Raw genomic sequence first — 114,223 nt, forward strand, 5'->3', positions numbered from 1 at the left:
CGCATCGCCAGTTCGCCGGCGATGTGGGTGGCGAGCGTGGTCTTGCCGACGCCGCCTTTCTGGTTGAGCAAGGCGACGATCATGGCGTGGCCCTCCGAACTGGAAAGCCAGAGTGGGTTTGCCTTGCCGAACGGGGTTGGTTTTGGGGCTGTTTTTGCCTTTGGGACGGCGGCGCTTTTTGCCTTTCGGCAGTTGTCCACCGAAACGGCGCTTCTCTACTAAAAGTTAGAGAATTTAAGTTAGTAATGTTAGAGGGCGCGCAAACCCAATGCCGGCGCGGGTTTGCGGCCGATTGGCACGCCTGATAGCACGATAGTCCCACGCCCGATAGCACGATACCCCGCACGCCTGATAGCACGACACTATTCACAGCTTGTCCCGGCGTTATCCCCGTGCCGTATACGGCACGGGCCGGAACGTCAGCAGTTCCGTTCCGTCGTCCGGCATCCGCTCGATGCCCAGGACGTAGCCGGGCAGCGACTGCCGCGCGACCAAAGCGCGCAGGTCGCAGGCGAAGTCGTAGGGCTTGGCGCTGCTGCCGGACTTCTGGTGCAGGTAGCGGAAATCGAACTGCCAGCCGTATTCCTGCCTGCCGCCGTGCTTGCGCACCAGGCGGTACAGCCAGCGTTCGATGCCGCCGGTGAGCCGGAAATACGCCGGGTCGATGGTCAGCACCAGAGCGGCATCGAGCACGCCCGCGTAGAACCAGTCCGGCAGGATCAGTTCGATGCCCAGCGGTGTGCCGCTGGCGTCGGCCAGTTCCTTCCACTCGTTGATCCACGAGAAGCGATGCAGCCGCCTTCTCGTGGTCTCGCGGATGGAAGTCGCCACCGTGGTCGATTGCAGGCGATCCAGCGCGGCCTTGAGGCGCTGGTAGTCGCGTGAGCCGGTCCCGCGCCCGATGAATCGCAGGATCTCGTAAAGCGTGGCGTGCATCAGCCGCGACGGCCGCAGGCCCGCGTCCTTCGCCTCCACAATCTGCGAAGCCGCCCAGATCAGCACGTCTGCATCCCAAATCGTGGCGATGCCATGCTCCTGCGTGCCCTCCACGCGGATCGTCACGTTGCCGGCGCGGAAGTCGATAGGCTTGACCCGTTTGGATTTCGCCAACGAGAAGAACGGATAGGCCATCAAATCCTGGCTGTCGCGCGGCGCCATGTCGCCGGGCAAGGCGCGGAACAGGTCGAGCTGTTCGCGTTCCTGCATCGGCCGCTGCCGGGACGGCAGCGCGGGACTGGACATGACGGCGGACACCCGTGAACCGAAGGTCAGCGGCGATCACGGTAATCACCCGCATGGCGCTCGGCGTATTCCGGGTCGGAGGTGGCATCGAAGCTGCGCGCATCGGCCCAGGCGTCGAGGTCGGCCACGGCGTACATGACGCGCCGCCCGAACTTGCGGAACTTCGGCCCGCCGCCGATCACGCGCTGCTTCTCCAGCGTGCGGGGCGACAGGCGCAGGTAGTCGGCGGCCTCATCGTTGGTCAGGTAGCGTTGGGGCTGCGCAGGCGCAGCGACAGCAGCGGCGGCAGGCCGCAAGGGAGCAGGTCGCATGGGATGGTCCTCCATCAAGCCCGGCCACACCACGCAGCCGGATAGAGGCACTTTCAAGAAAGTGAGGCTTCCTGCTAAGGGACGAATTGCAGGGGGCGCAGAACGTCCCCCCCTAATGCGGTGCAACTGGCGGAAGCTGCGCCAGACTGCGATAGCCGCCGCGCATCAGCACCTCGCCACGACGCACCAGCCGCCGCATGCGGGCACGCAAGGCGCTGTCCTTGTGCCAGTCGGCGGCGACGGCATTCGCCCCGAACAACCCTTCGGCGACCTCGCGCAAGGACGCGCCCGCCAGGGTCGCGTCGAGCGCCTGCAAGGTGTGCAGTTCCAACAGCGCAGCGGGCGTGGGCCGGGAACGGGCCGCTGCCGCAGGCGCAGCTACGGTCGCCACGGTCAAGGCATCCAGCCCGGCCGCGAGCACGCGATAGCGTGCGCAGGGTGTAGCGCAAGCGCGGGTGGCGTAGAGGTAGGCCATGCCGTCTTCCAGGCCCGGCGCCAGCGCGAGTCGCATGCAGCAGCCGGGCCAGTACGACACCAGCACCAGGCGCTTGCCGTCGTGGATCAAGTGCTTGCGACCGGGGAGGCGCCAGAACTCGAAGGCATAGGCATCGGGCGGCGGATCGGCATCAGGGTATAGCTGCACCACGGCGTCATGATCGGGGAACCAAGCCGGATCCGCGTCGCGTGCATCCAGGGCCGGGTCTTCCAACAGGCGCAGGCCCCAGCGTTGTGCTGCGTCCGGCCGGCGGCGACGGCGCAGCCAGTCGCGGCGGTAGTCGGGGTGGCGGCGCAGGTATTCCCAGGCCAGCGCGGGGCCATCAAGGTGCAGCGCGTAGAGATACGCGGCGGTCGGATACCAGTGTTCGGCGCTCGGGCCAGCCATGACGCAACCTCCTGTCAGTCAGCAGGAACGTCGCCACGGTTTTCGATGTGCGGGAGCTATCGGTTCAACATCAAAGCGTCATCGTTATCGGGTTAAGTTGCGTCTTCTGGTGTCAAGACCCATTGGCTCCGGTGCATTGCGATAATCGTCTTAATGCGACGGCCGCGCCGCCAGGAATTGACGGTCAGCATCGGACACCGTGCCGCAGTCCGCGTCGAAAACCATGACTGTTTACAGCAGGGTCGCACCGCTTCGGTGCAAGAATGCGGATTGAGACCTGCACGGTCTTGAGTAAGACGGAAATAATCACAATGCGCCCCGGCCGGACGGGCTACGCACGGCTCGGTCAGTCCGTGATCGAGCCGTTTTCTTCGGCCAGCCGCAGGTACTCCGACAGCCGCCGCACCGGCTGGAAGTAGCGATCACGCATCACGGGTTGCTTGCGTGGCCCGACGATGAACGCCAGATCGGACAGCTTGACCGTGCCCAGCGCCGGCATCCCGATGCCTAGGTCGATCAGGCCATAGGCCGTGTCGCCATCCGTAGGATCGAGCGACGCCAGCAGCCAGGTCGCGTGCGCGTCCGGGGTGAACAGCCGCACCACGGGCAGCGGGTCGAGGTGCTGGCCGGCATCGCGTGCCGTGCCGTGGGCCAGCAGCCGGGCGCGTTCCTCGGTGGTGACAAGCGGCAAGGTCATGGTCGGAATCCCCACGAAACCGAGGATGCGCGGATGCGCTTTTGTGCCAAAGCGCAGAACCGCCGAACCGTATCCGTACATCCGTGCGCAAGCACCGATACGCAATCCATCGCATCCGTAGAAGAACGGAAGCGCACAAGCGGAATTGTAGAAAGCCGGAAAGACACGGATGCGATTCCCCGGTTCTGTCGGAATCCGCATCTGCGGATTTCCGTAAAAGTACGAAAGCAGGCCTTTCAGCCACGAATGAACACTTTAGATTGTAGCGCTATAGGGCGCAATGGGCTGTCATCTTGGTTTTTACGGGGAAACCAAGTTGGTGGCAGCGAAACACTCATTGGCGACGGCCATACGGACGGTCAGGAAAGCGCGCGGCTTGAGCCAGGAAGCGTTCTCCGACGTGTCCAGCCGTACCTATATGAGTTCTCTGGAACGCGACTTGAAAAGCCCGACCATGCACAAGCTGGTGGAGTTGTGCGAGGTCATGGAAGTGCATCCGCTCACGCTGCTGACGCTGGCCTATGCCGGCGACAGCACGCGCAAGACCGATCAGCTTCTGGCGCAGGTGCGTCAGGAGCTTGAGGCCCTGTTGAAGGAACGCGACGCGACGTAGGCGCGTGCGTGATGTGCTGCGCCAGCAGCACATCACCCCGCCGCAATGGACGGGGCGCGGTGGCGGCAGTTAGTCCGCCTGCTGCGGCTTGCTGCGCGACCAGATCAAGTCGTGCGTGCCGCTCTCGTTCTCGATCAAGCGGGCATACACCGTTGCCGGGAACGAAGGATCGTCGAGGGTCACGGACACGTAGGGCCGTTCGGCCTTACTGACTTTCTTCCACGCTGCGCCGATGTCGTGGCCCGCCGCCTGCACGCGGAAGTCGGGGGCGTTCTCGCTGTCGCCCTTGTCGTTGGGAACCAGCTTGACCTTGACGTTGAGCGTCAGGGTGCGGAGCGTGCCGGTGAAGCCGTCTTTGTCTGAGCTGAAGGTGCCGATGTTAGCCATGATGTTTCTCCTTTCGGGTTGAACAAGGTCGCGCCAGTGCGTCCTTGTTGTGAACCGGCCGGCGGGGGATGGGCTGGCCGCACCGCTTGCGGTCGAAACGCAGTGGAGAACCTGGACGCGAAAAGAATTTGTCCCGCGAGGAAGCCGCGCAGCGGCGGGGAAATTGTTTTCGCTGAAAGGTTGCGGCCATGAAGCCCAAGGCGCAGCCGCGCCCCTGCCAGGATTCACGACAAGCCAAGGACGCACAGGCCGCCCGCTCCCGGATGGAGACGTGGCCGACTCGGCATCCCCGCGTAACGGCTTCACCGGCTTGCGCCCTGACGCGGGCAAGGCCAACACCCCAACGAAAGACGTGAACGCTCCCTGCCGCAACTCGCGGCGACGGGCTTGAGGCGTGGCGCGGAAGCTCCATAGCGAGGCTGAGCGGTGTGTCGGTGAGCCGTCCTTCGTGACAGACAGGCGGTGGAACCATCAGCGTCGAGGACGGCGCGCTTTCGCACAACCTGCCGCAGCAAGCCGAGGCGTCGCCCCACAAGCGCCGCCCGTTGCGGCGGGGCGCCATCGTAATCTTGCCCGCGCCAGCGGGCACCGATCTGCTGTGCCGCGCGCAAGGCCATTGCGCGCACGCCCCGTCGCCGCCTGACCGAAGGCGGCGACGGGGCGATTTTCGCTGTGGACGATGAAACCGGGCGCGGCAGACCTGCCGCGCCCGGTTCAGGTGAAAACCCCGGCCCACAGCGCCGGGGTGATGTGGCTACCTCACGCGGCCAGCGCGTGCCCTTCCGCCTCGTCGGCGGCATCTTCTGGCGCGTCCGTTTCGTCCGCCGCCTCGGGCACGCTTTTCGGTTCCGTGTCGTGGCCGGTCTGGAACACGGCGGGCATCCAGCCGGTGCCGTCCGCCAGCCGTTCGGCTTCACTGGCAATGTCGCCTTTCTTCAATTTCGTCAGCCGGGTGACGTGCGACGGGGCGAACTGCCCCACGGCTTCCAGAATTGCGACCTTCGGCACATGCCGGAAATAACCCTCGGCGGTCGGCTTCCACCATGCCGCCATATCCAGCCCCACGGCCTGCGCCAGTTCAGCGCCCGGTTGCTGCGTCGTGGCGCGAAGCGTGACCACGTCAACCGTAGAAGCCACGCACACGGCCAGCAGCCGCACCAGTTCATCTTGCGACTTCGCCAGCAACACGGCAAACAGTTCGGCGCTGTCCTCCAGCAACGCTTCGCCCGCGACTTCCTGCAACGTGCGCAGCGCCACGGCAGCGGGCGATTCCGACACATCTGGGGCCATGCCTTCCAGCCGGTCTTGCACTTTCAGGCTCACGCCCAGCGGCTGGTCGTGGCCGTAACGGTGTTCCTGCAAAACGCTCTGCACCATGCTATGCACCACGGCAGCCAGCGCGGCTTGTGGATGCCGGGCGACTTCGATTTGCAGCGCGGCGGTGCGGTGGGCGCTCAGGCGCTGCGCCAGCCGGTCGGACATGGCGGCGGTCTCGTGCGCATCGTCGGCTTCCTCGCCTTCGTCGTCGTTCCCGGCTTCGCCTTCGCTGCCGAAACCCTGCCGCAGCCGTTCCAGCGTGCGCAGCGCCTTGGCTTCGGCTTCGCGCATCAGGCCGCGATGCACCACGGCTTCGCCGCTGCGGTCGATGGTGACGATGGCACCGGCTGCCGCCTTCACGTTCGCGCCGTAGTCCTGCAAGCCATCTTCCAGCGCCTGCAACTGCTCGCCCAGGCGTTCGCCTTCATCCTGCAAGGCATCGGCCTTTTCCTCGTCGTCGGCGTCCAGCGCGGCATCCACGGCCTCGGCCAGTTCGTGCAGCTGGGCTTGCAGCTTTTCGATGCGTGCGGCTTCGCGCTTGTTCGGTTCGCGGCGTTCCCTCGGGGCGCGTTGGAAGGCGTGCAGGTCGGCATGGGTCGTGCCGGGCGTGGCATCCACCCATGCCCATCCCTCGGCCTTCACCTCGGCGGCGATGCCGGCCAGCTTGTCTTGCGCCAGCCGCTCCAGCAGCGCGGCATCGGTCAGATACACGCCCGCATCGCCTTCGGCGAACAGGTCACGGCGGATGCCGCCGCCTGCGGCGTCGTAGGTGTCCAGCCCGACGAAGCGCACCAGCGGATGCCGGTAGGCGTCGATTTCGCGTTCGGTCAGACGGTCGCGCAGCGCGGACGGCTGGCGCTGCCACGTTGGCGCATCGTAGAAGGCGCTTTCCTGCGCGGCGTGGTCGTCGGTGATGGCAAGGGCCATCAGCTGATCGAGCGCGACGGCATCGGCGCGGTAGTCGGCCAGCAGGCGCGGCGACACGTTGGCGAGTTTCAGGCGGCGTTGCACCACCAGCGGCGTGACGCTGAAATCCGCTGCTATGTCCTCGATGCTGCGGCCCTCCATCACCAGCGCGGCGAATGCCTCGAACTGGTCGGCGGGGTGCATGGCTTCGCGCTGCACGTTCTCGGTCAGGCTGGCGGTGCGAGCGGTGCCATCGGCCACCAGCAGGCAAGGCACTTCCCATTCCTTGCTGATGCGGTGTTTCTTCGCCAACAACTTCAACGCAGCGAGGCGACGGCCACCTGCCACGACTTCGTAATGCTCGCCATCGGCGGCGACAATCACGATGAGGTTTTGTAGCAGGCCGACACGCTGGATGCTGGCGGCGAGTTCGTGGATGGACATGCGGGGGGTCTTGCGCACGTTGCGGCCAGTGGGGCGCGACACCAGCCGCGACAGCGGAACCAGAATCAGGTTCTTGGTCGGGTCGGCGGCTTCCAGCGCGGGGGCTTGGATGGTGCGGGCTTCGGTTTGGGTAATGGCATTCATGGTGATAACTCCTTGCGGTTTGGGATGCAGCAGCGAAGAAAGCGGCAAGGGCTGCTGCCTGCCCCTGCCGCGTGGGGATTCAGGCTTTCAACTGGCGCATGCCATCGGCCAGCAGCCAGAGCGCGCGATTCAGTCGGATGTTTTGGTCGATGCCCTGCACCGGGCGGGTTTGCTGGCGGCGTCCATTGGCGCTGCGTCCATGCAGGCCGCCTTGGGTCAGGTTTTCTTGCGTGCGGTTGAACACGCTCCACAAGTCCGGGCGGCGGTCATCGAACCGGCGCGGCATCAGGATTTGCGATTCGGTGATGGGCGCGGGCTTGTCCGGGTCGTCGTACTTGAGGGACAGCGCGGCGCGGGCGAACACTTCGGATTCGCCATCGTTCAAAGTGACGGAGCGCATGGCATCGCGGGATTCCTTCACCCGGTCGAAGCCGCGCAACACCTCATAAGCGCCCTCGATGACGAAACCGGCCACGTCGCCTTTGTGGGGCACGCGCACATCGGCCACGGTGTCGCCGCAGACAAGGCCATTGCTGCACACGAACCGGAACATTCCGGCCAGCATCTGATAGCTGCTCGTGCCGTCATGGGAATTGAGCAGCACGATTTCATTGGCTTCCGCGCCGTTGATCTGGCTCGCGTGCCGCAGGCGCAGCATGTGTTTGGTGTGCTCGCGCTTGCCTTCATCACGCACGCGGGTTTGGCAAGCCATGAAGGGTTGAAATCCCTCCTTGCGAAGCTCGGCCAGCACGGCGGACGTGGGGATGTAGGCGTACCGCTGCGAACGGCTTTCATGCGGGGCGTCCGCGAAGATGGACGGGGCCACGCGGTGAATCTGGTCATCGGACAGCGGGTAATCGCTGCGCAGCGACGGCGAACGGGAAGCGAATCGGGATGCGAGTTGCATTGCATTTCTCCTGACAAAAAGGGTTTGCTGTTCAAACCGCACACCGGATTCCTAGATTCGGAGCCCAGCCTTTCGGCTGTCCGGTGCGGTCGGCACGAAGAACCCGGTTGGCCTCGTTGCCGCCGTCTTTCCTGAGTTCATCGCCCGCGGCCAAAGGAGCGCGCGGACGGGGGCCGTCAAGGAGACAAGCGCAGGGTTGGTGCGGCCCGCAGGCGCAGCCGAGGACACGGCCCTGCGCGCCTTGACGGCACACGACTGCGGGCTACGGTCGCGGACAAGGTGATGAAGTCAGGGGAGACGGCTGGACAGGCAACGGCCGTCCCTTTGTGCCGACCGCACGCAAGCGAAGCGCGCAGGCCCGGATCGAGGAATCCGGGCCGTAGGCGTCAGCCGAGCGGAGCGAGGGAACGATGGAAGCCCGCCAGGGGCGAGACTCGCGTAGCGAGGCTCGATGCCACGCACGACAGCGCGACCGGCCATGTCTCTTGGCCGGGGACGCCCATGCAGTCGTGAAGATGCAGCGTGGATCTTCTGTGGTGGACAAGCAGCCTTTGCGGCTTCGACATTGCCACGCCGGCGCAGCCGGGGCGGCAGGCTTGCAGGGGCGCCAAGCAAAGCGCGGCGGGGATAGCCCGCAGGGCTTTCCCTGAGTGCAAGCGCCAGCGCGCAGCGCCCCGTCGGGGCGCGAAGGCGTCAATCAGACCGAGTCATCTGGGCGCAGGCAGGATTCCGAAACCGGCATCCAAGGCGATGACGAGTTCAGCAGATAACGCGCACCGAGCGCGTACAGTCCCGAAGGCCCGGCAGGCCGGTAGAAGCCGGTGACGCGGTGCCGGAACTGCAAGCCGGCCTCGTTCGTGTAGATCACCGCGTCGCCGATGTTGAAGCGCAAAGGCAGGCCGTTCTCCGGCGCGAATGGCTTGAGCGCATCGTGCTGCGCCGTGATTTCGATGATCCAATCGTGATGGCTGCTCATGGCATTGATCTCCAGAAAGGTTGCCGGGCGGAATTGCCCGACCCTTCCGGGGCACGGCGCAGCGCAAGCAGTCAGGGGTCAACGACGGCCGCCAGGCCGCAAGCGCCATCGGCGCTTGGCCCTTGACGGCGAGAACGCCGTGGCACGATGAAGGGAACAGCAAGACCGCCCATACTCTCCACGAATCTTGGACGGACTGAATTTCCCAAACACTGTCTGGGATTTCCTGCCAGCGTTTCGCCGGGCAAGCGAAGCGCGCAGGCCCACAAGGGCCGAAGGCTTTCACCAGACGCAGCAAAAAGGGGCCGAAGCCCCTTCGCTCAAAGCAGGCCGCGTTCGGCAAACGATGTGGTGTCACTGCCAGCGACGATGATGTGATCGAGCACGCGCACGTCCACCAGGCCCAGCGCCTGCTTGAGTCGCGCGGTTAACGCCCGGTCGGCCGCGCTCGGTTCCGGGTTCCCGCTCGGATGGTTGTGACTGACGATCACCGCTGCCGCATTGCACCGCAGGGCTTCCTTGACCACCTCGCGCGGATACACCGATGCGCCGTCGATCGTGCCGCGGAACATCTCCCGGTACTCGATCAGCCGATGGCGCGTGTCCATGAACAGCACCGCGAAAACTTCATGCTCGAAGCCCGCCAGCTTGGTGCGCAGGTAGTCCTTGACCGCTGCCGGTGAAGTGAACTCGGCACCGCGCTGCATCTTCTGGTCGATGACCTGGCGCGCGGCTTCCAGAATGTCGTCGGCCGACGCCGGCAGATAGCGCCCCTGGGCATCGCGCACCATGAGGAAGGAATCGAACGAGGAAAAGGATAGTTGCGACATGATCGTGCTCCGGTTGCTCGGGCGGAATTGCCCGGAACCGGCGCCAGCACGGCGCAGCGCAAGCAGTCAAGGGTCGCAGACGGCCATCAGGACGCCAGCGCGCAACAGCGCGCGCCGCCCTTGACGGCGAGAACGCCGTGATACGGTGAAGGGAACAGCAAGACCGCCTACACCCCGCCCACTGCACACACCCGCTTTGGGCAAGCGCAGCGCGCAGGCCCATAAGGGCCGAAGGCGTCAGGGATCAAAGCCGAATGGCCGCGACTCGCACGAGGCGCGGGCGCAGCCCGCGAACCCGACGGCGGAACGCCGGGACGCCATTTCTCCTGGAAGCAGCTTCTTTTCTTTGATTCCATAATTGTTGTATCATCGAATTGTGAACGAAGATCAAGCCGTTTCCGCCCTGAGCGCCTTGGCGCATACCCAGCGCCTGCGCGTGTTCCGCGCCCTGGTCGTCGCCGGCCCGGAAGGACTCACGCCCAGCGTGCTGGCCGACCAGCTCGACGTGGCCCGCAACACCTTATCTTTCCACCTGAAGGAACTGGCCCACGCCAGTCTCGTCACCATCGAACAGCAGGGCCGCAACCTGATCTACCGCGCCGAATACGCCCACATGAACGGCCTGATCGGCTACCTGACCGAGCACTGCTGCCAGGGCGGCGTCTGCGAAGTTTCCGAATCCCCCCGCTGCGACTGCTGACGCCATGACCGACACCACCTACAACGCACTGTTCATCTGCACGGGCAACTCGGCTCGCTCGATCCTTGCCGAAGGCATCCTCAACGAATTGGGCCAGGGCCGCTTCCACGCCCATTCGGCCGGCAGCCACCCGAAAGGCGAAGTGCATCCGCTGGCACTCGCCACGCTGGAGCGCCTGCGCCTGCCGACGACCGGCTACCGCAGCAAGAGCTGGGACGAGTTCGTAGCGCCCGGTGCGCCGGTATTCGACTTCATCTTCACCGTCTGCGACAACGCCGCCGGCGAGGCCTGTCCGCTGTGGCCGGGCAAGCCCGTCTCGGCGCATTGGGGCGTGCCTGACCCGGCCGCAGTGGAAGGCACCGAGGAACAGCAGCGCAAGGCGTTCCTGGACGCGGCGATCACGCTGCGTCGGCGCATCGAACTGTTCCTGTCCTTGCCGCTCCAGCGCCTCGATGCCATGTCCTTGCAGCGCGAGCTGCGCGACATTGGCCGCCGGTGAGGTCAGTTCCGATGGCCGCGACCGATACCACCGGCAGCCTGCCGGCGACTTCCGCCATGAGCGGCTTCGAGCGTTACCTGACCGTGTGGGTGCTGCTGTGCATCGTCGCCGGCATTGCGCTGGGCCAGTTCGCGCCCGGCGTGTTCCAAGCTATTGGCCGCATGGAAGTGGCCCAGGTCAACCTGCCCGTGGGCCTGCTGATCTGGGTCATGGTGATCCCAATGCTGCTCAAGGTGGATTTCGGCGCACTCGGCCAGGTCAAGCAGCACTGGCGCGGCATCGGTGTGACGCTGTTCGTCAACTGGGCGGTCAAACCATTCTCTATGGCGCTGCTGGCGTGGATCTTCATTCGCCAGGTCTTTGCCGACTGGTTGCCGGCCGACCAGCTCGACAGTTATGTCGCCGGGTTGATCCTGCTGGCCGCTGCACCCTGCACGGCAATGGTGTTCGTCTGGAGCCGCCTGACCGGCGGCGATCCGGTGTTCACGCTGTCGCAGGTGGCGCTCAACGACACCATCATGGTGTTCGCCTTCGCGCCCATCGTCGGCCTGCTGCTGGGCCTGTCGGCGATCACGGTGCCGTGGGACACGCTGCTGACCTCGGTGGTGCTCTACATCGTCATCCCGGTCATCCTCGCTCAGCTCTGGCGGCGGGCGCTACTGCGCCGGGGCCAGGCCGCGTTCGACCGGGCTTTGGAGCGCATCGGCCCGCTGTCCATCGCCGCACTGCTGCTGACACTGGTGCTGCTGTTCGCCTTCCAAGGTCAGGCCATCATCCGCCAGCCGCTGGTGATCGCCATGCTGGCCGTGCCCATTCTGATCCAGGTGTTCTTCAATTCCGGGCTGGCCTACTGGCTCAACCGCAAGGTAGGCGAAAAGCACAGCATCGCCGGGCCGTCGGCGCTGATCGGCGCATCCAACTTCTTCGAGCTGGCCGTGGCCGCCGCCATCAGCCTGTTCGGCTTCCACTCGGGCGCGGCGCTGGCCACCGTGGTCGGCGTGTTGATCGAAGTGCCGGTGATGCTGCTGGTGGTGCGCGTGGTCAACCGCTCGCGTGGCTGGTACGAACGCCGCGCGACCACTCCGTAATCTTCAAGGGCATCCCATGAGCACCATCACGATCTACCACAACCCGGCCTGCGGCACCTCGCGCAATGTGCTGGGCCTGATCCGCAACAGCGGCGAGGAACCGACCATCATCGAGTACCTGAAAACGCCGCCCGACCGCGACACGCTCAAGGCGCTGATTGCCGCGATGGGCGTGCCGGTGCGAGCGGTGCTGCGCGAGAAGGGCACGCCCTATGCCGAACTCGGCCTGGACGATCCGAAGTGGAATGACGAGCAATTGATCGACTTCATGCTCCAGCATCCCATTCTCATCAACCGGCCGATCGTGGTCACACCGCTGGGCACGCGCCTGTGCCGGCCCTCGGAAACCGTGCTCGACCTGTTGCCACAGCCGCAGCGCGGCGCGTTCAACAAGGAAGACGGCGAGCCGGTCGTGAACACGGAGGGGCGTCGTGTCTGAGTCCCGTCTCGACCTGCCTAACATCGACACCGCGCTGTTCCAGCAGCCGGACATGGAATGTCTGAAAACGCCCGAACGCGCCACGCACGCGCCGCGCTTCCTGCTGCTCTACGGCTCGCTGCGCGAACGCTCGTTTAGCCGGCTGGCTGCCGAGGAAGCCGCCCGCATCCTGCGGGCGCTGGGCGGCGAGACGCGGCTGTTCAACCCGTCGGGCCTGCCGCTGGTGGACGACGCCAGCGAGGATCACCCCAAGGTCAAGGAACTGCGCGAACTGGCGCAATGGGCCGAAGGCATGGTGTGGAGTTCCCCGGAACGCCACGGCGCGATGACCGGCCTGATGAAGACGCAAATCGACTGGATTCCGCTGTCGGTCGGCGCGGTGCGCCCGACCCAGGGAAAGACGCTGGCGGTGATGCAGATATCGGGCGGCTCGCAGTCGTTCAACGCGGTGAACCAGATGCGCGTGCTGGGCCGCTGGATGCGGATGCTGACCATCCCGAACCAATCCTCGGTCGCCAAGGCATACCAGGAGTTCGACGAGGCCGGGCGCATGAAGCCCTCGGCCTACTACGACCGCGTGGTGGACGTGATGGAAGAACTGATGAAGTTCACGATGCTGACGCGCGACGTGGCACCGTACTTGGTCGATCGGTACAGCGAACGCAAGGAGAGCGCCGAGGCGTTGTCCAGACGCATGCGACAGGAGGCCATTTGACGCTGGCCCGAGACTCCGACAACCGCGACAGCGCCGGGCGCGTCTTTCTGGTCTTCCTGCGTCTGGGTCTGACCTCGTTCGGTGGGCCGATCGCGCACCTGGGCTATTTCCGCACGGAGTTCGTCGAGCGCCGCCGTTGGCTGGATGACCGCAGCTACTCCGATCTGGTCGCGCTGTGCCAGTTCCTGCCGGGGCCGGCCAGCAGCCAGGTCGGCATGGCGCTGGGGCTGGCGCGCGCGGGCTGGTCGGGGCTGCTGGCTGCGTGGGCGGGCTTCACCTTGCCGTCGGCCATCGCGCTGATCCTGTTCGCTTTTGGCATCGCCCAGTACCAGGACTTGGCTGAATCGGGCTGGGTACATGGGCTCAAGGTCGTGGCCGTGGCCATCGTGGCGCAGGCCGTGTGGGGCATGGCCCGGTCGCTCTGCCCGGATCGTCCACGCGCCGCGTTGGCGCTCCTGGCAGCACTGATGACCTTGTTCCTGCCATCGGCCGCAGGCCAAGTCGCCGCCATCGTTGTCACCGGCTTGGTGGGTCGATGGGGATTGAAGATCAGGCAACCCGCTGGCGGCCAGGCCCATGCCTACCCCGTCTCGCGCAAGCTCGGCATCGCGGCCTTGCTGCTGTTCGCGGCGCCGCTCATCGCACTGCCCTTGTGGGCGGCGGCCAGCGGCTCGTCCACGCTGGCTCTGCTGGAAGGCGTCTACCGTTCCGGCGCTCTCGTCTTTGGTGGGGGGCACGTTGTGCTGCCGTTGTTGCAAGCAACCGTCGTGCCCAGCGGCGCCGTGAGCAATGCCGATTTCCTTGCGGGCTACGGTGCTGCTCAGGCTGTGCCGGGGCCGCTGTTCACGTTCGCGGCCTATCTCGGCGCCATCGCAGAAGGACCGCTGAGCGGCTGGAGCGGCGGATTGGTGTTGCTCGGCGTCATCTTCCTGCCGGCATTCCTTGTGCTCGTCGGTGCGCTGCCGTTCTGGGAGAGTCTTCGCCACCGCGAGGGCATCCAAACCACGATGGCGGGCATCAACGCCGGCGTGGTCGGCATCCTGCTCTCGGCCCTGTACGACCCAGTGTGGACCAGTGCCATTCATGGCCGGGCGGATTTCGGGCTGGCGCTCGCCGCCTTCGGGCTGTTGGTCTATGGGCATGTCTCTCCAGTCCTCGTTGTGCTGCTGGCCGGATTGGCGGGTTGGGTAATGGCGATGTAGAAGCGTAGGAGCCGCCGTCGCTCTCCCGACTGTCATCAGGTAAAATGAAAGCTGGGTGTTAGCTGCGCGTTGCAGCGAGACAGGTTCATGCGCTGGTCGGGCCGCCACGCGGAGTTTGCACGACCATGAATCAACACCCCTCACGGCAGGATTTGCCGCGGGCGCAGCGTTTGACCGAACGCGCTTTCGCCACGCTCGAACGTTTCCTCCACATCGAAGCCGTCAGCGGCATCGTGCTGCTGGTCGCTGCCGCCATCGCATTGATCTGGGCCAATTCCTCGTTGGCCGACAGCTACCATCACCTCTGGCACACACCGCTGTCGTTCGGGCTCGGTGGATTCGTGTTTTCCCAGTCGCTGCATTTCTGGATCAACGATGCGCTGATGACCGTGTTCTTTCTGGTTGTCGGCATGGAGATCCGGCGAGAGATGCACGAAGGCGCGCTGAGCAACCTGCGGCAAGCCAGCCTGCCCATCGCGGCGGCCCTCGGCGGCGTCGTGGTACCGGCGTTGATTTATCTGGCGCTGAACGGCGACGCCGTGCGCCGGCATGGCTGGGCTGTGCCGACGGCCACCGACATCGCCTTCGCAGTGGGCGTGCTGGCACTGTTGGGGCGCTCGATCCCTGGCAATGTGCGGGTCTTCCTACTCGCGCTGGCCATCATCGACGACATCATCGCGGTGCTCATCATCGCGCTGTTCTACTCGGGCGGGCTTGACTACTCCGGGTTCGCGGTGGCTGGCGCGGGGCTCGTGCTGGTGCTCGGGTTGCAGCAGATGGGAATCGGCTCGGCCTTCGCCTATGTGGTTCCGGGGGCGATCGTCTGGATCGGCCTGCTGATGACCGGTGCCCATCCCACCTTGGCCGGCGTGGTGCTTGGCCTAATGACGCCTGTGGTGCCCGTGCGCATGCGCGAGCGGCCGTTGGACGTGCTTTCTCGCATTGCCGCAGAACTGACCGGAACGGACGCCAACGCCAGACCGGACCCGAACCATTTGGCGCAGCCGCTACGACAACTTCGTCTGGCTCAGCGTGAGCTGCTGCCACCGGTGGTCCGCGTGCAGTCCGCGCTGCATCCATGGGTGGCCTATGGCGTGATGCCTCTATTCGCGCTGGCGAATGCAGGCGTCAGCCTCGGTGGCATGGACTTGTCCGCCGGCGGGGCGCAGTGGGTCGTGGCGGGCGTGATGCTGGCTCTGGTGCTCGGCAAGCCGCTGGGCGTGGTCACTGTGAGTTGGCTGATGGTGCGATTGGGGTGGTGCCGCCTGCCGCCCGGCGTGTCCTGGGGTGGCATCTGGCTCATCGGCCTGCTGGCAGGCATCGGCTTCACCATGTCGATCTTCATCGCCATGCTGGCCTTCACAGACGACACCCTCTTGGGCGCGGCCAAGCTGGGGGTGCTGATGGGTTCACTTGTAGCTGCGCTGCTTGGCATGGCCTGGGGCGTGGTCTATGTCAGACGTCAGGGCCGGAAGAATCCAGCGGTTGCGCAAGGGCATCCCATCACGCATGCGAACTGATCGGCTAGGACTCGCTCTCCTTGGAGTCTGAGCGGCGCTGCTCGATCCGCAACTGCGCCCTCTGCGTCGCCTGGTGCAGCCGCTGCGCCAAGACGGCGCGCGGCGGCAAGGTAGTCAGGTACTCGGCGACGTGAATACCGGACTTGTCCAACTCCAGCAACTCGATCTGCTCGGACTTCTTGCCAGTGCAGAGGATGATCCCCAGAGGCGAGGCTTCTTCCGGCTCCCGTTCATGCTTGTCGAGCCAGCGAAGGTAAAGCTCCATCTGCCCCTTGTAGGCCGCCTTGAACTCGCCGATCTTCAACTCCACCGCCACCAGCCGCCGCAGCTTGCGGTTGTAGAACAGCAGATCAAGGTGGAAATCCTCGTCGTCGATCTGGATGCGCTTTTGCCGGGCCAGGAAGGAAAAGCCCGCGCCCAGTTCCAGTAGGAAGGATTCCATTTCGCGGATGATCGCCGCCTCCAGGTCGCCTTCCTGCCAGGTATCCCGTAGCCCCAGGAAGTCGAGGATGTACGGGTCGCGCATGACCAGCGCCGGTGTCATGCGCTGCGCATCGCGCAGGGTCGCCAACTCCTGCGCAATCGTTTCGTCCGGCTTCTTGGATAGTGCCGTGCGCTCGTACAACATCGAGTCGATGCGCTCGCGCAGCGTGCGCACGCTCCAGCGTTCGGCACCGGCCATCTGCGCGTAGTAGTCCCGCTGGAGCGGTTCCTTGAGTGCCAGCAGCAGGACGAAATGCGACCAGCTCAATTGTCGCGACAGTGTCGCGACAATTGGTTCGTCAGGGAACGTGGCGGCGAACTTGACCATCCGGCGCAAATTCTTTTCCCCGAAGCCGCGCCCATAGTCGCGCGCAAGCTGCTTGGCCAGGGTCGGCAGGATTTCTTCGCCGTACCCGGCCCGCTGTCCGGCCAGCACCTCCGTATGGATGCGTTGGCCGATGCGCCAGAACAGCATGGTCAACTCCGCATTGACCGTCGAGGCGACGTGCTGGCGCGATGCTTCGATCAGTGCCCGAATATCCCCCAGCAGCGCCGTTGGCGCTGCGGTTGATGTGATGGATGCCTTGCGCTTGCTCATGCCAGGGCCTCCGTTGGTTGCCGCACGCCCGTGATGGCCTGTCGCCGGCTCGCCACCAGTTCGGCCGCTTCCCGCACTGGTTTGTCCTCGGTGTGGACGTAGTGCATGAACATCGCCACGGTCTTGTGGCCCGTCAGCTTCATGCCTACCTTGGTCGGGACGCCCGAATTGGCAATGTCGGTTGTCGAGCGATGGCGGATGCCATGCGTACCGACGTGCGGCACACCGGCCGCCTTGAGCGCGCGCTTCCAACCGCCATAGTGTTCGCCGTGGGTCATGTGTTTGGCCGGGTCGTTGGGCGACGGCAGGACGTAGGGGCAACCCTCCAGGCGCGGTGCCGTGGAAAGCAGGCGGTAGGCTTCCTCGCTCATGGGCTTGGAAATGCCGCCGGTCTTGCTGTCGGGCCAGACAACCCGGCGCTTCTCCAGATCAACCCAATCCCATTCCAGCGGGCAGATTTCAGAGCGCCGGGCCGCGAACTCGAATTGCAACCGGATCGCCAACGGAATGACGTAGTTCTCCAGTCCTTCCGCCTCCAGATGCTCCAGGTGGCGAAAGATCCGCACCAGTTCATCATCCACGATGAGGCGGGTCTCCTTGCCCGGCGGGTACATCGGGACGTGGCGGCACGGGTTCGTGCCGTCAGGACGCAGTCCCCACACCTCGGCCATGTTGAACATCTTGCGCAGCACACCGAATGTGCGATTGGCCTCGGCTGGCTTGTAGGCCAGCTTCTTCATCAGCGCGGCCACGTCAGGACGCCTAACGTCTTGTACCTTCATGCGCCCCATGATGGGGACTATGCAGCGGTCAATAACGCCCTGGTAGCCACGCTGGGTGCTGGGCTTGTTGCGCTGCTTGGAATAGTCCTCCATGAAGGTAGAGCAATACTCCTTCATGGTCGGCGCCTTGCGGGCGGCGGCCTTGGCCGCGCTCGGGTCGCCGCCCTTGCGCACTTCGGCCAGCCACTCCTGCGCCATGAAGCGGGCCTGTTCGACGGTCAGTTCGCCAAACTGGCCCAAGGCAGGCTTGCGGCGCTCGCCAGCGTTCGTGCGGTACTGAAGCATAAACACCCGGCGGCCTGCTGGGGTAATCTTGCATAGGAAGCCAGGCACCACGGTATCCCGCAGTTCGACTGCCTGCGCTTGGGGTTGCGCCGACTCCACGGCGGTCTTGGTGAGCTTGATTCTTGCCATGATGACTCCTCTGAAACCTCGGTTTCCAAGAGCCGCATGGGGGCCAAGCGGATGGAAACCGGGTCAAGTTTCGGAAAGCACCGGCATATGATGGACGCGCCTAAGTTATTGATAAACCTGCTGTATCGTGCTTTGGCATAGTCCAGCGAAGTACCGGGCTGGAGTCATCGTCAAACAAAAAAAACCTCTACCGCCGCCTCGAAAGCACAGAGTAAAGCCGAGCGTGAAGCGGCCAGCACCGCCGAACAGTATTCCCGGAAAATGGCCGATCTGAGTGTGGCTATCGATGTGCAACGCGTCAGGGCGACGGAAGGCGAAAAAGCATCCGAGCTTTACGCGGCATCGCACCAGGCAGGCACTAAATGGACCGACGAGCAGCGCAGGGCGATCCAGGCATCATCAGCAGAGTTGGCAAAATGGACGCAAAAAGCAGACGAGAACGTGCGCAAGCAGCGCGAACAGGCTGATGCACTGAAGGATTTAACTGAAGCGGCCAGAAAATTCAGGGATGAGGCGACGCTGACAACCGAAACCGCAGGCATGAGCGATCGCCAGCGCAGCCGGTTCGACGAGACGCAACAGATCGACCGTGTTTTTGCTAAAACGGACGGCGGTACCGAGGCCATCGCGCAGCGCGCCGCAGCCCTCGATGCTCTGGATAAGAAATACAAGGCTATTGCAGCAGCTGAAGCGGATTGGATGTCCGGAGTATCACGCGGCTATGCAAACTGGTTTGATGAAATAAGTGACGTATCCGGCACGGTCTCTGACGGGGTGAAAACCACACTCGACAGCGCGTTTGGTAACGTCACCTCAATGCTTGAAGGCAATAAAGTTAGCTGGAAATCGTGGGGGATTTCTGTCCTGCAGATCATCGAAAAAGTGGCTCTGCAGATGGCGGTGGTTAGCGCGATGGGTGGGGCCTCTTCCGGTTCTGGCATCTTTGGCTCACTCATCGGCAGTGTAGGCAGCTTCTTCGGGGGCGGGGCGGGAGCATCAGCCAGCACCGGTACGGCGGTTTCCAGTTACGGATCGAACTTCCAGTTTAACGCCAAAGGCGGCGTTTATGACTCCCCCTCTCTGAGCGCTTTCAGTAATGGGATCGTCAGAAACCCCACCATGTTCGCTTTCGCAAAAGGCGGGGCCGGAATCATGGGCGAGGCTGGGCCGGAGGCGATCATGCCGCTTACCCGCGCGCCGGATGGTTCTCTCGGCGTTCGTGCTGTCGGAGGTGGCGGCGGTCAGGCTGTATCTTCTGCGCCACAGGTTTACATCACGATTGATGGCAACGGAAACACTCAAACGCAGGCGACAACTGGCTATGAGCAATTTGCGCGGGAAGTTGGTGCTTTTACAGATAAGCGTTACAGGGAACTGATAATGAGAGATTTAGCGCCAGGAGGCGCTATCTGGAATATGGCAAAAGGGGGGCGCTGATGACTATCGAAACTTTCACCTGGTGCCCACGGATTAACGCGGAGGCTGATACAAGTTTTCGCGTCAGAAAAGCCCAGTTTGGCGATGGATATGAGCAGGTTTCAGGGGATGGATTGAACACCAGAACCCAGCAATGGACGCTCAACTTCACTGGCAACGAAACCTACATTTCTGCCATTAAATCTTTTCTCGACAGGCATGAAGGAACGAAAGCCTTTCAATGGAAGCCACCGCTCGAACCTTTGGGTTTGTATCGTTGCGAAACGTATAAACCCACCGGGCTTGGCGCGGGGAAATTCAACCTTGAAGCAACATTCATCCAGGCATTTAAACCATGAGCTTAAACGCAGATTATCAGAAGCTGGAATCCGGAAACGATGTTCGTCTGATTGAGGTGGACGGTTCTTCCTTTGGGCTAACGGACGTTCTCCGCTTTCACAATTACAGCATTCCCCACACAGAAGCGGAAATCATCGCCGCTGGTGGGGATGAGTCCAAGCTTCCGGCGAAACCAATCTGGTGGCAGGGAAATGAATATGCCGCCTGGCCATATCAACTGGAAGGTCTGGAGAAATCAACCAGTGGGAGCAATGCAACGCCATCCCTGACGGTTGCGAACATCGAAAGCTCCATTTCAGCCCTGTGTCTTGCGTATGACGATCTGCTGCAGGCGAAAGTCACTATTCACGACACAAAAGAGAAATATCTCGATGCCAGAAATTTCGCAGACGGCAACCCCACAGCAGACCCGACTCAGGAAAAGCTGCAGGTATGGTATATCGACGGGAAAACGGGCGAGCTTGCCGGTGAAACCGTTGAATTTGTTCTGTCCAGCCCGATGGATCTGCAGGGGCAAATGATCCCGACGCGACAGCTTCATTCCCTGTGTACCTGGTGCATCCGGAATAAATATCGTACCGGCGACGGCTGCGACTATGCCGGCACCCGCTATTTCGACAAAAACAACAACCCGGTAAGCGATCCGTCGCTGGATGAATGCAACGGCACGCTGACGGCCTGCAAACTCCGATTCGGCGAAAATAACGAACTCTCGTTTGGTGGCTTCCCGGGCACGTCTTTGATCAGGAGTTGATATGCGTCAGAAAACCATCGATGCGATTATGGCGCATGCTGCAGCTGAATATCCTCATGAGTGTTGCGGCGTGGTGGCGCAGAAAAGCCGCGTTGAACGTTATTTCCCGTGCCGGAATCTTGCCGCGGCGCCGGAGGACAATTTTGTCCTTTGCCCCGAAGACTACGCAGCTGCTGAGGACTGGGGAACGGTGATCGCCATCGTTCACAGTCACCCTGACGCCACAACGCAACCGAGCGAACTGGATAAAGCGCAATGCGACGCAACGCTTTTACCCTGGCATATTGTGAGCTGGCCGGAGGGGGATTTACGCACCATCCAGCCGCGCGGAGAACTGCCGCTGCTGGAGCGTCCGTTTGTGCTTGGACACTTCGACTGCTGGGGATTGGTAATGAGCTATTTCCGGCAAACGCATGGTATCGAGCTCCACGATTACCGTGTGGATTATCCATGGTGGGAAAACGAATATCCGGACAACTTCTATCAGGATTGCTGGTATGAGTGCGGATTCCGTGAATTCGACGGGCCACCGAAACCCGGCGATATGGTGATCATGCAGGTCCAGGCCGATAAGTGGAATCACGCGGGAATTCTGCTGGAGGGAAATATGCTGCTGCACCACCTGTACGGACATCTGAGCCAGCGCGTGCCGTATGGTGGCTACTGGCAGGAAAGGACGATGAAGGTTCTACGATATAAGGACCTGTGCTAACCTCTTGTTAATTTAAACAAGGGGATGATGTAATGAGGAATATTTTAATTTTAGCGTTTGTCACATTTTTGTTTGGCTGCACTGAAAGAGCGCGACCAGCAGATGAAATTGATCATGAAAGTGGACTGGTTAAAATATTCAGCACTAAAAATTTAAATGCTGCGCAAAATAGGGCTGATATTCTTTGCAGTAAAAGATCATATTATGTGAAAGCACTTCATGAAAGTAATTTGATGCTTTTAAGAAACAACCCTTCCGACGTATATTTGTTTGATTACATACCTTTCCAGTGTGATCTCAAGGCCGCCGCTAACGGGGGAAACTCTGAAGCTAAAGCGCTCTACGACAAAAATCTTACTGATGCATATCGTAAGCTTGAAGAGTCTAAAAGAAATCAATATGAAGCTCATAAAGCTTATGCCAAAAAGCATGGGTTTGATTCATATAGTATAGTTAACCCTGATGGCAGCATAGAGGCTCACACAATAGATTCTAACGGTGATGCTTGTCATAGCACTGTCAGTATATATGGAGGGGATACAGTCTGTGACTAATTTATTTTGCTCTAATTAGTCAATTTTCGAGGTTCATATGACAGAAAATATGACTCAAATTGAACTCGGAGGCATTCTGGGTAAAACATTTGGGAAAATGCACTATCGGCTTATAAGTAAGACCAGCGAGGCTACTCGCAGTTTGGCAGCAACACTTGACGGTTTTGAGAAGTTCATGATCTCCAGCCAGCGGAGGGGATTAACATATGCTGTTTTTAAGGGTAAGAAAAATATAGGTCTGGATGATTTAGGCTTTCCCGTTTCTGGTGAAGTGATCCGGATTGTCCCTGTAGTAATTGGAAGTAAAAAAGCTGGTCTTTTGCAGACGATCTTGGGGGCCGTGCTTATTACTGCTGCTGTGTTGACTGGCCCCGGCGGTATTGGCGCTGCTTTCGCTGCTGGTGGATTGACGGGGTTTGCTGCTGCCACTGGTGCCTCGTTGGTCCTCGGTGGGGTTATTCAGCTGCTTTCACCGCAGCCATCAGGCATAGCCAGTAAACAAAGCGCAGATAATCGTGCATCGTATGCGTTTGGCGGGGTGACAAATACCGCCGCACAGGGTTACCCGGTTCCGCTCCTTTACGGCCGCCGGCGAATCGGCGGAGCGATTATTTCCGCCGGGATTTATGTCGAAGATCAGCAGTAGATAACAAACCTTTTTACAAGCCACCTTCGTGAAGTGAACCCCATATATTGGACACGTTCTTAACTGGCGGCTGACATGGCCTGGGTTCGGTATTGTACCGGACTCAGGCCGTTTAGTTTTAGCTTGATTCGTTCGTTGTTGTAGTAGTGGATATACTCTTCCACCGTTTTTCGTAGATGGTCTGTATTTTCAAACTCTTCGTGGTACCAACATTCTGTTTTCAGCAGACCAAAAAAATTTTCTATCACTGCATTGTCCAGACAGTTCCCTTTGCGCGACATGCTTTGTTCTATGCCTTTAGCTTTAAGTTTCTCCTGATACCGTGCCATCTGATACTGCCAACCCTGATCAGAGTGCAGTACCGGTCTGTCACCCGGTTTCAGCCTCTTGACGGCTTTGCTGAGCATGTTTTCGACCAGATTCATTCCCGGATGCGTCGTCATATTCCAGGCTATTATCTCGCTGTTATACAGATCAAGCACTGGTGACAGATACAGCTTTGTCCCTTTTACGTTGAACTCTGTCACATCCGTGACCCATTTCTGGTTTGGACTGCTGGCCTTAAAATCACGTGCAAGGGTATTTGGCGCTACTTTACCGTAGGTGCCTTTGTATGACTGATACTTTTTGCTTCTCAGGCATGAGGCCAGCCCCATCTTGCGCATCAGTTTCCGTACTGTTTTATGATTAATGCCATAGCCTTCATTACGCAACGCCAGGGTAATGCGCCGGTAACCATATCGTCCTTTATGATAGTGGAACAGTGCGGCTATTCTTTGCTGTTCGCCCTCATAGCGCTCTCCACGGCTATCTGCTTTGACATGCCAGTAGTACGTGCTGCGAGGTAATCCTGCTATATGAAGCAGCATTCTCAGGTTATGGTTTCGCCTCAATTCGGTAATTATTTTTGCTTTGTCTTCTGCTTTTCCCGAATCAAGGCCTGAAGCTTTTTTAGGTAGGCATTCTCAACACGCAGGTATTCAAGTTCTTCCTCAGCGTTCTGGAACGCTGGACGGGGATTATTAAGTTCTTTATCTGAAGTTTCGTTCTTCCCTGACTTCATCTGGCGTCCTCTGGGTTTATCCTGTAGGGCAATGATACCGCCAGTACGGTAAAGACGCTCCCATTTGCTGACAGTACAAGCGGCTGCAATACGAAACTCCGCCGCAGCTTTCCGGGATGATTTGTTGTGTTGCTGCATCCAGAGCACGACAGACTCTTTAAACTCGGCAGAGTAAGCCCTGGTAGGAATGGTAAAACTGTCCATCCCATTCACTTTCCAGTGCTCAGTCCAGCGTCTGACCGCTCCGTGATCAACGCCGAACAACCGCGCTGTTTTCTTTGCACCATCACTGCTGAACAGATAGTGGAGTACGACTTGCTGCTTGAATTCAGGTGAGTATTTTTTTCTGCCCATTGAAACGCAAAACCCCTAATCGTTGGATGTCCAACTTTCGGGGTTCACTTCATTCGGGTGGCTTTTTTTATGGGCGCGATATGGCTACAGATAAAGTGTTGAAGGGCCGCAAGGGCGGCAGCTCAAGTTCCCGAACCCCTACCGAACAGCCTGATGATCTGCAATCTGTAGCGAAGGCAAAAATCCTCGTTGCGCTTGGGGAAGGGGAGTTTGCAGGGCAGCTAACCGGCAAAGATATCTACCTGGACGGAACGGCGCTGGAGAATGCCGACGGTTCCCAAAACTTCAGCGGGGTAACGTGGGAGTTTCGCGCGGGAACGCAGGCGCAAAAATATATTCAGGGTATTCCCGGTACCGAAAACGAAATCAGCGTGGGAACTGAGGTATCAAGCGCTACAGCCTGGACGCGCACGTTTACCAATACGCAGCTTTCAGCAGTTCGCCTGCGTCTGAAATGGCCCTCGCTTTTCAAACAGGAAGACGACGGCGATCTGGTGGGTTACTCGGTCAATTATGCGATTGACCTGCAGACGGACGGCGGCACATGGCAGACGGTACTCAATACCAGCGTGACCGGCAAAACGACGTCTGGTTATGAGCGCAGCCACCGTATCGATTTACCGCAAGCTGGCAGCACCTGGACAATCCGCCTGCGTAAGATTACCTCTGACGCCAACAGCGCGAAGATCGGCGACACGATGACGCTGCAGAGCTTCACTGAGGTTATTGACGCCAAGTTACGATATCCAAACACAGCGTTACTCTACATCGAATTCGATTCAAGCCAGTTTAACGGCTCTATCCCGCAGATCTCCTGCGAGCCCCGCGGCCGTGTTATCCGCGTTCCTGATACCTACGACCCTGAAACCCGCACTTATAGCGGTACATGGACCGGTGCGTTTAAGTGGGCATGGACGGATAACCCTGCGTGGATTTTTTACGATCTGGTTGTTTCTGACCGGTTCGGCCTCGGGCACCGTTTGACCGCTGCGAATATTGATAAATGGGCGCTTTATCAGGTTGCCCAGTATTGTGATCAGATGGTACCAGACGGCAAAGGGGGCAACGGTACCGAACCACGTTATACCTGCAATGTATACATCCAGGACCGAAACGACGCTTATACAGTCCTGCGTGATTTTGCGGCCATATTCCGTGGCATGACGTACTGGGGAGGCGATCAGATCGTTGCTCTGGCCGATATGCCCCGTGATGTGGATTACAGCTATACGCGCGCTAACGTTGTTGGCGGTCGCTTCACCTATTCAAGCAGCACCACGAAAACCCGCTACACTACAGCGCTGGTTTCATGGTCCGATCCCGGTAACGCCTACGCTGACGCGATGGAACCCGTATTCGAGCAGGCGCTGGTGGCGCGGTACGGCTTCAATCAGCTAGAAATGACAGCCATCGGCTGCACCAGGCAGTCAGAAGCGAACCGAAAGGGGCGCTGGGGTATTCTCACCAACAACAAGGATCGCGTTGTTTCGTTTGATGTCGGGCTGGACGGAAACATTCCGCAGCCAGGCTACATCATCGCCGTGGCAGACGAGCTGCTTTCCGGAAAGGTTATGGGCGGACGTATCAGCGCTGTTAACGGTCGCGTTATCAAACTTGACCGCGTGGCAGATGCAGCAGCAGGTGATCGCCTTATTCTCAACCTGCCTTCCGGAGCGTCGCAGAGCAGGACCATTCAGGCCGTGAACGGGGAATCAGTCACAGTCACCACGGCATACAGTGAGACGCCACAGGCCGAAGCTGTTTGGGTGGTTGAATCTGACGAGCTCTACGCACAGCAGTATCGAGTTGTCAGCGTTTCCGATAACGATGATGGTACTTTCTCGATTACCGGCGCATGGCACGACCCGGATAAATATGCCCGTATCGATACCGGAGCCATCATTGACCAGCGGCCGGTGAGCGTGATCCCGCCGGGCAACCAGTCGCCGCCTGCGAACATCGTGATCAGCTCGTTTTCCGTGGTTCAGCAAAATATCAGCGTCGAAACGATGCGCGTGAGCTGGGACCAGGCGCAGAACGCTATCGCCTATGAAGCGCAATGGCGCCGCAACGACGGGAACTGGGTTAACGTGCCGCGCAGCTCCACCACGTCATTCGACGTTCCGGGGATTTATGCCGGGCGCTACCTGGTGCGCGTCCGCGCCATTAACGCCTCTGAGATTTCCTCAGGGTGGGGCTATTCAGAAGAGAAAACGCTGACAGGTAAAGTGGGTAATCCACCAAAACCGGTTGGCTTTACTGCATCAGAAAACGTTGTGTTTGGTATCGAGCTGAACTGGGGATTCCCGGCTAACACCGGCGATACCCTGAAAACGGAAATTCAGTACAGCCTGACCGGGATCGATGATGATGCAATCCTGCTTGCTGATGTCCCTTACCCGCAGCGCAAATATCAGCAGATGGGACTTAAGACGGGGCAGGTTTTCTGGTTCCGCGCGCAGCTGGTGGACCGAACCGGCAACGAATCCGGGTATACCGAATTTGTTCGTGGCCAGGCCAGCGTCGATGTATCGGATATCACTGATGCAATTCTGGAGAACATCAAAGGTTCTGAAAGCTTTAAGGACCTGATCGAGGATGCCGTGGCCAACAGCGACAAAGTGGCAGAACTGACTGATGCGATTAAGGAGAACGCTGATGGTCTGGCAGCTGCGGTAGGCTCGAACAAGCAGACTGCGGAAGCCATTATCGGCAACGCGCTGGCCATTGCTGATGTCGTCGTCCGTCAGTCGGCGCAGCAGGGGGCCAACACGGCGACCTTTGAGCAACTCCGGGAAGTGATTGCCACGGAAACTGAAGCGCGCGTTACTGACGTCACCCGGCTGGAAGCGGAAACGGCAGACAATGCGGCAGGCATTACGGAGGTCAGGCAGGCGCTGTCGGACGAAACGCAGGCCAGAGCCACAGCAGTTGACCAGCTCACCGCCGCCACCCAGGTGATTTCTGACAAAGCGGATGCTGCGGGGCAGGCCAGCTCGCAGAACAGCGCTGATATCACCAGTTTGCAGCAGGTTGTAACGGACACCACTTCGTCTATGGCATCCCGCCTGGATGAGCTGGGAGCCAGAACCGATACGGCAAATGGTGGCATCCAGAACAACGCGATAGCGCTTATCACCAGTACGCTTGCTCAGGTGAATCAGCGAATGACCCTCAGCGTGCAGTACGGTGATAATAAGGCTGGTATTCAGCGGGTTGATAATGTCATGGCTGATGCCAGTAAGGCCGTTGCCGAATCGCTGAAAACGCTGGACTCAAGTGCTGGCGGGAACACTGCGAACGTGACGGATTTCGCCAAAACCATGGCGGACTTCTCTCAGGCATCAGCCACACAGATCAACTCGCTTAAGGTCACGGTAAACGGCCAGACTGCCGCTATTGTCCAGAACGCGCAGGTGTCGGCAGATATCAATAACAACCTGAATGCGATGTACAGCATCAAGGTCGCTGTTGATTCTAATGGTAACCAGTACGCGGCAGGGATGGGGATTGGTGTTCAGAACACGCCATCGGGAATGCAGACGCAGGTGCTCTTCCTGGCTGACCGCTTCGCGGTGATGACCCAGGCGGGCGGAACCGTGACTCTGCCGTTTGTTATCCAGAATGGACAGGCTTTCTTTAACGATGCATTTTTCCGCGATGCCAGTATTCAGTTCGGGAAAATCACCGATTCACTTAAATCGGATAACTTCGTTACTGGTTCGAATGGGGCTGGATGGAATCTGCCGAAAAGCGGTAATGCCGAGCTGAATAACGTCACGATCCGGGGCGCGGTATACGCCAGCGGTGGCAGCTTTAAAGGCACGGTAGAGGCGACCACTTTTGTCGGTGATATTGCCAACGTGGGGATTGGCAGTGACGCTAATATTTCCGGCGGCGGGGTTGCGACACGAACAATCACGTTTACTGATTCCTCATCATCAGCACTCAGTAAATCAGCACTTCTTGAGTCGCTGATTTTTGTTTCTTCTTTGTCTGGCACTACAACGGTCTCCATCACTCTCAGCATCAACGGCAACACGCGCGATTTGGGCACAATCAATGTGCCTGCCGGGACAGGCGGGCTCTGGATGACCGTAAGACATGCAGTGAGGGGGATTACCTCAGCCACTGTAACCGGGACCATAACGGTTACCGGAACAGGAACGGCAAGTAAGACCATATCATCCCCGACTTTAACTATTACTCGCGGTACCGGCTCATTTGCCTGACCTTCCTGATATTCAACCTGACTTATAACCCGCTTCGGCGGGTTTTTTATTGCGTGGAGAAAATATGATTTACACAACAGGCACGATTGCAGTCAGCGGCAATACGCTTACCGGAACGGGTACAGCCTTTAATGCTGCGGGCTCACTTATCCGCAATGGATGCACAGTCATCGCGCTGACCAGTCCCGCTCAGGTATTCCAGATTACTGCTATAGGCGGGGCAACCAGTCTCACCGTGACACCTGCGGCAAGTCCTGCCATCCCTGCGGGAACGAAGTATTCAATCTTGCTGAGCGACAGTCTGAGTGTGGATGGCCTGGCGCAGGACATTGCTGAAACGTTCACGATGTACCAGCGTTACATGAGCGGCTTCGCTGATGTGATGAACGGTACTACAGACGTCACCATCACGATTAACGGCGTGTCCGTCACGGTACCGGGTCAGAAATCACTGGCGAAGAAAGGGGCAAACAGCGACATCACCAGCCTTTCCGGGCTGACTACCGCGCTCAGCGTTGGCCAGGGTGGTACTGGTGCGAAAACCGCCGCAGATGCTCGCACAAACCTTGGTTTAGGAAGTGCTGCAACTGCTGATGTCCAGACAAGTGCATCAGACAGCACGACCGGAAGGGCTATGTTGAATGGTGCATTCGGGTTGGGAGGTGATAGCCTTGCTTATCCCATTGATGACACAGCAAGTCATTCAAGACCAAGTGGACTCTATAACATTGTTAGTGGCTACATGCCGCAGATCGGCCTCACCGCAGATTTTACCTATCTCATTATTCAGCGAGGGCTTCGGGCAACAAGGATATTGCAGTCTTATATCAACCGAAGAACGTTCTTCAGTTACAGCAACGGAGCATCCTGGACCTACCATGAAGCGTATACAACGGGTAATACCACAAAGGCCAGTGACGGCACGCTCAAGGCCGCATCACCGGTAGCCCGTATCGTGAAGTCACAGGAAGAAAATCAGCGTACTGATATTGCCGAAGACGGCTTCTCCTGGTGTGGTTGCGCCACGGCGAACGAGGAGGCTGAGGGTATTCACGTAAGCCGCATCGATGTCGGTGTTTATACGCTGACTGGCTCTGCCGGTCTGGCATCTTCTGGCTGGCAGCTCTTGCCGCCTATGGACCCGGGCGGAATGGGTGAACTCGGTATTGTAGAGGCTGAGCAAGGCGATAGCGGGGAGCTGATAATCCGCCTGTTTAAACGTAAATATATCTTAAGTGACGATGGGGAAATGGTGAAAACGAAGGGGGCTCCAATCGACGTTCCGCTGAACAGCTGGATCGATGTGCGCCTTGATATGCCTGAAGACAGCATCTGGAAAATGAAAGTGAATGCTGCCGTACAGGATGCATCGGGGGATTAATGTCTCAAACACCAGGCAGAGCGATCTGCCTGGTGAGCACTTTTATGGTTTTTGTGTATTAAGCAGCTGTTTCAACGCTACCAGTTCCCCCTGCATATGCTGGATAGTCAGTGTCAGTTTTGCGATAGCAGCCATTGGGTCAAGATAGTACATGCCTGAGAGATCATCGCTTTCGAGGTCAACCCCGGCAGGCAGGCCAGTACCTTTCACAACCTCTGGGGAGACCTCCTTCATGTCGTTAGCGATGAAGCCGAGCTGCCCCAGTTTCTTATCGAGAACGCCCCTGGCTTTCATATCGAAGAGAGCAACCTGCCATCTGCTCACTTCATCTGCTGCCTTTTCCCGGTCGGTCTGATAGACGATATTCTCTTTCAGCTCCCGGTCCGATGAAGTAACGGTGATCGCACCAACGTCACTGGTGTCGACATAAAGACGCATAGCCCCACTGGTCCAGAGCATGTTAAACGCGCTCGCGCTGTAACTGCCTTTTGTCCCGGAACGACACTGATAACCGCCTTCAACCTGAAGTATGCCCGTTCCACCACCTGTACCACCTTTCAGTTCCAGGCTTGTGGCTCCTGAGGCCCATAGTCGCGCAGAATAATCGTTACTGGTAGAGCCGTAATGAAAATCGAGGTATGGCGATGCGGCCGATAATTCGATGGAGGAAAAGGTCGGTGAATCAGCACTTCCTAAACCAACGTTTTTGATAATGCCTTTTGAATTTGCTTCCGATAACGTCACCGGGATTGTTTGAATAAAAAGGTTACTGGAAACATGCAAATAGGATATGTCAGGGTGTCAACAAATGACCAGAACACGGATCTTCAGCGGCAGGCACTTGAACGCGCAGGATGTGAACAGATTTTCAAAGAAAAAATGAGCGGCACAGTGGCGAACAGACCAGCACTGAGAAAGCTCCTCAAAGCTCTTAATGAGGGGGACACGCTGGTGGTCTGGAAACTCGACCGTCTCGGCCGCAGTATGCGCAATCTGGTATTGCTGGTGGATGAACTGCGCCTGCGTGGGATCCACTTCAAGAGCCTCACTGACAGCATTGATACTTCAAGCCCAATGGGGCGTTTCATATTTCATATCATGTCAGCCCTAGCTGAAATGGAAAGAGAACTGATCGTGGAGCGTACCCGTGCAGGTCTGGCAGTTGCGAGGGCGCAGGGAAGGATAGGGGGAAGGCGTTCTAAGCTATCATCGGAACAGTGGGCTCAGGCTGGAAGGCTCATAGCAAATGGTATAGACAGGAAGCAGGTTGCGATCATCTATGATGTTGCAGTTTGCACTCTGTACAAGAAATTTCCGGCAGGTGGAAAATAAAAGTTAACAGGCAGGCATATCATCAGATGACTGCCTGCTGGTATTGAAGACCATTGAGTGAAGACTAAGCTTCAAGCCACATATCAGCTTCTTCAAACATCTCCTGCACAACCCTGCTTATCTGTTCCTTCTCATGCTTGCTGGCGTCAGTATTGATAGCCGGCAGAGTCATCATCGGTTTAACCCGAACATCAGCATCTGGAAAAATACGGTGCACTCTTTTGCTTAATTCGCCAAGAATGATGTCTCTGGCGCTAGGCAAACCATCAAAATTTCTTTTGTCATAAACGAGTTCAACGAACATAAACACCTCTCACAAATACTGTTTGAATATACAGTATTTAAAGCGCAGTAGGTTTGTCTGTCAAGGTATCGGCTGTAAGTAGTTATGCTTTTGGGGCGTTCTTTGAAGTGAAGTTTGAATTAATTAGCCTGCAACGCTGATTGCGCCTGATGTTGGCTAAACTTCTCTGTGGGGCATGGGTGGGGCAAAAGTGCCTTATGAATTTCGTTAAAGTTCGTAAATATCGCTTTGTCTCGATCTCGCTCATCCCTTGTTTAATGCGCTCCTGGACGATCTTTATCGATTTTAAAAATTATGAGTTCATATTATAAAAATGTAGCAAAAAAGGGCTTTGCACCTGAAAAGATAAACATTCTGCATAGCGCGTTTTACACAACAGGAATATATTGAATCGTTACTCGACAAACGATGCATAAGGTTTTCTATGACACAACAGCCACAAGCCAAATACCGCCACGACTATCGTGCGCCGGATTACCTGATTAGCGATATCGATCTGACTTTTGACCTGGATGCCAATAAAACCGTGGTAACGGCGGTAAGCCAGGTCACGCGCCAAAGCGCGACCGCAGTACCGCTGCGTCTTGATGGTGAAGACCTGACGCTGGTATCCCTGCATATTAATGACGAAGCCTGGACTGACTATAAAGAAGAAGGCAACCAGTTGGTCATTAACAACCTGCCGGAACATTTTACGCTGCGCATCGTGAATGAGATCAGCCCTGCGGCCAATACCGCGCTGGAAGGGCTTTACCAGTCGGGCGTGGCGCTGTGTACGCAGTGCGAAGCGGAAGGTTTCCGTCACATCACCTGGTATCTGGACCGCCCGGACGTGCTGGCGCGCTTTACGACCAAAATTATCGCCGATAAAACCCTTTATCCGTTCCTGCTCTCTAACGGTAATCGCGTGGGTGAAGGCGAGCTGGAAAACGGCCGTCACTGGGTGCAGTGGCAGGATCCATTCCCGAAACCATGCTACCTGTTTGCGCTGGTCGCGGGGGATTTCGACGTCCTGCGCGATACCTTCAAAACCCGTTCTGGCCGCGATGTAGCGCTGGAGCTGTTTGTTGACCGTGGCAACCTTGACCGCGCGCCGTGGGCGATGACTTCGCTTATCAACTCGATGAAGTGGGACGAAGAGCGCTTTGGCCTCGAATACGATCTCGACATCTATATGATCGTTGCCGTCGACTTCTTTAATATGGGCGCGATGGAGAATAAAGGTCTGAATATCTTTAACTCCAAATACGTGCTGGCGCGTACCGATACCGCTACCGATAAAGATTATCTCGATATCGAACGCGTGATTGGTCATGAGTATTTCCACAACTGGACCGGTAACCGTGTCACCTGCCGCGACTGGTTCCAGTTGAGCCTGAAAGAGGGTTTAACTGTCTTCCGCGACCAGGAGTTTAGCTCTGACCTGGGTTCACGCGCGGTTAACCGCATCAACAACGTGCGCACCATGCGCGGCCTGCAATTTGCAGAAGATGCCAGCCCGATGGCACACCCGATCCGCCCGGATAAAGTGATTGAAATGAACAACTTCTACACCCTGACGGTGTATGAAAAAGGTTCTGAAATTATCCGTATGATCCACACCCTGCTGGGTGAAGATAACTTCCAGAAAGGGATGCAGCTCTACTTCGAGCGCCACGATGGCAGTGCCGCCACCTGTGATGATTTTGTCCAGGCGATGGAAGATGCCTCTAACGTTGATCTGTCCCATTTCCGCCGCTGGTACAGCCAGGCCGGTACCCCGATTGTGACCGTCAAAGACGATTACAACCCGGAAACCGAGCAGTACACGCTGACCATCAGCCAGCGCACGCCGCCAACGGCTGAGCAGGAAGAGAAACATCCGCTGCATATCCCGTTCAGCATTGAGCTGTATGATAACGAAGGCAAAGTGATCCCATTGCAGAAGGGCGGGCACCCGGTGCATTCCGTACTGAATGTGACGCAGCCTGAGCAGACCTTTATCTTCGATAACGTCTACTTCCAGCCTGTTCCGGCGCTGCTGTGTGAATTCTCCGCGCCAGTGAAGCTGGAGTATAAATGGAGCGATCAGCAGCTGACGTTCCTGATGCGTCATGCACGCAACGACTTCTCCCGCTGGGATGCGGCGCAAAGCCTGCTGGCAACCTACATCAAGCTGAACGTGAACCGCCATCAGCAGGGCCAGCCGTTGTCGCTGCCGGTGCATGTGGCCGACGCCTTCCGCGCGGTTCTGCTGGATGAGAAAATTGACCCGGCGCTGGCTGCGGAAATTCTGACCTTACCGTCGGCAGGTGAAATCGCTGAGCTGTTCGAGATTATCGATCCGATTGCGATCGTGGCCGTTCGTGAGGCGCTGACCCGCACCCTGGCCGCTGAGCTGGCAGACGAATTCCTGGCGGTCTATAACGCGAATAAACTGGCTGAATACCGTGTGGAACATGCCGACATTGGCAAGCGTTCGCTGCGTAATACCTGCCTGCGTTACCTGGCCTTCGGTGAAGTCGAACTGGCGAACACCCTGGTGAGCAAACAGTATCATGAAGCTGACAACATGACTGATGCCCTGGCTGCCCTGGCGGCAAGCGTTGCCGCAGAACTGCCGTGCCGTGATGCGCTGATGCAGGAATACGACGACAAGTGGCATCAGGATGGTCTGGTGATGGATAAATGGTTCATCCTTCAGTCCACAAGCCCGGCGTCTGATGCACTGAACACCGTTCGCAGCCTGCTGAAACACCGCTCTTTCACCATGAGCAACCCGAACCGCGTCCGTTCGCTGATTGGTGCGTTCGCCAGCAGCAACCCGGCTGCCTTCCACGCCGAAGACGGCAGCGGTTATCAGTTCATGGTAGAGATGTTGACCGAGCTGAACAGCCGTAACCCGCAGGTGGCGTCACGTCTGATTGAGCCGCTGATCCGCCTGAAACGCTACGATGCGAAGCGCCAGGCGAAAATGCGCGCCGCGCTTGAGCAGCTGAAAGGGCTGGAAAATCTGTCTGGCGATCTGTACGAGAAGATTGCTAAGGCCTTGGCTTGATATAAAAGTTAACCCTCCCTCTCCCTGTGGGTGTACGGTCCGGGGACATGGTAGACAGGTGTTCGGGGACATGGTGAACACTTTTTAACATCCTTTACCCATGGTGATCGACTTTTTCTTCAGGTCGATCACCCCCACTTTCGTGCTGTACCACCACACCTCGTAGCTGCCGTCTTCCTGCATCTCCTTCAGCCCGACCCGTTCTCCCCTGAACGCCTTGCCTGCGCTCAGACTTACCCCTTTCACGCTCAGCTTTCCGCTGATATCCACTTTCCTGACCATCACGCCCTCGTCGTATTCCGGGGGCGTGGTGTTGCCGCTGTACTGCCGCTCTGACGGCTTATACCGCGACCCCGGTACCGCCATATCCAGCGCCTCATGCGGGCGTTCAAGGTTATAGACTGTCCGCCAGTGGTCGAAGGCGCGCTGCAGTTCGCCCCCGCTCGCGAACCACTTCCCCTGCAGCACTTCTGCCTTCAGGCTCCGGTGAAAACGCTCCAGCTTACCCTGCGTCTGCGGATGATACGGCCGGGAGTGCCCCACCCGGATACCCAGACGCATCAGCCACAGCTCCAGCGCCGTCCAGGTGCCGGTGGTGTCTCCCCACGGAGAACCGTTGTCCATCGTCATCCGGTCCGGCAGGCCGTAGCGCTCAAACACGCTGACCAGCTGCTGCTGCACGGTCTCGCGCCGTTCATCGGTACAGTGCGCCAGGCACAGGGAAAATCGGGAGTGGTCGTCCAGCAGGGTGAGCGGATGGCAGCGGCCGCCTCCAAAGGGAAAGTGGCCCTTAAAATCCATCTGCCAGAGGCGGTTCGGCGCGTCATGTTCGAACCGTCCCGTGGCGGGAATGCCCGGTGAAGTGCCCGGCAGCAGACCGTGACGGGCCATGAGGTTATGGACGGTGCTGAAGGCGGGCATGGTGTGCCCCTGGTCTTCCAGCCAGCGCTTTATCTTGCGTGCGCCCCAGCGTTCATGGCGGTCATGCGCCATACGCAGCAGGGCAGTGATGTCGTCAGATGAGCGGTTCGGGGAATGGTGCGGTATGCGCGGGCGGTCCTGAAGGCCGGAGGCCCCTTCCTCCGCCCAGCGGCGAAGCCACTTATAGCCAGTGGCAGGTGAAATGCCGAAGCGACGGCAGAGGGAACGGATGTTCGCCCCGTCCTGCGAGGCGAACAAAACAAACTCGGTACGTAATGACATGGTATCTCTCGCATCCCAGGACATAAGCGACTCCATAAACGGGTTCTTATGCCTTAGTTGTAAGTGTCTACCATGTCCCCGAACAAGTGTTCACTATGTCCCCGGACCGTACAGTGGGAGAGGGCCGGGGTGAGGGCATCAGGCATTAGCCTTTCTTCGCGCTAACTCAGTTCCCCCACGCTTCATCACCCGTTCCAGTACTTCTGCTTCCAGCTCCGCCAGTCTTGCTGACCCCACGCGACGCGGTCGCGGAATATCCACCGTCAGATCCAGCCCAATTTTTCCCTCTTCTATCAGCAGCACACGGTCAGCCATTGCCACGGCTTCGCTGACGTCATGCGTCACCAGCAAGACCGTAAACCCGTGCTCCTGCCATAAAGAGACAATCAAATCCTGCATTTCGATACGGGTCAGGGCATCCAGTGCACCGAGCGGTTCATCAAGCAGCAGCAGGCCGGGGCGGTGAATCAGTGCTCTGGCCAGCGCCACGCGCTGTTTCTGCCCACCTGACAAAGCCGCCGGCCACTCACCCGCGCGATTTTCCAGCCCAACGGCGGCCAGCGCCTGTCTTGCTTCATCCCGCCAGCTACCTTTCAGACCCAGCCCGACGTTGTCGATAACCGTTTTCCACGGCAACAGACGCGCATCCTGGAACATCATGCGGGTATCATCCTGAATATCGGCAAGCGGGGTATTTCCGGCCAACAGCTTGCCGCCGTTGGGCGCTTCCAGCCCGGCTAACAGCCGCAGCAGCGTACTTTTCCCTCCGCCGCTGCGCCCCACAACCGCCACAAATTGCCCGGCGGGGATATGCAGATCCAGTGCGTTAAGAATCGTGTTTTCGCCGTAGCGTTTCGTCACACCGCTGAGCAACAGCGGTGTTCCCTGGTTCAGTCGGGCAGTATTCATGCGTTTGCCTCCTGAGTGTTATAGGCCGGATTCCAGCGTAACCAGATACGTTCAAGCCACTGGGCGCTGACGTCGGCAAGCTTGCCGAGCAGGGCATAAAGAATGATGGCAACCACCACCACGTCTGTTTGCAGAAATTCACGGGCGTTCATCGCCAGATAACCGATACCAGAGTTGGCCGAGATGGTCTCCGCCACAATTAGCGTCAGCCACATCAGCCCGAGCGCAAAGCGCACGCCCACCATAATGGAGGGCAGGGCACCTGGAAGGATCACATGGATAAACAGGGCAAAACCGGATAAACCATAGCTGCGTGCCATCTCCACCAGCCCACGATCGATATTGCGGATACCGTGCCAGGTATTAATGTAAATCGGGAATAGCGTCCCCAGCGCGACAAGAAAAATCTTGGCGCTTTCATCAATGCCAAACCACAAAATAACCAGTGGGATCAAGGCCAGATGCGGCACGTTACGCAGCATCTGGATTGAGGTATCCAGCAAACGCTCGCCCCAGCGAGACAGCCCGCTGATCAGCCCGAGCGTCAGGCCGATGCTCCCGCCAATCGAAAAGCCAATCACCGCACGCCAGGAGCTGATAGCCAGGTGTTGCCATAGTTCGCCACTCACGCTGAGTGACCAGAACGCTTCTACGACGCCCTCCGGGGAGGGCAAAATGCGGCTCGATAACCAGCCGGTTGTAGAGGCCAGTTGCCAGAGCGCCACAATGCCGACGGGCAAAAACCAGGGAGCGGCACGCAGCAGCCATTTTTGTGCAGTAACAGACATCGGCGCTCCTTAGCTTTGCGCAGCTTTTCGCGGAATAAACTCATTGGCGACCGCTTCGCCCTGAAGCTGGAGCGGGCGAGGCTGCGGAATTTCCGGGATGGCGACATCCAGATGCGGGAATAACAACTCTCCCACTTTGTATGCCTCCTCCAGATGCGGATAACCGGAGAGAATAAAGCTGTCGATACCCAGTTCAGCATACTCATTGATGCGTGCCGCGACGGTCGGGCCATCGCCTACCAGCGCGGTGCCTGCGCCGCCGCGAACCAGGCCCACTCCCGCCCACAGATTGGGGCTAATCTCCAGATTTTCGCGCTTGCCGTTATGCAAAGATGCCATCCGGTGCTGGCCCACGGAATCCGTTTTGGCGAAGGCAGCCTGCGCTCTGGCGATGGTGTCCTCATCCAGATGCGAGATCAGCCGGTTGGCCGCCTGCCAGGCTTCCGCATTCGTTTCGCGCACAATCACGTGCAGGCGAATACCAAAACGTACTTTGCGACCATGCGCCGCCGCTTTGGCGCGCACCTGAGCTATTTTTTCTTTAACCAGCTCTGGTGGCTCGCCCCAGGTCAGATAGAGATCGACCTGTTCTGCGGCCAGATCCTGCGCGACATCGGAAGAACCGCCAAAATAGAGCGGTGGGCGCGGCTGCTGCACCGGCGGGAAATAGAGTTTCGCATCCCGAACGTGAACATGTTTGCCGTCATAGGTGACGGTATCCCCTTCCAGCAGGCGTCGCCATACGTGGGTAAATTCCGCCGAAGCTTCATAACGTTCAGTGTGATCCAGAAAAACGCCATCACCCGCCAGCTCCTGCGGATCGCTTCCGGTCACCAGGTTAAACAGGGCGCGCCCATTGGAAAGTCTGTCCAGCGTGGCGGCCTGACGTGCTGCCACGGTAGGGGAGACCACGCTCGGGCGCAGCGCGACCAGGAATTTCAAACGCTGAGTCACCGGGATCATCGACGCGGCCACCAGCCAGGCATCTTCACAGGAACGCCCGGTAGGGATCAGCACACCGGTAAAACCGATGCGGTCTGCTGCCTGGGCTATCTGCTGCAAATAGCCGTGATCGACCGGGCGGGAACCCTCTTCTGTACCAAGATAGTGTCCATCACCATGGGTGGGTAAAAACCAGAAAAGATTCAGACTCATGATTTCGTTCCTTGTGTCGCAGTGGGTTGCCAGATGCGATCGCGTATATTCACCTGTTTTGGAACAAGGTGGTTTTGATAAAAGAGATCGGCGGTTTGTTGCTGAAGCGCTGCCACGTGTGCGTCGACAGGCTTAATGGTGGTGGGTGGACGGTGATCCAGGTAGCTGGCAATAACCGGTTCAGGCAATCCCATGGTTTTGGCCAGCAACGTGATACTTTCCTGGCGCTGGCTTTGCGTCAGTGCATCCGCCTGGGTAAAGGTGTCGAGAACACCCTGAACAAAAGCACCGTTCTTTTCCGCATATGGACGCGCGGCAAGATAGAATGATCCGGTCTGTTTCAGCGTGCTGCCGTCTTTAAGCACCCGCACGCCACCCTGAAGTAACGCCGCCGAGTAATACGGATCCCAGATTGCCCATGCATCAACGTTGCCCTGCTGGAACGCCGCACGGGCATCGGCAGGAGTCAGATAAACCGGTTGAATATCGGTGAATTTAAGCCCGGCCTCCTGCAATGCGCGCAGCAGCAGGTTATGCGAGCTGGAACCTTTCTGGAACGCCACTTTATGACCTTTAAGTTCAGCAACGTTCTTAATGGCGCTATTTTCTGGTACCAGAATCACTTCCGCTTTCGGCTTGGGCGGCTCTACACCGACATACACCAGGTCCGCACCGGCAGCCTGCGCGAAAATAGGCGGAATATCGCCGGTACTGCCCAGATCGATACTGCCCACGTTAAGGGCTTCCAGCATCTGTGGCCCGGCCGGGAATTCCACCCAGGAGAAGGTTGTGTTCGGGAAGCGTTTTTCCAGCAACTGATGACTTTTCGCCAACACCATACTGACGCTGCCTTTCTGATAACCAATGCGCAGACTCTCCGGCGCAGTTTCCGCCGAGTGAGCCAGTGCAGAGAGGGTCAGCAACCCAGCCAGTCCTATGCGGGTTAAGTGTTTAAACATGAGCAACTCCTTGCGGCTGGCTAAATGCAGGTACCTGTACATCGCGGCGGTGCAGGGCCTGCCAGAAGGTTTCCAGCGCGCTGTCCAGGCGGGTTTGCAGATTCGGCGTGAAGTGCGGTTTGTGCTGATAGTCGATAACCTGAGAATCATCAGCAAAGACGCCGTGCAGGATCTCCTGTGCTTTTAACGCACTCAGTACCGGTTTCAGGGCGTAATCAACCGCCAGCAAATGTGCAACCGTACCGCCTGTCGCCAGTGGTAGCACCACTTTGCCGTCCAGCGCGCGTTCTGGCAGCAGGTCGAGTAACGTTTTCAGGGCGCCAGAAAAAGAGGCTTTATATATTGGCGTTGCCACAATTAAACCGTCTGCGCCTTTGAGCTGTTCGATCAGAGTTTTGAGCGCCGGGCTGTCAAAGCGGGCATAAAGCAGGTCTTCCGGGGCGAAGTTGTGCAGATTCCAGTGGCACACTTCGATATCCAGGCTATTCAACTTTTCGCGGGCATATTCCAGTAGCGCACTGGAGCGCGAAGGGAAACGTGGACTTCCTGCCAGGGTAATGACACGCATGTTTGCTCCTTATAACTAATTGTTTGCTTTTATCTAACATTCATAACAATTTTCAGGAGTGTGACACCGAGGGGTTATTCCACTAAATGATTTATCCGCAATTTAAATGCCATAAACTGCATAAGAAGTGTGCTGCGAGGGAAACGATTGCGTTTTGCGCGTTTTTTTTGCCGCAGGTCAATTCCCTTTCCGGGCAGGATCGCACATAATCCCCTCCCGGTTTGCACACCGGGAATCCAGGAGAGTTCATGTACTACCCCTTCGTTCGTAAAGCCCTTTTCCAGCTCGATCCTGAGCGCGCTCATGAATTTACATTCCAGCAATTACGCCGTATTACCGGTACGCCACTGGAAGCACTGGTGCGTCAGAACGTGCCGGAAAAACCTGTGCAGTGCATGGGACTGACCTTCAAGAACCCACTGGGCCTGGCGGCCGGGCTGGACAAAAATGGCGAGTGTATTGATGCCCTCGGTGCGATGGGGTTTGGCTCCATTGAAATCGGGACGGTGACGCCGCGCCCACAGCCGGGTAACGATAAACCGCGCCTGTTCCGCCTGGTCGCTGCCGAGGGGCTGATCAACCGTATGGGCTTTAATAACCTTGGTGTTGATCATCTGGTCGAGAACGTCAAAAAATCGCATTTTGACGGTGTATTAGGCATCAATATTGGCAAAAATAAAGATACGCCAGTTGAGCAAGGTAAAGATGACTATCTGATTTGTATGGAAAAAGTCTATGCCTACGCCGGTTATATCGCGGTGAACATTTCTTCACCAAATACCCCGGGGCTGCGTTCTTTACAATATGGCGAAGCGCTTGACGACCTGCTTAGTGCCATTAAAAATAAGCAAAATGAGTTGCAGGCGATCCACCATAAATATGTGCCAGTCGCGGTTAAGATCGCCCCGGATCTTTCTCCCGAAGAATTGATCCAGGTTGCTGACAGTTTAGTTCGCCATAATATTGATGGTGTGATTGCAACCAATACTACGCTCGATCGTTCTCTGGTTCAGGGAATGAAAAACTGTGACGAGGCCGGTGGCTTAAGTGGCCGTCCGGTACAATTAAAAAGCACCGAAATTATTCGTGCCTTGTCAGCCGAATTAAACGGACGTCTGCCAATTATTGGTGTGGGTGGTATCGACTCTGTCATCGCAGCGCGCGAGAAGATAGCGGCAGGTGCGACTATCGTGCAAATTTATTCCGGCTTTATTTTTAAAGGCCCACAGTTGATTAAAGAAATCGTTACTCACATCTAATCTTTTCTCCCTTATCAGACAACCAGGGCTTTATTTCCAGCCCTGGTTGTTTTATATTCCGTCATTGTTGCTTATTTAAACATTATGGTCTTTTATTATTGATGTTATAAACGAAGCTACAATCAGGACATTTTTAGAACAGGGCGTTTGGGGACGGGAGAGAAAAATGCGAATTAAACCTGACGATAACTGGCGCTGGTATTTTTGCGATGAGCATGACCGCATGATGCTCGATTTAGCCAATGGTATGTTGTTTCGTTCTCGTTTTGCCCGCCGAATGCTGACCCCTGATGCTTTCGCGCCGTCAGGTTTTTGCGTTGACGATGCCGCACTCTATTTCTCGTTTGAAGAGAAATGCCGCGACCTGGAACTCTCTAAAGAGCAGCGCGCTGAGCTGGTATTAAACGCGCTGGTCGCAATCCGTTTTCTGAAACCGCAGATGCCAAAAAGCTGGCATTTTCAGGCGCATGGCATGAGCTGGGAGCCAGTCACCGGGGACGCCGCCAGCGTCAATCTTAGCGATACCGCCGAAGAGGTGAGTTTGCTGGTGGTAGAGCCTGGCGAAAATGCCGCGCTCTGTTTACTGGCGCAACCCGGCGTGACAATCGCCGGGCGGATGATGCAACTAGGTGACGCAATCAAAGTGATGAACGACAGGCTGAAACCCCAACTGCGTGTTGATACCTTCAGCCTCGAGCAGGCCGTTTAAGCTTCCAGCTGTATCGACGTTTTCGGAATACAGCTGCAACACAAAATGGTGCCGTCATCCCCGATGGCCGATTTTTTCAGCGCACTCACTTCACCTTCTACCAGCCTGATGCGACAGCACCCGCAAATCCCGGCGCGGCACGAGTAGGGAACGCGTATTCCCGCTTGTTCCAGCTGTTCAAGTAAAACCTGCTGGTTGTTGCCCCGGATGACTTGCCCTTGCCACTGAATATCCACCACTGAAGTGGGTTCCATTTCGACATCAACAAACTCTTCTTCCTGGCCTGAGCCATACACTTTGGCCGGCCCGCGCGCGAGAATTTCTATCTCATCGCCCACGCGGATCACGCCGCTGGAGCGAGGGATTAAGTTCTGCCCGAAATCAACATCGCCATTATCCTGCGCGGTGCGGAACGACTGAAGGGTTTTCAGCGGCTCGCCGGAAGGGTGTTTTTGTCCTTTTTCCGGGCTAACGGTGGTAAAGATGCAGCGGCTACAGGGTTTCACTACATCAAAAATCACGCTCCCGATGCGGATCACTTTCCAGGTGTCTTCCTCCCAGGCCTCTGTACCAGTAACAACCAGATTCGGGCGGAACTGCTCCATCTGGACACTGGCTTTACAGCGGCTCTGCAAATCCCGAAGCGATGCTTCGTTGGTAAGCAAAAACGGGAAACCATCAGCGAAGGAAAGCGGGACGGCGTCATGGCGCTTGACCCTGCGCGTCAGCTCAGGCCCTACCCAACGCAGCTGCACATCACGTGCGAAGAAACCACTGAGCCAGCGGTTTATTTCATCCGGGGCGATACGCGCGGTAAAATGATTCCCCCACACTTCCGTTGGGGCATCAACAGGCGCAAAATCACTGAACCGGATGACGACGCTTGAGCCGTCTGGTGCGGTCAGGTGTAAACCGTCATGCAGAGGTGAAGGGGTAAAACGAACCATTTGCGGGAACTGGCGTGCAGTAATAAATGTACCGTCAGGCTCGGTGACCATAAAAATACGATCGAAGGCAAATCCGCTCATGTCGGCCAGCGCGTGAGAAACGCCGATGCCGCGCATCGATTTTACCGGATGAATAAAAAGCCTGGATAAAGTCGCCACTGCACACTCCCTGAAATGAAAATAAGCCTTCAACTTTAGGACATACACGCCATATTAGCTATAATGCGCGACAATTTTCTATGAGTAAAAGTGACGATATGAATTCTCTGTTTGCCAGTACGGCCCGTGGGCTGGAAGAGCTGTTAAAAACTGAACTGGAATCCCTCGGCGCACAGGAGTGCCAGGTCGTTCAGGGTGGTGTCCATTTTGAGGGCGACACGCGGCTTATTTACCAGAGCCTGATGTGGAGCCGTCTGGCGTCGCGCATCATGCTGCCGATGAAAGAGTGCAAGGTCTACAGCGATCTTGACCTCTATACCGGTGTACAGATGATCGACTGGACAGAGATCTTCACCCCTGATGCGACCTTTGCGGTGCACTTCAATGGTGTGAACGATGAGATCCGCAACAGCCAGTACGGCGCGCTGCGCGTAAAAGACGCCATAGTGGACTGCTTTACGCGCAAAAATAAGGAACGCCCGAACGTCGATCGTGAAAATCCCGACCTGCGTATCAACGTGTGGCTCAATGGCGATACCGCCAGCATTTCCCTTGATCTGAGCGGTGCAGGTCTGCACCTGCGTGGCTATCGCGACCGCACCGGTATGGCACCGATCAAAGAAACTCTGGCCGCTGCTATTGTGATGCGTTCCGGCTGGCAGCCAGGCACACCGCTGCTCGACCCGATGTGTGGTTCCGGTACGCTGCTGATTGAAGCCGCGATGCTGGCAACTGACCGCGCGCCGGGGCTGCACCGCGGCTATTGGGGATTCAAAGGTTGGGCGCAGCACGATGAAGAAATCTGGAAAGAGGTGAAGGCCGAAGCCCAGACGCGTGCGCGTAAAGGCCTGGCTGACTACACTTCCCATTTCTACGGCTCGGACAGCGACTCTCGCGTAATTGAGCGTGCGCGCAGCAACGCCCGTCGCGCGGGTATCGGTGATCTGGTGACCTTTGAAGTGAAAGACGTTGCTAACCTGACCAATCCGCTGCCGAAAGGCCCATACGGTACGGTTATCAGCAACCCGCCATACGGTGAGCGTCTTGACAGCGAACCCGCACTGATTGCGCTGCACAGCCTGCTGGGTCGCAATATGAAAGACTATTTCGGTGGCTGGAACCTGTCGCTGTTCAGCGCCTCACCGGAATTGCTAAGCTGCCTGCAATTGCGTGCCGACCGCCAGTTTAAAGCGAAAAACGGCCCGCTGGACTGCGTGCAGAAAAACTACCATCTTGCAGAGAAATCCGCCGACAGCAAGCCTTCTGGTGTGGCGGAAGATTACGCCAACCGTCTGCGCAAGAACCTGAAGAAATATGAAAAATGGGCGAAACAGGAAGGTATCGAATGCTATCGCCTGTATGACGCTGATCTGCCGGAATATAACGTGGCCGTCGACCGCTATGCGGACTGGGTCGTGATTCAGGAATATGCACCACCGAAAACCATCGATGCGCAAAAAGCGCGTCAGCGTATGCTGGATGTGATCGCGGCAACCATCGCCGTGCTGGGTATCACGCCGAACAAACTGGTGCTGAAAACCCGTGAACGTCAGAAAGGTAAAAACCAGTACCAGAAGATGAATGAGAAGGGCGACTTTATTGAAGTGGGCGAATATAACGCTCGCCTGTGGGTTAACCTGACCGATTACCTCGATACCGGCCTGTTCCTTGATCACCGTATTGCCCGTCGCATGTTAGGGCAAATGAGCAAGGGCAAAGACTTCCTGAATCTGTTCTCCTACACCGGCAGCGCCAGCGTCCACGCGGGGCTCGGCGGTGCGCGTAGCACCACCACAGTAGATATGTCCCGTACTTATCTGGAGTGGGCGGAACGTAACCTGCGCCTTAACGGGCTGACCGGACGCCAGCATCGCCTGATGCAGGCCGACGTGCTGGGCTGGCTGCGTGATACGGATGAACAGTTCGACCTGATCTTTATCGATCCACCGACCTTCTCCAACTCCAAGCGCATGGAGGATAGCTTTGATGTTCAACGCGATCACCTGCGTCTGATGACCGACCTGAAACGCCTGTTGCGTAAAGGCGGTACCATTATGTTCTCGAACAACAAACGCGGATTCCGCATGGATCACGACGGCCTGACCGCTCTGGGACTGAAAGCACAAGAAATCAGCCAAAAAACGCTGTCTCAGGACTTTGCCCGTAACCGTCAAATTCATAACTGCTGGCTTATCTCCGCGGTCTAAAGGAAAAATAAATGTCACTTATTAGCATGCACGGCGCCTGGCTGTCCTTCAGCGATGCGCCACTTCTCGATGATACTGAACTGCATATTGAAGACAACGAACGCGTCTGTCTGGTAGGTCGCAACGGCGCGGGTAAATCGACGCTGATGAAGATCCTCAACCGTGAACAGGGTCTGGACGATGGGCGTATTGTTTACGAACAGGATCTGATTGTTTCTCGTTTACAGCAGGATCCCCCACGTAACGTGGCGGGTACTGTTTATGATTTCGTTGCGGAAGGGATTTCTGAGCAGGCTGAATACCTGAAGGGTTATCACGAAATTTCACATCTGGTGATGACCGACCCAAGTGAAAAAAACCTCAATGAGATGGCTCGCTTACAGGAACTGCTGGATCATCACGGCCTGTGGCAGCTTGAAAGCCGTATCACTGAAGTGCTGGATCAATTAGGTCTGGATGCAGATATGGAGCTGGCGTCACTTTCCGGCGGCTGGCTGCGTAAAGCGGCGCTCGGACGTGCGCTGGTCAGTGGTCCAAAAGTACTGCTGCTGGACGAACCGACCAACCACCTGGATATCGAAGCTATTGACTGGCTGGAAGGGTTCCTGAAAACCTTTAACGGCACCATTATTTTCATCTCGCACGACCGTTCGTTTATTCGCAATATGGCAACCCGTATTGTCGATCTTGATCGCGGCAAGCTGGTGACTTACCCTGGCGATTACGATACCTATCTGCTGGAAAAAGAAGAAAACCTGCGCGTCGAAGAGCTGCAAAATGCCGAGTTCGATCGCAAACTTGCGCAGGAAGAGGTCTGGATCCGTCAGGGCATCAAGGCGCGTCGTACCCGTAACGAAGGCCGCGTGCGTGCCCTGAAAGCGATGCGTAATGAGCGCAGCGCTCGACGTGAAGTGATGGGCAGCGCGAAAATGCAGGTCGAAGAAGCTTCTCGCTCGGGTAAAATCGTCTTTGAAATGGAAGACGTTAATTACCAGGTTGACGGCAAAGTGCTGGTGAAAGACTTTTCTGCCCAGGTACAACGTGGCGACAAAATTGCCCTTATCGGCCCGAACGGCTGTGGTAAAACCACACTGCTTAAGCTGATGCTGGGTCAGTTGCAGGCCGACAGTGGTCGCGTTCACTGCGGGACGAAGCTCGAAGTGGCTTACTTCGACCAGCACCGTGCGGAGCTGGACCCGGACAGAACGGTGATGGATAACCTGGCGGAAGGCAAGCAAGAGGTGATGGTTAACGGCAAACCGCGCCACGTCCTGGGGTATTTGCAGGACTTCCTGTTCCACCCTAAACGCGCGATGACACCAGTGCGCGCGCTGTCCGGCGGTGAGCGAAATCGCCTGCTGTTGGCGCGTCTGTTCCTGAAGCCAAGTAACCTGTTGATTCTCGATGAACCGACCAACGATCTGGATGTCGAAACGCTGGAATTACTGGAAGAGCTGATTGATGGTTATCAGGGCACGGTGATGCTGGTGAGCCACGATCGTCAGTTCGTCGATAATACCGTGACTGAGTGCTGGATCTTCGAAGGTGAAGGCCGTATTGGGCAGTATGTGGGCGGTTATCACGACGCGCGCGGGCAGCAAACACAATCGCTGGCGCAAAAACAATCAAAGTCCAAAAATGGCCCGGAACCTACTGTAACAAAAGCAGAAACAGCTAAGAAAACATCAGCTAAACTAAGTTATAACCTGCAACGCGAACTGGAAGGCCTGCCTAAACGTCTTGAAGAGCTTGAAGGCGCTCTTGAGGCTCTGCAAATTCAGGTTGCTGATGCTTCATTCTTTACGCAGTCGCACGACTATACTCAGAAAATATTGGCTGACCTCTCCAGTGCTGAACAGGAACTGGAAGAAGCATTTGAGCGCTGGGAGTACCTTGAGTCTCTGAAAAACGGCGCATAAACAGGGATAAAATATGTGTGACCAGCACCATGCCGACAGGCATATATTATGCTCACAATGCGATATGCTCGTTGCGCTGCCTGTGCTGGGTCACGGACATAAGGCAACCTGTCCGCGTTGCGGTGCAACGTTAACGACAGAGTGGGACGCACCCAGGCAGCGTCCTACTGCCTATGCCATAGCTGCTCTGTTTATGCTCCTGCTGTCTAATCTCTTCCCCTTCATTTATATGAAGGTGGGAGGGATAACCAGCCAGGTTGACCTTCTTGAAATTCCTGGTGTGATGTTCTCGGAAGATTACGCCAGCCTCGGAACCTTTTTTCTTCTGTTTGTGCAAATTGTCCCGGCCTCTTGTCTGGTCGTGATTCTGTTGCTGGTCAACCGTGTCCGGATGCCCACGCCTCTTAAAATCAAACTTGCCCGTTTCCTTTTTCAGCTAAAAAGCTGGGGAATGGCCGAGATTTTTCTGGCCGGTATTCTGGTGAGTTTCGTGAAGCTGATGGCCTATGGTGATGTGGGCATCGGCAGCAGCTTTATTCCCTGGTGTCTTTATTGTGTGCTGCAATTGCGTGCGTTTCAGTGCGTAGATCGGCGTTGGGCATGGGACGACATCGCCCCTGCACCCACGCTTGCGCAGACGGTAAAAGTGGGTGTGCCGGGTATCCGTCAGGGACTGCGTTCCTGCTCATGCTGTACCGCAGTGTTGCCTGCCGACCTGGACACGTGTCCGCGTTGCGAAACAAAAGGTTATGTACGGCGTAAAAACAGTCTTCAGTGGACGATGGCGCTGCTGGTTACGTCGATCATGCTTTATCTGCCTGCCAATATTTTGCCCATCATGATCACCGATTTGCTCGGCGATAAAATGCCTTCCACGATTATGGCGGGGGTTATATTGCTTTGGGGTGAGGGGTCTTACCCTGTGGCTCTGGTTATTTTTATCGCCAGTATTATGGTGCCGACGTTAAAAATGATTGCGATTGCCTGGCTCTGTTGGGATGCAAAAGGGCACGGCAGGCGCGACAGTGAGCGAATGCACTTGATTTATGAAGTTGTCGAGTTTGTCGGACGCTGGTCAATGATTGACGTGTTTGTCATCGCCGTTCTTTCCGCGTTGGTGCGGATGGGGGGGCTTATGAATATTTATCCCGCTATGGGAGCGCTGATGTTTGCGTTGGTCGTTATTATGACAATGTTTGCGGCCATGACCTTCGACCCTCGTTTATCGTGGGATCGTGAGCCCGAGTCAAGCCATGAGGAAGAGTAAGAGCATGGAAAATAAGAGTGGAGAGGCTAAAGTGCAGAAGGTCAAAAACTGGTCGCCGGTGTGGATTTTCCCCATCGTGACTGCGCTGATCGGTGCATGGATACTGTTTTACCATTATAGCCATCAGGGGCCAGAAGTGACGCTCATCACCACCAATGCTGAGGGTATTGAGGGGGGGAAGACCACCATCAAGAGCCGTAGCGTGGATGTGGGTGTCGTTGAAAGTGCGACCCTGACCGATGATCTGACCCATGTGGAGATCAAAGCGCGCCTGAATTCCGGTATGGAAAAGCTGATGCACAGTGATTCCGTCTTCTGGGTCGTTAAGCCGCAGGTAGGACGTGAAGGGATCAGCGGTTTAGGCACACTGTTATCGGGCGCCTATATTGAGTTGCAGCCAGGCACGAAAGGGAACCCGCCTGGCCAGTATCAACTGCTGGATTCACCTCCACTCGCGCCACCTGATGCAAAAGGGATCCGCGTCATCCTCGACAGCAAAAAAGCGGGCCAGTTAACGGCGGGCGATCCGGTGCTATTCCGTGGCTATCGTGTCGGTTCCGTTGAGACGAGCACCTTCGATCCACAAAAAAGGTCTATCAGCTATCAGCTGTTTATCAATGCGCCAAATGACCGGCTGGTCACCAGCAACGTCCGTTTCTGGAAAGACAGTGGGATCGCAGTTGATCTTACCTCGGCGGGGATGCGTGTTGAAATGGGTTCGTTGACCACCTTGTTTGGCGGGGGCGTGAGCTTTGATGTGCCGGAAGGGCTGGATCTGGGTCAGCCGGTTGCGGAGAAAACAGCTTTCCGACTCTTTGACGACCAGAAGAGCATTCAGGATGCACTCTATACCGACCATATCGACTTCCTGATGTTCTTTAAAGATTCAGTACGTGGCCTCCAGCCTGGCGCGCCTGTTGAGTTCCGCGGCATTCGCATGGGAACCGTGGGTCAGGTGCCATTCTTTGTTCCAGGACTGCGTCAGGTTCTGGATGACGACTACCGCATTCCGGTGCTGATCCGTATTGAACCTGAGCGTCTGCTTAATCAGATAGGTGAGAATCAGGATATTGGGGCACATATTAACGCGTTGATGGAGCGTGGTCTGCGTGGCTCGCTGAAAACAGGTAACCTGGTGACGGGTGCACTGTATGTTGATATGGACTTCTATCCTAAAGCACCTGCGATAACCGGTATCCGTGAATTTGGTGGTTATAAGATCATTCCAACGGTGAGTAGCGGCCTGGCTCAGATCCAGCAACGTCTGATGGATACACTGGATAAGATTAATAATCTGCCGCTGAATCCAATGATCGAGGCTGCAACAAACTCGCTCAGCGAAAGTCAGGCGACGATGCGCCGACTGCAAACCACGCTGGATAACATCAACAAAATCACCGCAAGCCAGTCCATGCAGCAACTGCCTCAGGATATGCAGAAAACGCTGCGCGAACTTAACCGCAGTATGCAGGGCTTCCAGCCGGGTTCTGCGGCTTACAACAAGATGGTGGCAAACATGCAACGTCTTGATCAGGTATTGCGTGAACTCCAGCCGGTTCTGAAAACGCTCAACGAGAAGAGCAACGCGCTGGTGTTTGAAGCAAAAGATAAAAAGGATCCTGAGCCGAAGAGGGCAAAAGAATGAATAAGTGGCTATTGATGGTTGGCGCTCTGCTTTTAACGGCGTGCAGTTCCGGTGTAGAGAACAAGAGTTACTATCAGCTACCTGTTGCAGCTCAGGCCGGCGGACAAAGCCTGGCAAGCCAGGGAAACCGCCTGTTGTGGGTTGAACAGGTAAACGTGCCTGATTATCTTGCGGGTAACGGCGTGGTCTATCAGACTAGCGATGTTAAGTATGTCATCGCGACAAACAATCTGTGGGCCAGCCCGCTGGATCAGCAGCTGCGAAACACGCTGGTGGCTAACCTCGGAAGCCAGCTTCCTGGTTGGGTTGTCGCCTCGCAACCTCTCGGTACTGACCAGGATACCCTAAACGTCACTGTAACGGGCTTCCACGGCCGTTACGACGGTATGGTAGTGATCAGTGGCGAATGGTTGCTAAACCATCAGGGGCAGCTGATTAAGCGTCCTTTCCATCTTGAAATGAAGCAGCAAAAAGATGGATACGATGAAATGGTGAAAGTCCTGGGACAAGGTTGGGCGCAGGAATCGGCCAGCATCGCCAGAGAGATTTCCCGGCTACCATAAGTAAAATTCATAGTAAAAAGCCGCCGTCAGTCTGGTTCTGATTGCGGCTTTTTTTTCGTTTTGACATCAGGTTGTTACTTGTGCCGGGTCACATTTTTTGTACAAATGATCTTCCGTATAGCTCACAAATATGACACCCGTATGAATTTCGAACATTGACGCTGAGGCATATTCGGGGTATTCGTTATCTGTGCTTGCACACTTTGCAATCACTGTTTTCTTTCCACCAGACAAAAGAATGAGGGAAACGAGGCATGAAGAGACAGAAACGAGATCGCCTGGAACGGGCTCATCAACGTGGTTATCAGGCTGGAATCGCTGGACGCTCAAAAGAAATGTGTCCTTATCAGACGATAAATCAAAGGTCACAATGGCTGGGAGGCTGGCGAGAAGCCATCGGCGACAGGGTACTTATAGCTTGATAACGTCTCTTTAAATAAAGAAACCTCCGCAATGCGGAGGTTTCGCCTTTCCGGGGTTGCTTAAATCAGCAATCAGAACGCAGAAGTGTCCTGGAACAGACCCACTTTCAGATCGTTTGCGGTATAGATCAGACGACCATCTACCAGCACTTCGCCATCCGCCAGGCCCATAATCAGACGACGGTTAACAATGCGCTTGAAGTGAATGCGATAGGTGACTTTCTTCGCAGAAGGCAGAACCTGACCGGTGAATTTCACTTCGCCAACGCCCAGTGCGCGGCCTTTGCCTTCGCCGCCGAGCCAGCCCAGGTAGAAACCAACCAACTGCCACATAGCATCAAGGCCCAGGCAGCCAGGCATTACCGGATCGCCAATAAAGTGGCAACCGAAGAACCACAGATCTGGGTTAATATCGAGTTCTGCTTCTACGTAACCCTTATCGAAGTTGCCGCCGGTTTCGGTCATTTTTACGACACGGTCCATCATCAGCATGTTCGGGGCCGGTAACTGTGGGCCTTTAGCGCCAAACAGTTCACCGCGACCAGAGGCAAGAAGGTCTTCTTTTGTATAGGATTCGCGTTTATCTACCATGTTCTCAATAAGCCTTATTTTAGTGAAGCACGCAGGATAGCTAACACGTGTACGCTGAACAAGTCCGATCAGTTCGGACTAAACCAACTCAACCAGCGTAACGGCCACGGGTAACGATGACGAGCGTCCTGCTGTGTCGCCTGAGCAATACGTTCCTGGATAGTTTGCATCAGGGTTGTTTGACCTTCGCCATCCCATACCAGATTTGTCAGTAAGGGTAGCGCATCCTCAATTCCTTCGATGGCCCAGAGCGTAAATTGTTCCTGTTCCACCGCGTCCAGAAGCGCCTGACTCAGGCTCAGATGGCGTGCGTTAGGCGCCGGGATAATAACACCCTGTTTGCCATTCAAACCGCGCTGCTGGCAAATGGCAAAGAAGCCTTCGATTTTCTCGTTCAGCCCGCCAACCGGCTGAGCGCGCCCAAACTGATCAACGGAACCGGTAATGGCGATGTTCTGATTAATCGGAACTTCTGCCAGGGCGCTGATGAGGGCACACAGCTCTGCCATCGAGGCGCTATCGCCATCGACTTCGCTGTAGGATTGCTCAAACGTGAGCGAGGCGGAGAAGGGGATTTGCTGCTCCAGCTGCAACTCAGACATCAAAAATGCCTGCATGATCATCATGCCTTTGGCATGGATGTTCCCGCCGAGTTCAGCTTTACGTTCAATGTCGGTAAATTCCCCGTCGCCAATGTGCACGACGCAGCTGATACGCGAAGGTTCGCCAAATGCACGTGGATGCCCCGGGAACTCGATAACGGACAAGGCGTTGATTTGCCCAATACGCTCGCCCTCGGTTTCCACCAGAATTTGATCCAGCAGAATTTCATCCTGCATCCGGTCGGCGAGATAGCCTTCACGCCATTCGCGTTGCACAAGCATCTGGGTGAGCTGTTCACCGGTAAACGCGCCGTCACCGCTAATAACGCCCACTTCACGCAGCTGTTTGCTGATCCAGAGTGGACAGAGCGGTAAGGTTTCCTGATCGCCGGTATAGCGTACTGCTTCGCGAAGTAGACCAGGCCAGGCGTCAGCAGCCGGAACAGGTAATTCATAGCGTGCAGCAATGGCTATTACCCATTGACACCACTGTGCCATATCATCGGCATCGGCAATCTGAATATTGTCTTCGTACTCGCTGTAAACGGCCAGGCTCGCCAGTTCTGGCTCCATCTCCTGGAAGTCTGCCAGCGATTCCCGATCGCCGGTCAGCACCACGGTCAACGACAATGGCATTGATGGCACTGCGACAGGGAGAGGGCGGGATTCGTCGTAACCCACCCAGTCAAAGCGTTGCTGGCTCACAATCGTTTTCAGGCGCATCCAAAGCAGCGGCTGGGAGAGTAAGGTTCTCAGGGCGATGATCAGAACACCACCGTTAGCGCGATGGACAAGCCCCGGTTGAAGCGACAGTTCGCCATTAAACTGACGAAGGCAGCCAAAAAGCTGCTCCGCTTCGACCCAGTTGGCGGTGATCACTTCGCCTTTTGCGGCAAAACGATCGTCAGCCTGCTGCGCCGGTTCAAAAGTAATGTTATGACCCGCGATACGATACTGGCCGCCAAAAACAGCATCTGTTTCTGGCTGTAACTGGCGCATGGCATCACCCAGAAGCGTCAAATACTCGGCTTCTTCCGGGGCTTTGAGCAGCATGAAGGGAGATGTCGCCCACGGGCTTAACACCTGCTCCAGCGCATAATGCAAACGCGGTTGTGTATCGCTAAGTATGAATTCGTGTTCTTTTGCGAGTTTTGGCTGTGCAAAGAGCTCCTGATAACTTTCTGTATCGGGAACAAGGTCACGCCATGCAAGTTTCGTAATGGTCAAAGTTGATGTTTTTTAGTCAGATGTAAAACCGTGGAGTATACCGTAAGCGGAAGGCTCTGCCCAAGCAGGATTGGGGATTTCCGCGGGTGAATCTCCTGTAATGATGCACAGGATATGATTTCTTTTCAGCAGATTGCCAAAAAACTGATATTCTGAACAGAGTTACGTGGTAACACTGAGATCGCAATGAAATATCAACAACTGGAAAATCTCGAAAGCGGCTGGAAATGGAAGTACCTGGTCAAAAAACATCGTGAAGGCGAGTTGATCACCTGCTACATCGAAGCCAGCGCGGCGCAAGAAGCCGTAGATATGTTGCTGACCCTCGAAAACGAACCGGTACAGGTCAATAACTGGATAGCGAAACATATCAATCCAGAACTGTTGAACCGGATGAAGCAAACTATTCGTGCGCGTCGCAAGCGGCATTTTAATGCCGAGCATCAGCATACCCGCAAGAAATCTATCGATCTGGAATTTATTGTCTGGCAACGCCTGGCAGGCCTTGCACAACGGCGTGGAAAGACGTTATCAGAAACGGTAGTGCAGCTGATTGAAGATGCTGAGCATAAAGAGAAGTACGCGAACCAGATGTCGACGCTGAAAAACGATCTACAGGCGCTTCTGGGTAAAAAATAAGATTCTGTATTTCTTCAGACAATAAAAAAACCCCGCTATGCGGGGTTTTTTCTTAAGACGATAACTTATGCCGCTGGCTGAGTTACAACGTCTTTGATGCCTTTAACTTCGATCTCAACACGACGATCTGGAGCCAGGCAGTCGATCAGTGCAGCGCGAGCTTTCACGTTGTTACAGGTAGAACCGGTAACTGGGTTAGATTCGCCCATACCACGTGGGGAGATCTTGTTAGCCGGGATACCTTTAGATACCAGGTAATCAACAACAGACTGAGCACGTTTTTCAGACAGCTGCTGGTTGTAAGCGTCAGAACCGATACGGTCGGTGAAGCCCAGAACCACTACTGAACCGTCTTTAGGATCCAGGTTGCTCAGCTGAGAGTACAGCTGATCCAGTGCCTGCTGACCTTCTGGTTTCAGGGTAGCTTTGTTGAAGTTGAACAGAACGTCAGACTTCAGAGTGAAGTGCTTGGTCTGTACTTCTGGCGCTGGAGCCGGAGCTGGAGCTACGATTGGTGCAGCTTCTTCCTGCTGGCCGAAACGGTAGGAAACACCTACGCTCAGCATGCCGTTGTCAGGACGAACACCTACGGTGTTGCCGTCGCCGATGTTGTTAACCCACTGGTATTCCAGACGGGTAGCGATGTCACGGGTCATAGCCCACTCAACACCACCTGCGAATACTGGAGAAACGCCAGTGTCGTGATCGCTGCCAATCTGGTTGTTGCTGGAATCAGCACGCCATACCATGCCGCCCAGACGGGTGTACACGTCCAGATCGTCAGTTACTGGGTAACCCAGTTTAGCAGTCAGCTGTACGCCCTGAGCTTTGAAAGCGCCATTTACGGTGTCGCCTTTGTATGGCATACGACCTAACCAGTCGTAACCCATTTCAAAACCAACATACGGGTTAACCTGATAGCCACCGAACGCACCTGCACCAAGCTGGCTCTCATGAGTAGGGCCATCGTTGTTCAGTTTGCTGTTGTACCAGCCGGTGTCATGGAACTGAGACCAGCCCAGTTTACCACCTGCATACCAGGTATTATCTTTCGGAGCGGCCTGCGCTACGGTAGCGAAGCCAGCCAGTGCCACTGCAATCGCGATAGCTGTCTTTTTCATTTTTTGCGCCTCGTTATCATCCAAAATTTGCCATGAAGATCTCCGACGAGAAATCACGGTTAAATCCTTCACCGGGGGGCGTGGTCAAATATAAATCTACCGATATCTTCGGCTTAGGCCGAGCACCCCTGGCGATGTAAAGTCTACAACGTAGCTAGAAACTTACAAGTGTGAACTCCGTCAGGCATATGAAAAAAAAAGTTCCGTATACCTAATATTTAACATTTTTTGTATGGAAATTGTGCAGTAAAATTAACGGGAACCGCACCAGACAAGCCTTTCCGCAGATTTAACGCATGGAACTATTTCCACATCTTGTGGTCGAAAAAAATTCCAGGAAAACTCCTAAATTTACTCAATGATACAAATTCGAGTGAATTTTTAGCCCAGAAAGTTGTCCTCTGCGGTAAGAATCTGGATGAACCGGACGCATAATAAAACCGATGGCGTTACCTTCCTCGGCTGCTTCAGTCAGTCGAAAATGTTCTTCTTCCGTCAGTTCGTCTGGTAACCACCCGATCACGACACTGTAATTTCCGGTACGTAATGCACGGATCATCGACTCGACCGTATCACAAGGTGAGAGTTGGTTAATCTGCATGACCTTTGTCAGCGGCAATCCTGCGGACTGAACCCATTCACGGCTCAGTTTTTGTTGTGGCGTCAGCCAGAGCTGCCAGCGCGACTGCTGGCCAAGCTGTTGTAATAAAGGAAGTAATAAAAGTTGGGTTAATAGGGGCTGGTCTTCTCGATAAATCACTTCACTGATAAGACCTGTCGACACGCTCCCGACGGATTTCTTAGCGACATTGCTTGCGGTAGAAGAGAAAGATGTTGAGCGATTTGCGTAGCCTGAAGTGTACATATTCATTCCAGCCCTGTAGTTACTGTATGAATATACAGTAACCCCTGTATGCATAAAGATCAACCTCATTTTCGGAAAGCGACTCGCAAATTTTGCTCATGATCGGCCCCTAAAGAAAATTCATCTTGCTCACTGGCGATAAGTTGCCTATTTTCCTGCTAACGGATCCGTTAGTAAGAATTAGCCTCTTTACAGTATGATTTTTAAGGGAAATATCATGAAAAAGATATCTTATGAACGGATTTATAAATCCCAGGAATACCTTTCAGAACTGGGTGATATTCATCACCGCGCACTCTTTGGTGGCTATACCCTGGCGGTCGATAACGCCGTATTTGCCATGGTGTCTGATGGGGAACTCTATCTGCGCGCCTGTGAGCAAAGCGCTACCTACTATGTGAAACACGCCTCCTCTTTTTTGACCCTTCTGAAACGGGGTCGGCCAGTGCTGCTTAACTACTTCCGGGTTGATGACGGGTTGTGGCAGGACAGGGGGACACTACTCCAGCTTTCCTCTTTTGCGCTTGAGGCGGCCAGGCGGGAGCGATATCAGCGCTATCAGCGCAACCGGCTTAAAGACCTGCCCAATCTCACTTTCCAGATTGAGGTTCTGCTTTTTGAAGTCGGGATCACCAACGAAGAAATGTTACGGGAACTGGGGGCAAAAGCGAGTTGGCTGAAAATCAGAGTTCAAAATAAACAACTTGGGATTAAAGTGCTTTTTGCGCTTGAAGGTGCAATAGAAGGGCTGCATGAAGCGGCGCTCCCGGCAGAGATTCGCCGGGAACTCACGGAATGGTTTAACGCGTTGCCAGAGCCTGCGGAGAATCGTTCCGCCATGTAGCAATCAGTTGTTGTAGGCGACAAATTTCCGGCAGCAGAGCAATAAGCAGGCCAACTTGCTGAAGAACCAGCGGGGCTTTGCTGTCGGTACCAGGATCAAGATGGGCGATACGCTGGGCGAGTTCATCCAGGGCCTGCCGAACACGGGGTTCATCGGCTGGACGGTGGTGAAGTGCATCGTCGACATAGCAAACGGCATCATCCAGCAATCCCAGAATACCCGGATTACTTAACCTTTCTCGGTGAGCGCCCAGCGTAGAAATATAGCTGGTAAAGGTATGGTTCAGGCACAGCAGACGAAAGGCGGTTTCACGGATTTCTGCCGTAGCGCCAGGTTCCGTTGACATGTTCGATACCACCGATGCAAGCTCCGCATCGCGGTTATGCGCATCACGGCGGGCGATGCGATAGGCCAGACGGTTATCACGACCCTGGTGATATTGCTCAAGAATGGCATCCAGGTATCGGCAGTTAGCATTCATAGCCCTGTCCAGCACGCGCGGCAGATTACGAAAACGCCAGTCCGGCCAGATAAAACTGACTGCAGCCCAGGCAATGGCACAGCCGATCAGCGTATCAATAACGCGGGGAAGGGCGACTTCAAACCCTTCGCCAAGCAGGTTAAAGCACAGCAATACCAGTAAGGTGATAAACATCGTGGCGTGCGCGTATTGCACATTGCGAAATGCAAAGAACAACACGCCGGTTATCACGATAAGGACAAGCTGCCCTTCAATGGACGGGACAAAGTAAAGTACCGGAAGGCCGATTGCGACACCCACCAGGGTACCAATAATACGCAACGCGAGCCGGTGGCGGGTGGCGTTATAGTTTGGCTGGCAAACAAACAGGCTGGTCAGCAATATCCAGTAGCCATGATGCAAGCCGGTTATCTGGATAAACGCGTAACCGACGCACAGCACCAGCGACATTCTTACGGCGTGGCGGAAGAGAGCCGATTCTGGGGTAAAGTTACGGCTCAGCCGTAACCACATATCGCTAAAGCCGTGAAGGCTGTCATCGGCAAGCTGGTTATCAGCGTCATTGTTCGGCATCGCCAAGGCTTGTTCAGACTCAATGGTGGCCAGTTGCGCGTCTATCGCCCGCAGGTTATTGAGTAAGAAACCCAGCGCTTTTATCTGCTCCGGGGATGTCCCGCTGGCCTGCACGCGATCAAGCGCTGCATCAAGGTGGCTAAACGCGCGTTCAAAGCGTGGATCATGCTGATACGGCGTGCGCAGTAAAATGGAGCGGGACAGCTGCTGACACGCCTGGGATTGCATTGAAAGTAGCCGCTGAAAACGGAACATAACATCGCTGTAGCGAAACTTTTCCCGCAGGGCTGCATATTGCACATGCGATGAACTGGCACGCTCGTGGATATCCTGGGCGGCAAAATAGTAATGCAAAGTCCGGCGCGTTCCTCGCTGACCGCGATCGCCGCGTAACCGCGTAAGAAGGCTGGCTTTGGTCTGGTTTAAGGTTGCGACCAGTTGGCCGTTTGCCAGCGCCAGATCGTAAAGTGGCGCCTGGCTTTCTTCTTCAATATCCGGGTCAAATAAACGGGATTTCAGCTCCAGATAATGCGCCAGCTGTTCATAGCTGCGGGCGAGGTTATCCTGTAAAGCGCGAACCGGAAAAATGAGATGTCCGGTAAGCGTCAGCAGGTTATACCAGATAGCGCCAAGCAGCAGCAGAACGGGCTGCTGATACCATTGATCGTAAAGCGATACGCCCAGCATGGTGTAGATAGCAATCAGCAATGCGCCAAACGCAATGGTGGCATAGCGCTGACCAAGCCCGCCCAGAAGAATAAATCCACTGGTTGAAAGCGTCAGACCTAACGCAAATAGCCATGGCCATGGGAACAGCAGTTCAACGGATGCTGAGGCAATGAAAAAACAGATAAGAGTGATAACCAGATTACGCAGTCGCCCAGCCAGGCGATCGTCGAGGTCTGCCAGCGCTCCGGCAACAACGCCCAGGGTCAGCGGGATAGTGAGCTTAACGTCGTTTAACCACCACGGCAGGGCGACCGTACCGCAAAGTGCGATAAAAATCCTGACGTTATACAGCCAGGTGCTGTTCCATGTGTAGCGGCGAATCAATGGGCTTAGCATGAGCGCGGCCTGTCCTTAATTACTGAAAACGACGGCGGGCGTTTGCTTCGCGCGCGGCTTGCGCCACTTCAACCGGAACAACCCTGCGCCCGACTGGCCACAAGGCGATGGCAGCGATTTTGAAATTGGCGATCCCGACAGGAATGCCAATAATTGTGATGCACTGAGCAATACCTGCGAAGATGTGCATCAGACACAGCCACCAGCCAAAGAAAATCAGCCACAGGATGTTAAGCACAGTACCGCCTGTATTCATCAGGACGTTTTTGCTTTCCGGGTTCAGTTCGTCGACGTGTACAGCCTCGTTACCATAAGGAAAAAGCGACAGCCGGGTGATTTCCCAGCAGGAGCGCGTCAGCGGAAGGGTAAAAATGAGCACGATGCTCACCAGCGTGGCAATAAGCCAGGAAAGAGTGGTGGCAAAACCGCCAAGGACAAAATTAAGAATATTCAGAACGGTACGCATAAACCCTCAGTTCCTTTCGATATGATTAACGCTTAGTGATTGTAACGTTTTTTTAGGCTGGAGCACCTTAAAACTGGCAGTTAAACTGTCAGGTAAATTATCTCTTCGTGGATCAGGCAGGACATGGAACTGAAAGCAACTTCACTGGGCAAGCGCCTGGCTCAACATCCTTACGATAAGGTTGTCCTTCTGAATGCAGGGGTAAAAGTCTCTGGCGAACGCCACGAATATCTCATTCCGTTTAATCAGCTTTTAGCTATCCACTGCAAGCGCGGGCTGGTCTGGGGCGAGCTTGAGTTTGTGTTGCCTGCCGAAAAGGTGGTTCGCCTCCACGGCACTGAATGGGCGGAAACGCAACGCTTCCATCATCATCTGAATAGCCTCTGGCGCCAGTGGAGCGACGAGATGAGCACCGTTGCTGCGCAGGTGTTGCAGCAGGTTCTTGATGATATTGCACAAAGCAGTGCACAACAAAAGTGGCTGACGCGCCAGCAAACCGCCGGTTTGCAGCAAAAGATTAAAGTGGCGCTTTCGGCACTGCCGTTGCCGGTTTCCCGTCTGGATGAGTTTGATAATTGCCGCGATGCCTGGCGGCAGTGTCAGGCATGGCTTACCGATATTGATAAAAGTCGGCTTGCCCATAACCAGGCATGGACGGACACCATGCTCACGAAGTACGCCGATTTCTTCAGCAACATTGAATCCTCACCACTGAATCCGGCCCAGGCGCGCGCGGTGGTAAATGGTGAACACTCCCTGCTGGTGCTTGCCGGGGCAGGGAGCGGTAAAACGTCGGTGCTGGTGGCGCGGGCGGGCTGGCTCCTGACCACAGGCGAAGCGGTGGCCGACCAGATTTTGCTGCTGGCGTTTGGTCGTAAAGCCGCGCAGGAGATGGACGAGCGCATTCAGGAACGCCTGCGCACACAGGATATTACCGCCAGAACCTTCCATGCCCTTGCGTTACACATTATCCAGCAGGGGAGCAAAAAGGTTCCTTCGATCAGCAAGCTTGAGAACGACACGCAGGCCCGCCAGTCGCTATTTATTAAGACCTGGCAGCAGCAATGCAGCGAGAAAAAAGCCCAGGCAAAAGGCTGGCGCCAGTGGCTGGAAGAAGAACTTAACTGGGACGTGCCGGAAGGCAGTTTCTGGCAGGATGAAAAACTGGCGTGTCGCCTGGGCTCTCGCCTCGACCGCTGGGTAAGCCTTTTGCGGATGCACGGCGGGTCTCAGGCAGAAATGATTGAAAGTGCCCCGGAAGAGATCCGCGCGCTCTTTACGAAACGGGTCAAACTGATGGCCCCGCTGCTGAAAGCCTGGAAAACGGCGCTGAAAGACGAAAATGCGGTCGATTTTTCAGGGCTTATCCATCAGGCCATTATCATTCTGGAAAAAGGCCGCTTTGTGAGTCCGTGGAAACATATCCTTGTGGATGAGTTCCAGGACATCTCACCCCAGCGTGCCGCGCTTCTTTCAGCGCTTCGGGCGCAAAATAAACACACGTCACTGTTTGCCGTTGGCGATGACTGGCAGGCAATCTATCGCTTCAGCGGTGCACAGTTGTCACTGACCACCGCGTTCCATCACTATTTTGGTGAGGGAGATCGCAGCGATCTGGACACCACCTATCGTTTCAACTCGCGAATCGGCGAAATCGCCAATCGATTCATCCAGCAAAACCCACATCAACTGGCCAAACCGCTTAACAGCCTGACACCGGGGGATAAAAAAGCCGTCACCTTGCTGGCGGAAGAACAGCTGGAGCCTCTGCTGGATAAACTGAGCGGCTATGCGAAACCTGAAGAGCGCATTCTGGTGCTGGCGCGTTATCACCACCTCAAACCGGCCGCGCTGGAAAAAGCGGCTACCCGCTGGCCCAAGCTACAGCTCGATTTTATGACCATCCATGCCAGTAAAGGGCAGCAGGCCGATTACGTGATTGTGGTGGGGTTAAAAGACGGCAATGATGGCTTCCCGGCCCCGGCGCGCGAATCAGTGATGGAGCAAGCCCTGTTGCCAGTACCGGAAGATTTCCCGGATGCTGAAGAGCGCCGTCTGCTGTATGTCGCGTTAACCCGCGCCCGCCACCGTGTATGGCTGCTGTTCAATAAAAATGAACCCTCAACGTTTGTCGATATTCTGAAGAGTATTGATGTACCGGTTGCGAAGAAGCCGTAACGGGAGGCAGGGTTTTGCAGGCCGGGTAAGGCGTAGTCGCCACCCGGCATAACATTCACTTCAGTCTTTCGGCAAGATAGCGCTGATAATCCGGGATCAGAATATCGACAGGGGAGCTGAACTGCGGCGATTCAATAATAAAGTCTGCTGTGGACAGGTTAGTCGCAACCGGAATATTCCATACTGTTGCAAGACGCAGCAGCGCTTTAACATCCGGGTCGTGCGGGACGGCATTCAGCGGATCCCAGAAGAAAATCAGTACGTCAATTTTACCTTCCGAAATTTGTGCCCCAACCTGCTGGTCGCCGCCCATTGGGCCACTCAGCATGGCTTGAACCTCTAACCCGGTTTCACGGTGGATAAGGTTGCCGGTCGTACCCGTTGCTGAGAGGGTGTGGTTTTCCAGCATTGGCTGATGGCGGCGTACCCAGTTCAGCAGCATTTGTTTGCAGTGATCGTGCGCCACCAACGCAATGTGTTTGCGGGCAGGAAGCGTGCGTGTTGTCAGTTCCATAATCTTTTCCGTCAGGGTTAACTGGCTACAAGATGACGGGAAGCGCCTGATGCTGCAAGAGAAAGGGCAAAAAAATGTGGGTTACGACGAAGGTTGTTGTTTTGCCCATTGCAGAAACCGGGCCCGCGTATCGGGATCGGCCTGCTGGAACCAGAATTTAAGGCGTTGTTCGGTGAGCGTCTGCGACTGAGGTGGGATCACGTCCAGTTCGGATACGCCCGACAAAAGCGTGCTGTCATCCGCCATCATGGTAGCAAACTGAGGCAGCGACGCGCGTTTGCCCGCTTTATTATAGATTTCCGTATCCGCCTCATAATCAATGCCTTTCGGTGTTTTGGTGAGTGCCAGAATATCCAGCTTCACGGGGATAGGCATGGCATCGCCATCCAGCAGCTCAAGGCGCGGCCCCGATTCAAAAGCCTGGGCCTCTTTTTCGGTCTCCAGACGGGGTAAGTTAAAGTTGACCTGGCTAATCCGCTGGGTGTTAAAACTGACAATCAGCGGCGGTGAGATATACATACGCTGTTCATGATTCGCCACGCGGATCGTCTTTTCTACCCGGAAAACAAGCTGGTGTTGCCCGTTATCCAGTTCAATACTGTCAGCACCGCGAAGAAGCGAGCTGGAGACTTTTTTGCCGTCAAGCACCAGCAGGTCAATGTCGGTGGAGAGCCGTAGCGTTGTTGCAAAGACGCAAACCGGCATAACTAATGCAATCAGAGCAGAGGCAATGCCGGTTTTCATAGGGTGCTCCTGTGGAAAATGCTATTTCTTAATAATGTATCTAAATTTTTCGAGAATCATGTTTACTAACATATAGACATATTCTGCGGTTTTGCCCTCATACATCTGTATGGGATAGATGGTTGCGATGTCCCCTTTGACGTACACTTTGAAAAAAGCCAGGAGGAAGACCATGAAAGAGAACGATATTGCTGACATTCTGACATCGACCCGAACCATTGCACTGGTGGGGGCGAGTGATAAACCCGACCGCCCAAGCTATCGGGTGATGAAGTATCTCCTGGACCAGGGCTACCACGTTATTCCGGTATCGCCAAAAGTCGCGGGGAAATCACTGCTGGGGCAACAGGGTTACGCTACCCTGGCCGATGTGCCGGAAAAAGTGGATATGGTGGATGTTTTCCGCAACTCAGAAGCGGCATGGGGCGTTGCTCAGGAAGCGATTGCTATCGGCGCGAAAACGCTGTGGATGCAACTTGGCGTCATCAATGAACAGGCGGCGGTGCTGGCGCGTGAAGCCGGCCTGGCGGTGGTCATGGACAGATGTCCGGCAATCGAAATTCCCCGTCTGGGGCTGGCGAAGTAATAAAAAAAGCCCGGTATCGGGCTTTTTTTTCACGCTTAGTTGCGCAGGCGAGGGGCCTGTAGCTGTTTGCGAATGGTCCGGGCAAGCTCATCCATCGTGGGTTGCTCGGGATGCTCATCCTGAAGTTCGCCGCTAAGCTGCGCTTCGGCAAGATAGGTATGGACAGGCTGCCCATCATCATCTTCCATCACCACATGATACCAGGGGGCAACGCGAAGCTCTGCGTCGACCGCCAGCTCATCAGCTGACGGTTCATCAAGGGAATACTCCGGGTCGATATCCACGACCACACCCAAATAGCCCAGTAAGGTGTGGCGGACCTGCTGGCCGATACCGAATTTGCTGGCAATCATAGTCACCTCCCGGGAAACATTACATACACTTAAGGTGTGGGCAATATTTCTCTTTTCAAGTTACATGACGCGACAGGCAAACCCTTTCAGATACAGCCCTTCCGGGTAGGTAGCGATCACCGGATGATCGGCCGCCTGACGGAACTGCTCTATAAATTGTACATCACGGCCAGCATCTATAGCGGCATCGGCGATGATTTTCTGAAATAAATCTGTCGTCATCAGGCCAGAACAGGAGAATGTCAGCAGAACGCCACCCGGGTTCAACAGCTGGATAGCCAGCATGTTGATGTCTTTATAGCCGCGGCAGGCACCCATCAGCTGGCTTTTGTTCTCGACGAATTTCGGTGGGTCCATCACGATAACGTCAAACTTCTCGCCCTGATCGCGATATTTACGCAGCAGTTTGAACACGTCATCGCGCACGAACTCCGCTTTGCTCAGATCCAGCTTATTCAGCTCGACGTTCTGTTTTGCCACATCCAGCGCTTCCTGCGATGTATCCACGCTCACCACCTGAGCACAGCCGCCCATCAGCGCAGAAACCGCGAAACCACCGGTGTAGGAGAAACAGTTCAGCACGCGTTTGTTCTCAACGTACTGGCGCGTGGCCAGGCGGCTATCGCGCTGGTCGAGGTAATACCCGGTTTTGTGCCCACCCTGGATATCAACCAGCAGCTTCATACCGTGTTCTTCAATAGGTAGCAGGGCAGGTGGCAGTTCACCCGTTACCGGGCCTTGCGTCAGCTCCAGACCTTCTTTCTTACGTACGGCAACATCGCTGCGGTCGTAAATGGCGCATTCAGGGAACAGGTTTTGCAGCGCGCTAATTAGGGCTGCACGCTGATACTCAGCGCCCGCGCTCAGCAATTGCAGCACCAGGAAATCACCAAAACGGTCGATAGTGATGCCCGGCAGTCCGTCAGATTCCCCGGCAATCAGACGATAGCTGTCCAGCCCGTCGCGTTTTGCCAGCCACTCGCGCCACTGCTGTGCCTGTTGCAGGCGGCGGGTAAAGAACGCAATGTCGATGGTTTCGTCTTTATCAAAGGTCCAGACGCGCGCGCGGATCTGTGATGCAGGCGAGTATGCGCCACGCGCTAACCATTTCCCCTGATGATCAACGATATCGATGGTTTCACCGAGGCTGGCTTTGCCTTCCATGCGGGTTACTGCGCCAGAAAAGACCCAGGGATGGCGGCGCAGTAATGACTTCTCGCGCCCTTTGGCTAACACTAAACGTACACTCATAATTTGCTATTCTGTCGATTCCAATGAAATGGCCGCCATTTTCCCGAGTTCAGTGAGGAAATGCAACGCGCCAGACGGATAAGGGGAAGGAAGATGTCAAAAGTCTGCACTATTGCCTGGGTTCACGGCACCGTTCAGGGCGTGGGCTTCCGCTACAGCACCCAGCGAGAGGCCGTCCAGCTAGGGCTTACCGGATACGCGCGTAATATGGATGACGGCAGCGTCGAAGTGGTAGCTTGCGGTGAAGCGGAACAGGTAGAGCGGCTGGTGGCGTGGTTAAAAGCGGGCGGGCCGCGCAGCGCACGGGTTGATAAGGTGTTGACGGAGCCGCATCAACCCGGCCGGGAATACGTTAACTTTGGTATTCGCTATTAAATACACTTCACAGGCTTGGGCAGACCGGCGATTTTTGTCGCCTGTTTTGCCGGGCCTTTCGGGAAGAGACGATACAGGTAACGGCTGTTGCCTTTCTCTTCGCCGAATTTGTTCGCCATCGCCTTAACCAGCATCCGGATAGCCGGAGAGGTGTTGAATTCCAGGTAGAATTCACGCACAAAACGCACCACTTCCCAGTGTTCTGGCGACAGGGTGATGGCCTCTTTCTGCGCAATCACTTCTGCCAGCGCTTCGCTCCACTGGCTGCTCTCTTTCAGATAACCGTCGGCGTCGGTTTCTATCTCTTTACCTTCAAAGCTCAACATAATCATTCACACGTCAGTCAAAAACCTGCGCAGTGTACCAAAAAAAACAAAGCCCCGCATAAGCGGGGCCCGGTTCAACGCACCGTTGGTTAATCGCGGCTGGCGAAGCCCAGGATGCTCAACAGGCTGACGAAGATGTTGTACAGCGACACATACAGGCTCACGGTCGCGCGGATGTAGTTCGTCTCACCACCGCGAATAATGTTGCTGGTTTCCATCAGGATCGCGCCAGAGGAAATCAGGATAAACACCGCGCTGATTGCCAGGTGCAGGGCAGGCAGTTGCAGGAAGATGTTTGCCACCATACCTACCAGTACCACCACGATACCCGCCATCAGCATCCCGCCGAGGAAGGACATGTCCTTGCGCGTGGTCAGAACGTAAGCCGAGCAGCAGAAGAACACCAGTGCAGTACCGCCCAGCGCCAGACCGATAAGGTCACCCATGCCTGCAGACAGATAGGCATTCAGCATTGGCCCCAGGATGTAGCCCAGGAAGCCGGTAAAGGCGAACGCAGACAGGATACCTACTGGCTTATCCGCGGTTTTGTAGGTCAGGAACATCAGACCATACATTCCCACCAGCGTCAGGATCAGGCCCGGTGACGGCAGCATCAGAAGGGTGCTGGCGGTTGCGGTGATCGCAGAAAACGCCAGCGTCAGGCTGAGCATGAAATAAGTATTGCGCAGCACCTTGTGGGTGCTGAGTAGCGATGTGCGGTCGCGTGAAGAACTAATAATACGATCCATGAGTCACTCTCTTATGACAGATGTAATTAACGGCAAGAATAGAAAACAGGACGCCAGTTACAAAGCGGTTTTACCCATCTTTACTCAACGCGTTAGCGCCAGTGTTGGTTGTTTATACCGCAAAAATTCGTTTCTTCAGCATGAAGAGTGGTATGGCGAATTTATTCAGATCAACCTCTTATAGGTTACTGAAAAATATTGCGTTATTACAGCCTGAACGCTAAGAGTAATTCCCGGATCGTCATAAAACAGACAATAAGGCGAAGGACATGAAATCACAATCACGCACTAACTTTACACTTTCTTTGTTAACCGCAGGCATCCTGTGCGCAAGCACGGCAAGCCAGGCGGCTAACGTGCCAGCAGGAACACAGCTGGCAGAGAAACAGGAACTGGTCAGGAATAATGGTAACGAACCGGCATCACTCGATCCGCACAAAGTCGAAAGCGATGTCGAATTCAATATTCTCAGCGATTTATTCGAAGGGCTGGTGAGTGTCTCCCCTACGGGTGAAATCCAGCCGCGGCTGGCAGATAAGTGGGAGAACAAAGACAACACCGTCTGGACATTCCATCTGCGCCCGGGCATTACGTGGAGCGATGGAACTGCCATTACCGCGCAGGATGTCGTGTGGAGCTGGCAGCGTCTGGTTGATCCGAAGACCGCCTCACCCTACGCCAGTTACCCGGGCAATATGCATATTGTGAATGCTGCCGCCATCGCTCAGGGCAAACAGGCACCCGACACACTTGGGGTGAAAGCCGTTAACGATACCACCCTGGAAGTGACGCTCACCCAGCCAAACGCCGCCTTCCTTGCCATGCTGGCGCACCCGTCGATGGTACCGGTTGATAAGGTGCTGATTAATCGCTTTGGCGAGAAGTGGACCAAGCCAGAGCACCTCGTCACCAGTGGGGCCTACAAGCTGTCACAGTGGGTGGTCAATGAGCGGATTGTCGCTGAGCGTAACCCGCGCTACTGGGATAACGCGCATACCGTTATCAACAAGGTCACCTATCTGCCAATCACCTCTGAAGCCGCTGATGTGAACCGCTATAAAGCCGGAGAGATCGACATCGTTTATACGGTGCCAATCAACCAGTTTGCCCAGCTGAAAAAAACCATGGGTACAGAGCTGGATGTCTCTCCGCAGCTGGCAACTTATTACTACGAATTCAACACCACCCGGCCACCGTTTAACGATGTGCGCGTGCGTAAAGCGCTAAACATGGCGCTGGATAAAGACATCATTGCCGACAAAGTGTTAGGGCAGGGGCAACGCCCGGCGTGGCTTATCAGCCAGCCAGATATCGGTGGTGTTACACTGAAAACCCCGGATTACGCCAGCTGGCCGATGGACAAACGTATTGCTGAGGCGAAAAAACTGCTGGAAGAGGCCGGGTTCAACGCCAGCCACCCGCTGAGCTTTAACCTGCTCTATAACACCTCTGAATCGCACCAGCGTATTGCGATTGCTGCCAGCTCCATGTGGAAGAAAAACCTCGGCGTGGAAGCGAAGCTGCAAAACCAGGAGTGGAAAACCATGCTGGACACCATGCACACCCACAACTTTGATGCGGTGCGCTATGCGTGGATTGCCGATTACGACGATGCCGCAACCTTCCTGAACAACTTCCGTACCGGCGACAGTGAAAACACCAGCCAGTACAGCAACCCGGATTACGATCAGGCGCTGGTGAACGCAGCGAAAGCGAAAACCACGCAAGAGCGCGGGCAATTCTACCAGCAGGCGGAAGATCTGTTAGGGCGTGATGTGCCGGCGATCCCGGTCTATCACTATGTCCGTACGCACCTGGTCAAGCCGTGGGTGGGTGGTTTTACGCCAGACAAGTTGGGCTACTACTACACCAAAGATATGTACATCAAAAAACACTAGGCGTGAGCGGGTACGTTGTGCTGATAAAATGGCCAATGCGTTGTCTATTCAACCGATTAAACACGTTTTGGCTATTTTTGAAGCGAACGGAAGCAATCACACTTTACAGAGCGCAGTGAGGTGTTTATAGTTCGCCTCACTTAGGAAGCGTGGCCGAGCGGTTGAAGGCACCGGTCTTGAAAACCGGCGACCCGAAAGGGTTCTAGAGTTCGAATCTCTACGCTTCCGCCAAATTCGAAAACCCTGCGATAGCAATATCGCAGGGTTTTTTCGTTTCTGACGCAAAACCCTGCCCGCAGTGGGCTGGGCGGGCTAACCCGCCGAACCGAGCGTCTTCCGCTTCACCAGACGTGCAGTAAACAATCGGCTGGCCGGTTTACTGTCCTCCGGGGCCAGCAGCAATTCACAGACTGCCTGCGCCATCTCTGCCAGCGGCTGCGAGAACGTCGTCAACTGATAGCCCAGCCAGCTGGCCTGCTCGATATCATCAAAACCTATGACGCTGATGTCTTCAGGAACTCGCAGGCCAAACTCATGGCGCGCGGCATCAATAAATCCGCAGGCGATAAGATCCGTCACGCAGAATACCCCATCCGGGCGCGCCATCTGGCCGAGCAATTCACGTGCAGCAAGGACGCCCGTCTGATAACAGGTGCTGCCAGGCCGGATGACAGTCACATCCGTTCCGGTTTCAGCCGCCGCCTCCAGAAAACGCGTTTCACGGGTCACCATGCTCGGGGAGCGGGACGAAGACGACACAATCGCCAGATGCTGACATTTTGCAGCAATCAGGTGGTCAAATGCCTCTTTCATCGTCGAACTGTAATCGATGTCTATATTGTCTGCGCTGGGAAACTGGCCCATACGGTTGATCAAAATTACCTGCTGCCCGCTTTGCAGACACAGTTCAATCAGCGAACCCGGCGGCTTACCAGACAACACAATGGTGGCTGTTGAACGGTAATTCAGCGTTTGCTGCACGGCTTCTCTGGCGCTCGCCTCGTCGTCGTCGGTGTTAATCACCATTACCGCGCGTCCGGCCTGATGCAGACGGCGGGTCAGATGTTCAAGCAGACTGGACTGCCAGGGAAACGCAAGATTACCGCCAAGAATACAGACCGGGCGGCTCTCCTCCCGGGAAAGCCCCCGCGCCAGATGGTTGACGTGATAATTCAGCGCCCCGGCAGCCGCCAGCACCTTACGCCGGGTATCTTCAGACACGCTACGACCTGGCGTAAAAGTACGGGACACCGCAGAGCGGGACACGCCGGCAAGACGCGCCACCTCAGTGGCGCTGGCAAAACCGGGATTTTTTTTCTGGCTGCTACTGCTCATGACAGGTTTCCACTGCGGCAATTGCCCGTTCACGGATAATGGCATGTTCAGCCAGGCGGATCAGCGACGGCTTCGGCGTTTCAAACCACTCATCCGGGTGAAGTTCACGCCGGTCGCGGATCAGGGCGATCGCGTCATCGAGAGTGGGGAAGCGCTCAGGGCATTCCAGATGCATAAACAACGCCACCAGCGCCACAGAGCGGCTGCGCCCGCCGCGACAGTTGACGAGGATGTTGCCGCGCTTGCGATTGCGGTAAGACGCTTTATCCGGGATCTGCTGTAACAGTGCCGAGCGCATCAGCTGATACCCGGCGTGCAGCATCTCCGGGGCATTACCTTCCCCGTCAATCAGCCCCAGTTTGTAATAGCGAACCGGGCCAGCGCCATGAGACAGCAGATGCGGCGCAGCGCCTTTTTCAGACGTGGATACCCAGTCGATATCCAGGTTGACCGCACAATTAATGACCACGCCGATATCATGTTCCGCCAGCAGGGCAACGTCGCTCACCCCACCAGAACCACCGATGTAAATATCCATTCCCCAGCCGGGGAAATCTTCCACAATCAGGCTCATTGGCGGGCGCGGGTAGCGCACTGTCTCTGGTATCACTGGTAGTGACCCTGCCAGCGGAATACCGGTGGCGCGGGCAAGCTCATCCGCAATACCCGGCGCAACGGCCAGCACCGGCAGGCCATTGAAGATCCCCTCGGCACTGTCAGGAATGCTCCCCGTCTGGCCGCCTGCCTCACGTACCAGCAGCAGTCCCGCCAGGCAGTCCCAGGCATTCATATGGATTTCGATATACCCGTCGGTACGTCCTTCCGCCACCCAGGCCAGCGCCAGCGCGCCGGAGCCGCCCCGACGCACGCTGGCGCCCAGACCGAGCAGGGACGCCATTACCTGGAGATAGTGATTCTGGCTGTGACGTGAAGACCAGCCCAGCTCCACGGCCGCCCGCCGGGTGTCGGTAATGGCGGTACAGCGCAGGGGCTGATCGTTTTTCAGCGCATAATGGCCACGGCGTGCCAGATAAAGCTCCTGGCTGACCGGGTTATAAATCGCCCCCAGTTCGGTGATGCCGTGGCAAACCCAGGCCATGCACACACAAAAATGGGGAATTCCACGGGCGAAGTTGGCGGTGCCATCAATCGGATCCACCACCCACAGTCTCTGCGCACTGGCGGGCTGACTGGCGGTTTCCTCACCGAGGATCAGATCGTCAGGGAAGGCGGCAGAAATAGCCTCTGACACCAGCTTCTCGACGAAGGTATCGGCCTCGGTCAGAATATCCTGATGCCCCTTGAGTTCATATTCGCCTGCTTTACGCGAGCGGAAGAAGCGCAGGGCGGTATCGCCTGCGTCGACGATAATGCGCCTGAGCGCCGCTTCACGTTGTTCAATATCGTGAGTCATCAAAGTTGTGCTGCCTGTTCAGATTTAACAAATTTCGCTGAAAACTACTTTTTGTAGTTCAGGCTCCAGATATCCTGCCAGTCCTGGCGGCTTGCCCAGTCGCCCCGTACGGTGGCGGTCAAGTATTCCATCAGTTCGCTGCGATGCGGTTCAATGCCGGAGGCTTCATCGGCGGGCAGCTTCACCGTCTGGTTGGTGGACATTTTGCCGTCCACACCCTGTGGTGCAATACCTTCGGCGCTCAGCAGATAGTGAATAAACAGCTTCGCGGTGTTAGGGCTTTTACTCCCCGTAGCCACCACGCCCAGGCTCGGGTAATTCCAGCCAATAAACGGCTTCAGTCCGCTGCACAGGCCCAGCTTCATCCCCTGCTTGTTGTCGCGGAATTTTGCGGTAGACACCAGACCCACAAAGTCAGTTTTGCTGTCCGGCGCGCCGATGGCAGACGCGGCATCATTATCGGAATGGGTCAGCAGCACGCCGTTGCCCGCCAGCGCCTTCACAAAGGCTGCGGTGGCGGATTTCTCGTCGGTTTGCAGCGGTTTGCCAAATTCCTGCTGATAGGCATCCCGCACCTGCTGGTCGTAGTGCGTTTCCATCTGGCTGAACCAGTCGGTATAGGCCGGTTTGCTGGTGGGATCCTGCATCGCGACGCGGCCACGCCATTTTGGCTCGGTCAACTGCCAGAGATTCGTCACCGGGCAGGTGGTGTGATGATCGGTATTGTAGGCAAACACGTTCGGCGCCAGCACGACGGTTAACGGGGTCTGATAGCGGGCGGCAATATTGCCTTTCAGATCGTCCGGGACCCAGCTCTGCACATAACCTTTATCCAGCAGCTGCGTCATCCCGGCAGGGGCGTCCTCAACAATCGCCACATCGGCACGCACATTTTTGGCCTGAGCTTCACGGCTCATGATTTCAATAATCTGCGGTGCATCGGCCTTCACACCCACCGCCTGCAAACCGTACTGCTCACTGAAGGCTTTCGCCTGCTGCACGATTTTCCCGGTAGAGGCGTAAACGGTGATCGGCTGCTCCTGCTTTGCAGCCGCAATCAATTTTTGCAGGTCGAACGTCTCAGCCTGCGCGACGGTGCTGCTCAGCAGGGCACTGGCGATAAGTACGGCGGACAAATTGCGCTTCATTGTGGTTCCTTAAGAGTCAATGGGAGTTAATTCGCGGTAATGTCGTGACGCAGTCCGTTGCTGTTGAAAAAGTGCAGGGAGGATGTCGGAAGCTGACAATGCACCTGCTGGCGCGCCTGCCAGCGCGGCCTTAACTGTGTTGAATGGAACAGCCTGTCTTCTCCGGCAACCAGTTCAATCACCCAGCTTCCGCCGGTGGGCATAATGTTATCGATGGTCATCGGAATGGCGTTGAGACTCGACTCGTCGCTCAGTACGATCTCCTCCGGGCGGATGCCGCAGAGCCGGGTCTGGTCGTGCAGGGTGAAACGTTGTTGCAGATGTTGTGCAAGGCGGCTCAAAGGCTGATGCAGCGTGATCATGTTCAGGCGTGGCGTGCCAATAAATTCCGCCACAAAGCGATTGGCCGGGGTCGCGTAAATCTCATCCGGCGTGCCCACCTGCTGCATATGTCCGGCGCTCATCACGGCAATGGTGGTGGCTAAGGTCATGGCTTCCCACTGATCGTGGCTGACGAAAACAATCGTGGTGCCAAAGGTTTCATGCAGGCGGCGCAGTTCGGCGCGCATTTCCAGACGCAGTGTGGCGTCGAGGTTAGAAAGCGGTTCATCCAGCAGCAGTACGCCGGGATTCACCGCCAGCATTCGCGCCAGGGCCACGCGCTGCTGCTGGCCACCGGAAAGCTGTGCCGGATAGCGACTGGCGTAATCAGCAATGCGCAGTTTTTCCATTACGTCCTGGCAGCGGGCGATACGCTCTTTGGTCGGCACTTTCTGTAAGCGCAGGCCAAAATCCACGTTCTGTTCCACGGTCATGTGCGGCCACAGCGCGTAGCTCTGGAACACCAGGCCAATCCCGCGTTTTTCCGGTGGAACGTACGTACCCCGTACCACGGAATCGACCACCTTGTCGCCGATACGGATCTCGCCACCGCTGGCGTGCTCAATGCCGGCAATCATCCGCAGGATTGTGGTTTTCCCACAGCCGGACGGCCCCAGCAGGCACATAAACTCACCGTCTTTCACCGTCAGGTTGATACTGTTTACCGCCGGGGTATCGCTGCCGGGGTAAGTTTTGGTGAGATTCGTTAATTGGATATCAGGCATCTTATTTCTCCAGGCCATCAGCCAGACCGGTACCGGTGATTTTCTGAATAATCACCGTGCCAGCCCATGAAATCAGCGCAATCATCAGCACCACGGCGTTGGCCGCTTGCTGGTAGTTGTAGTCAATCAGTCGCAGGGACCAGGTGGTCATCACATCCGTTGCCGGCGTGGCAAGGATCACAAACAGGCTGACTCCTTTAATTCCTGAGATAAACGGCAGCAGGATCCCGGTGGCCAGTGGCGCCGCCTGAATCGGGATAACGATGCGGCGGATACGGGCGAACCAGCCAGCCCCGGCGATCCGCGCCGCCTCTTCGGCCTCTTTCCCGAGCTGGGTCATCGCCGCGATCCCCGAGCGGCTGGCGTAGGGCATTTTTTCGGCAATCAGCGCCAGGATCAGGATAAACGGCGTACCGTACAGCGCCGGAACCGGCCCACGGGCCACGGCAAACAGCGAAAGAAAGGCGGTGGCAAAGGCAATGCCGGGCACCAGATATGGCAGGAAGGTCAGCTGGCGCAGGAAGGCGGCAACCCAGCGGAAGTGACAGCGCATCACCGCATAACCCACCAGCAGGCCCAGCACGCCGCAGGCGATGGAGGCCGAGCCGACAATCACCAGCGTGTTCCACACCGTGTGCCAGAACTCCGGCGTCAGCAGAATGCCGTTGTGCAGGGCCACGGTATCGAGGTCGTGACCAATCCAGTAATCGAAGGTAAAGTTTTCGGCAGTAAAGCGGCCTGGCAGGATCATCACCGTCGACAGGAACAGAGTCAGCAGGGGGATTGCCACACCCAGCAGCACGAACAGCAGCGGCAGCACGGCAGCGGCGGTACGCCAGCGACCCAGAGTGCGGCGGCGTTCCATCACGCCTTTACCACCCAGGGTCACAAAGCGTTTTGCTTCGCGCAGCATTTTCATGTCCAGCATCAGGGTCAGCATCCCCATCAGCATAATGACCGTTGCAATCACCGCCGCCACGCCAGACTGACGCGTACTTATCGCCCGGTACAGCCCGGTGGAGAGGGTATCGAAATGCACCGGCAGGCCAAGAATGTAGGGCAGGGCGAATTCGCCGATGCAGTCCGCGAAAATCAGCAGCGCGCTTGAAAGCAGCGCCGGGCGTACCAGCGGGATAATAATTTTAAAGGCGATAACCCCGCGAGAGGCACCAAGTACCCGGGCGCACTCTTCCATCTGGCTGTCCATGCGCTTCAGGGCGTTACCGACAATCAGGATCACCAGCGGCGCGTAGTGCAGCACCATAATAGTGACTATCGGGAAGTAGCCGTAGGCCATCCAGTTCGGGGTCTGGATGCCCATAGCCTCCAGCCAGCCGGGCTGGCCGCCGATGGCGTGGTTTTTGAAAATGGTGCTCCACGCTAGCGCAAAGGTCCACGAAGGGAGCATAAACGGCACGATAAGCAGGGTGGCAAACCATTTTCGGCCCGCGATATCGGTTCGATTGATCAGCCACGCCAGCGCGACACCGACGATTAACGCAATGGCGACAGTGCTCAGCGCCACCGCCAGGGTATTGAGAAGTGGCGTCCAGAGCAGCAGCTCTGACATACGTGATGTTAACGTACGCAGCAGATACCAGGCGGTAAATGTTCCTTCTGTTGCCCCGGTGCGGCCTTCATCACCGCTCTGTACCAGAACAGCATTCAGCAACACCGACATCACCGGTGCGAGGATTATCCAGCTGAACAGCATCAGCAGCAGCGCGCCCAGAAGATTGGCGGGCTCATGGCTGACAATTGACAGCGTATGGCGGACCTTGCGCCACGCGCTGTGGCGTGGGTTGATATCGGATTGGTAAGACACGCGTTTACCCCTGACTGTGAAAGACAGTCGGGAATATATCGAGGCAATGTTACAGTTTTGCTAATTTTTTGCACATATGTGCAAAAATGTCCGGGACAGGAAAAACAGGAACACTTTCAAAATCTTCAATTCCCGCTTTACATAGCGCGCAGAGATGTTTATAGTGCGCCTCACTTTGGAAGCGTGGCCGAGCGGTTGAAGGCACCGGTCTTGAAAACCGGCGACCCGAAAGGGTTCTAGAGTTCGAATCTCTACGCTTCCGCCAAATTTGAAAACCCTGCGATAGCAATATCGCAGGGTTTTTTCGTTTTTGTTGTTTAACCCTTAAGCTGACGTGGTCCGCGCCTTGTCGCAAAGCGGTAGACCGGGATCTCTCAGGCCTCGTACTACAACTGGAAAGCGGCTGGATTTTCAATTTGACCATTCAGGCTGCTTAGTTCTGTCCCGGCTAATAAATGGCGCGCGTTGGGCCTGGATTTGGTGCTGATCGCGCTGAATGCGGAGATCGTGACGTCGATAATTAATGTCGTCTTTGATTAGTGAATTAACCCCGTTCGCGGCGGGACTTGCGGATTAAGGTTATTCTAAACAAATCGTCACCAAAGCGAGATTTTAACTTTACTCGAATAATTGAATGACTATAATGAGCACAAATTCACACAGGAGAAATATGTTGGACAGTCACCCTTACTTAAACATCAAGGCAAGCTGACGCTATTTTTTCTGCGCTGCTTGCCAACCGGCGGGCAGCAATCTCCTCATCCAGACGATTGCATCCCATAAAGAATAACGCAGCATGGCTGCGAGGATAATCGTCATGTTCATGTTTAAAAATACATTATTCCCTCCACCATCAACGCGACGTTAATCGCCTTTCCGGCGACAATTGGTCGTGTGCTTTAATAAAGCACATAGTTAATTCTTCCAGCATAAATGGAGGAAGCTATGTTGATGTTTCCTTATATCGCAAATTTACTCGCTGCGATGCTATTGGGCGCGCTGATTGGCGCTGAAAGACAGTGGCGTCAGCGTATGGCCGGCCTACGCACCAACGCGTTGGTCGCCACCGGCGCGGCAGTTTTTATTCTGAGCTCCATTTCTACATCACCGGACAGCCCGGGACGTATTGCTGCGCAGGTAGTTTCTGGCATTGGTTTTCTCGGCGCCGGCGTCATCATGCGTGAAGGTATGAACGTGCGCGGCCTGAATACCGCCGCAACCTTGTGGTGCTCTGCGGCGATTGGCGTGCTGTGCGGATTGGGCCAGTTCTGGCAAGCGGCGGCGGCAACACTGATAATCCTCTGCGCCAATATTCTACTGCGCGAAGCGGCGCAGAGAATTAATCAGATCCCCGGCGCGACAGAAGAAGAGAAATGCTACGTTCTGAATATTGTCTGTCAAAGCGAATATGAAAACGCGATTCGTCAGCTATTGCTTAATATCAGTAAAGAGATGACGCTCAGCCTTCAGGGACTGGTGTCGACAGCAGCAAAAGAACAAGGGCATAAAGAAATCCGCATCGAACTGGTGGGTAATACCGACTGCCGCAAAGCGCGAGATCTTATTATGTCGAGAATTGGCGGGAACGAAAACATTACGTCAGTCCGCTGGTGTGTCGAGGGGAGTTAATCTCACGGCTATTCTACTTTGACATTCATTTATCTAAGGAGGGAATAATGGATATTCCCAGGAAATTAAAGTAATAAGCGTTTAATAACGTAAAAATGAATTATGCATAAGTCATTTATGCAGGGATAACGACGTCTTAAATTTGAGGATTAATCATGACTGACATGAAAATAGAAAACCGGAAAATAAACCGGTCTGCGTCAGAAAATGATAAGCAGCATAAAAAAAGCTTTGCCATTGAAACCGAGGCATTTAACAGCCCGGATCATACGCTGGCGCGGTTAAACAGCAGTCGCCACGGGCTCACCACCGAAGATGCCCTGGAACGACTGGATGAATATGGCCGCAATGAAGTGGCGCATGAGCAGGCACCGCTGGCGTTGATCCAGCTTTTGCAGGCATTCAATAACCCGTTTATCTATGTCCTGATGGCGCTGGCCGCCGTCAGTTTCGTGACCGATTACTGGCTACCGCTGCGTAACGGTGAAGAGACCGATCTGACCGGGATCATTATTATCGTCACGATGGTTAGCCTGAGCGGGTTATTGCGTTTCTGGCAGGAGTTTCGTACCAACAAAGCGGCACAGGCGCTGAAATCCATGGTCCGCACCACGGCGACGGTGCTGCGTCGCGGTCCCGGGAATATGGGGCCGGTGCAGGAGGAGATTGCCATTGAGGAGCTGGTGCCCGGTGACATCATCTTCCTGGCGGCGGGGGATCTGGTTCCGGCGGACGTCCGTTTGCTGGAGTCCCGGGACCTGTTTGTCAGTCAGTCGATACTCAGCGGCGAGTCGCTACCGGTTGAGAAGTATGATGTTCTGGCCAGCGTTTCCGGCAAAGGGTGTGACAGGCTTCCTGAGCCGAACAAAGATAAAAGCCTGCTGGAGATGGGCAATATCTGTCTGATGGGCACTAACGTGACCAGCGGCAGGGCTCAGGCGGTGGTAGTGGCCACTGGAAACCGTACCTGGTTTGGTTCGCTGGCGAAATCTATCGTCGGCACGCGTACCCAGACGGCGTTCGACCGCGGGGTAAACAGCGTCAGCTGGCTGCTGATCTGCTTTATGCTGGTGATGGTACCGATTGTGCTGCTGATTAACGGCTTCAGCAAAGGTGACTGGGTTGAGGCCTCGCTGTTTGCCCTGGCGGTAGCGGTTGGCCTGACGCCGGAAATGCTGCCGATGATCGTCAGCTCCAACCTGGCGAAAGGCGCTATCGCCATGTCGCGGCGCAAAGTGATTGTCAAACGGCTGAACGCCATTCAGAACTTTGGCGCTATGGACGTGCTGTGTACCGATAAAACTGGCACGCTGACTCAGGATAATATCATCCTTGAGCATCACCTGGATGTTAGCGGTCATGAGAGCGACCGGGTGCTGACGCTGGCCTGGCTGAACAGCAGCAGCCAGAGCGGGGCGCGCAACCTGATGGACTGGGCGGTGCTGCGCTTTGGCGAGGGCAGGATTGCGCCAGCGACCAAAGAGCGTTTTGTCAAACTTGATGAACTGCCGTTTGATTTTGTACGCCGTCGGGTATCGGTTTCGGTGGACGATGTTCGCCACGGTGACAAAAGCCTGATCTGCAAAGGCGCTGTCGAAGAGATGCTGATGGTCGCCACGCATCTTCGTGAAGGCGATAACGTTGTGCCGCTGGATGAAACCCGACGCGATCTGCTGTTAGCCAAAACGAAGGACTATAACGCCCAGGGCTTCCGCGTGCTGCTGGTCGCAACCCGCAAGCTGGATGACTCCGCTCTGACCACGCCGCTGTGCAACGCCGATGAGCAGGGGCTGACGGTTGAAGGGATGCTGACTTTCCTCGATCCGCCGAAAGAGAGCGCGGGAAAAGCCATTACCGCGCTGCGCGATAATGGCGTGGCGGTGAAAGTGCTGACCGGCGATAATCCGGTGGTTACGGCGCGTATTTGCCTGGAAGTGGGCATCGATGCCCATGGCATCCTGACCGGCGCCCAGATTGAAGCGATGACGGATCGCGAACTGGAGCGCGAAGTGGAAACGCGCTCGGTATTTGCGAAGCTAACGCCGCTGCAGAAGTCGCGCATCCTGAAAACGCTGCAGAAAAACGGCCACACCGTCGGCTTTCTCGGCGACGGCATCAACGATGCGCCGGCCCTGCGCGATGCTGACGTAGGCATTTCGGTCGACAGCGCGGCGGATATCGCTAAAGAGGCATCGGATATTATCCTGCTGGAAAAGGATCTGATGGTGCTGGAAGAAGGGGTGATCAAAGGACGTGAGACCTTCGGCAATATCATTAAGTACCTGAATATGACCGCCAGCTCTAACTTCGGCAATGTCTTCTCAGTACTGGTGGCCAGCGCGTTTATTCCGTTCCTGCCGATGCTGGCGATTCATCTGCTAATCCAGAACCTGATGTACGATCTCTCCCAGCTCTCGCTGCCGTGGGACAAAATGGACAAAGAGTTTCTGCGTAAGCCGCGCAAGTGGGATGCGAAGAATATCGGCCGTTTTATGCTGTGGATTGGCCCAACGTCGTCCATTTTTGATATCACCACCTTCGCGCTGATGTGGTACGTGTTTGCGGCAAATAACGTTGAGGCCCAGGCGCTGTTCCAGTCCGGGTGGTTTATTGAAGGGCTGCTGTCGCAAACGCTGGTGGTGCATATGTTGAGAACGCAGAAAATTCCGTTTATCCAGAGCCGGGCGACGTTGCCGGTGCTGCTCACCACCGCAGTGATTATGGCGATCGGGATCTACATTCCATTCTCGCCGCTGGGAGCGATGGTGGGACTGGAGCCGCTGCCGCTGAGCTACTTCCCATGGCTGGTCGCGACGCTGCTCAGCTATTGTCTGGTGGCGCAGGGTATGAAGAGTTTCTATATCAAACGTTTCGGTCAGTGGTTCTGATGATAAGGAGTCGCAGAGATGAATCGTTCTCCGGACACCATCATTGCGCTGATCTTTTTCCTGATGGGTTTGCTGGTGCTGCTGCTGGCAATCTGGCAAATCCCGTTCTGAAAGGGGGCGCGATGCGTAGAGGATCGCTGGATAAAGTCTTTATTCAGGTGGCGATTATTGCGGCCATCATTATTCTGCTGACAATCTGGATTAGATAAGAGGATTTTTGTCTCGTCTGTTTGCCGGGCGGCGGCTGACGTCTTGCCCGGCATACTGTTCACGTTAGGAAATTGAAATTCTTTCAGCCCTGCAACGTGGGCGTGCGTCGCTACTGCTGTGCCTCGCTGGACTGCATCAATGTCCGCTTCTGTTCAGTTGCATCTTCCAATACTTTTCTTATTCGGGGTCAGGGTCACAATGAAGACATTACTAACATCGGGGTGTATTAATCAACGGGGGGCAGGTCAAAGTAGTTGTAAAAGCAATTGAATTGAGTTCTCTGCACCTTAAGCCAAATATGTTGTGAAAAATTATAGAGTTACATATTTTTACATGTATTCACTTGTCACACACTTTTGGTGCGTGCAATAGTCATCTCGCACGAAATGATAAAAGAGGGATTTTGTGTATGGTTGGCGAGTGTCATTGGCCGCTGTTTAAATCATTTCAATCGGAGTCTGGTAATGATAATTCCAAAGAATAAAAATTACATTTCATTATTGTTGTCAATTGTTATCTCAGCAATACTAATAAAGAATTCATCATTGAATGTCCTTTCTGAAGGGAAAAATATCATGGACGGTATCATATCCGTTCTATGTTTTATTGGTGTATTTTTTGTTGCTAAGAAAGCGCTGTCATTGCGCGATATTGGTAACTAGTGTGATATGTTGTGGTCGCTTCTGCCTTTCCAGCCTTCATAAAATTTCAAATCTACTGGATAGGGCGATTTTGTCTTTATTTATCACATATGGATCAGTCTCGTTATCAAATATTATTTATAGAAAAGCTGAAAGTTTATTTAAATGGCTTTTTGTGACAAGTCATATCTAACTACCACGACGATATGACATCCTGGCCAGCCGTAACTGGCCAGGAGCAGGCCATTTATATCAACCTATGCTCCCGCCAGCACTTCACAACCCAATCACCAGCTCCCCCGAATGGCTCCGCGAGCAGCACAGCGCCACCTGCTGGTCACGGGCGCCTTTTTCTTCTGCCGATTGCACGGTATCCCGATGATCCACCACGCCGTCGATAACCGGCGTCAGACATGCACCGCAAATCCCCATCTCGCAGGACAGCGGGACCGCCACGCCATTTTCCAGCAGTACCTGAGCAATCGTTTTATCCGCAGGCACGGGCCAGCGTTCTCCGGTTGATGCCAGGGTGACGGTAAACACATCGCCTGTGTCTGCGTTAGCGGCGGGAACGACGGGCTGGAATGCCTCACTGTGGATATGCGTTTCGGCCCAGCCTTTCCCGGCCGCTACGTCACGGACTTTGGTCATAAATTCGACCGGGCCGCAGGTGTATACATGTAACCCGTCATGCGCTGCTGGCAGATCCTGGCTAAGCCGTGCGCGTGGGCTTTCTCCCTCGCAGGAGGCGTGAATGATACACTCGCCGTTACGCCATCCACCCGACACTTCGCGGACAAACGCCGCGTTTTCACGTTTTTTAACGTAATAGTGCAGGGTAAATGGCGTACCAGAGGCCTCAAGCTGAAGGGCCATTGCGTACAGCGGCGTAATGCCAATCCCTGCCGCCAGCAACACAACCCGTTCCGCCTGATTAAGCGGAAACAGATTGCGCGGGGAGGAGATAGACAGCTTCTGCCCCGGGCGCAGCGTCTCGTGGATATAGCGCGAACCGCCGCGTGACGCCGTTTCTCGCCCGACGCAGATAAGATAGCTTTCGTCCCCACACGCCCCGGTCAGGGAGTACTGGCGAATAATCCCGCAGGGCAGATGCACGTCAATGTGCGCCCCGGGCTGCCAGCCAGGCAGGGTTTCGCCGTTTTCTGCCACCAGCCTGACGGCCAGGCTCTTGTCGCCCTGGCGCCACAGCCCGTCAACAATAACGCTCAGCATCTCGCTCATCTTGCCCCTCCGTCATACCAGGAAAAATTCGCCAAAGCCCATCTTTTTCAACCCACGGCGGTAGGCAATAGAGCTTCTGTCCGCAGGTATATGGGCTTCCAGGGTCAAATCCAGCGGCAGGCTTTCCGGGCGCTGGGTTTCCACCATCAGGCGATCTTCCTCAAAGATGCGCAGATTAAAGGCGTGAACATCCTCCACCGGAATATGCAGGTCAACGTTGCGCGCAATAGGAGCGAACATCCGCGTTACGCGTGCTGACACGGGCGATGCAGCATTCATGATAACCAGCCGGGAATCGCCCGGAAAATGGATGGTTAGCGTGGCGGTAAACGGCAGATGCATTTCAAAATGACGCAGCCATTCGAAACCTTCTGGTGCCTGTACATCCGAACTGGCGGGGTAGTTACTCACCGAGCTCCAGTAATCGGCGACAAAGCCAAAGGCGGTCTCCTGCGGCTGATAGGCGGGCACCTGCTGGTTATCCGGGTCGGCAAAGGTGGATGTGTGGATCCACGCGAAATGGGCGACATCGAGAAACCCCTCGACCTGGCGACCGGCAAAACCGTTCACCTCAAACGCCGGGCAGTTGATCTGCTGAAAACCGTCGTCATCCCAGTGCGGCATGGTGGGTAGCGGCACCGGGTTTTCCGGGTCAAACGCCAGACAGGTCCAGATCAGGCCAAAGCGCTCTTCCACGGCGTAGTTAATCAGATTTAGTTTCGCCGGTACGGGCTGGTCAGGGCTGGAGGGAATACGGTTGCAGCGGCCATCTTCCCCAAAGCGTAAGCCATGATAGGGGCAAATAATCCCGTGTTCATCGTGAAAGCCCAGCGTCAGCGGCACGCCGCGATGGGGACAAACGTCCCGGGCGACCACCACCTGATCGTTAATCCGGTAGATAACCAGCTGTTCATCCAGCAGGGTGGCTTTTACCGGTGCCGGGCCGATGTCGCACGCCCGGGCAACCGGGTGCCAGCATTTTGCCAGGCGCAGCCAGTCCTCTGGCTCAAACGTGCAATGGGCAGGTGGTGTTGGGTGTTTTATCATGGTTGTCCCTCCTGTGTTCAGCCTAATGGGCCACCCTGAATGGTGTCGCACAGACCGTTAATAATGCGCTCGCCGGTCTCTTCGCTGAGCTCCTGATACCAGGCCCGGGTCAGCGCCATATCTTTACCGTGCGTGATATCGCAACGTTTGCGGGCTTTCAGCACCAGGTCGCGAACCCGGTCACAGCGCAGCGCTTCGTACTGGCGCAGTGCCAGCGTAATGTTGTGGTTGTCGCGCACGCAGTCGCCCAGCACCACGGCATCCTCCATGGCGGCACAACCGCCCTGGCCGATATCCGGTGTGGTGCTGTGTCCCGCATCACCCAGCAGCGCCACTTTGCCGCGTACCAGGCTGTCGAACGGCTCAATATCGTGGATTTCGATGCGGTTGGTCGTCTCAGGATCCAGCGCGGCGATAAGCTTCTGCACCGGCGGTGCCCAGCCGCGGAAATAGCCGCTGAGATCGGCTTTAAGGGTAAGACGATCTTCCGCCAGACCGGCCGGGAGCGGGACATCGAAAAAGAAGTAGAAGCGCCCGCCGGAAACCGGCATCAGCGAGACGCGCTTACCTTCTCCGACAAACGTGGTCCACTGGTGGGCAGGGGCAATGTCCTCGTCGATCTTCACCAGACCATTCCAGTTGACGTATCCGGCGTAGCGGCGTTCTGGGGTATAACCCAGCACGTACGGGCGCACCGCCGAGTGGCTACCGTCAGCGGCAATCAGAAAATCACCGGTTGCCGTGGTGCCATCGGTAAAGGTGACGGTCACGCCCGCGTCATCTTCACGGACGCGTTCAACGCGCTTGCCGAACTGCACTGCGTCTCGCCCCCAGAAATTGAGCATTTCGCGCTGCAATTCGGCTCGCGAGACAGGGCAGGGACGACCGCCGGTGCGCGCCACCAGCGGAGCAAGGCTAAAGCGGGTCAGGGTATCGCCGCGCAGGTGATCCTTATACGCCATAAAACGCATTGGCCCGCCGTAGGTTTCCATCATGTCGCCCATGCCAAGATGCTGCATACATTTCACCCCGTTGGGCCAGATGGAGATGGCCGCGCCAACGGGTTTGATCTCTTTCACGGCCTCAAAGACGGTACAGTCGATCCCGGCTTTCTTTAACGCCACGGCCGCGCTCAGACCACCAATTCCCGCTCCAATGACAATCGCTTTCATGCTTCTCTCCTTTTGCAGGGTGTAATGAGAGTGAGCAATTTGCGTACCAGGATGCAGAGTGAAGAAAAGGGCGTTGTGATGGGTCGTTATGCACTGCTAAGGTGCGTTATTACGGTGAGAGTGCCTGTTTATGAATCAATAATTTCCAGTTTTGCTCTGCGGAATCGACTGTTTCATGTCCGGCATAAGAGTGGCGTGTTTTGTGCAATGTTTTGTGCAACAGGGCCGAAGGATGATTTCAACGGAGCGACCATGACAGCACTGCATGACTTTAATCAACAGCGATACGAAGACGCGCTGGCACGCTTACTGCCCTGCGTGGCGATCCCCGCCTGGGCCGAGGCACTGGTGCGCGGGCGTCCTTATCCTGGCCGGGATGCACTGTTTGACGCCGCCAGCTCGCTGGCACAGCGCTGGGATGAAGATGCCCTGACGCTTGCCCTGAGCGCGCACCCGCGTATCGGTGAGAAACCCGCGGGCACGCAGGCCGAGGCGGTGCTTTCGCGTCAGGAGCAGGGAGCCGTTAACGAAAGCGACGCGGCGCTCGCCCGGGCATTGCGGGAAGGCAACGCCCGCTACGAGGCGCGCTTCGGGCGCGTGTTTCTGATCCGTGCGAAAGGCCGCAGCGGAGAAGACATTTTACAGGCGCTGGAACGGCGGCTGAAAAACACCGACGCGCAGGAAGTGCAGGCCGCACTGGAACAACTGCGGGAAATTACCTTATTACGGCTGGAAGGAGTGATTGGCGAATGAGCACCCTAAGCACCCATATTCTGGATATTTCGACAGGAAAACCCGCCCAGGGCGTAACCGTTCGTCTGGAACGGGACGGGCTGGTGATTGCCACCGGGACGACCAACAGCGCCGGGCGTATTACGGAATTCGTGGCGCACCTGCCGGCAGGCCGTTACCGGCTGGTGGCCGACATTGGTGCATGGTTTTTCCAGACCGGGCGCGAAACGATTTACCCCTGTGCGCAGATTGATTTTGTCACTAAAGAGGCGGCAGACGAGCACTATCATCTGCCGTTTGTGATTGCGCCAGGCGGGTGGTCAACCTACCGCGGCAGTTGACCACACCTGCTCGCCGTTGACCCAGGTTTCACTGATATTACGCTCGTCGCCGAGCGTCATCAGCACAAACAGCTGCTCGTAAATATCTTTGCAGCGCCCGTTACGCAGGCGCTGCAGCGGCGTAACGGCCGGGTCGATAACGATAAAGTCGGCCTCTTTGCCAGGCGCAAAATTGCCAATCTTATCGTCCAGCCGCAGGGCGTGTGCGCCACCCAGGGTGGCATGATAAAACGCTTCGCAGGCTTGCAGGCGGTAGCTCTGCAACTGGCCCACTTTGTAGGCCTCACCCAGCGTACGCAACATGCTGAAGGTGGTACCGGCCCCGACGTCGGTGCCTATACCCATTCGCACCTTGTGCTGCCAGCAGGCGGGTAAACGAAACAGCCCGCTGCCAAGAAACAGGTTGGAGGTTGGGCAAAATGCCACGGCGGAACCGGTGTCGTGCAGGCACTGCCACTCGCTGTGGTGCAGGTGAATGCCGTGAGCAAATACGCTGCGCTCGCCGGTCAGGCCGTAGTGGTGATACACATCCAGATAACGCTCGTGCTCCGGCCACAGATCGCTCACCCACGCCACTTCGTTGGGGTTTTCGCTCAGATGGGTCTGCATCCAGGTGTCGGGAAACTCCTCTCTGAGCAGGCTTACCGCCGCGAGCAGTTCCGGGGAAGAGGTTGGCGCAAAACGCGGCGTAATGGCATAGCCTAAGCGCCCGCGGTGGTGCCAGCGCTGAATAAGCTCCCGCGTTTGCCGGTAGCTCTGTTTGGCGGTTTCAGTCAGGTAATCCGGCGTGTGCCTGTCCATCATTACTTTCCCGGCAATCAGCCGCATGTTGAGGCGTAATGCTTCGGTAAACAGCGCATCGACAGATTCGGGGTGCAGTGTGCAAAACACCAGCGCCGTGGTTGTGCCGTGGCTGACCAGCTGATTAATGAAAAACTCCGCGATCTCTTTCGCGTAGGTCTCATCGGCAAACTGGCTCTCCACCGGGAAGGTGTAGGTGGTCAGCCACTCCAGCAGTTGCTCGCCAAAGGCGCCAATCATCTCCGTCTGGGGATAGTGGACGTGGGTATCGATAAAACCGGGCAGCAGTAGCTTGCTGCGCAGGTCGGTGTAACCTTTGTGAGGGTCAAGGTATTGCTCGCCCTCCTGCCAGCTCATCTGCGCCAGAATTTTGCCGTTGTGAATAAACAACAGCCCATCGTCAAGGTAGCGGGTGTGGCGGGGGATAGCCTCTGCGCTGTCGCAGACCTGGGCAATATCGAAAAATGCACCGCGGATCGCTGTCTGGTAATCCATCATGGTTCCTGCCTTATTGTTTGCGTAGCGGGGTCAGGAGAATGAGCAAAAAGGATGCCAGCTTGAGAAAGGCCGCAGAAGGTCTGCGGCCAGGTGAAAGGATTACTCTTTTTGCGTCGCCACGCGGGAGTTGAATTGCGGGGCGGCAGCCGCTTCGCGGTCTTCCCGTGCCAGCCAGCGGTAAGTCACACCGCCCAGGAAGACGCCGATAAACCAGCTAAAGTTCGCCACTTCATGCAGGGCCGGGATAAAGCTAATCACCAGGCCTACGGCAACGGACGGGAGCAGTGCGCCGATGGCTTTCGGGTTAAAGCCGTTGCGATACCAGTATTTCCCTTTTGGCGTGTCGTCGAACAGGTCATCTACAGAGATTTTCCCGCGCTTAATCAGGTAGAAGTCGGCAATCAGGATGCCGAACAGCGGGCCGATAAAGGCGCCGAGCACGTCCAGGGTGTAGTGGATAAGCTCCGGAGAGTTGAACAGGTTCCACGGGGTTAACAGGATCGAGCCGACAGCGGCAATCATCCCTCCGGTGCGGAAGCTGATTTTCTGCGGCGAGCAGTTAGAAAAGTCGAACGCCGGGGAGACAAAGTTCGCCACAATGTTGATCCCGATGGTGGCGGTGATCATGGTCAGCAGGCCAATCGCCACGGCCAGATCGTTGCCCACGCGGCTAACGGTTTCAATCGGGTCGGTTATCATGCGGCCAAACAGCGACTGCGTGCCGGAGACAATCACCACGGTGACGATGGAAAACAGCAGGAAGTTAAACGGCAAGCCCCAGCGGTTTCCACGGCGAATTTCGCCCATGCTTTTGCCGTAGCGCGAGAAGTCACCAAAGTTGAGCAACGGTCCGGAGAAATAGGACACCACCAGTGCCGTAGCAGTGATCATCTGCCAGGTTTGCTCGCCTGCGCTCAGGGATTTGCTGGCGAGGGTAAAGGAGATCCCGTCAAAACCCGTCTTGTATACAATCCAGCCCGCAAGCGCCAGCATCACCACATAGACCGCCGGGCCGGCAATATCGATAAAACGCTTAATGGCGCTCATACCGTGCCAGAAGACCATCGCCTGCAATACCCACATAATGGAAAAGCAGATCCAGCCCAGATGCGACAGGCCAAGGAACGCACCGGTAGTGAGCGCCGACAGTGACGGCCAGAACTTCAGCGCCACCAGCATCAGGGCGTTGGCGGCCAGGTAGGTCTGAATACCGTACCACGCAAAGGCGATAAGCCCGCGGATCACCGCCGGAATATTCGCGCCAAAAACACCAAATGCCTGACGGCTGATCACCGCATAAGGCACGCCCGCCATCTGGCTCGGTTTTGCCACCAGGTTGGCGCACAGCTGCACAATACAAATCCCTATCAGCAGGCAAAGCAACACCTGCCAGCTGGCCAGCCCGAGCGTAAAGAAGCTCGCGGCAACCACATAACCCCCCATGCTATGCACGTCGGACATCCAGAAAGAAAAGATGTTGTACCAGCTCCAGTTCTGGTCACGCGTTGGTGCCAGATCCTCATTGCAAAGCCGTGGGCTGTAAACCGCACCGGAATCAGCGGCCGAACCTTGCTGCGCGTTTTGTGTATTTGGCATGAAACCTGCTCCTGTGAATGAAAACCCGTTAAGTGGGAGTACAAGCGGTGTTGCAGGATCCAGGCCAAAATAATAAATCTTGTATGCAATATTTTATTTTTATGTATACGATCCGATAGCGAAAAGTAAAAAATGGAGTGGGTAATGAACAACGTAAACAGTCTGCACGCCGCGCCAGACCTGCAAGACAAAGACGAATCCATCTTTCAGGCGCTGATGACCGCGATTGTCGAACATCAGTTGCTGCCGGGGAGTAAATTGCCGGAAGAGGCGCTGGCCGAAGTCTTCGGCGTGAGCCGCACGGGCATCCGCAAGGTGCTGCAACGACTCGCGGCTGTGCAAATGGTCACGTTAACGCCCAAACGTGGTGCACATGTTGCCAGCCCGACGGTAGAAGAGGCACAGCACATCTTTCGCACGCGCGCCCTGCTGGAGGTCGCCAACCTGCCGGACGTGCTGGCCCACTGCCAGTCGCCACATCTTGCTGCACTAGAAGCCATTATTGCTCAGGAGCAGCAGGCGCACGAGGCGTACGACGGCCCGGCGGCAATCCGACACTCTGCCAATTTCCATATCCAGCTTCAGGCCATTTCCGGCAACCAGGTGCTGACGGAGATGGTGACAAGCCTTAGCCAGCGTTCATCGCTGGTGATTGCCGCGTGGGGCGCGCCGTGGCGTCAGGGTTGCCGCTGCAACGATCACGAACAGCTTGTGGATCTGCTGCGCCAGAAAGCGCTCCGGCCACTCAGCGATGCCTTAATGCACCATTTTGAACATATCGTCGCCAGCCTCTGTTTTGAACGGGCGGGCGAGTGCCTTCCTGATTTTGCCCGGCTGTTTGCCGGCCACAAGGAGTCGTAATGTCGTCTGTCTGTATACAAGTGATCAATCCCAATACCAGCCGTGGAATGACGGAAACCATCGGCGCGGCAGCGCGCGCGGTGGCAGCGCCGGGCACGGAGATCCTCGCGGTCTGCCCGGATGAAGGTGTGCCCTCGATTGAAGGCCATTTTGATGAAGCCATTGCGGCCGTAGGGGTGCTCGAACAAATCAAGAAAGGCAGGCAGCAGGGCGTGGATGGCCACGTTATCGCCTGCTTTGGCGATCCGGGTTTGCTGGCGGCGCGCGAGCTGGCGCAGGGGCCGGTGATTGGTATCGCAGAAGCCGCCATGCATATGGCGACGCTGGTGGCGACACGCTTTTCCATCGTCACCACGCTGCCGCGTACGCTGATCATCGCCCGGCACCTGCTGCACCAGTATGGCTTTCATGATCACTGCGCGGCCCTGCACGCGATCGATCTCCCGGTGCTGGCGCTGGAAGACGGCAGTGGTCTGGCGCAGGAAAAAGTACGCGCACGCTGTATCCAGGCACTGAAAGAGGACGGTTGCGGCGCCATTGTGCTGGGGTGTGGCGGTATGGCAACGCTTGCGCAGGAGCTGACGCGCGAGCTGCATGTCCCGGTGATCGACGGCGTTAGCGCGGCGGTGAAAATGGTCGAATCGCTGGTGGCACTTGGGCTATCCACCAGCAAGCACGGCGACCTGGCATTCCCGGAAAACAAAGCGTTAAGCGGTAAATTTCAGGCACTGAATCTATTTTAATTATGAGGGGGCCACAATGGCGCTTTTTGAACAGGATTACCCGCGGGATCTGCGTGGCTACGCAGGCAACCCGCCGCACGCGCAGTGGCCGCAGCAGGCGCGTATTGCCGTGCAGTTTGTGCTTAATTACGAAGAAGGGGCCGAAAACCACGTACTACACGGTGACGCCGGATCGGAACAGTTCCTGTCAGACATCATCGGCGCGGCCAGCTACCCGGACAAACATATGTCGATGGACTCTCTCTACGAATACGGCAGTCGCGCCGGGTTCTGGCGGATCCACAACGCTTTCAGCCAGCGCGGCCTGCCGCTGACGGTCTTTGGCGTGGCGATGGCGCTGGCGCGTCATCCCGATATTGTCGACGCCATTAAAGCGGCAAATTACGATGTGGTCAGCCACGGCTGGCGCTGGATCCACTATCAGAATATGGATATCGACCAGGAGCGTGAGCATCTGCAAAAGGCGGTGCATGTGATGACCGATCTGTTCGGCAAACCGCCGACGGGCTGGTATACCGGGCGCGACAGCCCCAACACTCGTCAACTGGTGGCGGAACACGGCGGTTTTGACTACGACAGCGACTACTACGGCGACGATTTACCGTTCTGGACCGAAGTGGCGTGCAGCGACGGTACCCGCAAACCGCACCTGATTGTGCCTTATACGCTGGATACCAACGACATGCGCTTTGCGACCGCACAAGGATTTAATACCGCCGAGCAGTTTTATACCTACCTGAAAGACAGTTTTGATGTGCTGTATGAAGAGGGGGCAAGTTCGCCGAAGATGATGTCTATCGGGATGCACTGCCGCCTGCTGGGGCGTCCGGGGCGTTTTCGCGGCCTGCAACGGTTTCTCGATTATATCCAGCAGCACGACAAGGTATGGGTCTGCACCCGCCAGCAAATTGCCGACCACTGGCGGGAAGTGCATCCGTTTCAAAAATAGCGGTGTCGTATTGTGCCGGGTGGCGGCTGCGCCTTACCCGGCCTACGACTCTCCACATTACGCCATCAAACTCACCTGCGCCGCCACAATCCGCCAGCCGTACGGGAAACGCACCCACGTTTGCTGCTGGCGGCCAATTTTCTCCGTCCCCTCGCGGGTAAATTCGGTGCTGCACACCGCATAATCAGCCCCGAAGGTGGTGATGACCGTATGACGCAGGGTTCGCTGCAACCCGGCGGAAGGGCGCGCCGCACGAAAGGCGCGGATTTCATCAATCCCGTACAGGTTTTCACCTGCGCCCAGCCGCACCGTATTTTTGTCGTGCCAGAACAGTTCATCCAGCACCGCAGTGTTGTTACTTACCAGCGCATCTTCGTAGCGGTAAAACGCAGCCGTGACCTCAGCAACCACCCACGGGAGGTTTACGTCATCATGATTCATCATTGTGCTATCTCCGCAGGGCGGGCATCGGTTATCCCGCTTGCTTCCAGTACTCGCGCCACGCGCAGGCAGGCCTGTTCATTAAACGGCGCGGCAATCAGTTGCAGGCCAATGGGGGCACCGTCTGCCGTGCGCAGGGGCACCGTGGTGACGGGCAAGCCCAAAAACGAAATCGGCTGAGTCAGCATTCCCATGCTGGCGCGGACCGGCAGTGGCTGGCCGTTAATCTCCATGGTCTGCTCACCAATCAGCGTGGCGCTGCGGGGTGTCGCCGGAGCAATCAGCACATCGGCGTAGGAGAATAACGTTTTAAACGCCTGCCGGGCGTGGGCGCGGAAACGCTGGGCCTGAATGTACCAGGCGGATGGGATCATCGCCCCTGCCAGTAGCCGCTCGCGGGAGTGAGGCTCAAATCGTGCGGGCTCGCTTCGCAGCGCAGGCAGGTACTGATTTCCCCCTTCGGACGCGCTGATGATAAACGCCGCTGAGCGGGCAAGCTCTGCGTCGGGGAACAGCAGTTCATCGTGCGCCTCGAGCGCTTTCGCCACCCGTGCAACGGCAGCCCGGGCGTCGGCGTCACACCATGTGCTGAAATAGCCGCCCAGAACAGCGCAGCGCAGGCCATCCAGCCCGCGATCCAGCAGCGGGCGGGTTTGCTCTCGTGAGCTGTCGGCCTGAAAACTGTCGCTGGTGTCGCGGCCTTGCAGCGCATCGTATACCGATGCCAGGTCGCTCACGCGGCGGGCAAACGGCCCGATATGATCCAGGCTTGCAACGAACGGATGGCTGCCCGAACGTGACAGGCGGCCAAAGGTCGGTTTCAGGCCATATATCCCGCACAGGGAGGCCGGTACGCGAATCGAGCCGTTAGTGTCAGTGCCGAGCGAAAAATGGACCAGCCCGGCGGCGACGGCCGCAGCCGATCCCCCGGACGATCCTCCCGCAATGCGCTTCAGATCGTGCGGGTTATGCGTTGCGCCGTAGTGGCTGTTTTCGGTGGTAAACCCGTAGGCGTAAGCATCCATGTTGACCATCCCGGAAAGCAGCCCGCCCGCACTGCGCAGCTGGCGTACCGCAAAGCTGTCGGCGGCAGCAGCAGGGCGCTGGCTGAACAGTTCAGCCCCGGCGAGGGTGGTGTGCCCGGCGACATCAAACAGGTTTTTGACCGCATAAGGAATGCCCGCCAGCGGCGGCAGGGGGCGCTTTTCCCGACGCAGGGTGTCGATATTCTCGGCTTCTGCCAGCATTCGTTCGGCGGTGATCGTCGTCCACGCGTTGAGCTGTGGGTTGATGCGGGTAATGGCATCCAGCGTCTGACGGGCGATGTCACCGGCGCTCAGCTCGCCGTTGCCAAGCGCCTTCTGGATAGCGCTGATACTCATCTCGTGTAGCGTCATGCTTTGTATACTCCTGCAATCTCCTGGCGGTCATCGAGCGGTAACGCCATCAGCGGTGCGGCCATGCTGGCTATGCGGCTGAACTGCAACTGAAGCTCCGCCCGACGGGCGTCATCCAGTTCAACGCCCAGCACGGATTCCATCTGCGCAAGGTATGCGCTCCAGTCGGGTGGTGTGGTGTTCATGGTTTTCTCCTCAGTATCCGGCGGCAGAGCCGTTGCTGCGTGGGTCGAATGCCCCTTCAAGCAGGCCGTTGGGATGGCGAACAATCGCCCCCGCGTGCCCCATGGCTTCGCTAAAGTCCGGGAACACTTCTGTTTCGTGGCCCAGCGCCTGCAAGCGCGCGAGCGTCTGCGATGAGACGCGTCCTTCCAGTTTTAAGGTGTCGGAAGTTTGTCCCCAGGTGCGTCCCAGCAGCCAGCGCGGCAGGCTGATGCTCTCCTGAAGCGGCACGCCCTGCACCACATAGCGGGTGAACAGCGCCGCCTGGGTTTGCGGCTGTCCGTCTCCTCCCATCGAGCCATAGACCATCACGCGCCCGTCGTGCAGGCGTGCGGCTGCCGGGTTCAGAGTATGGAAAGGCTGCTTACCCGGAGCCAGCGCCAGAAGATGAGCCGGGTTGAGGCTGAAAGAGGCTCCCCGGTTTTGCCAGACGATCCCGGTATCCGGCAGAACCACGCCGCTGCCGAACTCGTGATAAATACTCTGGATAAACGAGACGGCAAGCCCGCTGTTATCCATTACCCCCATCCATACCGTGTCACCAGGGCCTTTGCCGGTGCCCCATTGGGCGGCCTGGCTGTCGTTGACCCGCGCAGCGAGCGCATCCAGCTCGGCGGGGGCCAGCAGGCTCTGGGTATCGGTTTTCAGTTCTCGTGGATCGGTAATATGGCTATCGCGCAGGCCGAAGGCCAGCTTGGTGGCTTCGACGATGCGGTGAATGGTGGTGGCCTCGTCGGCATCGGCCATCCCCAGCCGGTCGGTTATCCCGAGTATCGCCAGCGATACCAGCCCCTGCGTCGGCGGGGCAAGATTCCAGACGTCACCCTGCTGATGCTGCAATTTCAGCGGCGTGGTGCGCCGGGCGACGTGCGCATTCAGGTCTGCAAGGGTCACGGGCAGACCGAGCTCCTCCATTCCACGGGCCAGACATTCCGCCAGCGGGCCACGATAAAAGCTGTCCAGACCTTCGTCCGCCAGGCGTTTCAGGGTGGTGGCCATCGCCGGTTGGTAAAAACGGCTCCCGGCCTGAGGTGGTTTACCGTCGATAAGCCAGGTTTCTGCAAAACCAGGCAGGTCTTTCAGTTCGTCAAATTTACTCGCCGTGGCGCTGGCCTGCGATGCGGTGACCGGCGTGCCGTTTTGCGCGTAGTCAATGGCATCTGCCAGCAGGCGTGCCAGCGGCAGCGCGGTGCCATGCATTTCCTGCGACACCTTAAGGGCTTCGTCCCAGCCGCTGACCGTTCCGGCCACGGTCAGCGCCGCGCGCGGGCCGCGATGGGGGATCTGCGTCAGGCCATCATAGGCCGCAAGCGTCGCCAGCGAGCCTGCCGCGCCGCTGGCGTCAATGGCAATGGGTTCACCGCCGGGCGGGACGATAAGCCAGAAGCCATCGCCACCCAGGCCATTCATATGGGGATAAACCACTGCGATGGTGGCTGCGGCGGCCACCATGGCTTCAATGGCGCTGCCGCCTTCGCGCAGAATTGCCAGCGCGCTCTGGCTGGCAAGATGGTGGGGCGCTACGGCCATTCCGTGTGTGGAGACATTACTGTGCATGGGGAGTCCTCATGACCCTGAAAGTCACAAGGTGCTGCAAAAGCTGTTCCAGTTCTGAAAGAAAAGTTTCAGTAAACTGGCACGGATAATGAAACGTATAATAAAAGGCAAAATGTGATGAAACAAAAGTTACAGAGGCGCTATGGAACAGTTAGATGAACGTCTGAAAGGGCAGTACGCGTCATTGTCGCCGCAGGAGCAGCGCGTGGCCGATTTTATCTTCGATCACTTTGACGACCTTATAAGCTATAACAGCGCCGAGCTGGCGCAGCTTAGCGGGGTGTCGAAAGCCACGGTGAGCCGTCTGTTTAAGCGCCTGGGCTATGAGAAATATAAAGACATGCGCGACGAACTGCGCACGCTGCGCCAGAGCGGGATGCCGTTAACCGACAACCGTGATGCGGTGCAGGGCAACACGCTGCTGGCGCGTCACTATAAGCAGGAGATGGCGAACCTGACACAGTGGGTGAATGCGCTTGATGCACATCAGTTTGCCGAGGCCATGGCCTGCATGGTGAAGGCACGGCGGGTGGTGATTATCGGGATGCGCAATGCGTATCCGGCGGCGCTGCACCTGCGCCAGCAGCTGTTACAGGCCCGCGGGCAGGTGCTGGTGCTACCCCAGCCAGGGCAGAGCCTGAGTGAAGAGCTGGTGGATTTAACCGCCGACGATCTGGTGGTGATGATGGCGTTTCGCCGCCGCCCGCGCATTATCCGCCCGCTGATGCAGCAGCTTCAGAGCCGTGGGGTTCCGGTGCTGCTGATGTGCGAGCCGCAGGCCCACAGCCTGTTCCCGCTGGCGAGCTGGCAGCTCTGTGCCCCGCTGGACAGCGTATCGGCCTATGACAGCTACTCTTCGGTGAACAGCCTGATTAACCTGCTGGCGAACGCCTTCCTGCATGAGATCCTCGATAAAGGCCGCCCGCGTATTCACGAGATAGCCTCCCTTTATCAGCAGCTGGATGAGCTGGAGCAACGATAATGGGGCGCCAGGCTGGTGCTTTGCATTAAATTGGTGCAATAAAACGGGGTGAAAAGGCCAGTTCTTTTCGCCCCGTTGTCATTTATTCCTCGTGATATCTGCCTTTCAAACAAAATTTGCCGTTTTGCTTCGCCTGGCACATTAGTTGCAAAAGTTAATTCAAAGAATCTTTTGTTTCATGCTAACGTAACGGGTAAACACCATGAAAAAACTGTTGATTGCACTGGCCGGGGCCGCTTGTCTGTTCACACAACTGCCAGCAAAAGCTGACCAGCTTCAGGATATTGAAAAGCGCGGTACGCTGCGCATCGCCGTCCCGCAGGACTTCCCGCCGTTCGGCTCGGTGGGGACCGACCTCCAGCCGCAGGGTTACGACATCGATATGGCGCGCTATCTGGCAAAACAGATGAAGCTCAAGCTGCAACTGGTGCCGGTGACCAGCGCTAACCGCGTACCGTATCTGCAAACCGATAAGGTGGATCTGGTTATCTCAAGCCTGGGTAAAAACGCCGAGCGTGAAAAGGTGATCGACTTTAGCCGCGCCTATGCGCCTTTCTTCCTCGGCGTATTTGGCCCGAAAGGGGCTGAGCTGAAAGATGCTGCCGCACTGAGCGGAAAAACCATCGGCGTGACGCGCGGTGCGGTGGAAGACATGGTGCTGACCAGCCTGGCGCCGAAAGATGCCGACGTAAAACGCTATGAGGACAACAACACCACGCTGTCGGCCTACCTTTCCGGTCAGGTGCAGTATGTGGCGACCGGCAACCTTGTGGTGGCGGCGATTTCACGTCAGAACGCGGATAAAGCGCCGGTGCCGAGCTTTATGCTGAAAGACTCACCGTGCTTTATCGGCCTGAAGAAAAACGAACCGGCCCTGAAAGCGAAAGTCGACGCCCTGATTGAGCAAGGGATCAAAGACGGCACGCTGAATGGGCTGTCTGAGCAATGGCTGAAAGCGCCGCTGCCGGCAAACCTTGGCGTATAAGGTATGTCTGAGCAACTGCATTTTTCTGAGCTCTGGCCGCACTGGCCGGAGCTGCTGGCAGGGCTGTGGGTCACCATTCAACTGACCGTACTCGCGACCCTCGGCGGCCTGGCTATCGGTATTTTCGGGGCGGCCATTCGCAGCGGGCGGGCAACATGGTTTAGCCGGATCTGGGGCGGTTACGTGGAAATTATCCGTAATACGCCGTTTGTGGTGCAGCTGTTTTTTATTGTTTTTGGCCTGCCCAATATGGGGCTGAAAATGACCGCCGGGGAAGCGGCGCTGCTGGCCATGGTGGTCAATCTGGGGGCGTACAGCACCGAGATTATCCGCGCGGGTATTCAGGTAACGCCAAAAGGGCAGTGGGAAGCCGGGCGGGTGCTGGGGTTAACGCGTTTGCAGACCTTTATCCGGGTGGTGTTACCGCCCTCGCTGCAACGCATTTATCCGGCGCTGGTGAGCCAGTGCATCATCGTGATGCTGGGTTCGTCGGTGGTGTCGCAGGTTTCCTATGAAGAGCTAACCTTTGCCGCCAACCTGATCCAGTCCAGAACCTTTCTGAGCTTTGAGGTCTATCTGGTGACAACCGGGATTTACTTAGTGCTGTCGATTACCCTGCGCCAGTTGATGATGGCGGCAGGACGCAAATGGCTGGGGGTGCAGGCATGATGACCACCTTTACGGACTGGGACATTATTCGCAATCTGCTGCTCGCCGGGCGCTGGACGGTACTGCTGTCGCTGGTGGCGTTTGTCGGCGGAGCGGTAGTGACGCTGCCGCTGTTGCTGCTGCGCATGACGGGCGGACGTACGGTAAAACACCTGATCCGCGGCTATATTGAGCTGTTTCAGGGCACGCCGCTGCTGATGCAGCTGTTCCTGGCCTTTTTCGGCGTGGCGCTGTTTGGCATCGATGTTTCAGCCTGGACCGCCGCGTCGCTGGCGCTGACGTTTTACACCAGCGCCTTTTTGCTCGATATCTGGTTTGGCAGTATTCGTGCGCTACCAAAAGGGCAGTGGGAAGCCTCGCGCTGCCTGGGGTTGAGCTTTGGGCAAACCCTGTTTCGCGTGGTGGCGCCGCAGGCGTTACGCATCGCTATCGCCCCCACGGTGGGGTTTGCCGTGCAGGTGATTAAGGGCACTGCGCTGGCGTCGATTATCGGTTTTATCGAGCTGACAAAGGCCGGGACGATGCTGACCAACGTGACCTACCAGCCATTTAAAGTCTTTGCGCTGGTAGCGCTGGGCTATTTCATTCTGTGTTACCCGCTGTCGCGCTACAGCCGTTATCTGGAGACTAAATTCAATGCCTCTCATCACCATTAATCAGGTGCAGAAGTTTTACGGCGATAACCACGTGCTCAAGGGCGTGGATCTGGATATCGACATGGGCCAGGTGATTTCGATTATCGGGCGTAGCGGGTCCGGCAAAAGCACGCTGCTGCGCTGCATCAACGGCCTGGAAGGGTATCAGGACGGCAGCATTAAGCTTGGCGGCATGACCATTACCGACCGGGATTCCCAGGCGCGTGAAATCAGCCGTTCGGTCGGGATGGTGTTCCAGAACTTCAACCTGTTCCCGCACATGACCGCGCTGGAAAATGTGATGCTCGCCCCGCGCCGGGTGCTGAAGAAAAGCGCCGCCGAATGCCGGGAGCTGGCGCAGCAGATGCTGGAGAAAGTCGGCTTAGGCGACCGCCTGGATTATTACCCGTCGAGCCTCTCCGGGGGCCAGCAGCAGCGCGTGGCCATTGCACGCGCCCTGGCGATGACGCCAAAAGTTTTACTCTGCGACGAGATAACCTCTGCGCTCGACCCGGAACTGGTGGGCGAAGTGCTCAGGGTGCTGGAACAGCTGGCGGCAGAGGGGATGACGCTGATCCTCGTGACGCATGAAATGAATTTTGCCCGCGAAGTGGGCGACCGCGTGGTGTTTATGCACCAGGGGAAAGTGTGGGAGCAGGGCGACAGCAAAACGCTGTTTGCTAACCCGCAGACTACTGAACTGAAACAGTTTATCTCCTCCGTGCGCGGCCTCAATTAACCTAAGGACACAAAGATGGACATCGCTCAATTTCCGCAAATCAATCCACCGCAGCGCCTGCTGATGGGGCCGGGGCCGATCAACGCCGATCCGCGCGTGCTGCGTGCCATGTCGAGCCAGCTGATTGGCCAGTACGATCCGGCCATGACCCACTACATGAATGAGGTGATGGCGCTTTATCGCGGGGTGTTCCGCACCGAAAACCGCTGGACAATGCTGGTGGATGGCACCTCCCGCGCGGGGATTGAAGCAATTCTGGTGTCGGCCATTCGTCCGGGGGACAAAGTGCTGGTGCCAGTGTTTGGTCGCTTTGGCCATCTGCTGTGCGAAATTGCCCGTCGTTGTCGCGCCGAAGTGCACACCATTGAAGTGCCGTGGGGAGAAGTGTTCACCCCGGATCAGGTTGAAGATGCCATCAAACGCGTGCGCCCGCGCCTGCTGCTGACCGTGCAGGGCGATACCTCGACCACCATGCTGCAACCGCTTGCCGAACTGGGCGCCATTTGCCGCCGTTACGACGTACTGTTTTACACCGATGCCACCGCATCACTGGGCGGGAACCCGCTGGAAACCGATGCCTGGGAACTGGATGCGGTGTCGGCCGGGATGCAGAAATGCCTCGGCGGCCCGTCCGGTACCTCACCCATTACCCTCAGCGCGCGAATGGAAGAGGCGATCCGCCGCCGTAAATGCGTGGAAGAGGGTATCCGTACCGATGCTCATCAACACGGCGTGGATGAGATGGTCTACTCCAACTATTTCGACCTCGGCATGGTGATGGACTACTGGGGCCCCGAGCGTCTGAACCATCACACCGAAGCCACCACCGCGCTGTTCGGCGCACGCGAATGCGCCCGGCTTATCCTCCAGGAAGGGCTGGATAACGGCATTGCCCGCCACAAGCTGCACGGCGATGCGCTGCTGAAAGGCATTCAGGCGATGGGGCTGGAAACCTTCGGCGACCTGAAGCACAAAATGAACAACGTGCTGGGCGTGGTTATTCCGCAGGGTGTGAACGGCGATCAGGTGCGTAAGCTGATGCTGGAAGATTTCGGTATCGAAATTGGCACCTCGTTTGGCCCGCTGCACGGCAAAGTGTGGCGCATTGGCACCATGGGCTATAACGCCCGCAAAGACTGCGTGATGACTACCCTGAGCGCGCTGGAGTCGGTGCTGAACTACCTGAAATTTACCACCACGCAGGGCGCTGCAATGCAGGCCGCGTGGGATCACTACCGCAGCGAGACGGCGCTATGAGTCAAGCGACACGCCAGCAGGCGGCAGACCGTGTGATGGCGCGCGCCGATGCGCTGGCCACGATTAGCGAAACCCCGGATGCCCTGACACGGGTGTATCTCTCCACGCAGCATTTACAGGCCAACCAGCTGGTCGGGCAGTGGATGAGCCAGGCGGGCATGACCGTCTGGCAGGACAGCGTGGGCAATATTTGCGGGCGCTATGAGGGGGCGCAGGAAGGCGCACCGGCGGTATTACTCGGCTCGCATCTGGATACCGTGCGTAATGCCGGGCGATATGACGGGATGCTCGGCGTGCTCACCGCCATTGAAGTGGTGGACAGCCTGCATCAGCAGGGGCGGCATCTGGCGCAGGCCATCGAGATTGTCGGTTTTTGCGATGAAGAAGGCACCCGCTTCGGCATTACCCTGCTGGGCAGCCGTGGCCTGACGGGTACCTGGCCTGAGAGCTGGCTCGATAAATGCGATGCCAGCGGTGTCAGCGTGGCGCAGGCGATGGTGCAGGCGGGGCTTGATCCCGCCCGCGTGTTACTTGCCGCCAGAAACAAAGACGATTTCAGCGCCTATCTGGAGCTGCATATTGAGCAGGGGCCGTGCCTGGAGCAGGAACAGCTGGCGCTGGGCGTGGTGGAAGCCATTAACGGCGCACGCCGCCTGAACTGCCGCTTTACCGGTGAGGCCGGGCACGCCGGTACCGTGCCGATGGCCCATCGCAAGGACGCCCTGGCCGCCGCCGCCGAATGGATGGTGATGACCGAAAGCACCACGCAGCGCCACGGCGGCAATCTGGTGGCGACGGTAGGGGAGCTGCGCTGCCTGCCCGGCGCGGTGAATGTGATCCCAGGCGAAGTGACGCTGTCTCTGGATATTCGCGGCCCGCAGGATGCCCCGCTGGATGTGCTGCTCAACGAATTACTGACGCAGGCGCAGGCCATCGCCGCCCGTCGTGGGCTGGATTTCAGCGCCGAGGAGTTTTACCGGATCGCCGCTACCCCGTGCGATGCCCGTTTACAGGCATTGCTGGGCGAGGCCGTTGAATCGGTACAGGGGCGCACGCTGTCACTGCCCAGCGGTGCCGGGCACGACGCCATCGCCATGGCAGAGCGCTGGCCAGTGGGTATGTTGTTTGTGCGCTGTAAAGGCGGTGTCAGCCACCATCCGGCGGAGTCGGTGATGGCTGAAGATGTCGCCCTGGCGATTGAGGCGTTTAAGGGTGCGGTTGAGAGGCTGGCGAGTTAGGCCACTGAACGCACCGCATCTTCGATATCTGCACTGACGCGGACATCCTGTTCGTCAAAGACCATGCAGTGGCGATCGTCGAAGGCCACATCAATCTTCTGCCATGGGGCGAACTTCACGTCTCCTGGCAGCAAGATTTTAACGTTGTCGTGGCCGTAGCACTGACCAAACAGATAGGTGTTATTCCCGAGGCGTTCCACCACTTCACAGTTAAATTCCAGCCCCGTACCCTGGCGAATGTCGGTGGTCAAATGTTCCGGGCGAATGCCCAGCGTCACCTTGCTCCCCGGCGTCAGCGGCGTGGTGGTCAGGGCAAGCGTCAGCGACTTCTGCTGCGACAGCCGCACGGTCAGCTCGCCCGGTTGCCAGGCCTCTACCGTGGCCGGCAGGAAGTTCATCTTCGGTGAGCCAATAAACCCGGCCACAAACTTGTTAACCGGCTTGTAGTAGAGATCCATCGGCGCACCCATCTGCTCAACCTTGCCGTAGTTCATCACCACGATTTTATCGGCCAGGGTCATGGCCTCAATCTGATCGTGGGTGACATACACCATGGTGGTTTTTAGCTCCTGGTGCAGACGGGCCAGGTGTAGGCGCATCTCGACGCGCAGTTCAGCATCCAGGTTTGAGAGCGGTTCATCGAACATAAACACACGCGGGTTGCGCACGATGGCACGGCCAATCGCCACGCGCTGTCGCTGGCCGCCGGAGAGTTGCTTTGGTTTACGGTCCAGCAGATGGGAAAGTTGCAGCGTTTTAGCCACCATCTCCACCTGATGGCGGATCTGATCCTTCGGCACCCTATTCACTTTTAGCCCATAGCCCATGTTTTCCGCCACCGTCATGTGCGGATAGAGCGCGTAGGACTGAAACACCATCGCCACGCCGCGGTGTGACGGGGCGACATCATTCATCACTTCGTTACCAATTAATACTTCCCCGTCGCTGATCTCTTCCAGACCGGCAATCATGCGCAGCATGGTTGATTTACCGCAGCCGGAAGGGCCAACAAAAACGGCGAACTCGCCGTCCTCAATGTCAAGATTCACGTTGTGCAAGGTAACGGTGTCGCCAAAGCGTTTGGTGACATTCCTCAATTGTATGTTCGACATCAGTGTTCCCCGAGTAAGTCGCCAGTTATGTTTTACGTATAACAATTGTGCTTAACATGGCTGGACGGCGCAATTTGTCTGTACTGACTATAACTTCCAGTATTCACGCGCCCTATACAGATATTCCATTAATGTTATGACGATCACACAACTTACAGTTTTTTGTAGAGTTATCATGATGTGAAGGGTAGCGTATAACAAACCAAATGCATTTGACGTCATACGTATACCGCCAGTTATTACAGGCTATTCGGTGGAAGTGAATGAAGTCTGAATGCGATAAAAACCATAAATTGTTATACCTTCACATGAGGTTGATAATGAAAAAGAACATACTCGCTGCTCTGATCCTCTCTACGCTCGCGGTGCAGGTACACGCCACCACGCAGCTTAACGTCTGGGAAGACATCAAGAAGTCGTCCGGCATTAAAGATGCGGTCGCCGATTTTGAAAAACAGTACGACGTGAAGGTCAACGTCCAGGAAACACCTTACGCTCAGCAGCTGGAAAAGTTGCGTCTGGACGGCCCGGCAGGGATTGGTCCGGATGTGCTGGTCATCCCTAACGATCAGCTAGGCGGCGCCGTTGTGCAAGGGTTATTGACCCCCCTGAATCTGGAGGCTAAGCAGACCGAACAGTACACCCCGGCCTCGATCAACGCCTTCAAAATGGATAACACCCTGTACGGTGTGCCAAAAGCGGTCGAAACGCTGGTGCTTATCTACAACAAAGATCTCATCGACAAACCCCTGAACTCGCTTCAGGACTGGTATGACTTTTCTAAACAGCAGCGCGCCAAAAACCAGTACGGGTTGCTCGCCAAATTTGACCAGATCTATTACAGCTGGGGGGCTATTTCCCCGATGGGCGGCTACATCTTTGGTCAAAACGGCAAAGGTGGCTATAACGCCAGCGACGTGGGTCTGAACAAGCCGGGCGCGGTAGAGGCCGTCACGTATCTGAAAAAATTCTATGCGGACGATGTCTTCCCGGCGGGGATCGTCGGCGATAACGGGCTGAATGCCATCGACTCCCTGTTCACCGAGAAAAAAGCGGCTGCCGTGATCAACGGCCCGTGGGCGTTCCAGCCGTATGAGGCAGCGGGGATCAACTACGGCGTTGCGCCGCTGCCTACGCTTCCGGACGGTAAGCCAATGAGCTCCTTCCTCGGGGTGAAAGGTTATGTTGTCTCCACCTGGAGCAAAGACAAAGCGCTGGCGCAGAAATTCATCGAATTCATCAATCAGCCTCAGTACGTGAAAACGCGCTACATCGCGACGCGTGAGATCCCGCCGCTGACGGCGATGATTGACGATCCGGTTATCAAGAATGACGAGAAAGCCAGCGCCGTAGCGGTGCAGGCTGCACGCGCCACCGCCATGCCGGGTATTCCTGAAATGGGTGAAGTCTGGGGGCCGGCCAACGCCGCGCTGGAGCTGAGCCTGACCGGTAAACAAGATCCAAAAGCCGCGCTGGATAGCGCAGAAAAACAGGTTCAGATGCAGATCGAAGCCATGCAGGCCAGCAACCAGTAATTTTCTGTTGTCGCAGAACGGGAGTACAGGCTCCCGTTCTTTTTGAAAGGAGTTGTCTGTGAGTATCATCCCGGAAAATTTTGCCAAACCGCGCGCTGGCGGGCGTCACGCCTGGACCGGCCTGCTGATGGCTGTCGTACCCGGCTTCGGTCAGTTCTATCATCGCCAGTGGCTGAAAGGGATTATCTTCCTGGTGCTGCTTGCCAGCTTTATCGGCGTATTTGCTGATTTTCTGCGTGAAGGGTTGTGGGGGCTGGTGACGCTGGGCGAAGAAGTGCCACGTGACAACTCCATCTTCCTGCTGGCCGAAGGGATCATCAGCGTCTTAATCGCCGCGTTTGGCGTGATGGTCTGGTATCTGTCGATGCGTGATGCGTGGGTTAACGGCCGTAAACGCGATGAAGGCCTGCCGCTAAATAGCGTGCGCAAACAGTACCAGATGCTGCTGAGCGACGGCTTCCCGTATCTGATGATCACCCCGGGTTTTATCCTGCTGGTGTTTGTGGTGGTTTTCCCCATTCTGTTTGGCTTTGCTATCGCCTTTACCAACTACAACCTCTACCACACGCCACCGGCTAAGCTGGTGGACTGGGTTGGCTTTAAGAACTTTATCAATATTTTCACGCTCTCCATCTGGCGTTCGACCTTCTTCGACGTACTCCAGTGGACGGTGGTCTGGACGCTGCTGGCTACCACGCTGCAATGTTCCGTGGGCGTGCTGCTGGCCATCCTGGTGAACCAGAAAGATCTGCGCTTTAAGCCGCTTATCCGCACCATCTTTATTCTGCCGTGGGCGGTGCCGGGATTTGTCACCATTCTGGTATTCGCCGGGATGTTTAACGACTCCTTCGGGGTGATTAACAATGCGATTCTGGCCTTCTTTGGCATTGCGCCAAAAGCCTGGATGACCGACCCGTTCTGGACCAAAACGGCGCTGATTATGATGCAGACCTGGCTCGGCTTCCCGTTTGTGTTCGCCATGACCACCGGCGTGTTGCAGGCGATCCCGGAAGATTTGTATGAAGCGGCCACCATGGACGGCGCCAGCAGCGCGACCAAGCTGCGCACCATTACGCTGCCGCTGGTGCTGTACTCGATTGCGCCGATCCTTATCACGCAATACACCTTCAACTTCAATAACTTCAACATTATCTATCTGTTTAACAACGGCGGGCCGGCGGTGGTCGGGTCGAATGCGGGCGGGACCGACATTCTGGTGTCGTGGATCTACAAACTGACGATGTCCTCTTCGCAGTACGCGATAGCGGCGACCATCACCATCCTGCTGTCGATTTTCGTCGTCGGCCTGGCGCTGTGGCAGTTCCGCGCCACCAAATCTTTCAAAAATGACGACATGGCGTAAGGGACGTAACAATGGCTCAATCACCAAGTATTAAACGTGAGAAGTGGGTACGCCTCTCGCTCTCCTGGCTGGTTATCGTGCTGGTGTCGACGATTATCATTTATCCGCTGGTGTGGACGGTCGGGGCGTCATTCAACGCCGGTAACAGCCTGCTCAGCTCGTCGATTATCCCGGAGAACTTCTCGGTGCAGCATTACGCCGACCTGTTCAACGGCCAGGTGAACTACATGACTTGGTACTGGAACTCGATGAAAATTAGCTTCCTGACCATGGTGCTGACCTTAATCAGCGTCAGCTTTACGGCCTATGCCTTCTCGCGCTTTCGCTTTAAGGGGCGTCAGAATGGTTTGATGCTGTTCCTGCTGCTACAGATGATCCCGCAGTTTTCGGCGCTGATTGCCATCTTCGTGCTGTCGCAGCTTCTGGGGTTAATCAACAGCCATCTGGCGCTGGTGTTGATCTACGTCGGCGGCATGATCCCGATGAACACTTATCTGATGAAAGGCTATCTCGATGCCATTCCGAAAGATCTGGATGAATCCGCGCGCATGGACGGGGCCAGCAACTTCCGTATTTTCATCGAAATCATCATGCCGCTTTCTAAACCGATTGTGGCCGTGGTGGCGCTGTTTTCCTTCACCGGGCCGCTGGGGGATTTCATCCTCTCCAGCACCATTTTGCGCACCCCAGACAAATACACCTTACCCATCGGGCTTTATAACCTGGTGGCGCAAAAAATGGGTGCCAGTTACACCACCTACGCGGCAGGCGCGGTACTGATTGCTGTGCCGGTCGCTGTCCTCTACCTGGCGTTGCAAAAATACTTCGTCTCCGGTCTTACCTCCGGGAGTACTAAAGGATAATCATGAAAAGACTCAAACCCGCCTTGCTTGCTGTTTGCCTCTCATGTGGCCTTGCCGCGAGTGCTTTTGCTGCGGATGCGGTGAAAACGCGTCCGTTTAACGCCATGCCTGCGGATTTTATTAAGGGCGCGGATATTTCGACCCTGCTGGAAGCAGAACAGCACGGCGCGAAGTTCTATAACCAGAACGGTCAGCAGCAGGATGCAATTGCTGTCCTCAAAGCGAACGACGTGAACTATGTGCGCCTGCGTTTATGGGTTGACCCGCAGGATGCCGAAGGCAATACCTACGGCGGCGGCAGTAACAATCTGGAAAACACCATTACGCTTGCGAAGCGCGTGAAAGCGCAGGGCATGAAACTGCTGCTTGATTTCCATTACAGCGATTTCTGGACCGATCCGGGCAAACAGTTCAAACCGAAAGCCTGGGAAAAGATGGATTACCCGCAGCTCAAAACGGCGATCCATGACTACACCCGCGACACCATTGCCCGCTTTAAGAAAGAGGGCGTGCTGCCGGACATGGTGCAGATCGGTAACGAAATCAACGGCGGAATGCTGTGGCCAGAAGGGAAAAGCTGGGGGCAGGGCGGCGGTGAGTTTGATCGCTTAGCCGGGCTACTCAACGCTGCCATTGGCGGGATGAAAGAGAATCTGACCGGTGGCGAGCAGGTGAAAATCATGCTGCACCTGGCGGAAGGCACCAAAAATGACACCTTCCGCTGGTGGTTTGATGAAATCACCAAACGCGACGTCCCGTTCGATATTATCGGCCTGTCGATGTACACCTACTGGAACGGCCCGCTCAGCGCGCTCAAAAGCAATATGGATGACATCAGCAAGCGCTATAACAAAGACGTGATCGTGGTGGAAGCGGCCTACGGCTATACGCTGGAAAATTGTGATAACGCCGAAAACAGCTTCCAGGCCAAAGAAGAGAAGGACGGCGGCTATCCGGGCACCGTTCAGGGCCAGTACGATTATATTCACGATTTAATGCAGTCCGTCATCGACGTGCCTGACCATCGCGGTAAAGGTATTTTCTATTGGGAGCCGACCTGGATTGCTGTTCCCGGTACCACCTGGGCGACCAAAACCGGCATGAAATATATCCATGATGAATGGAAAGAGGGAAATGCCCGCGAGAATCAGGCGTTATTTGATTGCAAAGGAAAAGTGCTGCCGTCAATAACGGTATTTAAATAGTTTTTAATCTTCATTCAGGATGTATTTATGATGAATAAATTTGCGCCTTTAAGTTCAAAGGTCGCTGCGTTATTGCATGGTGCCGACTATAACCCGGAGCAATGGGAGAATTACCCCGGTATTATTGAAAAAGATATCGCCATGATGAAGCAGGCGAAATGCAATGTTATGTCGGTCGGGATATTTAGCTGGGCGAAACTTGAACCACGTGAGGGGGAATATGATTTCGCCTGGCTGGACACTATTATTGAAAAGCTTTATGCGGCAGGTATTCATATTTTCCTGGCGACGCCAACCGGCGCACGCCCGGCATGGATGTCGCAAAAATACCCCGAAGTGCTGCGCGTGGGGCGTAACCGCGTGCCCGCACTGCATGGCGGGCGTCATAACCACTGTATGACGTCTCCGGTGTATCGCGAGAAGACGCTGAAAATCAACAGCCTGCTGGCGGAACGCTATTCGCAACACCCGGCGGTGCTGGGCTGGCATATTTCGAATGAGTATGGCGGGGAATGCCACTGTAACCTGTGTCAGGAACGTTTCCGCGACTGGCTGAAGGCGCGCTATAAAACCCTGGATGCGCTGAACCATGCGTGGTGGAGCACCTTCTGGAGTCATACCTACACCGACTGGTCGCAGATTGAGTCGCCTGCACCGCAGGGAGAAGTGTCGATCCACGGCCTGAACCTCGACTGGCGACGCTTTAATACTGCGCAGGTGACCGATTTCTGCCGCCATGAAGTGGTGCCGTTGAAAGCCGCGAATGCGGAACTGCCGGTGACCACCAACTTCATGGAGTATTTCTACGATTACGACTACTGGCAGCTTGCCGGGGCGATCGACTTTATCTCCTGGGACAGCTACCCGATGTGGCACAGGGAAAAAGACGAAACACAGCTTGCCTGCTACACCGCCATGTATCACGACATGATGCGCAGCCTGAAGGGCGGCAAACCCTTTGTGCTGATGGAGTCCACACCGAGCACCACCAACTGGCAGCCGACCAGCAAGCTGAAAAAACCGGGGATGCATATTCTCTCCTCGATGCAGGCGGTGGCTCACGGTGCGGACGCGGTGCAGTACTTCCAGTGGCGCAAGAGCCGCGGGTCGGTGGAGAAATTCCACGGGGCGATTATCGACCACGTGGGTCATCTTGATACCCGCGTCGGGCGGGAAGTGACGCGCCTTGGCGAAATGCTTGAACGTTTGCCGGATGTCGTGGGCTGTCGTACTGAAGCCCGGGTGGCGATTATCTTCGACCAGCAAAACCGCTGGGCGCTGGACGATGCCGAAGGGCCGCGCAACAAGGGAATGGAATACGAGAAAACCGTAAACGAGCACTATCGTCCGTTCTGGGAGCAGGGCATCGCGGTGGACATCATTGACGCTGATTGCGATCTCAGCCCGTACGCGCTGGTCATCGCGCCAATGCTCTACATGGTACGTGAAGGCTTTGCCGAACGTGCAGAGGCGTTTGTCGCTGCGGGCGGGCATCTGGTGACGACCTACTGGAGCGGAGTGGTGGATGAAACGGATCTTTGTCATCTGGGTGGATTCCCGGGGCCGCTGCGTAAGCTTGTGGGAGTCTGGGCTGAGGAGATTGACTGCCTGGATGACGGTGAACGTAACCTGGTTCAGGGGCTGGCGGGCAATGCGTCAGGGTTGCAGGGGCCGTATCAGGTTCGTCATCTGTGCGAGCTGATCCACGCTGAGTCCGCACAGGTGCTGGCGACCTACCGTGACGACTTTTACGCTGGCCGGCCTGCCGTCACGGTGAACCGCGTTGGTAAAGGTAAAGCATGGCACGTGGCGTCGCGCAACGATCTGCCGTTCCAGCGTGATTTCTTCGCCGCCATTATCAACGAGCTGGCGCTGCCGCGGGCCATCGAGGGCGATTTCCCGCCGGGTGTGGTCGCAACAGCGCGCACGGACGGCGAAACCACCTGGGTGTTTGTGCAGAACTTTACCGCCCAGCAACAGCTCGTCACGCTGCCGCAGGGGTATACCGACTGCATGACAGATGCCGCTGCGGTAGGCGATACCGTGCTGCTGGCGTGGGACTGCCGGGTGCTGAAGCGTAAAGCGTAGAGCGGTTTTATTGCCGGGTGGCGCTGCGCTTACCCGGCCTACCAAACCCGTAGGCCCGTGCAAGCGAAGCGCCGCCGGGCAAAAAAGGCACAAAACGCCTGCTCCCCGAGCAGGCATTTTTTTATCCGTAAAAAGAGAGGCGTATTATGGACAGTCAAATTACTCAGCGTTTAATTCCAGCGTTTGGCGGTGACGATAATATCGAGCACATTGAAGCCTGTATTACCCGCCTGCGCGTCACGGTAAAAGATTTAAACAAGGTTAATTCAAAGGCGTTACAGGAGGAGGGGGCGCTTGGCGTAATTATTATCGGTCAGCAGGTTCATGCGATATTTGGCAGGCAGTCTGATACCTTGCGTCAGTTATTAGAAAAGCATTTTAATCATTAAATATAAAAAAGGGATAGCCAAAATAATGGCTATCCCGAAACAGGAGAATAGACTGCCAGTTGTTGGAGATACAATAACGATTAACGCATTTTAAAAATTAATTACCACCAGGCTTCGACCTGCACGCCAAAGTTCCAGGTATTATTTGCGGTACCATCTTCGAAGGATTGCCCTTTTTCAGAATCATTCAGGTAAGAAGCAAACACGCGCAGCTCAGGACGCGACATAAAGTCGGGACCATCGGCCAGGCCCAGGGCAATGGTGTACTTCTCGCCGCTCTGCTTGTATTTCGAACCGTCGGTATAGGTATCTTCCTGGTAGAAGCCACCCACCTCGCCAATCAGGCGGACATATTCCGTAAACTGATACTGGGCGCGACCCACCAGCGAGACGAGGCGTGACTTGTCGGTGTACTGGGTGGTGTCATCTGCCGAGCCCCAGGTCAACACGTGGTTGAAGGAGAACTTGTCGGTGATCGGAATCAAGCCGGTATTGATCACGCGGTAGCCAGTCGCATCGTTCACGTAGTTCCACATGTCATACCAGCCGCCACCCTGTGACACCATGTTCTGCGCCAGACCTTTGTTAGCGTACTGCAGCACCAGCTTGTTATAGCCGCCAAACATATCCTGGCTGATCTCGCCGGTGACCATCACGCCATTATCGGCTTCATACAGCCCGCCATAATCCTTCTGCTTGTTGGTGGGATTTGGCATGGCGTAATCAATACCCACTTCTGTCCATGCCCCTGCCCACGGTTTCCAGCCTGCGTAGCGAAGGTCGATATAGTTGATATTCACGTCGTTGTCGCCATCTACGCGGTAGTCTACATCGTTGGCATCGCCACGGATCCACGCCACGGAGACAGCGCCCGGGCCGAGGGTATAGTTCTCAATACCCGCACCGGAGCCGGAGATATTCCAGTATTTGGTGTCGATAATGTGCAGGTCATGGCGCTGGTAGTAACGCTTACCGCCCCAAATTACCGCATTCGGATCGCCCGGGATCAGCCCTTTTATCTGGAGATTTAACTGGCGCAGCCCAAACTGCGCATCGTCACCAAACGTGGTTTCGTTATCGTTTGAACCGTCAGAGACCATGCTCACCATGCTGTCGAGGTAGAAGCTGACGTCGTTCTTTTTGTACACCTCAGAACCCAGCTCCAGCTCGCCGTAGGTATCGGCTTCGTTACCCAGACGGCCAATTTTATTTTTTTGCCACTCCTCCATCCCACCATCCCGTGAGACGCCCACACCAGAGCGAAGATATCCATGAAAATCAATCGGTACAGAAGACGCTGCAAACAGCGAAGGAGACGCTAACGCGGCAGCCAACGCAACGGATACAGATCGGATCGTCGTGTTCATTGTTACCCTCTTATTGTTTTGTAATACGTTCACAAATCCGCAGTCATAAAATGCCTAAACCTGTTATCTGGCAATTACACGATCGTGAATGTGTGATTAAGTGCAAATAAAATAGACAATTTTGTTACGAATGATGAGATGAACCATGAAATGTGGCATTGTGAGCGTCATACTTTTTGATGGTGTTAGGTGCGTGAAAAGAGAGCGGTGTGCGTTTTTTTACATCACCCCTGTTACAATCAGCGCATAACAACATAAGGAACCGGACCATGAAGTCGAAAAGCGCGACGTTAGAGGATGTGGCACGCCATGCGGGCGTCTCCTATCAGACCGTGTCCAGGGTACTGAATAAATCTGCCAACGTATCCGAAGCCACGCGTCACAAGGTGGAGAAATCCATAGAGTTATTGCGGTATGTTCCAAACCGACTGGCTCAGCAGCTGGTAGGCAAGCAGAGCCAGACGGTCGGGCTGGTGACTATTTCGCTGGCCTTACACGCCCCCTCACAGGTGGCGGCTGCGGTAAAACGCTACGCCAATGTGGAAGGATACCAGGTGCTGATCTCAATGATTGATGAGAACGTCAACCATAGTATTCAGGATTCCATCAACGAGCTGAAGTCTCAACTGGTCAGCAAAGTGATCATCAACGTCCCGCTGGAGGCCGAGCAGGCGCAGAAAATCGCGACAGACAATGACGATATTGTCTGTCTGTTTCTCGATGTGGACCCGTACAGTTCCGTGTTTAACGTTTCGTTTAACCCGGCAGATGGCACGCGCGCCAGCGTCAAATATCTCTATGAACTGGGCCATCGGGAGATTGCCCTGCTGGCCGGGCCGGAGTCCTCCGTGTCGGCACAGCTGAGGCTGAAAAGCTGGATCGAAACGCTGAAGGGCTATGGGCTGGAGCCGGCATCGGTCATTCGCGGTAACTGGGATGCGCAAAGCGGCTATTCCGGTGCCCTGCAAATGCTGCGCGAAACGGCACAATTTTCCGCCGTGCTGGTCGCCAACGACCAGATGGCGCTTGGCGTATTGAGCGCTTTCCATCAGCAGCAAATCTCCATTCCGGCGGAGAAGTCGGTGATTGGTTACGATGACACCTACGAAAGCTCGTTCTTCTACCCGGCGTTAACCACGGTATCGCTCGATCTGGATTTGCAGGGCAAAGAGGCCGTGCGGCGTATTCTGGACAGCGGCGACGACAATGCGCTGCGCATGTCGTCAATTCTGCCTGCCCGGCTGGTGGTGCGCCAGTCCACCGGGCAGAAAGGGGAGAAGGGGAAAAACCTGCAAGCGCTGGCTCAGCAGCTGCGCGAGATAGCGCATCAGCTTGGGGATATGTAACGGCGTGGGCACCTCAGCCAGAGGTGCCCGTTGCATTACTCCAGCCCCAGCGTGTACTGGGCAATCTTGAAGTAGATAATCAGCCCGGTACCGTCGATAAGCGTGGCGATAAACGGGGCCGACACCACGGCAGGATCGATACCGCAGCGCTTAAGCACCATCGGGATCACGGACGAGACAATCGCACTCCACAGCGTAATGCAGACCAGCGTCAGGCTGACAATAAGGGTGATTTCCATACCGATGCCCATCATCCAGGCGCGAACGCAGCCCGCCAGCCCCAGGGTGACAGCAATCATTAACGAGGTGGTCATCTCTTTTCGCAGCACCCGCCCGACGTCGCGTAAATGCACTTCGCCCAGCGCCATCGCACGCACCAGCGTGGAGGTGATCTGCGTGCCGCTGTTGCCGCCGGTACCAATCAGCAGAGGAATAAAGAACGCCAGGGCAATGGCGGATTCCAGCGCTTCTTCAAAATGCTGAATTACGGAGCTGGTGTAAGCTTCGGCAATAAACAACAACAGCAGCCAGACGGCGCGCTTTTTCCACAGGCTGAATGGACTGGTTTCCAGATAGGGTTTTTCCAGCGGCAGCGTGGCACCCTGACGCTGAGCATCTTCGGTTACGTCATCTTCCAGCAGATGCGCGATTTCACGCTCGGTGAGGCACCCGACCAGTTTGCCGTGCGTGACCACCGGTATCACATCCGCTCCGCCATGAGCCAGCAGCCCGGTAACATCTGAGCGTTCATCTTCCGGTTTCAGCTGAATAAATTCCGCTATCATCAGCGCCCGGACCGGCTGCACCGTATCGACAGCCTGCAATAATTTGCGTACGGCAACCATGCCCGCCAGACGTCCCTGGTCTTCGATAAAAATATGCGACGGAATATCATCGTCTTTTAATTTTTCGAAAAACTGTACACGTGCCAGCGCCACGCATAACGAAATATCGAGAACGATAAAATCGGTATTCATATATTGCGCGACTGCGCTTTCAGTGAATGCTGGAGTATTGTTGTGGATGGAGTAAGACATAGTAAATTCCCTTTGAAGAATAAAATCTCTCAGGGGCGAGCAAGACAGGGCATGTCGAAGAAGAGATCCCCACGTCCTGGGTTCAGCACTGTACACCGTATCCCGTAAGGGAAGTTATACTGACAAAGCCTTGATTCGACAGTGCCTGTTTTACCCTGTGCCGGTTCTCTCGAACCCACCAGAGCGATAACGTGTATTTGTACAGGAGCCTCGCCATAACGAGATCGTTGTAAACGAGAGGGATAATACGCTTATTCTGTCGCGCTGCTGGAGAATCTAAATAATGTTTATGAAATGTTTAGAAGCATATCTTATCAACAGTGTTGAGGCATTATTTAAGGTCAGTCCCTTTAAATAGAAAAAATAATAATCAGACGGGGGATGAAGTATGGAGTGGTTAAACAATTTACTCAGCCACTTTGCCGTTCATCCCGTGCATCTGTTTGCCCTGCTTTTTGTGATGGCGCTGAGCAAATCAACGGTGCTTGTCTCGTCGGTACTGCCACCCGCATCGGTGATGCTGATTGCGGGCATTAGCGTCAGCCAGTCGGCGCTGCATCCGGGCCTGACATGGCTTGCGGTGGTGATGGGGGCGACGCTTGGCTCAGTGGTGAATTACCATATTGGTCAGCTGATGGGGCAGTCGCGGCTGGTCACGCGTTTTACGACCAAACATGCGGATAAATTTTTACGCGTGCAACACCAGCTGCAAAAAAATAGCGTGGTTGTACTGTTCACCGCCCGCTTCCTGGCGGTATTGCGCTACATCGTGCCGCTGGCGGCGGGGACGCTGCGGGTAAGCGCCGTGAAGGTTTACGTCGTCAGCCTGCTTTCTGCCGCCGTGTGGGCTGCGCTGTATGTCGGTGCCGTGACCGGCATCAGCGCCTTCTGAATTACAGACTTCCCGTGCCGCCATCCACCAGCAGTTCCGTGCCTACGGTATAGCTCGATTCATCCGATGCCAGATACAGCGCGGCTTTTGCCAGCTCCGTCGGCGTGCCCATGCGCCCCAGCGGCACCAGATTTGCGATATCGCCCTGCAAGGCTTTTTGCGCCGCTTCGCTTAACCCCAGTTTATGCAACGCCGGAGTTTCTACCGGGCCAGGGCTAAGGCCGTTAACACGAACCCCACGGGATAAAAGCTCTGCTGACAGGGTTCGCGCCAGAGAGAGCAAACCGGCTTTGCTTGCCGCATACACGCTGTTGGTGGGCAGGCCGATACGGGCGCTGACCGAGCCGCACAAAATCA

108 protein-coding genes, 2 tRNA genes, 1 pseudogene and 1 riboswitch (2 of these 112 cut by a window edge) are annotated in these 114,223 nt (G+C 56.4%); of the genes and pseudogenes, 59 read left to right on the plus strand and 52 right to left on the minus strand.

Annotated features, from left to right (window positions below; all coding sequences use genetic code 11):
* Positions 1 to 83, minus strand: partial view of a ParA family partition ATPase gene (gene parA / locus HV107_RS18600; RefSeq protein WP_182060299.1) — the 5' end (the start) only. It extends 556 nt beyond the left edge of the window; the window shows 83 of its 639 coding nt (coding positions 1–83); it begins with the start codon at positions 81 to 83; the stop codon falls past the left edge of the window.
* On the opposite strand from parA, the gene HV107_RS18605 reads away from it, so the two are divergent.
* Entirely contained in the window at positions 82 to 222 is a 141-nt protein-coding gene (locus tag HV107_RS18605; protein WP_182060300.1) for a hypothetical protein, read from the plus strand. The genes parA and HV107_RS18605 overlap by 2 nt on opposite strands.
* A gap of 162 nt (positions 223 to 384) precedes the next feature.
* Here the strand turns inward: HV107_RS18605 and HV107_RS18610 are convergent, their stop codons facing one another.
* From HV107_RS18610 to HV107_RS27115, 4 genes are all read right to left on the minus strand, one after another.
* On the minus strand, positions 385 to 1,242 hold the full coding sequence (locus HV107_RS18610; protein WP_182060301.1) for a replication initiator protein A: 858 nt from the start codon (positions 1,240 to 1,242) through the stop codon (positions 385 to 387).
* Between the two features lie 26 nt (positions 1,243 to 1,268).
* Positions 1,269 to 1,553, minus strand: a complete 285-nt coding sequence (locus HV107_RS18615) for an AlpA family transcriptional regulator (protein ID WP_031772739.1) — start codon at positions 1,551 to 1,553, stop codon at positions 1,269 to 1,271.
* A gap of 112 nt (positions 1,554 to 1,665) precedes the next feature.
* Complete coding sequence (locus HV107_RS18620) at positions 1,666 to 2,436, minus strand: DUF2285 domain-containing protein (protein WP_182060302.1); 771 nt, start codon at positions 2,434 to 2,436, stop codon at positions 1,666 to 1,668.
* A gap of 346 nt (positions 2,437 to 2,782) precedes the next feature.
* Positions 2,783 to 3,133, minus strand: coding sequence for a DUF2958 domain-containing protein (locus HV107_RS27115; protein WP_220458435.1), 351 nt, complete (start codon positions 3,131 to 3,133; stop codon positions 2,783 to 2,785).
* Positions 3,134 to 3,452: 319 nt separating this feature from the next.
* On the opposite strand from HV107_RS27115, the gene HV107_RS18630 reads away from it, so the two are divergent.
* Positions 3,453 to 3,746, plus strand: a complete 294-nt coding sequence (locus HV107_RS18630) for a helix-turn-helix domain-containing protein (RefSeq protein ID WP_182060304.1) — start codon at positions 3,453 to 3,455, stop codon at positions 3,744 to 3,746.
* A gap of 69 nt (positions 3,747 to 3,815) precedes the next feature.
* Here the strand turns inward: HV107_RS18630 and HV107_RS18635 are convergent, their stop codons facing one another.
* The 5 genes from HV107_RS18635 to radC form a co-directional block, all read right to left on the minus strand.
* Positions 3,816 to 4,133 carry a DUF736 domain-containing protein gene (locus tag HV107_RS18635; RefSeq protein ID WP_182060305.1) on the minus strand — a complete coding sequence of 106 codons (318 nt, stop codon included), beginning with the start codon at positions 4,131 to 4,133 and terminating at the stop codon, positions 3,816 to 3,818.
* A 759-nt stretch (positions 4,134 to 4,892) separates the two neighbouring features.
* The gene (locus tag HV107_RS18640) at positions 4,893 to 6,944 is read right to left on the minus strand and encodes a ParB/RepB/Spo0J family partition protein (protein ID WP_182060306.1); all 2,052 of its coding nucleotides are present in this window, start codon (positions 6,942 to 6,944) and stop codon (positions 4,893 to 4,895) included.
* 79 nt (positions 6,945 to 7,023) lie between these two features.
* Complete coding sequence (locus HV107_RS18645; protein ID WP_182060307.1) at positions 7,024 to 7,851, minus strand: DUF932 domain-containing protein; 828 nt, start codon at positions 7,849 to 7,851, stop codon at positions 7,024 to 7,026.
* Between the two features lie 697 nt (positions 7,852 to 8,548).
* Positions 8,549 to 8,827, minus strand: a complete 279-nt coding sequence (locus HV107_RS18650; protein ID WP_182060308.1) for a hypothetical protein — start codon at positions 8,825 to 8,827, stop codon at positions 8,549 to 8,551.
* A 320-nt stretch (positions 8,828 to 9,147) separates the two neighbouring features.
* Entirely contained in the window at positions 9,148 to 9,657 is a 510-nt protein-coding gene (radC, locus tag HV107_RS18655; RefSeq protein ID WP_182060309.1) for a RadC family protein, read from the minus strand.
* Between the two features lie 376 nt (positions 9,658 to 10,033).
* On the opposite strand from radC, the gene HV107_RS18660 reads away from it, so the two are divergent.
* The 7 genes from HV107_RS18660 to nhaA all read left to right on the plus strand — a co-directional run bounded on the left by HV107_RS18660 (position 10,034) and on the right by nhaA (position 15,820).
* Positions 10,034 to 10,357 carry a helix-turn-helix transcriptional regulator gene (locus HV107_RS18660; protein WP_259349637.1) on the plus strand — a complete coding sequence of 108 codons (324 nt, stop codon included), beginning with the start codon at positions 10,034 to 10,036 and terminating at the stop codon, positions 10,355 to 10,357.
* A gap of 4 nt (positions 10,358 to 10,361) precedes the next feature.
* On the plus strand, positions 10,362 to 10,856 hold the full coding sequence (locus HV107_RS18665) for an arsenate reductase ArsC (RefSeq protein ID WP_182060311.1): 495 nt from the start codon (positions 10,362 to 10,364) through the stop codon (positions 10,854 to 10,856).
* Positions 10,857 to 10,867: 11 nt separating this feature from the next.
* Positions 10,868 to 11,944 (plus strand): ACR3 family arsenite efflux transporter, encoded by a 1,077-nt coding sequence (arsB, locus tag HV107_RS18670; protein WP_182060312.1) that lies wholly within the window; start codon positions 10,868 to 10,870, stop codon positions 11,942 to 11,944.
* Between the two features lie 16 nt (positions 11,945 to 11,960).
* Complete coding sequence (gene arsC, locus HV107_RS18675; protein ID WP_182060313.1) at positions 11,961 to 12,383, plus strand: arsenate reductase (glutaredoxin); 423 nt, start codon at positions 11,961 to 11,963, stop codon at positions 12,381 to 12,383.
* Positions 12,376 to 13,098, plus strand: a complete 723-nt coding sequence (gene arsH, locus HV107_RS18680; protein WP_182060314.1) for an arsenical resistance protein ArsH — start codon at positions 12,376 to 12,378, stop codon at positions 13,096 to 13,098. Before arsC ends, arsH begins: the two co-directional genes overlap by 8 nt.
* Positions 13,099 to 13,100: 2 nt before the next feature.
* A complete protein-coding gene (gene chrA / locus HV107_RS18685) occupies positions 13,101 to 14,300 on the plus strand; it encodes a chromate efflux transporter (protein ID WP_409050287.1) in 1,200 nt (399 codons plus the stop codon).
* Positions 14,301 to 14,425: 125 nt separating this feature from the next.
* Positions 14,426 to 15,820 carry a Na+/H+ antiporter NhaA gene (gene nhaA / locus HV107_RS18690; protein ID WP_182060316.1) on the plus strand — a complete coding sequence of 465 codons (1,395 nt, stop codon included), beginning with the start codon at positions 14,426 to 14,428 and terminating at the stop codon, positions 15,818 to 15,820.
* A gap of 4 nt (positions 15,821 to 15,824) precedes the next feature.
* Here the strand turns inward: nhaA and HV107_RS18695 are convergent, their stop codons facing one another.
* Together HV107_RS18695 and HV107_RS18700 are read right to left on the minus strand one after the other, a co-directional pair.
* Positions 15,825 to 16,901, minus strand: a complete 1,077-nt coding sequence (locus HV107_RS18695; RefSeq protein ID WP_182060317.1) for a YhcG family protein — start codon at positions 16,899 to 16,901, stop codon at positions 15,825 to 15,827.
* On the minus strand, positions 16,898 to 18,097 hold the full coding sequence (locus tag HV107_RS18700; protein WP_182060318.1) for a site-specific integrase: 1,200 nt from the start codon (positions 18,095 to 18,097) through the stop codon (positions 16,898 to 16,900). Before HV107_RS18700 ends, HV107_RS18695 begins: the two co-directional genes overlap by 4 nt.
* Positions 18,098 to 18,268: 171 nt before the next feature.
* Here HV107_RS18700 and HV107_RS18705 point away from each other — a divergent pair.
* From HV107_RS18705 to HV107_RS18730, 6 genes and pseudogenes are all read left to right on the plus strand, one after another.
* Positions 18,269 to 19,534 (plus strand): annotated as a pseudogene (locus HV107_RS18705) (phage tail tape measure protein); the annotation flags it as partial.
* The gene (locus HV107_RS18710; RefSeq protein ID WP_047345257.1) at positions 19,534 to 19,872 is read left to right on the plus strand and encodes a phage tail protein; all 339 of its coding nucleotides are present in this window, start codon (positions 19,534 to 19,536) and stop codon (positions 19,870 to 19,872) included. The pseudogene HV107_RS18705 and the gene HV107_RS18710, both read left to right, overlap by 1 nt.
* Positions 19,869 to 20,627, plus strand: a complete 759-nt coding sequence (locus tag HV107_RS18715; RefSeq protein ID WP_045407314.1) for a phage minor tail protein L — start codon at positions 19,869 to 19,871, stop codon at positions 20,625 to 20,627. The genes HV107_RS18710 and HV107_RS18715 overlap by 4 nt, the downstream gene beginning before the upstream one ends.
* Before the next feature lies 1 nt (position 20,628).
* Entirely contained in the window at positions 20,629 to 21,339 is a 711-nt protein-coding gene (locus HV107_RS18720; RefSeq protein WP_182060319.1) for a C40 family peptidase, read from the plus strand.
* A 32-nt stretch (positions 21,340 to 21,371) separates the two neighbouring features.
* On the plus strand, positions 21,372 to 21,893 hold the full coding sequence (locus HV107_RS18725) for a hypothetical protein (protein ID WP_182060320.1): 522 nt from the start codon (positions 21,372 to 21,374) through the stop codon (positions 21,891 to 21,893).
* Positions 21,894 to 21,930: 37 nt separating this feature from the next.
* Positions 21,931 to 22,539 carry a tail assembly protein gene (locus HV107_RS18730; RefSeq protein ID WP_046887308.1) on the plus strand — a complete coding sequence of 203 codons (609 nt, stop codon included), beginning with the start codon at positions 21,931 to 21,933 and terminating at the stop codon, positions 22,537 to 22,539.
* Between the two features lie 59 nt (positions 22,540 to 22,598).
* Here HV107_RS18730 and HV107_RS18735 read toward each other — a convergent pair.
* Positions 22,599 to 23,956, minus strand: a protein-coding gene (locus tag HV107_RS18735) for an IS3 family transposase (RefSeq protein WP_105318584.1) whose coding sequence is annotated in 2 segments (ribosomal slippage) — positions 22,599 to 23,494 and positions 23,494 to 23,956 — 1,359 coding nt in all. Because the reading frame shifts where the segments join, the coding sequence is not laid out codon by codon here.
* Positions 23,957 to 24,036: 80 nt separating this feature from the next.
* On the opposite strand from HV107_RS18735, the gene HV107_RS18740 reads away from it, so the two are divergent.
* Together HV107_RS18740 and HV107_RS18745 are read left to right on the plus strand one after the other, a co-directional pair.
* On the plus strand, positions 24,037 to 28,188 hold the full coding sequence (locus tag HV107_RS18740) for a phage tail protein (RefSeq protein ID WP_259349638.1): 4,152 nt from the start codon (positions 24,037 to 24,039) through the stop codon (positions 28,186 to 28,188).
* 64 nt (positions 28,189 to 28,252) lie between these two features.
* Entirely contained in the window at positions 28,253 to 29,569 is a 1,317-nt protein-coding gene (locus HV107_RS18745; protein ID WP_182060321.1) for a phage tail protein, read from the plus strand.
* Between the two features lie 42 nt (positions 29,570 to 29,611).
* Here HV107_RS18745 and HV107_RS18750 read toward each other — a convergent pair whose 3' ends face one another.
* Positions 29,612 to 30,313, minus strand: coding sequence for a tail fiber domain-containing protein (locus tag HV107_RS18750; protein WP_182060322.1), 702 nt, complete (start codon positions 30,311 to 30,313; stop codon positions 29,612 to 29,614).
* A 33-nt stretch (positions 30,314 to 30,346) separates the two neighbouring features.
* Between HV107_RS18750 and HV107_RS18755 the strand changes: the two genes are divergently transcribed.
* Positions 30,347 to 30,901 (plus strand): recombinase family protein, encoded by a 555-nt coding sequence (locus tag HV107_RS18755; RefSeq protein WP_182063544.1) that lies wholly within the window; start codon positions 30,347 to 30,349, stop codon positions 30,899 to 30,901.
* Positions 30,902 to 30,965: 64 nt separating this feature from the next.
* Here HV107_RS18755 and HV107_RS18760 read toward each other — a convergent pair whose 3' ends face one another.
* Positions 30,966 to 31,205, minus strand: coding sequence for a DinI family protein (locus HV107_RS18760; protein WP_182060323.1), 240 nt, complete (start codon positions 31,203 to 31,205; stop codon positions 30,966 to 30,968).
* 424 nt (positions 31,206 to 31,629) lie between these two features.
* Here HV107_RS18760 and pepN point away from each other — a divergent pair, with 424 nt between their 5' ends.
* Positions 31,630 to 34,242: an aminopeptidase N gene (pepN, locus tag HV107_RS18765; protein WP_182060324.1), complete on the plus strand. Its 2,613-nt coding sequence runs from the start codon at positions 31,630 to 31,632 to the stop codon at positions 34,240 to 34,242.
* Positions 34,243 to 34,326: 84 nt separating this feature from the next.
* Here the strand turns inward: pepN and HV107_RS18770 are convergent, their stop codons facing one another.
* The 6 genes from HV107_RS18770 to ssuE all read right to left on the minus strand — a co-directional run bounded on the left by HV107_RS18770 (position 34,327) and on the right by ssuE (position 39,824).
* Complete coding sequence (locus HV107_RS18770) at positions 34,327 to 35,481, minus strand: IS481 family transposase (protein ID WP_182059485.1); 1,155 nt, start codon at positions 35,479 to 35,481, stop codon at positions 34,327 to 34,329.
* 102 nt (positions 35,482 to 35,583) lie between these two features.
* Positions 35,584 to 36,354, minus strand: a complete 771-nt coding sequence (gene ssuB, locus HV107_RS18775) for an aliphatic sulfonates ABC transporter ATP-binding protein (RefSeq protein WP_182060325.1) — start codon at positions 36,352 to 36,354, stop codon at positions 35,584 to 35,586.
* Complete coding sequence (gene ssuC / locus HV107_RS18780) at positions 36,351 to 37,142, minus strand: aliphatic sulfonate ABC transporter permease SsuC (RefSeq protein ID WP_182060326.1); 792 nt, start codon at positions 37,140 to 37,142, stop codon at positions 36,351 to 36,353. The genes ssuB and ssuC overlap by 4 nt, the downstream gene beginning before the upstream one ends.
* 9 nt (positions 37,143 to 37,151) lie before the next feature.
* On the minus strand, positions 37,152 to 38,297 hold the full coding sequence (gene ssuD / locus HV107_RS18785) for an FMNH2-dependent alkanesulfonate monooxygenase (protein WP_182060327.1): 1,146 nt from the start codon (positions 38,295 to 38,297) through the stop codon (positions 37,152 to 37,154).
* Positions 38,294 to 39,256 carry a sulfonate ABC transporter substrate-binding protein gene (locus HV107_RS18790; RefSeq protein ID WP_220458413.1) on the minus strand — a complete coding sequence of 321 codons (963 nt, stop codon included), beginning with the start codon at positions 39,254 to 39,256 and terminating at the stop codon, positions 38,294 to 38,296. Before HV107_RS18790 ends, ssuD begins: the two co-directional genes overlap by 4 nt.
* Entirely contained in the window at positions 39,249 to 39,824 is a 576-nt protein-coding gene (ssuE, locus tag HV107_RS18795; RefSeq protein WP_182060328.1) for an NADPH-dependent FMN reductase, read from the minus strand. The genes HV107_RS18790 and ssuE overlap by 8 nt, the downstream gene beginning before the upstream one ends.
* Positions 39,825 to 40,072: 248 nt before the next feature.
* Between ssuE and pyrD the strand changes: the two genes are divergently transcribed.
* Together pyrD and zapC are read left to right on the plus strand one after the other, a co-directional pair.
* Positions 40,073 to 41,083, plus strand: coding sequence for a quinone-dependent dihydroorotate dehydrogenase (gene pyrD, locus HV107_RS18800; protein WP_182060329.1), 1,011 nt, complete (start codon positions 40,073 to 40,075; stop codon positions 41,081 to 41,083).
* Positions 41,084 to 41,249: 166 nt separating this feature from the next.
* A complete protein-coding gene (gene zapC, locus HV107_RS18805) occupies positions 41,250 to 41,792 on the plus strand; it encodes a cell division protein ZapC (protein ID WP_182060330.1) in 543 nt (180 codons plus the stop codon).
* Here zapC and HV107_RS18810 read toward each other — a convergent pair.
* Positions 41,789 to 42,898 (minus strand): YcbX family protein, encoded by a 1,110-nt coding sequence (locus HV107_RS18810; protein WP_182060331.1) that lies wholly within the window; start codon positions 42,896 to 42,898, stop codon positions 41,789 to 41,791. The genes zapC and HV107_RS18810 overlap by 4 nt on opposite strands.
* Before the next feature lie 98 nt (positions 42,899 to 42,996).
* On the opposite strand from HV107_RS18810, the gene rlmKL reads away from it, so the two are divergent.
* From rlmKL to rmf, 6 genes are all read left to right on the plus strand, one after another.
* Positions 42,997 to 45,105: a bifunctional 23S rRNA (guanine(2069)-N(7))-methyltransferase RlmK/23S rRNA (guanine(2445)-N(2))-methyltransferase RlmL gene (gene rlmKL / locus HV107_RS18815; RefSeq protein WP_182063545.1), complete on the plus strand. Its 2,109-nt coding sequence runs from the start codon at positions 42,997 to 42,999 to the stop codon at positions 45,103 to 45,105.
* Positions 45,106 to 45,116: 11 nt separating this feature from the next.
* Positions 45,117 to 47,024 carry an ABC transporter ATP-binding protein gene (locus HV107_RS18820; protein ID WP_182060332.1) on the plus strand — a complete coding sequence of 636 codons (1,908 nt, stop codon included), beginning with the start codon at positions 45,117 to 45,119 and terminating at the stop codon, positions 47,022 to 47,024.
* Between the two features lie 13 nt (positions 47,025 to 47,037).
* Positions 47,038 to 48,291 (plus strand): membrane integrity-associated transporter subunit PqiA, encoded by a 1,254-nt coding sequence (gene pqiA, locus HV107_RS18825; RefSeq protein ID WP_182060333.1) that lies wholly within the window; start codon positions 47,038 to 47,040, stop codon positions 48,289 to 48,291.
* A 4-nt stretch (positions 48,292 to 48,295) separates the two neighbouring features.
* Entirely contained in the window at positions 48,296 to 49,936 is a 1,641-nt protein-coding gene (gene pqiB / locus HV107_RS18830) for an intermembrane transport protein PqiB (protein WP_182060334.1), read from the plus strand.
* Positions 49,933 to 50,499: a membrane integrity-associated transporter subunit PqiC gene (gene pqiC, locus HV107_RS18835; protein ID WP_182060335.1), complete on the plus strand. Its 567-nt coding sequence runs from the start codon at positions 49,933 to 49,935 to the stop codon at positions 50,497 to 50,499. Before pqiB ends, pqiC begins: the two co-directional genes overlap by 4 nt.
* 254 nt (positions 50,500 to 50,753) lie before the next feature.
* Positions 50,754 to 50,921, plus strand: a complete 168-nt coding sequence (gene rmf / locus HV107_RS18840; protein ID WP_014069623.1) for a ribosome modulation factor — start codon at positions 50,754 to 50,756, stop codon at positions 50,919 to 50,921.
* 72 nt (positions 50,922 to 50,993) lie between these two features.
* Here the strand turns inward: rmf and fabA are convergent, their stop codons facing one another.
* Entirely contained in the window at positions 50,994 to 51,512 is a 519-nt protein-coding gene (gene fabA / locus HV107_RS18845) for a bifunctional 3-hydroxydecanoyl-ACP dehydratase/trans-2-decenoyl-ACP isomerase (protein WP_013097260.1), read from the minus strand.
* A gap of 68 nt (positions 51,513 to 51,580) precedes the next feature.
* Entirely contained in the window at positions 51,581 to 53,341 is a 1,761-nt protein-coding gene (locus HV107_RS18850; protein WP_182060336.1) for a Lon protease family protein, read from the minus strand.
* Between the two features lie 186 nt (positions 53,342 to 53,527).
* Here HV107_RS18850 and matP point away from each other — a divergent pair, with 186 nt between their 5' ends.
* Positions 53,528 to 53,980: a macrodomain Ter protein MatP gene (matP, locus tag HV107_RS18855; RefSeq protein ID WP_182060337.1), complete on the plus strand. Its 453-nt coding sequence runs from the start codon at positions 53,528 to 53,530 to the stop codon at positions 53,978 to 53,980.
* 65 nt (positions 53,981 to 54,045) lie between these two features.
* Here the strand turns inward: matP and ompA are convergent, their stop codons facing one another.
* Both ompA and sulA read right to left on the minus strand, forming a co-directional pair.
* Positions 54,046 to 55,101: a porin OmpA gene (gene ompA, locus HV107_RS18860; RefSeq protein WP_182060338.1), complete on the minus strand. Its 1,056-nt coding sequence runs from the start codon at positions 55,099 to 55,101 to the stop codon at positions 54,046 to 54,048.
* Between the two features lie 355 nt (positions 55,102 to 55,456).
* On the minus strand, positions 55,457 to 55,966 hold the full coding sequence (gene sulA, locus HV107_RS18865) for an SOS-induced cell division inhibitor SulA (protein WP_182060339.1): 510 nt from the start codon (positions 55,964 to 55,966) through the stop codon (positions 55,457 to 55,459).
* A 217-nt stretch (positions 55,967 to 56,183) separates the two neighbouring features.
* Between sulA and HV107_RS18870 the strand changes: the two genes are divergently transcribed.
* Positions 56,184 to 56,810, plus strand: a complete 627-nt coding sequence (locus tag HV107_RS18870) for a TfoX/Sxy family DNA transformation protein (protein ID WP_182060340.1) — start codon at positions 56,184 to 56,186, stop codon at positions 56,808 to 56,810.
* Here the strand turns inward: HV107_RS18870 and yccS are convergent.
* On the minus strand, positions 56,767 to 58,929 hold the full coding sequence (yccS, locus tag HV107_RS18875) for a YccS family putative transporter (protein WP_182060341.1): 2,163 nt from the start codon (positions 58,927 to 58,929) through the stop codon (positions 56,767 to 56,769). The two genes, HV107_RS18870 and yccS, sit on opposite strands and share 44 nt — an antisense overlap.
* Positions 58,930 to 58,948: 19 nt before the next feature.
* Positions 58,949 to 59,395 (minus strand): YccF domain-containing protein, encoded by a 447-nt coding sequence (locus HV107_RS18880; protein WP_182060342.1) that lies wholly within the window; start codon positions 59,393 to 59,395, stop codon positions 58,949 to 58,951.
* A 123-nt stretch (positions 59,396 to 59,518) separates the two neighbouring features.
* Between HV107_RS18880 and helD the strand changes: the two genes are divergently transcribed.
* Positions 59,519 to 61,573 (plus strand): DNA helicase IV, encoded by a 2,055-nt coding sequence (helD, locus tag HV107_RS18885; RefSeq protein WP_182060343.1) that lies wholly within the window; start codon positions 59,519 to 59,521, stop codon positions 61,571 to 61,573.
* Between the two features lie 55 nt (positions 61,574 to 61,628).
* On the opposite strand, the gene mgsA is transcribed toward helD, so the two are convergent.
* Both mgsA and csgI read right to left on the minus strand, forming a co-directional pair.
* Positions 61,629 to 62,087, minus strand: coding sequence for a methylglyoxal synthase (mgsA, locus tag HV107_RS18890; protein ID WP_182060344.1), 459 nt, complete (start codon positions 62,085 to 62,087; stop codon positions 61,629 to 61,631).
* 81 nt (positions 62,088 to 62,168) lie between these two features.
* Positions 62,169 to 62,831, minus strand: coding sequence for a curli synthesis inhibitor (csgI, locus tag HV107_RS18895; protein WP_182060345.1), 663 nt, complete (start codon positions 62,829 to 62,831; stop codon positions 62,169 to 62,171).
* A gap of 172 nt (positions 62,832 to 63,003) precedes the next feature.
* On the opposite strand from csgI, the gene HV107_RS18900 reads away from it, so the two are divergent.
* Positions 63,004 to 63,417 carry a CoA-binding protein gene (locus HV107_RS18900; RefSeq protein ID WP_014069634.1) on the plus strand — a complete coding sequence of 138 codons (414 nt, stop codon included), beginning with the start codon at positions 63,004 to 63,006 and terminating at the stop codon, positions 63,415 to 63,417.
* A gap of 35 nt (positions 63,418 to 63,452) precedes the next feature.
* On the opposite strand, the gene hspQ is transcribed toward HV107_RS18900, so the two are convergent.
* Positions 63,453 to 63,770 (minus strand): heat shock protein HspQ, encoded by a 318-nt coding sequence (gene hspQ, locus HV107_RS18905; protein ID WP_182060346.1) that lies wholly within the window; start codon positions 63,768 to 63,770, stop codon positions 63,453 to 63,455.
* Between the two features lie 60 nt (positions 63,771 to 63,830).
* Entirely contained in the window at positions 63,831 to 65,021 is a 1,191-nt protein-coding gene (gene rlmI, locus HV107_RS18910; RefSeq protein ID WP_182060347.1) for a 23S rRNA (cytosine(1962)-C(5))-methyltransferase RlmI, read from the minus strand.
* A gap of 93 nt (positions 65,022 to 65,114) precedes the next feature.
* Between rlmI and yccX the strand changes: the two genes are divergently transcribed.
* Positions 65,115 to 65,396, plus strand: a complete 282-nt coding sequence (yccX, locus tag HV107_RS18915; RefSeq protein WP_182060348.1) for an acylphosphatase — start codon at positions 65,115 to 65,117, stop codon at positions 65,394 to 65,396.
* On the opposite strand, the gene tusE is transcribed toward yccX, so the two are convergent.
* Both tusE and yccA read right to left on the minus strand, forming a co-directional pair.
* Complete coding sequence (gene tusE, locus HV107_RS18920) at positions 65,393 to 65,722, minus strand: sulfurtransferase TusE (protein WP_182063546.1); 330 nt, start codon at positions 65,720 to 65,722, stop codon at positions 65,393 to 65,395. The two genes, yccX and tusE, sit on opposite strands and share 4 nt — an antisense overlap.
* An 89-nt stretch (positions 65,723 to 65,811) precedes the next feature.
* Positions 65,812 to 66,471 (minus strand): FtsH protease modulator YccA, encoded by a 660-nt coding sequence (gene yccA, locus HV107_RS18925; RefSeq protein WP_182060349.1) that lies wholly within the window; start codon positions 66,469 to 66,471, stop codon positions 65,812 to 65,814.
* A gap of 269 nt (positions 66,472 to 66,740) precedes the next feature.
* Between yccA and HV107_RS18930 the strand changes: the two genes are divergently transcribed.
* Both HV107_RS18930 and HV107_RS18935 read left to right on the plus strand, forming a co-directional pair.
* Positions 66,741 to 68,369: an ABC transporter substrate-binding protein gene (locus HV107_RS18930; protein WP_182060350.1), complete on the plus strand. Its 1,629-nt coding sequence runs from the start codon at positions 66,741 to 66,743 to the stop codon at positions 68,367 to 68,369.
* Positions 68,370 to 68,512: 143 nt separating this feature from the next.
* Positions 68,513 to 68,600, plus strand: a tRNA-Ser gene (locus HV107_RS18935).
* 81 nt (positions 68,601 to 68,681) lie between these two features.
* Here HV107_RS18935 and HV107_RS18940 read toward each other — a convergent pair.
* From HV107_RS18940 to HV107_RS18960, 5 genes are read right to left on the minus strand one after another with little or no spacing between them, the layout of a single operon-like run.
* A complete protein-coding gene (locus tag HV107_RS18940) occupies positions 68,682 to 69,704 on the minus strand; it encodes a substrate-binding domain-containing protein (protein ID WP_182060351.1) in 1,023 nt (340 codons plus the stop codon).
* Positions 69,694 to 71,118: an inositol monophosphatase family protein gene (locus HV107_RS18945; RefSeq protein WP_182060352.1), complete on the minus strand. Its 1,425-nt coding sequence runs from the start codon at positions 71,116 to 71,118 to the stop codon at positions 69,694 to 69,696. The genes HV107_RS18940 and HV107_RS18945 overlap by 11 nt, the downstream gene beginning before the upstream one ends.
* A 44-nt stretch (positions 71,119 to 71,162) precedes the next feature.
* Positions 71,163 to 72,266 (minus strand): ABC transporter substrate-binding protein, encoded by a 1,104-nt coding sequence (locus HV107_RS18950; protein ID WP_182060353.1) that lies wholly within the window; start codon positions 72,264 to 72,266, stop codon positions 71,163 to 71,165.
* A gap of 26 nt (positions 72,267 to 72,292) precedes the next feature.
* A complete protein-coding gene (locus HV107_RS18955; protein WP_182060354.1) occupies positions 72,293 to 73,372 on the minus strand; it encodes an ABC transporter ATP-binding protein in 1,080 nt (359 codons plus the stop codon).
* Between the two features lies 1 nt (position 73,373).
* Positions 73,374 to 75,197: an iron ABC transporter permease gene (locus HV107_RS18960; protein ID WP_182060355.1), complete on the minus strand. Its 1,824-nt coding sequence runs from the start codon at positions 75,195 to 75,197 to the stop codon at positions 73,374 to 73,376.
* 177 nt (positions 75,198 to 75,374) lie between these two features.
* On the opposite strand from HV107_RS18960, the gene HV107_RS18965 reads away from it, so the two are divergent.
* From HV107_RS18965 to mgtU, 5 genes are all read left to right on the plus strand, one after another.
* Positions 75,375 to 75,462, plus strand: a tRNA-Ser gene (locus tag HV107_RS18965).
* A 668-nt stretch (positions 75,463 to 76,130) separates the two neighbouring features.
* Positions 76,131 to 76,826: an MgtC family protein gene (locus tag HV107_RS18970; RefSeq protein WP_182060356.1), complete on the plus strand. Its 696-nt coding sequence runs from the start codon at positions 76,131 to 76,133 to the stop codon at positions 76,824 to 76,826.
* Between the two features lie 155 nt (positions 76,827 to 76,981).
* Positions 76,982 to 79,714, plus strand: a complete 2,733-nt coding sequence (gene mgtA / locus HV107_RS18975; protein ID WP_182060357.1) for a magnesium-translocating P-type ATPase — start codon at positions 76,982 to 76,984, stop codon at positions 79,712 to 79,714.
* Between the two features lie 18 nt (positions 79,715 to 79,732).
* A complete protein-coding gene (mgtR, locus tag HV107_RS18980; protein WP_182060358.1) occupies positions 79,733 to 79,825 on the plus strand; it encodes a protein MgtR in 93 nt (30 codons plus the stop codon).
* An 11-nt stretch (positions 79,826 to 79,836) separates the two neighbouring features.
* On the plus strand, positions 79,837 to 79,923 hold the full coding sequence (gene mgtU, locus HV107_RS27350) for a magnesium transporter protection protein MgtU (RefSeq protein WP_251009858.1): 87 nt from the start codon (positions 79,837 to 79,839) through the stop codon (positions 79,921 to 79,923).
* Positions 79,924 to 80,841: 918 nt separating this feature from the next.
* Here mgtU and HV107_RS18985 read toward each other — a convergent pair.
* The 3 genes from HV107_RS18985 to hpxO are packed head-to-tail and all read right to left on the minus strand — an operon-like array spanning position 80,842 to position 84,026.
* Positions 80,842 to 81,807, minus strand: coding sequence for a PDR/VanB family oxidoreductase (locus tag HV107_RS18985; RefSeq protein WP_182060359.1), 966 nt, complete (start codon positions 81,805 to 81,807; stop codon positions 80,842 to 80,844).
* 12 nt (positions 81,808 to 81,819) lie between these two features.
* Positions 81,820 to 82,854 carry a molybdenum cofactor-independent xanthine hydroxylase subunit HpxD gene (hpxD, locus tag HV107_RS18990; protein WP_182060360.1) on the minus strand — a complete coding sequence of 345 codons (1,035 nt, stop codon included), beginning with the start codon at positions 82,852 to 82,854 and terminating at the stop codon, positions 81,820 to 81,822.
* A gap of 17 nt (positions 82,855 to 82,871) precedes the next feature.
* Entirely contained in the window at positions 82,872 to 84,026 is a 1,155-nt protein-coding gene (gene hpxO, locus HV107_RS18995) for an FAD-dependent urate hydroxylase HpxO (RefSeq protein WP_182060361.1), read from the minus strand.
* A gap of 252 nt (positions 84,027 to 84,278) precedes the next feature.
* Between hpxO and uraD the strand changes: the two genes are divergently transcribed.
* Both uraD and uraH read left to right on the plus strand, forming a co-directional pair.
* Positions 84,279 to 84,779, plus strand: a complete 501-nt coding sequence (uraD, locus tag HV107_RS19000) for a 2-oxo-4-hydroxy-4-carboxy-5-ureidoimidazoline decarboxylase (protein ID WP_182060362.1) — start codon at positions 84,279 to 84,281, stop codon at positions 84,777 to 84,779.
* A complete protein-coding gene (uraH, locus tag HV107_RS19005; protein ID WP_182060363.1) occupies positions 84,776 to 85,099 on the plus strand; it encodes a hydroxyisourate hydrolase in 324 nt (107 codons plus the stop codon). Before uraD ends, uraH begins: the two co-directional genes overlap by 4 nt.
* Here the strand turns inward: uraH and guaD are convergent.
* Both guaD and HV107_RS19015 read right to left on the minus strand, forming a co-directional pair.
* Positions 85,079 to 86,395, minus strand: coding sequence for a guanine deaminase (gene guaD / locus HV107_RS19010; RefSeq protein ID WP_182060364.1), 1,317 nt, complete (start codon positions 86,393 to 86,395; stop codon positions 85,079 to 85,081). The two genes, uraH and guaD, sit on opposite strands and share 21 nt — an antisense overlap.
* Positions 86,396 to 86,497: 102 nt before the next feature.
* A complete protein-coding gene (locus HV107_RS19015; protein ID WP_182060365.1) occupies positions 86,498 to 87,994 on the minus strand; it encodes an NCS1 family nucleobase:cation symporter-1 in 1,497 nt (498 codons plus the stop codon).
* 144 nt (positions 87,995 to 88,138) lie between these two features.
* Between HV107_RS19015 and HV107_RS19020 the strand changes: the two genes are divergently transcribed.
* From HV107_RS19020 to puuE, 3 genes are read left to right on the plus strand one after another with little or no spacing between them, the layout of a single operon-like run.
* On the plus strand, positions 88,139 to 88,855 hold the full coding sequence (locus HV107_RS19020; protein WP_182060366.1) for a GntR family transcriptional regulator: 717 nt from the start codon (positions 88,139 to 88,141) through the stop codon (positions 88,853 to 88,855).
* The gene (hpxA, locus tag HV107_RS19025) at positions 88,855 to 89,598 is read left to right on the plus strand and encodes an allantoin racemase (RefSeq protein ID WP_182060367.1); all 744 of its coding nucleotides are present in this window, start codon (positions 88,855 to 88,857) and stop codon (positions 89,596 to 89,598) included. Before HV107_RS19020 ends, hpxA begins: the two co-directional genes overlap by 1 nt.
* A 16-nt stretch (positions 89,599 to 89,614) precedes the next feature.
* Positions 89,615 to 90,547 carry an allantoinase PuuE gene (gene puuE, locus HV107_RS19030; RefSeq protein WP_182060368.1) on the plus strand — a complete coding sequence of 311 codons (933 nt, stop codon included), beginning with the start codon at positions 89,615 to 89,617 and terminating at the stop codon, positions 90,545 to 90,547.
* A 57-nt stretch (positions 90,548 to 90,604) separates the two neighbouring features.
* On the opposite strand, the gene hpxZ is transcribed toward puuE, so the two are convergent.
* From hpxZ to HV107_RS19050, 4 genes are read right to left on the minus strand one after another with little or no spacing between them, the layout of a single operon-like run.
* Positions 90,605 to 90,991, minus strand: coding sequence for an oxalurate catabolism protein HpxZ (hpxZ, locus tag HV107_RS19035; RefSeq protein WP_182060369.1), 387 nt, complete (start codon positions 90,989 to 90,991; stop codon positions 90,605 to 90,607).
* Positions 90,988 to 92,385, minus strand: coding sequence for an AtzE family amidohydrolase (locus tag HV107_RS19040; RefSeq protein ID WP_182060370.1), 1,398 nt, complete (start codon positions 92,383 to 92,385; stop codon positions 90,988 to 90,990). Before HV107_RS19040 ends, hpxZ begins: the two co-directional genes overlap by 4 nt.
* Entirely contained in the window at positions 92,382 to 92,570 is a 189-nt protein-coding gene (gene hpxX, locus HV107_RS19045; RefSeq protein WP_182060371.1) for an oxalurate catabolism protein HpxX, read from the minus strand. The genes HV107_RS19040 and hpxX overlap by 4 nt, the downstream gene beginning before the upstream one ends.
* A gap of 10 nt (positions 92,571 to 92,580) precedes the next feature.
* On the minus strand, positions 92,581 to 94,164 hold the full coding sequence (locus tag HV107_RS19050; RefSeq protein ID WP_182060372.1) for a gamma-glutamyltransferase family protein: 1,584 nt from the start codon (positions 94,162 to 94,164) through the stop codon (positions 92,581 to 92,583).
* A gap of 142 nt (positions 94,165 to 94,306) precedes the next feature.
* On the opposite strand from HV107_RS19050, the gene hpxU reads away from it, so the two are divergent.
* The 7 genes from hpxU (at position 94,307) to hpxK (ending at position 100,669) form a co-directional block, all read left to right on the plus strand.
* Entirely contained in the window at positions 94,307 to 95,146 is an 840-nt protein-coding gene (gene hpxU, locus HV107_RS19055) for a MurR/RpiR family transcriptional regulator HpxU (protein WP_182060373.1), read from the plus strand.
* A gap of 202 nt (positions 95,147 to 95,348) precedes the next feature.
* Complete coding sequence (locus tag HV107_RS19060) at positions 95,349 to 96,131, plus strand: transporter substrate-binding domain-containing protein (RefSeq protein WP_182060374.1); 783 nt, start codon at positions 95,349 to 95,351, stop codon at positions 96,129 to 96,131.
* 3 nt (positions 96,132 to 96,134) lie between these two features.
* Complete coding sequence (locus tag HV107_RS19065; RefSeq protein WP_182060375.1) at positions 96,135 to 96,800, plus strand: amino acid ABC transporter permease; 666 nt, start codon at positions 96,135 to 96,137, stop codon at positions 96,798 to 96,800.
* Positions 96,800 to 97,456 (plus strand): amino acid ABC transporter permease, encoded by a 657-nt coding sequence (locus tag HV107_RS19070; protein WP_182063547.1) that lies wholly within the window; start codon positions 96,800 to 96,802, stop codon positions 97,454 to 97,456. Before HV107_RS19065 ends, HV107_RS19070 begins: the two co-directional genes overlap by 1 nt.
* Complete coding sequence (locus HV107_RS19075) at positions 97,437 to 98,174, plus strand: amino acid ABC transporter ATP-binding protein (protein WP_182060376.1); 738 nt, start codon at positions 97,437 to 97,439, stop codon at positions 98,172 to 98,174. Before HV107_RS19070 ends, HV107_RS19075 begins: the two co-directional genes overlap by 20 nt.
* A gap of 15 nt (positions 98,175 to 98,189) precedes the next feature.
* Entirely contained in the window at positions 98,190 to 99,431 is a 1,242-nt protein-coding gene (locus HV107_RS19080) for an alanine--glyoxylate aminotransferase family protein (RefSeq protein WP_182060377.1), read from the plus strand.
* Entirely contained in the window at positions 99,428 to 100,669 is a 1,242-nt protein-coding gene (gene hpxK / locus HV107_RS19085) for an allantoate amidohydrolase (protein WP_182060378.1), read from the plus strand. The genes HV107_RS19080 and hpxK overlap by 4 nt, the downstream gene beginning before the upstream one ends.
* Here hpxK and HV107_RS19090 read toward each other — a convergent pair.
* Positions 100,666 to 101,781, minus strand: coding sequence for an ABC transporter ATP-binding protein (locus tag HV107_RS19090; RefSeq protein ID WP_182060379.1), 1,116 nt, complete (start codon positions 101,779 to 101,781; stop codon positions 100,666 to 100,668). The genes hpxK and HV107_RS19090 overlap by 4 nt on opposite strands.
* Positions 101,782 to 102,101: 320 nt before the next feature.
* Here HV107_RS19090 and HV107_RS19095 point away from each other — a divergent pair, with 320 nt between their 5' ends.
* The 6 genes from HV107_RS19095 to HV107_RS19120 all read left to right on the plus strand — a co-directional run bounded on the left by HV107_RS19095 (position 102,102) and on the right by HV107_RS19120 (position 109,224).
* Positions 102,102 to 103,316 (plus strand): extracellular solute-binding protein, encoded by a 1,215-nt coding sequence (locus tag HV107_RS19095; RefSeq protein ID WP_182060380.1) that lies wholly within the window; start codon positions 102,102 to 102,104, stop codon positions 103,314 to 103,316.
* Positions 103,317 to 103,374: 58 nt separating this feature from the next.
* A complete protein-coding gene (locus HV107_RS19100) occupies positions 103,375 to 104,679 on the plus strand; it encodes a carbohydrate ABC transporter permease (protein ID WP_182060381.1) in 1,305 nt (434 codons plus the stop codon).
* A gap of 11 nt (positions 104,680 to 104,690) precedes the next feature.
* Positions 104,691 to 105,542: a sugar ABC transporter permease gene (locus HV107_RS19105; RefSeq protein ID WP_182060382.1), complete on the plus strand. Its 852-nt coding sequence runs from the start codon at positions 104,691 to 104,693 to the stop codon at positions 105,540 to 105,542.
* Between the two features lie 2 nt (positions 105,543 to 105,544).
* Positions 105,545 to 106,747 carry an arabinogalactan endo-beta-1,4-galactanase gene (locus tag HV107_RS19110; RefSeq protein ID WP_182060383.1) on the plus strand — a complete coding sequence of 401 codons (1,203 nt, stop codon included), beginning with the start codon at positions 105,545 to 105,547 and terminating at the stop codon, positions 106,745 to 106,747.
* A gap of 30 nt (positions 106,748 to 106,777) precedes the next feature.
* Complete coding sequence (locus HV107_RS19115) at positions 106,778 to 108,835, plus strand: beta-galactosidase (protein ID WP_182063548.1); 2,058 nt, start codon at positions 106,778 to 106,780, stop codon at positions 108,833 to 108,835.
* Positions 108,836 to 108,981: 146 nt separating this feature from the next.
* Entirely contained in the window at positions 108,982 to 109,224 is a 243-nt protein-coding gene (locus HV107_RS19120; RefSeq protein ID WP_182060384.1) for a glucose PTS transporter subunit EIIB, read from the plus strand.
* Positions 109,225 to 109,325: 101 nt separating this feature from the next.
* Here the strand turns inward: HV107_RS19120 and HV107_RS19125 are convergent, their stop codons facing one another.
* The gene (locus tag HV107_RS19125; RefSeq protein WP_182060385.1) at positions 109,326 to 110,591 is read right to left on the minus strand and encodes a maltoporin; all 1,266 of its coding nucleotides are present in this window, start codon (positions 110,589 to 110,591) and stop codon (positions 109,326 to 109,328) included.
* 269 nt (positions 110,592 to 110,860) lie between these two features.
* On the opposite strand from HV107_RS19125, the gene HV107_RS19130 reads away from it, so the two are divergent.
* Positions 110,861 to 111,937, plus strand: coding sequence for a LacI family DNA-binding transcriptional regulator (locus HV107_RS19130; RefSeq protein WP_182060386.1), 1,077 nt, complete (start codon positions 110,861 to 110,863; stop codon positions 111,935 to 111,937).
* A 35-nt stretch (positions 111,938 to 111,972) separates the two neighbouring features.
* On the opposite strand, the gene HV107_RS19135 is transcribed toward HV107_RS19130, so the two are convergent.
* Positions 111,973 to 112,974, minus strand: a complete 1,002-nt coding sequence (locus tag HV107_RS19135) for a magnesium transporter (RefSeq protein WP_182060387.1) — start codon at positions 112,972 to 112,974, stop codon at positions 111,973 to 111,975.
* 60 nt (positions 112,975 to 113,034) lie between these two features.
* Positions 113,035 to 113,204, minus strand: a riboswitch (M-box (ykoK) riboswitch).
* A 158-nt stretch (positions 113,205 to 113,362) separates the two neighbouring features.
* On the opposite strand from HV107_RS19135, the gene HV107_RS19140 reads away from it, so the two are divergent.
* Complete coding sequence (locus tag HV107_RS19140) at positions 113,363 to 113,866, plus strand: DedA family protein (RefSeq protein WP_182060388.1); 504 nt, start codon at positions 113,363 to 113,365, stop codon at positions 113,864 to 113,866.
* Between the two features lies 1 nt (position 113,867).
* On the opposite strand, the gene HV107_RS19145 is transcribed toward HV107_RS19140, so the two are convergent.
* Positions 113,868 to 114,223, minus strand: the 3' end of a protein-coding gene (locus HV107_RS19145) for an SDR family oxidoreductase (protein WP_182060389.1). The gene runs 394 nt beyond the window's last position; only the last 356 of its 750 coding nucleotides appear in the window; its start codon lies off the right edge, out of view; its stop codon occupies positions 113,868 to 113,870.

This window comes from Enterobacter sp. RHBSTW-00175 (assembly GCF_013927005.1).
Classification (GTDB): domain Bacteria; phylum Pseudomonadota; class Gammaproteobacteria; order Enterobacterales; family Enterobacteriaceae; genus Enterobacter.

Coding starts and splice junctions, on each gene's coding strand:
- HV107_RS18605 (WP_182060300.1), top strand. CDS start 82: ATGGCGTGGCCCTCCGAACTGGAAAGCCAGAGTGGGTTTGCCTTGCCG.
- HV107_RS18610 (WP_182060301.1), bottom strand. CDS start 1,242: ATGTCCAGTCCCGCGCTGCCGTCCCGGCAGCGGCCGATGCAGGAACGC.
- HV107_RS18615 (WP_031772739.1), bottom strand. CDS start 1,553: ATGCGACCTGCTCCCTTGCGGCCTGCCGCCGCTGCTGTCGCTGCGCCT.
- HV107_RS18620 (WP_182060302.1), bottom strand. CDS start 2,436: ATGGCTGGCCCGAGCGCCGAACACTGGTATCCGACCGCCGCGTATCTC.
- HV107_RS27115 (WP_220458435.1), bottom strand. CDS start 3,133: ATGACCTTGCCGCTTGTCACCACCGAGGAACGCGCCCGGCTGCTGGCC.
- HV107_RS18635 (WP_182060305.1), bottom strand. CDS start 4,133: ATGGCTAACATCGGCACCTTCAGCTCAGACAAAGACGGCTTCACCGGC.
- HV107_RS18640 (WP_182060306.1), bottom strand. CDS start 6,944: ATGAATGCCATTACCCAAACCGAAGCCCGCACCATCCAAGCCCCCGCG.
- HV107_RS18645 (WP_182060307.1), bottom strand. CDS start 7,851: ATGCAACTCGCATCCCGATTCGCTTCCCGTTCGCCGTCGCTGCGCAGC.
- HV107_RS18650 (WP_182060308.1), bottom strand. CDS start 8,827: ATGAGCAGCCATCACGATTGGATCATCGAAATCACGGCGCAGCACGAT.
- radC (WP_182060309.1), bottom strand. CDS start 9,657: ATGTCGCAACTATCCTTTTCCTCGTTCGATTCCTTCCTCATGGTGCGC.
- HV107_RS18665 (WP_182060311.1), top strand. CDS start 10,362: ATGACCGACACCACCTACAACGCACTGTTCATCTGCACGGGCAACTCG.
- arsB (WP_182060312.1), top strand. CDS start 10,868: ATGGCCGCGACCGATACCACCGGCAGCCTGCCGGCGACTTCCGCCATG.
- arsC (WP_182060313.1), top strand. CDS start 11,961: ATGAGCACCATCACGATCTACCACAACCCGGCCTGCGGCACCTCGCGC.
- nhaA (WP_182060316.1), top strand. CDS start 14,426: ATGAATCAACACCCCTCACGGCAGGATTTGCCGCGGGCGCAGCGTTTG.
- HV107_RS18695 (WP_182060317.1), bottom strand. CDS start 16,901: ATGAGCAAGCGCAAGGCATCCATCACATCAACCGCAGCGCCAACGGCG.
- HV107_RS18700 (WP_182060318.1), bottom strand. CDS start 18,097: ATGGCAAGAATCAAGCTCACCAAGACCGCCGTGGAGTCGGCGCAACCC.
- HV107_RS18710 (WP_047345257.1), top strand. CDS start 19,534: ATGACTATCGAAACTTTCACCTGGTGCCCACGGATTAACGCGGAGGCT.
- HV107_RS18715 (WP_045407314.1), top strand. CDS start 19,869: ATGAGCTTAAACGCAGATTATCAGAAGCTGGAATCCGGAAACGATGTT.
- HV107_RS18720 (WP_182060319.1), top strand. CDS start 20,629: ATGCGTCAGAAAACCATCGATGCGATTATGGCGCATGCTGCAGCTGAA.
- HV107_RS18725 (WP_182060320.1), top strand. CDS start 21,372: ATGAGGAATATTTTAATTTTAGCGTTTGTCACATTTTTGTTTGGCTGC.
- HV107_RS18730 (WP_046887308.1), top strand. CDS start 21,931: ATGACAGAAAATATGACTCAAATTGAACTCGGAGGCATTCTGGGTAAA.
- HV107_RS18740 (WP_259349638.1), top strand. CDS start 24,037: ATGGCTACAGATAAAGTGTTGAAGGGCCGCAAGGGCGGCAGCTCAAGT.
- HV107_RS18745 (WP_182060321.1), top strand. CDS start 28,253: ATGATTTACACAACAGGCACGATTGCAGTCAGCGGCAATACGCTTACC.
- HV107_RS18755 (WP_182063544.1), top strand. CDS start 30,347: ATGCAAATAGGATATGTCAGGGTGTCAACAAATGACCAGAACACGGAT.
- HV107_RS18760 (WP_182060323.1), bottom strand. CDS start 31,205: ATGTTCGTTGAACTCGTTTATGACAAAAGAAATTTTGATGGTTTGCCT.
- pepN (WP_182060324.1), top strand. CDS start 31,630: ATGACACAACAGCCACAAGCCAAATACCGCCACGACTATCGTGCGCCG.
- HV107_RS18770 (WP_182059485.1), bottom strand. CDS start 35,481: ATGGAGTCGCTTATGTCCTGGGATGCGAGAGATACCATGTCATTACGT.
- ssuB (WP_182060325.1), bottom strand. CDS start 36,354: ATGAATACTGCCCGACTGAACCAGGGAACACCGCTGTTGCTCAGCGGT.
- ssuC (WP_182060326.1), bottom strand. CDS start 37,142: ATGTCTGTTACTGCACAAAAATGGCTGCTGCGTGCCGCTCCCTGGTTT.
- ssuD (WP_182060327.1), bottom strand. CDS start 38,297: ATGAGTCTGAATCTTTTCTGGTTTTTACCCACCCATGGTGATGGACAC.
- HV107_RS18790 (WP_220458413.1), bottom strand. CDS start 39,256: ATGTTTAAACACTTAACCCGCATAGGACTGGCTGGGTTGCTGACCCTC.
- ssuE (WP_182060328.1), bottom strand. CDS start 39,824: ATGCGTGTCATTACCCTGGCAGGAAGTCCACGTTTCCCTTCGCGCTCC.
- pyrD (WP_182060329.1), top strand. CDS start 40,073: ATGTACTACCCCTTCGTTCGTAAAGCCCTTTTCCAGCTCGATCCTGAG.
- zapC (WP_182060330.1), top strand. CDS start 41,250: ATGCGAATTAAACCTGACGATAACTGGCGCTGGTATTTTTGCGATGAG.
- rlmKL (WP_182063545.1), top strand. CDS start 42,997: ATGAATTCTCTGTTTGCCAGTACGGCCCGTGGGCTGGAAGAGCTGTTA.
- HV107_RS18820 (WP_182060332.1), top strand. CDS start 45,117: ATGTCACTTATTAGCATGCACGGCGCCTGGCTGTCCTTCAGCGATGCG.
- pqiA (WP_182060333.1), top strand. CDS start 47,038: ATGTGTGACCAGCACCATGCCGACAGGCATATATTATGCTCACAATGC.
- pqiB (WP_182060334.1), top strand. CDS start 48,296: ATGGAAAATAAGAGTGGAGAGGCTAAAGTGCAGAAGGTCAAAAACTGG.
- pqiC (WP_182060335.1), top strand. CDS start 49,933: ATGAATAAGTGGCTATTGATGGTTGGCGCTCTGCTTTTAACGGCGTGC.
- rmf (WP_014069623.1), top strand. CDS start 50,754: ATGAAGAGACAGAAACGAGATCGCCTGGAACGGGCTCATCAACGTGGT.
- fabA (WP_013097260.1), bottom strand. CDS start 51,512: ATGGTAGATAAACGCGAATCCTATACAAAAGAAGACCTTCTTGCCTCT.
- matP (WP_182060337.1), top strand. CDS start 53,528: ATGAAATATCAACAACTGGAAAATCTCGAAAGCGGCTGGAAATGGAAG.
- ompA (WP_182060338.1), bottom strand. CDS start 55,101: ATGAAAAAGACAGCTATCGCGATTGCAGTGGCACTGGCTGGCTTCGCT.
- sulA (WP_182060339.1), bottom strand. CDS start 55,966: ATGTACACTTCAGGCTACGCAAATCGCTCAACATCTTTCTCTTCTACC.
- HV107_RS18870 (WP_182060340.1), top strand. CDS start 56,184: ATGAAAAAGATATCTTATGAACGGATTTATAAATCCCAGGAATACCTT.
- yccS (WP_182060341.1), bottom strand. CDS start 58,929: ATGCTAAGCCCATTGATTCGCCGCTACACATGGAACAGCACCTGGCTG.
- HV107_RS18880 (WP_182060342.1), bottom strand. CDS start 59,395: ATGCGTACCGTTCTGAATATTCTTAATTTTGTCCTTGGCGGTTTTGCC.
- helD (WP_182060343.1), top strand. CDS start 59,519: ATGGAACTGAAAGCAACTTCACTGGGCAAGCGCCTGGCTCAACATCCT.
- mgsA (WP_182060344.1), bottom strand. CDS start 62,087: ATGGAACTGACAACACGCACGCTTCCTGCCCGCAAACACATTGCGTTG.
- csgI (WP_182060345.1), bottom strand. CDS start 62,831: ATGAAAACCGGCATTGCCTCTGCTCTGATTGCATTAGTTATGCCGGTT.
- HV107_RS18900 (WP_014069634.1), top strand. CDS start 63,004: ATGAAAGAGAACGATATTGCTGACATTCTGACATCGACCCGAACCATT.
- hspQ (WP_182060346.1), bottom strand. CDS start 63,770: ATGATTGCCAGCAAATTCGGTATCGGCCAGCAGGTCCGCCACACCTTA.
- rlmI (WP_182060347.1), bottom strand. CDS start 65,021: ATGAGTGTACGTTTAGTGTTAGCCAAAGGGCGCGAGAAGTCATTACTG.
- yccX (WP_182060348.1), top strand. CDS start 65,115: ATGTCAAAAGTCTGCACTATTGCCTGGGTTCACGGCACCGTTCAGGGC.
- tusE (WP_182063546.1), bottom strand. CDS start 65,722: ATGTTGAGCTTTGAAGGTAAAGAGATAGAAACCGACGCCGACGGTTAT.
- yccA (WP_182060349.1), bottom strand. CDS start 66,471: ATGGATCGTATTATTAGTTCTTCACGCGACCGCACATCGCTACTCAGC.
- HV107_RS18930 (WP_182060350.1), top strand. CDS start 66,741: ATGAAATCACAATCACGCACTAACTTTACACTTTCTTTGTTAACCGCA.
- HV107_RS18940 (WP_182060351.1), bottom strand. CDS start 69,704: ATGAGCAGTAGCAGCCAGAAAAAAAATCCCGGTTTTGCCAGCGCCACT.
- HV107_RS18945 (WP_182060352.1), bottom strand. CDS start 71,118: ATGACTCACGATATTGAACAACGTGAAGCGGCGCTCAGGCGCATTATC.
- HV107_RS18950 (WP_182060353.1), bottom strand. CDS start 72,266: ATGAAGCGCAATTTGTCCGCCGTACTTATCGCCAGTGCCCTGCTGAGC.
- HV107_RS18955 (WP_182060354.1), bottom strand. CDS start 73,372: ATGCCTGATATCCAATTAACGAATCTCACCAAAACTTACCCCGGCAGC.
- HV107_RS18970 (WP_182060356.1), top strand. CDS start 76,131: ATGGAGGAAGCTATGTTGATGTTTCCTTATATCGCAAATTTACTCGCT.
- mgtA (WP_182060357.1), top strand. CDS start 76,982: ATGACTGACATGAAAATAGAAAACCGGAAAATAAACCGGTCTGCGTCA.
- mgtR (WP_182060358.1), top strand. CDS start 79,733: ATGAATCGTTCTCCGGACACCATCATTGCGCTGATCTTTTTCCTGATG.
- mgtU (WP_251009858.1), top strand. CDS start 79,837: ATGCGTAGAGGATCGCTGGATAAAGTCTTTATTCAGGTGGCGATTATT.
- HV107_RS18985 (WP_182060359.1), bottom strand. CDS start 81,807: ATGAGCGAGATGCTGAGCGTTATTGTTGACGGGCTGTGGCGCCAGGGC.
- hpxD (WP_182060360.1), bottom strand. CDS start 82,854: ATGATAAAACACCCAACACCACCTGCCCATTGCACGTTTGAGCCAGAG.
- hpxO (WP_182060361.1), bottom strand. CDS start 84,026: ATGAAAGCGATTGTCATTGGAGCGGGAATTGGTGGTCTGAGCGCGGCC.
- uraD (WP_182060362.1), top strand. CDS start 84,279: ATGACAGCACTGCATGACTTTAATCAACAGCGATACGAAGACGCGCTG.
- uraH (WP_182060363.1), top strand. CDS start 84,776: ATGAGCACCCTAAGCACCCATATTCTGGATATTTCGACAGGAAAACCC.
- guaD (WP_182060364.1), bottom strand. CDS start 86,395: ATGGATTACCAGACAGCGATCCGCGGTGCATTTTTCGATATTGCCCAG.
- HV107_RS19015 (WP_182060365.1), bottom strand. CDS start 87,994: ATGCCAAATACACAAAACGCGCAGCAAGGTTCGGCCGCTGATTCCGGT.
- HV107_RS19020 (WP_182060366.1), top strand. CDS start 88,139: ATGAACAACGTAAACAGTCTGCACGCCGCGCCAGACCTGCAAGACAAA.
- hpxA (WP_182060367.1), top strand. CDS start 88,855: ATGTCGTCTGTCTGTATACAAGTGATCAATCCCAATACCAGCCGTGGA.
- puuE (WP_182060368.1), top strand. CDS start 89,615: ATGGCGCTTTTTGAACAGGATTACCCGCGGGATCTGCGTGGCTACGCA.
- hpxZ (WP_182060369.1), bottom strand. CDS start 90,991: ATGATGAATCATGATGACGTAAACCTCCCGTGGGTGGTTGCTGAGGTC.
- HV107_RS19040 (WP_182060370.1), bottom strand. CDS start 92,385: ATGACGCTACACGAGATGAGTATCAGCGCTATCCAGAAGGCGCTTGGC.
- hpxX (WP_182060371.1), bottom strand. CDS start 92,570: ATGAACACCACACCACCCGACTGGAGCGCATACCTTGCGCAGATGGAA.
- HV107_RS19050 (WP_182060372.1), bottom strand. CDS start 94,164: ATGCACAGTAATGTCTCCACACACGGAATGGCCGTAGCGCCCCACCAT.
- hpxU (WP_182060373.1), top strand. CDS start 94,307: ATGGAACAGTTAGATGAACGTCTGAAAGGGCAGTACGCGTCATTGTCG.
- HV107_RS19060 (WP_182060374.1), top strand. CDS start 95,349: ATGAAAAAACTGTTGATTGCACTGGCCGGGGCCGCTTGTCTGTTCACA.
- HV107_RS19065 (WP_182060375.1), top strand. CDS start 96,135: ATGTCTGAGCAACTGCATTTTTCTGAGCTCTGGCCGCACTGGCCGGAG.
- HV107_RS19070 (WP_182063547.1), top strand. CDS start 96,800: ATGACCACCTTTACGGACTGGGACATTATTCGCAATCTGCTGCTCGCC.
- HV107_RS19075 (WP_182060376.1), top strand. CDS start 97,437: ATGCCTCTCATCACCATTAATCAGGTGCAGAAGTTTTACGGCGATAAC.
- HV107_RS19080 (WP_182060377.1), top strand. CDS start 98,190: ATGGACATCGCTCAATTTCCGCAAATCAATCCACCGCAGCGCCTGCTG.
- hpxK (WP_182060378.1), top strand. CDS start 99,428: ATGAGTCAAGCGACACGCCAGCAGGCGGCAGACCGTGTGATGGCGCGC.
- HV107_RS19090 (WP_182060379.1), bottom strand. CDS start 101,781: ATGTCGAACATACAATTGAGGAATGTCACCAAACGCTTTGGCGACACC.
- HV107_RS19095 (WP_182060380.1), top strand. CDS start 102,102: ATGAAAAAGAACATACTCGCTGCTCTGATCCTCTCTACGCTCGCGGTG.
- HV107_RS19105 (WP_182060382.1), top strand. CDS start 104,691: ATGGCTCAATCACCAAGTATTAAACGTGAGAAGTGGGTACGCCTCTCG.
- HV107_RS19110 (WP_182060383.1), top strand. CDS start 105,545: ATGAAAAGACTCAAACCCGCCTTGCTTGCTGTTTGCCTCTCATGTGGC.
- HV107_RS19115 (WP_182063548.1), top strand. CDS start 106,778: ATGAATAAATTTGCGCCTTTAAGTTCAAAGGTCGCTGCGTTATTGCAT.
- HV107_RS19120 (WP_182060384.1), top strand. CDS start 108,982: ATGGACAGTCAAATTACTCAGCGTTTAATTCCAGCGTTTGGCGGTGAC.
- HV107_RS19125 (WP_182060385.1), bottom strand. CDS start 110,591: ATGAACACGACGATCCGATCTGTATCCGTTGCGTTGGCTGCCGCGTTA.
- HV107_RS19130 (WP_182060386.1), top strand. CDS start 110,861: ATGAAGTCGAAAAGCGCGACGTTAGAGGATGTGGCACGCCATGCGGGC.
- HV107_RS19135 (WP_182060387.1), bottom strand. CDS start 112,974: ATGTCTTACTCCATCCACAACAATACTCCAGCATTCACTGAAAGCGCA.
- HV107_RS19140 (WP_182060388.1), top strand. CDS start 113,363: ATGGAGTGGTTAAACAATTTACTCAGCCACTTTGCCGTTCATCCCGTG.